The sequence below is a fragment of the Pandoraea aquatica genome (genome assembly GCF_902459565.1).
Lineage (GTDB): Bacteria > Pseudomonadota > Gammaproteobacteria > Burkholderiales > Burkholderiaceae > Pandoraea > Pandoraea aquatica.
Map to the genome: position 1 here is coordinate 344,137 of NZ_CABPSN010000001.1, position 115,343 is coordinate 459,479.

The 115,343-nt window shown below is 63.4% G+C and carries 96 protein-coding genes (1 of these 96 running past the window's edge); 38 read left to right on the forward strand and 58 right to left on the reverse strand.

From position 1 onward, the window contains the following. The 5 genes from PAQ31011_RS01395 to PAQ31011_RS01415 all read right to left on the reverse strand — a co-directional run. Positions 1–780 carry the 5' portion of an aldehyde dehydrogenase family protein gene (locus PAQ31011_RS01395; RefSeq protein WP_150574143.1) on the reverse strand. The gene continues 597 nt to the left of window position 1, outside the view, so the window shows 780 of its 1,377 coding nt (coding positions 1–780); its start codon is at positions 778–780; its stop codon lies beyond the left edge, outside the window. Positions 781–913: 133 nt separating this feature from the next. Next, the gene (locus PAQ31011_RS01400; RefSeq protein ID WP_150574144.1) at positions 914–1,324 is read right to left on the reverse strand and encodes a GFA family protein; all 411 of its coding nucleotides are present in this window, start codon (positions 1,322–1,324) and stop codon (positions 914–916) included. Positions 1,325–1,432: 108 nt separating this feature from the next. Beyond that, entirely contained in the window at positions 1,433–2,461 is a 1,029-nt protein-coding gene (locus PAQ31011_RS01405) for a LacI family DNA-binding transcriptional regulator (protein WP_150574145.1), read from the reverse strand. Between the two features lie 126 nt (positions 2,462–2,587). Beyond that, positions 2,588–3,622: a D-cysteine desulfhydrase family protein gene (locus PAQ31011_RS01410; protein WP_150574146.1), complete on the reverse strand. Its 1,035-nt coding sequence runs from the start codon at positions 3,620–3,622 to the stop codon at positions 2,588–2,590. A 46-nt stretch (positions 3,623–3,668) separates the two neighbouring features. Beyond that, a complete protein-coding gene (locus PAQ31011_RS01415) occupies positions 3,669–5,705 on the reverse strand; it encodes a penicillin-binding protein 1A (RefSeq protein WP_246179370.1) in 2,037 nt (678 codons plus the stop codon). Positions 5,706–5,949: 244 nt separating this feature from the next. Between PAQ31011_RS01415 and PAQ31011_RS01420 the strand changes: the two genes are divergently transcribed. Further along, positions 5,950–6,912, forward strand: a complete 963-nt coding sequence (locus tag PAQ31011_RS01420; RefSeq protein ID WP_246179280.1) for a LysR family transcriptional regulator — start codon at positions 5,950–5,952, stop codon at positions 6,910–6,912. 53 nt (positions 6,913–6,965) lie between these two features. On the opposite strand, the gene PAQ31011_RS01425 is transcribed toward PAQ31011_RS01420, so the two are convergent. The 4 genes from PAQ31011_RS01425 to PAQ31011_RS01440 are packed head-to-tail and all read right to left on the reverse strand — an operon-like array spanning position 6,966 to position 10,212. After that, entirely contained in the window at positions 6,966–7,625 is a 660-nt protein-coding gene (locus PAQ31011_RS01425) for a DapH/DapD/GlmU-related protein (protein ID WP_150574149.1), read from the reverse strand. A gap of 12 nt (positions 7,626–7,637) precedes the next feature. Beyond that, the gene (gene phnE, locus PAQ31011_RS01430; protein WP_150574150.1) at positions 7,638–8,450 is read right to left on the reverse strand and encodes a phosphonate ABC transporter, permease protein PhnE; all 813 of its coding nucleotides are present in this window, start codon (positions 8,448–8,450) and stop codon (positions 7,638–7,640) included. Beyond that, positions 8,447–9,316: a phosphonate ABC transporter ATP-binding protein gene (locus PAQ31011_RS01435; protein ID WP_425495072.1), complete on the reverse strand. Its 870-nt coding sequence runs from the start codon at positions 9,314–9,316 to the stop codon at positions 8,447–8,449. The genes phnE and PAQ31011_RS01435 overlap by 4 nt, the downstream gene beginning before the upstream one ends. Beyond that, a complete protein-coding gene (locus PAQ31011_RS01440) occupies positions 9,313–10,212 on the reverse strand; it encodes a phosphate/phosphite/phosphonate ABC transporter substrate-binding protein (RefSeq protein WP_150574151.1) in 900 nt (299 codons plus the stop codon). The genes PAQ31011_RS01435 and PAQ31011_RS01440 overlap by 4 nt, the downstream gene beginning before the upstream one ends. 264 nt (positions 10,213–10,476) lie before the next feature. Between PAQ31011_RS01440 and phnF the strand changes: the two genes are divergently transcribed. Then, positions 10,477–11,229, forward strand: a complete 753-nt coding sequence (gene phnF / locus PAQ31011_RS01445; protein WP_246179282.1) for a phosphonate metabolism transcriptional regulator PhnF — start codon at positions 10,477–10,479, stop codon at positions 11,227–11,229. 44 nt (positions 11,230–11,273) lie between these two features. Here the strand turns inward: phnF and PAQ31011_RS01450 are convergent, their stop codons facing one another. The 3 genes from PAQ31011_RS01450 to PAQ31011_RS01460 form a co-directional block, all read right to left on the reverse strand. Beyond that, complete coding sequence (locus PAQ31011_RS01450; protein WP_150574153.1) at positions 11,274–12,017, reverse strand: sulfite exporter TauE/SafE family protein; 744 nt, start codon at positions 12,015–12,017, stop codon at positions 11,274–11,276. 185 nt (positions 12,018–12,202) lie between these two features. After that, positions 12,203–13,648 carry an NAD-dependent succinate-semialdehyde dehydrogenase gene (locus PAQ31011_RS01455; protein WP_150574154.1) on the reverse strand — a complete coding sequence of 482 codons (1,446 nt, stop codon included), beginning with the start codon at positions 13,646–13,648 and terminating at the stop codon, positions 12,203–12,205. 80 nt (positions 13,649–13,728) lie between these two features. Continuing rightward, positions 13,729–14,868, reverse strand: a complete 1,140-nt coding sequence (locus tag PAQ31011_RS01460; protein ID WP_150574155.1) for an iron-containing alcohol dehydrogenase — start codon at positions 14,866–14,868, stop codon at positions 13,729–13,731. 122 nt (positions 14,869–14,990) lie between these two features. Here PAQ31011_RS01460 and PAQ31011_RS01465 point away from each other — a divergent pair, with 122 nt between their 5' ends. Then, positions 14,991–15,929: a LysR family transcriptional regulator gene (locus PAQ31011_RS01465; protein WP_150574843.1), complete on the forward strand. Its 939-nt coding sequence runs from the start codon at positions 14,991–14,993 to the stop codon at positions 15,927–15,929. 185 nt (positions 15,930–16,114) lie between these two features. Then, positions 16,115–17,458, forward strand: coding sequence for an MFS transporter (locus PAQ31011_RS01470; RefSeq protein ID WP_150574156.1), 1,344 nt, complete (start codon positions 16,115–16,117; stop codon positions 17,456–17,458). Positions 17,459–17,540: 82 nt separating this feature from the next. Here PAQ31011_RS01470 and PAQ31011_RS01475 read toward each other — a convergent pair whose 3' ends face one another. The 24 genes from PAQ31011_RS01475 to PAQ31011_RS01590 all read right to left on the reverse strand — a co-directional run bounded on the left by PAQ31011_RS01475 (position 17,541) and on the right by PAQ31011_RS01590 (position 50,285). Then, the gene (locus PAQ31011_RS01475) at positions 17,541–18,227 is read right to left on the reverse strand and encodes a hydrolase (protein ID WP_150574157.1); all 687 of its coding nucleotides are present in this window, start codon (positions 18,225–18,227) and stop codon (positions 17,541–17,543) included. A 148-nt stretch (positions 18,228–18,375) separates the two neighbouring features. Next, on the reverse strand, positions 18,376–19,581 hold the full coding sequence (locus PAQ31011_RS01480; protein ID WP_150574158.1) for a GGDEF domain-containing protein: 1,206 nt from the start codon (positions 19,579–19,581) through the stop codon (positions 18,376–18,378). A gap of 221 nt (positions 19,582–19,802) precedes the next feature. Beyond that, positions 19,803–22,976: a hypothetical protein gene (locus PAQ31011_RS01485; protein ID WP_150574159.1), complete on the reverse strand. Its 3,174-nt coding sequence runs from the start codon at positions 22,974–22,976 to the stop codon at positions 19,803–19,805. A 40-nt stretch (positions 22,977–23,016) separates the two neighbouring features. Continuing rightward, positions 23,017–24,390, reverse strand: a complete 1,374-nt coding sequence (locus PAQ31011_RS01490) for an ATP-binding protein (RefSeq protein ID WP_174989863.1) — start codon at positions 24,388–24,390, stop codon at positions 23,017–23,019. Then, on the reverse strand, positions 24,387–28,682 hold the full coding sequence (locus PAQ31011_RS01495) for a contractile injection system tape measure protein (RefSeq protein ID WP_150574160.1): 4,296 nt from the start codon (positions 28,680–28,682) through the stop codon (positions 24,387–24,389). The genes PAQ31011_RS01490 and PAQ31011_RS01495 overlap by 4 nt, the downstream gene beginning before the upstream one ends. 2 nt (positions 28,683–28,684) lie before the next feature. After that, entirely contained in the window at positions 28,685–31,273 is a 2,589-nt protein-coding gene (locus tag PAQ31011_RS01500; RefSeq protein WP_150574161.1) for a hypothetical protein, read from the reverse strand. Beyond that, on the reverse strand, positions 31,270–31,632 hold the full coding sequence (locus PAQ31011_RS01505; RefSeq protein ID WP_150574162.1) for a hypothetical protein: 363 nt from the start codon (positions 31,630–31,632) through the stop codon (positions 31,270–31,272). Before PAQ31011_RS01505 ends, PAQ31011_RS01500 begins: the two co-directional genes overlap by 4 nt. After that, entirely contained in the window at positions 31,629–32,477 is an 849-nt protein-coding gene (locus tag PAQ31011_RS01510; protein ID WP_150574163.1) for a hypothetical protein, read from the reverse strand. The genes PAQ31011_RS01505 and PAQ31011_RS01510 overlap by 4 nt, the downstream gene beginning before the upstream one ends. Beyond that, positions 32,449–36,318: a baseplate J/gp47 family protein gene (locus tag PAQ31011_RS01515; protein WP_150574164.1), complete on the reverse strand. Its 3,870-nt coding sequence runs from the start codon at positions 36,316–36,318 to the stop codon at positions 32,449–32,451. Before PAQ31011_RS01515 ends, PAQ31011_RS01510 begins: the two co-directional genes overlap by 29 nt. A gap of 60 nt (positions 36,319–36,378) precedes the next feature. Next, positions 36,379–36,822 (reverse strand): GPW/gp25 family protein, encoded by a 444-nt coding sequence (locus tag PAQ31011_RS01520; RefSeq protein WP_150574165.1) that lies wholly within the window; start codon positions 36,820–36,822, stop codon positions 36,379–36,381. 15 nt (positions 36,823–36,837) lie between these two features. Next, positions 36,838–37,134: a PAAR domain-containing protein gene (locus PAQ31011_RS01525; protein WP_224786779.1), complete on the reverse strand. Its 297-nt coding sequence runs from the start codon at positions 37,132–37,134 to the stop codon at positions 36,838–36,840. Positions 37,135–37,182: 48 nt separating this feature from the next. Then, the gene (gene vgrG / locus PAQ31011_RS01530) at positions 37,183–38,973 is read right to left on the reverse strand and encodes a type VI secretion system tip protein VgrG (RefSeq protein ID WP_150574166.1); all 1,791 of its coding nucleotides are present in this window, start codon (positions 38,971–38,973) and stop codon (positions 37,183–37,185) included. 4 nt (positions 38,974–38,977) lie between these two features. Further along, on the reverse strand, positions 38,978–39,661 hold the full coding sequence (locus PAQ31011_RS01535) for a CIS tube protein (RefSeq protein WP_150574167.1): 684 nt from the start codon (positions 39,659–39,661) through the stop codon (positions 38,978–38,980). 3 nt (positions 39,662–39,664) lie between these two features. Beyond that, on the reverse strand, positions 39,665–39,859 hold the full coding sequence (locus PAQ31011_RS01540; RefSeq protein ID WP_150574168.1) for a DUF5908 family protein: 195 nt from the start codon (positions 39,857–39,859) through the stop codon (positions 39,665–39,667). A gap of 31 nt (positions 39,860–39,890) precedes the next feature. Further along, positions 39,891–40,355 carry a phage tail protein gene (locus PAQ31011_RS01545; RefSeq protein WP_150574169.1) on the reverse strand — a complete coding sequence of 155 codons (465 nt, stop codon included), beginning with the start codon at positions 40,353–40,355 and terminating at the stop codon, positions 39,891–39,893. A gap of 145 nt (positions 40,356–40,500) precedes the next feature. Beyond that, positions 40,501–40,959: a phage tail protein gene (locus PAQ31011_RS01550; protein ID WP_039398341.1), complete on the reverse strand. Its 459-nt coding sequence runs from the start codon at positions 40,957–40,959 to the stop codon at positions 40,501–40,503. A 133-nt stretch (positions 40,960–41,092) separates the two neighbouring features. Next, positions 41,093–42,856 carry a phage tail sheath family protein gene (locus tag PAQ31011_RS26610; RefSeq protein ID WP_150574170.1) on the reverse strand — a complete coding sequence of 588 codons (1,764 nt, stop codon included), beginning with the start codon at positions 42,854–42,856 and terminating at the stop codon, positions 41,093–41,095. 22 nt (positions 42,857–42,878) lie between these two features. Then, positions 42,879–43,811, reverse strand: a complete 933-nt coding sequence (locus PAQ31011_RS01560) for a hypothetical protein (protein ID WP_150574171.1) — start codon at positions 43,809–43,811, stop codon at positions 42,879–42,881. Positions 43,812–43,825: 14 nt separating this feature from the next. Beyond that, complete coding sequence (locus PAQ31011_RS01565) at positions 43,826–44,401, reverse strand: Pvc16 family protein (RefSeq protein ID WP_150574172.1); 576 nt, start codon at positions 44,399–44,401, stop codon at positions 43,826–43,828. A gap of 289 nt (positions 44,402–44,690) precedes the next feature. Beyond that, complete coding sequence (locus tag PAQ31011_RS01570; protein ID WP_150574173.1) at positions 44,691–45,974, reverse strand: alkaline phosphatase family protein; 1,284 nt, start codon at positions 45,972–45,974, stop codon at positions 44,691–44,693. Continuing rightward, entirely contained in the window at positions 45,971–47,266 is a 1,296-nt protein-coding gene (locus tag PAQ31011_RS01575; RefSeq protein ID WP_217424824.1) for an ABC transporter substrate-binding protein, read from the reverse strand. Before PAQ31011_RS01575 ends, PAQ31011_RS01570 begins: the two co-directional genes overlap by 4 nt. Positions 47,267–47,360: 94 nt before the next feature. Continuing rightward, a complete protein-coding gene (locus PAQ31011_RS01580; protein WP_150574174.1) occupies positions 47,361–48,200 on the reverse strand; it encodes a carbohydrate ABC transporter permease in 840 nt (279 codons plus the stop codon). Beyond that, positions 48,197–49,105 (reverse strand): carbohydrate ABC transporter permease, encoded by a 909-nt coding sequence (locus PAQ31011_RS01585; RefSeq protein WP_150574175.1) that lies wholly within the window; start codon positions 49,103–49,105, stop codon positions 48,197–48,199. The genes PAQ31011_RS01580 and PAQ31011_RS01585 overlap by 4 nt, the downstream gene beginning before the upstream one ends. Next, a complete protein-coding gene (locus PAQ31011_RS01590) occupies positions 49,098–50,285 on the reverse strand; it encodes an ABC transporter ATP-binding protein (protein WP_150574176.1) in 1,188 nt (395 codons plus the stop codon). Before PAQ31011_RS01590 ends, PAQ31011_RS01585 begins: the two co-directional genes overlap by 8 nt. A 192-nt stretch (positions 50,286–50,477) precedes the next feature. Here PAQ31011_RS01590 and PAQ31011_RS01595 point away from each other — a divergent pair, with 192 nt between their 5' ends. The 4 genes from PAQ31011_RS01595 to PAQ31011_RS01610 all read left to right on the forward strand — a co-directional run bounded on the left by PAQ31011_RS01595 (position 50,478) and on the right by PAQ31011_RS01610 (position 54,435). Next, positions 50,478–51,443 carry a sugar-binding transcriptional regulator gene (locus tag PAQ31011_RS01595; protein ID WP_150574177.1) on the forward strand — a complete coding sequence of 322 codons (966 nt, stop codon included), beginning with the start codon at positions 50,478–50,480 and terminating at the stop codon, positions 51,441–51,443. A gap of 127 nt (positions 51,444–51,570) precedes the next feature. Continuing rightward, positions 51,571–52,752, forward strand: coding sequence for an MFS transporter (locus tag PAQ31011_RS01600; protein WP_217424825.1), 1,182 nt, complete (start codon positions 51,571–51,573; stop codon positions 52,750–52,752). 44 nt (positions 52,753–52,796) lie between these two features. Next, positions 52,797–53,594 carry an AraC family transcriptional regulator gene (locus PAQ31011_RS01605; RefSeq protein ID WP_150574178.1) on the forward strand — a complete coding sequence of 266 codons (798 nt, stop codon included), beginning with the start codon at positions 52,797–52,799 and terminating at the stop codon, positions 53,592–53,594. A gap of 145 nt (positions 53,595–53,739) precedes the next feature. After that, the gene (locus PAQ31011_RS01610; protein ID WP_343031658.1) at positions 53,740–54,435 is read left to right on the forward strand and encodes a cupin domain-containing protein; all 696 of its coding nucleotides are present in this window, start codon (positions 53,740–53,742) and stop codon (positions 54,433–54,435) included. Between the two features lie 30 nt (positions 54,436–54,465). Here PAQ31011_RS01610 and PAQ31011_RS01615 read toward each other — a convergent pair whose 3' ends face one another. Both PAQ31011_RS01615 and PAQ31011_RS01620 read right to left on the reverse strand, forming a co-directional pair. Continuing rightward, on the reverse strand, positions 54,466–56,205 hold the full coding sequence (locus tag PAQ31011_RS01615) for an ABC transporter ATP-binding protein (protein ID WP_150574179.1): 1,740 nt from the start codon (positions 56,203–56,205) through the stop codon (positions 54,466–54,468). Positions 56,206–56,279: 74 nt separating this feature from the next. Further along, positions 56,280–59,048, reverse strand: coding sequence for a deaminase domain-containing protein (locus PAQ31011_RS01620; protein WP_150574180.1), 2,769 nt, complete (start codon positions 59,046–59,048; stop codon positions 56,280–56,282). On the opposite strand from PAQ31011_RS01620, the gene PAQ31011_RS01625 reads away from it, so the two are divergent. Both PAQ31011_RS01625 and chrA read left to right on the forward strand, forming a co-directional pair. Continuing rightward, positions 59,047–59,376 (forward strand): hypothetical protein, encoded by a 330-nt coding sequence (locus PAQ31011_RS01625; RefSeq protein WP_150574181.1) that lies wholly within the window; start codon positions 59,047–59,049, stop codon positions 59,374–59,376. The two genes, PAQ31011_RS01620 and PAQ31011_RS01625, sit on opposite strands and share 2 nt — an antisense overlap. 556 nt (positions 59,377–59,932) lie before the next feature. Then, positions 59,933–61,105 (forward strand): chromate efflux transporter, encoded by a 1,173-nt coding sequence (gene chrA / locus PAQ31011_RS01630; protein WP_246179372.1) that lies wholly within the window; start codon positions 59,933–59,935, stop codon positions 61,103–61,105. Positions 61,106–61,134: 29 nt separating this feature from the next. Here chrA and PAQ31011_RS01635 read toward each other — a convergent pair whose 3' ends face one another. Then, a complete protein-coding gene (locus PAQ31011_RS01635; RefSeq protein WP_246179283.1) occupies positions 61,135–63,732 on the reverse strand; it encodes a penicillin acylase family protein in 2,598 nt (865 codons plus the stop codon). 314 nt (positions 63,733–64,046) lie between these two features. On the opposite strand from PAQ31011_RS01635, the gene PAQ31011_RS01640 reads away from it, so the two are divergent. Next, positions 64,047–65,069 carry a MerR family transcriptional regulator gene (locus PAQ31011_RS01640; RefSeq protein ID WP_150574184.1) on the forward strand — a complete coding sequence of 341 codons (1,023 nt, stop codon included), beginning with the start codon at positions 64,047–64,049 and terminating at the stop codon, positions 65,067–65,069. An 18-nt stretch (positions 65,070–65,087) separates the two neighbouring features. Here the strand turns inward: PAQ31011_RS01640 and epsC are convergent, their stop codons facing one another. Next, complete coding sequence (epsC, locus tag PAQ31011_RS01645) at positions 65,088–66,029, reverse strand: serine O-acetyltransferase EpsC (RefSeq protein WP_150574185.1); 942 nt, start codon at positions 66,027–66,029, stop codon at positions 65,088–65,090. 215 nt (positions 66,030–66,244) lie between these two features. Continuing rightward, complete coding sequence (pdxR, locus tag PAQ31011_RS01650; protein ID WP_150574186.1) at positions 66,245–67,678, reverse strand: MocR-like pyridoxine biosynthesis transcription factor PdxR; 1,434 nt, start codon at positions 67,676–67,678, stop codon at positions 66,245–66,247. Between the two features lie 146 nt (positions 67,679–67,824). On the opposite strand from pdxR, the gene PAQ31011_RS01655 reads away from it, so the two are divergent. Beyond that, positions 67,825–68,256 (forward strand): carboxymuconolactone decarboxylase family protein, encoded by a 432-nt coding sequence (locus PAQ31011_RS01655; protein WP_150574187.1) that lies wholly within the window; start codon positions 67,825–67,827, stop codon positions 68,254–68,256. A gap of 43 nt (positions 68,257–68,299) precedes the next feature. On the opposite strand, the gene PAQ31011_RS01660 is transcribed toward PAQ31011_RS01655, so the two are convergent. Further along, positions 68,300–69,277 (reverse strand): LysR substrate-binding domain-containing protein, encoded by a 978-nt coding sequence (locus tag PAQ31011_RS01660; RefSeq protein WP_150574188.1) that lies wholly within the window; start codon positions 69,275–69,277, stop codon positions 68,300–68,302. Positions 69,278–69,524: 247 nt separating this feature from the next. On the opposite strand from PAQ31011_RS01660, the gene PAQ31011_RS01665 reads away from it, so the two are divergent. From PAQ31011_RS01665 to PAQ31011_RS01675, 3 genes are read left to right on the forward strand one after another with little or no spacing between them, the layout of a single operon-like run. Then, positions 69,525–70,922: a 2-hydroxycarboxylate transporter family protein gene (locus PAQ31011_RS01665; RefSeq protein WP_246179284.1), complete on the forward strand. Its 1,398-nt coding sequence runs from the start codon at positions 69,525–69,527 to the stop codon at positions 70,920–70,922. 50 nt (positions 70,923–70,972) lie between these two features. After that, positions 70,973–72,160, forward strand: a complete 1,188-nt coding sequence (locus PAQ31011_RS01670) for a CaiB/BaiF CoA transferase family protein (RefSeq protein WP_150574189.1) — start codon at positions 70,973–70,975, stop codon at positions 72,158–72,160. A gap of 3 nt (positions 72,161–72,163) precedes the next feature. Then, a complete protein-coding gene (locus tag PAQ31011_RS01675; RefSeq protein WP_150574190.1) occupies positions 72,164–72,988 on the forward strand; it encodes an HpcH/HpaI aldolase/citrate lyase family protein in 825 nt (274 codons plus the stop codon). A 19-nt stretch (positions 72,989–73,007) separates the two neighbouring features. Here PAQ31011_RS01675 and PAQ31011_RS01680 read toward each other — a convergent pair whose 3' ends face one another. Then, positions 73,008–73,466, reverse strand: coding sequence for a MerR family transcriptional regulator (locus PAQ31011_RS01680; RefSeq protein WP_150574191.1), 459 nt, complete (start codon positions 73,464–73,466; stop codon positions 73,008–73,010). Between the two features lie 92 nt (positions 73,467–73,558). Between PAQ31011_RS01680 and PAQ31011_RS01685 the strand changes: the two genes are divergently transcribed. Then, positions 73,559–74,809 (forward strand): NADH:flavin oxidoreductase/NADH oxidase family protein, encoded by a 1,251-nt coding sequence (locus tag PAQ31011_RS01685; protein ID WP_150574849.1) that lies wholly within the window; start codon positions 73,559–73,561, stop codon positions 74,807–74,809. On the opposite strand, the gene PAQ31011_RS01690 is transcribed toward PAQ31011_RS01685, so the two are convergent. The 3 genes from PAQ31011_RS01690 to PAQ31011_RS01700 form a co-directional block, all read right to left on the reverse strand. Next, complete coding sequence (locus PAQ31011_RS01690; RefSeq protein WP_150574192.1) at positions 74,776–75,168, reverse strand: carboxymuconolactone decarboxylase family protein; 393 nt, start codon at positions 75,166–75,168, stop codon at positions 74,776–74,778. The two genes, PAQ31011_RS01685 and PAQ31011_RS01690, sit on opposite strands and share 34 nt — an antisense overlap. 128 nt (positions 75,169–75,296) lie before the next feature. Then, the gene (locus PAQ31011_RS01695) at positions 75,297–75,914 is read right to left on the reverse strand and encodes a hypothetical protein (protein WP_217424826.1); all 618 of its coding nucleotides are present in this window, start codon (positions 75,912–75,914) and stop codon (positions 75,297–75,299) included. Then, positions 75,915–76,142 carry a hypothetical protein gene (locus PAQ31011_RS01700; protein WP_150574193.1) on the reverse strand — a complete coding sequence of 76 codons (228 nt, stop codon included), beginning with the start codon at positions 76,140–76,142 and terminating at the stop codon, positions 75,915–75,917. It abuts the gene before it with no gap. 205 nt (positions 76,143–76,347) lie between these two features. Between PAQ31011_RS01700 and PAQ31011_RS01705 the strand changes: the two genes are divergently transcribed. Beyond that, complete coding sequence (locus tag PAQ31011_RS01705; protein WP_150574194.1) at positions 76,348–76,965, forward strand: nitroreductase family protein; 618 nt, start codon at positions 76,348–76,350, stop codon at positions 76,963–76,965. A 16-nt stretch (positions 76,966–76,981) separates the two neighbouring features. Here PAQ31011_RS01705 and PAQ31011_RS26830 read toward each other — a convergent pair whose 3' ends face one another. The 3 genes from PAQ31011_RS26830 to PAQ31011_RS01715 form a co-directional block, all read right to left on the reverse strand. Continuing rightward, entirely contained in the window at positions 76,982–78,520 is a 1,539-nt protein-coding gene (locus PAQ31011_RS26830; RefSeq protein WP_174989866.1) for a methyl-accepting chemotaxis protein, read from the reverse strand. Between the two features lie 207 nt (positions 78,521–78,727). Further along, the gene (locus tag PAQ31011_RS26835; RefSeq protein WP_257125724.1) at positions 78,728–78,856 is read right to left on the reverse strand and encodes a hypothetical protein; all 129 of its coding nucleotides are present in this window, start codon (positions 78,854–78,856) and stop codon (positions 78,728–78,730) included. 215 nt (positions 78,857–79,071) lie between these two features. Continuing rightward, positions 79,072–79,962: a LysR substrate-binding domain-containing protein gene (locus PAQ31011_RS01715; RefSeq protein ID WP_174989868.1), complete on the reverse strand. Its 891-nt coding sequence runs from the start codon at positions 79,960–79,962 to the stop codon at positions 79,072–79,074. 102 nt (positions 79,963–80,064) lie between these two features. Here PAQ31011_RS01715 and PAQ31011_RS01720 point away from each other — a divergent pair, with 102 nt between their 5' ends. Further along, positions 80,065–81,366 carry an aspartate aminotransferase family protein gene (locus PAQ31011_RS01720; RefSeq protein ID WP_150574197.1) on the forward strand — a complete coding sequence of 434 codons (1,302 nt, stop codon included), beginning with the start codon at positions 80,065–80,067 and terminating at the stop codon, positions 81,364–81,366. 88 nt (positions 81,367–81,454) lie between these two features. Here the strand turns inward: PAQ31011_RS01720 and PAQ31011_RS01725 are convergent, their stop codons facing one another. The 3 genes from PAQ31011_RS01725 to PAQ31011_RS01735 form a co-directional block, all read right to left on the reverse strand. After that, positions 81,455–82,360 carry an alpha/beta hydrolase gene (locus PAQ31011_RS01725; RefSeq protein WP_150574198.1) on the reverse strand — a complete coding sequence of 302 codons (906 nt, stop codon included), beginning with the start codon at positions 82,358–82,360 and terminating at the stop codon, positions 81,455–81,457. 398 nt (positions 82,361–82,758) lie between these two features. Continuing rightward, positions 82,759–83,595: a molybdate ABC transporter permease subunit gene (locus PAQ31011_RS01730; protein WP_246179285.1), complete on the reverse strand. Its 837-nt coding sequence runs from the start codon at positions 83,593–83,595 to the stop codon at positions 82,759–82,761. 33 nt (positions 83,596–83,628) lie between these two features. Continuing rightward, positions 83,629–84,582, reverse strand: a complete 954-nt coding sequence (locus PAQ31011_RS01735; protein WP_246179286.1) for an extracellular solute-binding protein — start codon at positions 84,580–84,582, stop codon at positions 83,629–83,631. Positions 84,583–84,769: 187 nt separating this feature from the next. Here PAQ31011_RS01735 and PAQ31011_RS01740 point away from each other — a divergent pair, with 187 nt between their 5' ends. The 5 genes from PAQ31011_RS01740 to PAQ31011_RS01760 all read left to right on the forward strand — a co-directional run bounded on the left by PAQ31011_RS01740 (position 84,770) and on the right by PAQ31011_RS01760 (position 91,016). Beyond that, a complete protein-coding gene (locus PAQ31011_RS01740; RefSeq protein ID WP_150574199.1) occupies positions 84,770–85,183 on the forward strand; it encodes a hypothetical protein in 414 nt (137 codons plus the stop codon). A gap of 225 nt (positions 85,184–85,408) precedes the next feature. Beyond that, positions 85,409–86,950 (forward strand): glycosyltransferase family 39 protein, encoded by a 1,542-nt coding sequence (locus PAQ31011_RS01745; protein WP_150574200.1) that lies wholly within the window; start codon positions 85,409–85,411, stop codon positions 86,948–86,950. A 93-nt stretch (positions 86,951–87,043) separates the two neighbouring features. Next, positions 87,044–88,030, forward strand: coding sequence for a sulfonate ABC transporter substrate-binding protein (locus tag PAQ31011_RS01750; protein WP_150574201.1), 987 nt, complete (start codon positions 87,044–87,046; stop codon positions 88,028–88,030). A gap of 252 nt (positions 88,031–88,282) precedes the next feature. Beyond that, positions 88,283–88,681, forward strand: a complete 399-nt coding sequence (locus tag PAQ31011_RS01755; RefSeq protein ID WP_150574202.1) for a hypothetical protein — start codon at positions 88,283–88,285, stop codon at positions 88,679–88,681. A 97-nt stretch (positions 88,682–88,778) separates the two neighbouring features. Continuing rightward, complete coding sequence (locus PAQ31011_RS01760) at positions 88,779–91,016, forward strand: TonB-dependent receptor (protein WP_174989870.1); 2,238 nt, start codon at positions 88,779–88,781, stop codon at positions 91,014–91,016. Between the two features lie 71 nt (positions 91,017–91,087). On the opposite strand, the gene PAQ31011_RS01765 is transcribed toward PAQ31011_RS01760, so the two are convergent. Together PAQ31011_RS01765 and PAQ31011_RS01770 are read right to left on the reverse strand one after the other, a co-directional pair. Further along, positions 91,088–91,303 (reverse strand): tautomerase family protein, encoded by a 216-nt coding sequence (locus PAQ31011_RS01765; protein ID WP_150574203.1) that lies wholly within the window; start codon positions 91,301–91,303, stop codon positions 91,088–91,090. Between the two features lie 87 nt (positions 91,304–91,390). Then, positions 91,391–92,125 carry an SDR family NAD(P)-dependent oxidoreductase gene (locus tag PAQ31011_RS01770; protein ID WP_150574204.1) on the reverse strand — a complete coding sequence of 245 codons (735 nt, stop codon included), beginning with the start codon at positions 92,123–92,125 and terminating at the stop codon, positions 91,391–91,393. Positions 92,126–92,272: 147 nt separating this feature from the next. On the opposite strand from PAQ31011_RS01770, the gene PAQ31011_RS01775 reads away from it, so the two are divergent. After that, positions 92,273–93,247 (forward strand): LysR family transcriptional regulator, encoded by a 975-nt coding sequence (locus PAQ31011_RS01775; protein WP_150574205.1) that lies wholly within the window; start codon positions 92,273–92,275, stop codon positions 93,245–93,247. Between the two features lie 100 nt (positions 93,248–93,347). Next, the gene (locus PAQ31011_RS01780; RefSeq protein WP_150574206.1) at positions 93,348–94,613 is read left to right on the forward strand and encodes an MFS transporter; all 1,266 of its coding nucleotides are present in this window, start codon (positions 93,348–93,350) and stop codon (positions 94,611–94,613) included. A gap of 5 nt (positions 94,614–94,618) precedes the next feature. Here the strand turns inward: PAQ31011_RS01780 and PAQ31011_RS01785 are convergent, their stop codons facing one another. Further along, positions 94,619–95,638: a LysR family transcriptional regulator gene (locus PAQ31011_RS01785; protein WP_150574207.1), complete on the reverse strand. Its 1,020-nt coding sequence runs from the start codon at positions 95,636–95,638 to the stop codon at positions 94,619–94,621. Positions 95,639–95,745: 107 nt separating this feature from the next. Here PAQ31011_RS01785 and PAQ31011_RS01790 point away from each other — a divergent pair, with 107 nt between their 5' ends. The 4 genes from PAQ31011_RS01790 to PAQ31011_RS01805 all read left to right on the forward strand — a co-directional run bounded on the left by PAQ31011_RS01790 (position 95,746) and on the right by PAQ31011_RS01805 (position 99,860). Further along, a complete protein-coding gene (locus PAQ31011_RS01790; protein ID WP_150574208.1) occupies positions 95,746–96,411 on the forward strand; it encodes an HAD family hydrolase in 666 nt (221 codons plus the stop codon). A gap of 11 nt (positions 96,412–96,422) precedes the next feature. Beyond that, positions 96,423–97,580 carry a DSD1 family PLP-dependent enzyme gene (locus tag PAQ31011_RS01795; RefSeq protein ID WP_150574209.1) on the forward strand — a complete coding sequence of 386 codons (1,158 nt, stop codon included), beginning with the start codon at positions 96,423–96,425 and terminating at the stop codon, positions 97,578–97,580. Between the two features lie 122 nt (positions 97,581–97,702). Beyond that, entirely contained in the window at positions 97,703–98,791 is a 1,089-nt protein-coding gene (locus tag PAQ31011_RS01800; RefSeq protein WP_217424827.1) for an LLM class flavin-dependent oxidoreductase, read from the forward strand. 55 nt (positions 98,792–98,846) lie between these two features. Next, a complete protein-coding gene (locus tag PAQ31011_RS01805) occupies positions 98,847–99,860 on the forward strand; it encodes an ABC transporter substrate-binding protein (RefSeq protein ID WP_246179287.1) in 1,014 nt (337 codons plus the stop codon). A 1,128-nt stretch (positions 99,861–100,988) separates the two neighbouring features. Here the strand turns inward: PAQ31011_RS01805 and PAQ31011_RS01810 are convergent. After that, a complete protein-coding gene (locus tag PAQ31011_RS01810) occupies positions 100,989–103,292 on the reverse strand; it encodes an aconitate hydratase (RefSeq protein WP_150574210.1) in 2,304 nt (767 codons plus the stop codon). Positions 103,293–103,410: 118 nt separating this feature from the next. Here PAQ31011_RS01810 and PAQ31011_RS01815 point away from each other — a divergent pair, with 118 nt between their 5' ends. Beyond that, a complete protein-coding gene (locus tag PAQ31011_RS01815) occupies positions 103,411–104,301 on the forward strand; it encodes a LysR family transcriptional regulator (protein WP_150574211.1) in 891 nt (296 codons plus the stop codon). Positions 104,302–104,318: 17 nt separating this feature from the next. Here the strand turns inward: PAQ31011_RS01815 and PAQ31011_RS01820 are convergent, their stop codons facing one another. Both PAQ31011_RS01820 and PAQ31011_RS01825 read right to left on the reverse strand, forming a co-directional pair. Further along, entirely contained in the window at positions 104,319–105,293 is a 975-nt protein-coding gene (locus tag PAQ31011_RS01820) for an alginate lyase family protein (RefSeq protein WP_246179288.1), read from the reverse strand. Positions 105,294–105,358: 65 nt separating this feature from the next. Continuing rightward, positions 105,359–106,255 carry a LysR substrate-binding domain-containing protein gene (locus tag PAQ31011_RS01825; protein ID WP_150574213.1) on the reverse strand — a complete coding sequence of 299 codons (897 nt, stop codon included), beginning with the start codon at positions 106,253–106,255 and terminating at the stop codon, positions 105,359–105,361. 261 nt (positions 106,256–106,516) lie between these two features. Between PAQ31011_RS01825 and PAQ31011_RS01830 the strand changes: the two genes are divergently transcribed. The 8 genes from PAQ31011_RS01830 to hutU all read left to right on the forward strand — a co-directional run bounded on the left by PAQ31011_RS01830 (position 106,517) and on the right by hutU (position 115,329). Then, positions 106,517–107,416 (forward strand): ABC transporter permease, encoded by a 900-nt coding sequence (locus tag PAQ31011_RS01830; protein ID WP_150574214.1) that lies wholly within the window; start codon positions 106,517–106,519, stop codon positions 107,414–107,416. Next, a complete protein-coding gene (locus PAQ31011_RS01835; RefSeq protein WP_150574215.1) occupies positions 107,413–108,450 on the forward strand; it encodes an ABC transporter ATP-binding protein in 1,038 nt (345 codons plus the stop codon). The genes PAQ31011_RS01830 and PAQ31011_RS01835 overlap by 4 nt, the downstream gene beginning before the upstream one ends. Positions 108,451–108,520: 70 nt before the next feature. Beyond that, complete coding sequence (locus tag PAQ31011_RS01840; RefSeq protein WP_150574216.1) at positions 108,521–109,636, forward strand: extracellular solute-binding protein; 1,116 nt, start codon at positions 108,521–108,523, stop codon at positions 109,634–109,636. 11 nt (positions 109,637–109,647) lie between these two features. Beyond that, positions 109,648–110,544: an ABC transporter permease gene (locus PAQ31011_RS01845; protein ID WP_150574217.1), complete on the forward strand. Its 897-nt coding sequence runs from the start codon at positions 109,648–109,650 to the stop codon at positions 110,542–110,544. Then, complete coding sequence (locus PAQ31011_RS01850) at positions 110,522–111,097, forward strand: TIGR00725 family protein (RefSeq protein ID WP_224791636.1); 576 nt, start codon at positions 110,522–110,524, stop codon at positions 111,095–111,097. Before PAQ31011_RS01845 ends, PAQ31011_RS01850 begins: the two co-directional genes overlap by 23 nt. Before the next feature lie 92 nt (positions 111,098–111,189). Further along, positions 111,190–112,398 (forward strand): porin, encoded by a 1,209-nt coding sequence (locus PAQ31011_RS01855; protein WP_150574218.1) that lies wholly within the window; start codon positions 111,190–111,192, stop codon positions 112,396–112,398. 323 nt (positions 112,399–112,721) lie between these two features. Continuing rightward, the gene (gene hutC / locus PAQ31011_RS01860; protein WP_150574219.1) at positions 112,722–113,477 is read left to right on the forward strand and encodes a histidine utilization transcriptional repressor HutC; all 756 of its coding nucleotides are present in this window, start codon (positions 112,722–112,724) and stop codon (positions 113,475–113,477) included. Between the two features lie 172 nt (positions 113,478–113,649). Continuing rightward, positions 113,650–115,329, forward strand: a complete 1,680-nt coding sequence (gene hutU, locus PAQ31011_RS01865; protein ID WP_150574220.1) for a urocanate hydratase — start codon at positions 113,650–113,652, stop codon at positions 115,327–115,329. Positions 115,330–115,343: the final 14 nt, after the last annotated feature.

Below are 115,343 nucleotides of genomic sequence, written 5' to 3' on the forward strand. Positions count from 1 at the left end.
TTGTCCGGAGTTGAACGTACGGCCCATCACAATCTGCTCGACGGCGTGGTCCAACGGCGCGCCCGGCATCACAATCGCGGGATCGCTGCCCCCAAGCTCCAGAATGACCTTCTTCAGATTGCGCCCGGCACGCTCGCCCACGGACGTGCCGGCGCGCTCGCTCCCTGTCAGGGCAACGCCGCGCACGCGGAAGTCGTCGATCAGCTTGCCGATCTGGTCGATGCTGCAAAAGAGATTGGTGTAAGCGCCCTGCGGTGCCCCCGCCTCTTCGAACAGGCGCGCGAACGCCAGCGCGCATTGCGGCACGTTCTCCGCATGCTTCATCAGCACCACGTTGCCTGCGATCAGTTGCGGTGCAGCCACGCGGACCAACTGGTAGTACGGGAAATTCCACGGCTCGATGGCGAGGATCACGCCGATGGGCTCGGACAGCAGCACAGCCCCCGGTTCCCCCGGCAGCGCCTGAGCGGCTAGCAGGCGTTCGCCATTGGCCGCGTAGTAATCGAGAATGTCCGCGACGAGATCGATCTCCATGTAGCCGAAGCGCGTCACCTTGCCCATCTCAAGCGTCGGATAGGTGACGTATTCGTCGCGCTTCTCGCGCAGGATCTTCGCGGCACGCGCAATGACGGCGATGCGCTCGGCTACCGGCCGGAAACGCCAGTCCTCGCGATACAGCTTGTCGGCCGTCTCCAGGGCGGCGAAGACCTCGGCGTCGGATTGAATCGGAAACGCTTTCAGAAGTTGGCCCGTTGCGGGGTTGATGCTTTGGAAGCTCATGAGAAAACTCCTTGCAATGGATGCGTTAGCTGAGAGCGTCGGGGCCACCTGGCCTCGACAATAACGTAATGAAAATGCTGGATCGAAAACGTTTTCGATTTCGGGTAAAACAACGCCCTATGGCGTGAAGCCATCAGGCCGGAGGGGCTTGCGTGAAGCGAGACGTGCCTTCGGGAGACACATGCCACGCGACGGCGCAGTCCGTGTAGATCTCCGCTTGTGGACGAATACCCGCCTTGTCGTCGAGCGTGCCCGCCTTGACCAACACGATGCCGGGAAGGTTCGAGGCCTTCGTGAACACAGGCGAGCCGCAGTTCCCGCAGAAGTGTCGGTAGGACGGCGTCCCGCTATCCCCGATGTCGACGAGGAACTTCGTCTCGCCCGTCTGCTCGTAGTCCGACTCGCTGACCAACAGGTTGACCGAAAACGCACTGCCGCTCGCCTTCTGGCAATGCGTGCAATGACAAATCACGGTCGCTTGCGGTGCATCCTTCAACGTGTAACGGACGGTGTCGCACAGGCAGCTTCCTTCGCGTACTTTCATAGGTCTGTTCTTCATCAAGCGGTTGGAATCGAAAACGATTTCGTTAATAGTGTCAAAAAATGGCCATGCGATAGCACGACCGTAAGAGGCCCGATATGGTCGACGCTACTAAGCGCCGACCGCGCCGCCATGAGAGGCACGCAGGATCAACTCCGGCGACCACACTTCTTGCAGCGTTTCGATGGGCCTGCCATCGAGATGCGCCAGCAGCAATTGCACCATGCGCTTGCCCGCTTCCACCGTCGGTGCGGAGAATGTCGTCAGCGGCGGATTCAGGTACGGACCCAGCGGATGGTTGTCGCAGCCGATCACGCCGATGTCGGCACCGGGACGTCGCCCCGTTTCGACGATCGCCTGCATCGCGCCGCTCGCGATCAGATCGTGCCCGCACATGAATGCCGTCGGCGGGTGCTTCATGCTCAGCAGTTGCCGTGCGCCCTTCAATCCGCCCTCTTCCGACAGATCGCACTCCACGACAAGATCCGGATCGAACGGGAGCTTCGCCGCGTCCAGCGCGGCAAGATAGCCCTCTCGCAGATGCTGACTGAGCATGAGGTAGCCCGGCGTAGAGAGCAATCCGATGCGACGATGTCCCAGACCGATAAAGCGCGCGGTACCGTTGCGTCCGGCCACGGTCCGGTCGATATCGACATAGGGAAACGGATCGCCCGTCTCGCTTCGCCCCAGTGTCACGAACGGAATCCCGCGATCCTGGAGCAACTGGATTCGGGCATCGTCGCGCCGCGTCCTGCCGAACATCACGGCATCGACACGCTGACGCTCGACCAGGCGGTGAAAGCTCTCAACTTCCGATTCCACCGTCCGCGCCGTGACGATGACCAGTTGGAACGGTGTGTTCTCCAACCCCTGATCGATGCCCATCAGCAGATCGAGGAAAAACGGCTGCGCGAAGTGAGCTTGCGGTGGCGACAGCACAAAGCCGATCGTCTCCGACGACCCCATGCGCAACCGTCGGCCTGCCGGATCGGGCGAGAACCCCAGGCCGCTCGCAGCTTCCAGCACCCTCTGCTTCGTCGCTTCGCTTACGTCCGAGCGGCCGTTCAGGGCCTTCGAGACCGTAGACACGGAAAGGCCCAGATGGCGTGCGAGTTCGACGATGTTGGTCCGCTGTTTCATTGCAGGTTTCGTAGTTTGCTGACACCGAAAACGTTTTCGATGAGGCGAACTATAGCAGATACGAAACGATCTTGCCGGCCGCACCGCTTTGTACTGACCGGCTGGCCGTCAAATGGCCGTCGCTGTCTACGCTAACGTGTCGCGGTAAGCGAAGAGGCCCGGCACGCCGCCCGTGGCGACGAACAGGACGTCTGCCCCAGCGGGAATGAGGTCGTTCCCGATATCGGCCAGCAGCCCAGAGAACGCCTTCCCCGAGTACACAGGGTCTAACAGAATGCCTTCGGTTCTGGCCAGCAGCCGGACCGCGTCGACCATGGCCTGCGTGGGAATGCCATAGGCTGCGCCCCGATAGCCGCCGTCGACGACGACGTCGACGTGCGCATCCACGTCCGCCGGGTTCCCGCCGAGCAACTCCAGCGCCTTGCGCGCCAACGCGGCCGTCTTGGCATGTGTCGTGTCACGGTCCGCCAGCACCGAATAAGCCTTTACTCGCCCACCGCGCTGACCGGCAAACGTCAACCCGGCGATCAGTCCGGCCTGCGTGCCGTGGCTGCCGTTGGGGATCACGATATGACGGAATTCGACGGCGTTCTCTGCTTCGAATTCGAGAATCTCCTGAGCGCACTTCGCATACCCCAACGTCCCCAGCGGCGATGAGCCACCGGCAGGAATGACCATCACACGACGCCCGGCAGACGCCAGCTCGGCCGCCCTTGCGTTGGCGACGGCCATGACGTCTCGATCCGACGCCACGACCGTCAACGTCGCCCCGAAGATCCGGTCGAGCAGTACGTTTCCGCCTTCGCGGTACTCGGTGCTCTGAATGGGCACCATGTCCGAGAGAAACAGTTCGCAAGCGAGGCCGAGTTTCGCGCACGCGGCCGCCGTGAGTCGCGCGTGATTCGACTGAATGCCGCCTACGGTAATCACCGTGTCGGCGCGCTCGGCCTGCGCCTGTCCGAGCAAGAACGTCAGCTTGCGGAGCTTGTTGCCGCCGTTACCGATGTCGCCGATATCGTCGCGCTTGACGAAGATCCGGATGCCACGCGATTGCGCGCCACACGCCTGTTCGAGACGCTCGACGCGCGTAACGGGCGTGGACAGACGCGTCAGCGCGACGGTCGGAAATTTGCTGAGTGCCGAAGCCAGTGATGAAATCAAAACGCCTCCTCGCGCGGCCACACGTGCCAACGCAGAGCATGGTGAATTACGGTTGAAGGAAATATTGGAGAATTCGCTGCCGTTCCTGCGAGGCCGTCTCCGGTGGACGACTTACCGGCGTGCGCTCAGCGGCGTCGGCGTGCGACGCCGCTTCGGGTGGGTGCTCGGGCGACGCGTCTTCACGGCGCACGACATCACCATCCTCGGACAGTTTCTCGACGAAGCCATGCCCCGGCGTGGAGCCACGGGCGTAAGGCACGCCGTCGATCTCGACGATGCTCTGCGGCGGTACTAGGTCCGCCTCGGGAACGTCCGTGAGCACGCGTCCCATGAAGTCGATCCACATCGGCAGCGCCGTCTTCGATCCCCATTCCCCGGGACCGAGCGAGCGCGGCGAATCGAACCCCATCCAGGCGACGGCGGCAATCGTGTTCTGGAATCCGCCGAACCAGCCGTCTCGGTAGTCGTTGGTGGTCCCGGTCTTGCCCGCGAGATCGTTGCGCTTCAGGACGCGCGTGGCAGACGCCGTGCCTCGTTGTGCGACCTGTCGGAGCATGCCGGACATCAGATAGCTCACGCTCTCGTCAATCACGCGGGCGCGCTGCGGCTTGGCCTCGTACTGCACCGCCCCACTCGAATCGACGACTTTGGCGATCAGATAGGGACTGACGCGATACCCCCCGTTCGCAAAGACGCTGTAACCCACCGCCATCTCAAGCGGTGACACCGCGCCTGCGCCAAGTGCCATCGGCAAGTTGGCGGGGATCATCGCTTCGCGGAAGCCGAAGTTCCGAACGATGTAGTCCTTCGCCCGTTGCGGCCCCACGGCTTGCGCGAGACGAATCGCGACGAAGTTGCGCGAGCGCGTCAGCGCGGTGCCGAGGGGAATCTCCCCCAGTTCCCGACCATCGGGCTTCGGTCGCCATATCGGCGCGTCAGGCGCAGGTCTGATCACCACCGGGACGTCGTACACGGCAGTCGTTGGGCCGTAGCCGTCCGCGAGCGCGGCTGCATATAGAAACGGCTTGAATGCCGACCCAGGTTGCCGCGAAATTTGCGTGACGCGATTGAAGTGCTGCCCGGAGACCCCGTTGTCGCCGACCATCGCCAGAATTGCACCGTCTTCCGGCGCGACGGCGACGAGCGCTGCCTGAACGCCCGGCCAGCGAGGGTGACGACGCTCATACGCCTTGACGCCGTCCGCGACGGACTGCGCAGCGGCGCGTTGCTTCTCCGGATCGATCGTCGTCCAGACGTGCAACCCCGACTCATACGCGTCGTCGCCGAATGCGCTCACCATCAGCCGACGCACCGTTTCGTTGACGGACGACGCCGGAACGTTCGGGCGAGACCGTTCGGGTGGCATAAACGCCGGCGCTTTCACCGCCAACGCGTATTCCTCGTGGGTTACGACACCGGCGCTCTGCATGCGCGCCAGCACAGCAAGCTGTCGCTCTCTGGCACCGGCCGGATTGACGATGGGGTTCAGCGCGGCAGGCGCTTTGGGAAGCCCGGCAAGCATGGCGCACTCATCGAGCGTCAGGTCACCCACGGCCTTTTCGTAATAGACCCGGGCGGCGGCCGCAAAACCATACGCGCGTTCCCCCAGGTAGACCTGATTCATGTACAGCGTGAGGATCTGGGGCTTGGTCAATGCCTTCTCGATCTTGATGGCGAGCAAGATTTCGTAGAGCTTTCGCGCGTAAGTCTTTTGACGCGTGAGAAAGAAGTTGCGAGCGAGCTGCATCGTGATGGTGCTGGCACCCTGCGCTTTTCCTCCGTGCATGACGTTCACGAAAGTGGCGCGCGCCAGCCCCGGAAAATCAACGCCCTCGTGTTCGAAGAAATGCACGTCCTCAGTCGCAAGCAATGCATTGCGCAACCGCGCGGGGATCTCTTCATATTTCAATGGGATTCGCTTCTCGATCCCATACTCCGCAAGCAGCTCACCATTCGCCGAGTAAATGCGCATCGGCTCCGTCGGCCGGTATTCGGCCAGCGAGGCGACGTTGGGAAGTTCGGGGTAGACCACCACCACGATGTAGGCGGCGATGGCACCTACGCAGCTCACCCCGGCCACCATCAAGATCAAGAGGAGATTTTTCCAGCGAAAAAACTTGTCCGGCATCAGAACCCTATTCCGTCATCAGGCATTCGTTTCCCGACAAAATGGCTTATGCTAATTCGCACGTCATGCACGTCACTCACGATCAGCGCGACCCTGCAAACGGCCATTTCATTGGCGCGACCCAAGGATGGTCTAAAAATCGCGCAGATGTGACAAGCGACGATTTCTTACTTTGGAGTTAGATCAACTAATGCGAAACATGGTCGACGCGTCTTTGCTCGGCGCATTGCGCTCATTCGCGGTGGCGGCAAAGCTGCTCAGCTTTACGCGGGCGGCAGACGCGCTCAGCCTGACGCAAAGCGCCATCAGTCAGCAAATGCGTCAGTTGGAACGTCGTCTGGGGTACCCACTGTTCGTGCGCGGGCATCGAAGTCTGGCGCTGACCTCGGAAGGAGTGACGTTGCTCGAAGGCGCACAGCGGGCGTTCGACGAAATCGAATCGACGCTGGCGAGCATTTCCAATGCGGCCACACCGGTGAAGGTCGGGTGCTGCCCGTCGTTTGCGCTGCACTGGCTGGTGTCACGGCTGTCGCAGTATCACCACCACGACGAGCGCAACCCGGTGCAGTTGATGGCCGAGTTCGGCGCGCTCGGGGTCGCAACGGACAACATCACGGAAATCGATCTGGCGATCCGGTACTGCGCCGAGATCCCGGGCACGTCCGGTAACCGGGCCGGATTGTTCGACGAGTGGCTGATCCCCGTGGCAACGCCCGCCTACATCCAGCGCACACCGATACTGGCCGAGGGACGCATCGATGCGTCCTGCGTACTGCTCCACGATGCGTTTGCGTGGCCGGGCGCGGAAGCGTCGGCGGAATGGCAGGCCTGGATGCAGGCGATCCGGCCCGATTGGCTGCCCTTTGTGAACGGACCGCGCTTCAATCTGGCGAGCATGGCGTATAGCGCAGCGCTCAATCATCAGGGCGTCGCCATCGGCCGCGCCTCACTGATTGTGGATGAACTGGCAGACGGACGACTCGTGCCGGTTCTGCCAGTGGCGGTTCGCTCGCCAGCAAGCTACTGGACGGTGACGCGCAATCGCGAGTCACCGTCGGTCGGCGTGTTCGAAGCGTGGCTGGCGACTCAGGCGGCGCAATTCGTGCAAGGCCGCACGTCGGCGTTGTCGAAGATGGGCATCGATCTGTACGAAGCGTCCTAATGCGTGCCTTCCCGAAAGAGACGGCACGCTAGCCTGCCTAACCTACCTTACGCTTACCGCTCGTACTTCTCCACGAACGCTGCCGAACTGAGGTTTCTGAAATCGGCGAGCGCCGCGTCCAGTTGCGCAGGATTCCAGTCCCACCACGCAATAGCCTGCATGCGCTCGGCAGTGCGGTCGTCCATGCGATAGCGCAGCACCCGGGCGGGCACGCCGACCACAATCGCGTACGGCGGCACGTCCTTCGTCACCACTGCGCCCGAGCCGATTGCCGCCCCTGTGCCGATGCTCACCCCCGGCATGATGATCGCGTTGTGGCCTATCCAGACATCCGGCCCGATCGTGATGGCGTCTTGCGCGCGCCAGTCGAAGATCTCGGCATCGTCGTCGAGCGACATGCCATATGAGCGCGAACGATACGTGAAGTGATGCAGCGTCGCGCGCCACATCGGATGATTCGACGGATTGATGCGAACGCCCGTCGCGATATTGACGAACTTGCCAATGTGCGCGTGCGCGATCTGGTTACTCCCCATCGCGTAGCCGTAGTCGCCGATCGTCGATGCCCGCACCGCCGAATTCGGTCCGAGATAGGTGAAGCGCCCGAAATCGCTATCGCGTACGAGCGACGTCGGATCGATTTCCGGCATCTCGCTCAACACTCGCGCGCCGGTCCACGGATCGACGCCCTCCCCGCAATTGATACGTTGCATACTGCCCTGCCCTCAATGCACCAGACTGCGCAGGTACGCCGAAGCGCGTTCCGCACAAGCCACCAACACGAACGTGACGATCAGCAGGTACGACACCGTCTGGTAGTCGAACAGGTTCATCGCCGTGAGCAACTGGAAACCGATGCCGCCTGCACCCACGAAACCGAGCACCAGCGACGAGCGCAGGTTCTCGTCGAAACGGAACAGCCCGATCCCCAGCAGCGAAGGCAACACGCCGGGAATGACCGCGTGCGTGAGCACGGCGATGCGTCCCGCGCCGGTGAGCGTCAGGGCTTCGACCGGCCCCATGTCCATGTCTTCGATGACTTCTGCAAACAGCCGTCCGAGCATGCCGATCGAGTGCACGGCGAGCGCCAATGCGCCGGGGAACGGGCCAAGACCGACCGCCGTCACGAACAGCAATGCCCACACCAGATCGGGCACCGCGCGCGTCACGCCGATCACCGCCCGTGCGCCGTAGTACAGCGGCAAACCCGGCGTGACGTTTTTCGCAGCGAGAATCGCCAGCGGAAATGCCAGCAGAATGCCGAACACCGTGCCGAAGATCGCCAGATCGATGGTTTCCAGCACCGGACGCAGGTTCGGGATGAACTGCGCAAAATCCGGCGGCATGGCGCGCGAGATGATGTCGGCCATGCCGTGTGCGCCGGTAATCAGATCCTGCGGACGCGCCTGCACGACAATCCATGCCTGCGCGAACAGGGCGATGGCAATCAGCACACCGACCAGCGTCAGCGCATTACGCATGCCTGCGGGCATCTCTCCGGGGCCACGACCGCCCCGCATTTCAAGCACAGTGCTCATGAAGCCTCGGTGACATAAAGATTGGCGATCTGACGGGCGGACACCTCGCGCGCCGGCTGATCGAATTCCATTACGCCGCGACGCAGTCCGACCATGCGATCGGCATAACGCATCGCGAGATCCGGCTGGTGCAGCACCACGACGACGGCCAGTCCGTCCTCGGTCGCCAGACGACGCAGCAGGCGCATGACTTCGTCGGCGGCTTCGGGGTCGAGGCTCGCTACCGGCTCGTCCGCGAGCAACACATGCGGCTCCTGCGCGAGGGCGCGGGCGACAGCGACACGTTGCGCCTGACCACCCGACAGCGTCCCGGCACGTTGCTTTTCGAGATGCAACAGACCGACTTCATCGAGATACGCGCGGGCCGGCTCGATGGCTTCGCGCGGCACGCGTCCGAGAGCAGTTGCAAGCGTACGATGACGCCCAAGTGCGCCGCAGCACACATTGGCGATCACGCTACGACGCTTGACCAGATTGGCGTTCTGCGAGATCAGTGCCAGCGGCAGACGCGCTTCGCGCAGCGGCTCGCCGGACAGCTGGACCAGATCGCGCCCGTCCAGATTCACGCTGCCCTGCGTCGGCCGGTTAATGCCGACCACGCACTTCATGAAGGTCGATTTGCCGGAGCCATTGCTGCCGAGCACCACGACCATTTCGCCGGCTTCGACCGACAGATTGAATTCGCGCAACGCGGTATGACCGTTCGCGTAGCACATCGTCAGATTCTGAACGGCGAGTTTCACGCCGGGGGCGAGTTTGGTACGACGAAACGCCCCCGGCGTGCTGGCGTGAGCGACCCCGGCGGCCGCGAATGCGTCAGCCGGGATCAATGCCAGTCCGTCCGTTGCTTTGGACAAAGTGTTCACAGTTTCGACAGATCGATATGGAGGGTGGAGACGAGATCGCGAATCTGGTTGTACGCCGCGTCGTTCTGCGGCACGGTCTTGAGCGCCGGGGTTGCGTTGGCCGCCATGAACTTCTGATCGGCTTCCGGCAGTTCCTTCAGGTCGAGGTTCGACAGGATCTTCGCCAGACGCGTCTTGAACTCCGCCGGCAGATCGCCGCGAACGGCCATCGGGTCCACCGGGATCGGGTCCGACTTCCACAGCGTGACGTAAGCCTTGTCGTCGTATTCGCCGTGCAGACGTGCGCTGGAGATTTCTTCGCTGTTCAATTCGCCAGCGACAACCTTGTGGTTACGCAGCGCTTCGAACGACGCCGTGTGGCTGCCCGCGTAGATGGCCTTCACACCCTTGTCCGGGTCGATGCCGTTCTTGCGCAGCCCGTAGGCCGGGAACAGGTGGCCCGAGGTCGATGCCGGATCGGCGTAGGCGAACGACTTGCCGGCCGTGTCAGCGAGCGTCGTCACGCCCGAACCCGGCCACGTGACGATCGATGCGTAGTAGTTCTGCGGCGAGCCGTTTTCGTTGGCAAACGTGGCGACGGCTTCGGCATGCGCGACCTGATGCGCGAGTACGTAGCCGAGCGGGCCGAACTGGGCGAATTCGAGCTTGTTGTTGCGCATCGCTTCGATCTCGGCGTTGTAGCTCGTGGCGATGTACAACTCGACCTTGCAGCCGAGCTTGTCGCCGATCAGCTTGGCGAGATCGGTGTAGACCGGCAGCATGCGTGCCGACGATTCGTACGGCTCGACGCCGAAGCGAACGACACCGTTGTTCGGGCACTCGCCGGCGGCGTGTGCTGCACCGCTGGCGACAGCAGCAAAGAAGGCGACGGCGGCGAAGCGTTTGATAGCTTTCATGAATTCCCTCTGGGTTGTACTACGGGCGTGCGAAAACTCTGCTGCGGATTCTAGGAAGCGGATATGACAGAACCGTGATGCATTTATCTGAACGTCTAGACGATTTTGTTACTGAAAATTACGCCCGGAAATCGTGACAATTCTGCATACGGACACGCCAAAGTCACACATCCATCACGTCGCGCGCACTACAATGCGCCCTGATCGATGAACATATGAAGTCCAGGGGATGACGTCGCTATGACAGCGAGCGGGAACGCAGTATTGAGTGCAAATGCAGGCAGTCGGGAGCGTGTGGAGCGCGGCGCAGGCGTGGCCGTCTGGCGTCAGATCGAGCAGATTCTTGCCAAGGAGATCGCCGCCAACGGCTTCGGCGACGAAGGTCGCCTGCCAAGCGAGGGAGAACTCGCGAAACGCTTCGACGTGAATCGTCACACGGTGCGACGCGCGGTGTTGGGGCTGGCCGCGAACGGTCTGGTGAGCATCGAGCAAGGGCGAGGCACTTTCGTGCAGCGCGGCGCCATCGACTATCTGATCGGACGACGCACGCGCTTCACGGAGAACCTGCGTCAGCAACATCACGCGGCCGAGGGACAAATGCTCTCGGCGGTGCGTCTTCAGGCCGATGCGGCCGTCGCCAAGGAGTTGGAATTGCGCGTGCGCGCGCCGGTGTGGCGTATCGAGTCGCTGCATGCGGCCGATGGTGTGCCGCTGACCTACGCGTGCAACTGGTACCCTGTCGCGCGCTTCCCGGATCTGCCTAGCCTGCTTGAAGAAGACAGCAGCATCACGCACGCGCTCGCCTCGATGGGCGTGCCCGACTATCTGCGCAAGTGGAGTCGTATCGGCAGTGTGCTGCCGGACACCGAGATCGCATGGCGGCTCGGCGTGAATCGCCAGCAACCGGTGCTCTGGGTGGAGAACGTCGACGTCGATCTCGACGGTGTGCCGATCAAATACGGGATCACGCACTTCGCTGCGGACCGCGTGCAGTTGATGGTCGATACGTCGACGTGAAAACCCGCGGACCGCTTGTGCGAGCGGTCCATGTTCACCGCACGTCAGACGATATGCGGCACCGACGACGCGAGCAGTGCGATACCCGATGCCGTCAAAAGCGAGAGAACGATCTGGCGGAACCGGGCTTCGCTCAGACCGATATACAGCTTCGCGCCGAGGAACGTCGGGATCAGCATCGCAGGCGCTACGATGGCGAAATACGGAACGGCCTCTTTCGTCACGACGCCCGTCGCGAGATAGGCCCCCATCGTCACCGTCAGCATCGCCAAATTGAAATTTTGGATGATGGCGCGCTGCGTATCCTTCTCGAAGCCGCGCAGCGTGCACCACAGCGTGGGCAACGTCCCGGCGAATCCACCAATGCCGCTGAGTACGCCACCGGTGAGCCCGGCAATGGCGTCGCCAAACTTACCTCCCGCCGTGATCTTCGGTAGATTCCGTGCAAGCAGCATGCCCGGGCACCAGATGACAAGCAACGTCCCCAGCGCTGCCTTGAACCAGTTCATTTCCAGATGCGGCAGAATCGCGACGCCTATCGGAATACCGGCAAGTCCGCCCAGCAAGAACGGCAGCAATAGCTTCAGATCGAATCCGCGACGCATGGTCACGGCGCTCAGGAGTTGTCCGGTCAGTGCACCGAACACGGCCAGACATGCCGCGAGTTTGGGGTCCAGCGACCATGCCCAGAACGACATGGCGACCAGTCCGAAAGCGAAGCCGGAGATGCCTTGCACAAACCCGGCGACGACGGCGCCCACGGCCGTCAGCAGATAGATTTCGATCATCGCCCTTCCTGAAAGAGGCGTCTTCGCGCAACGGCGTGTGACGATCAGGAAGATTGTGATGCGCTAAGCACACCGGGCGATTCGATCTCCGGATATCCGCATACGATTCGGCTTATAGCGAACGCGGCATCCCGGGGGTGGGATGCCGCGCGCTTCAAACGATGACTCAGGCGATCAACAGGCGATCAGTTCGCCATGACCGAAACGGCCTTCGTCACCAGATAGGCTTCCATCGCTTCCGGTCCGCCTTCCGAACCGTAGCCCGAGTCCTTCACGCCGCCGAACGGCATTTCGGGGGACGGCGCGGCCGGCTGGTTGACCCACAGCATGCCGACTTCCAACTGCTGCGAGAGCAGATGCACGTTGCGGAACGATTGCGTGAACGCGTAACCGGCCAGACCGAACGGCAGACGGTTCGCTTCCGCAATCGCGTCTTCGAGCTTATCGAAGCCACGGATGGCCGCCACCGGGCCGAACGGCTCGTTGTTGAACACATCGGCTTCGAGCGACACATCGGTCAGCACCGTCGGCGCGAAGAAGTTGCCCGACGTGCCAACGCGCTCGCCGCCCGTTGCGATCGTCGCCCCCGTCTTGCGAGCGTCTTCGATCACGCGGCTCATGGCCGTGACACGACGCGCGTTGGCGAGCGGCCCGAGCGTCGTGCCTTCGGCAAGTCCATCGCCGAGCTTCAGCGATTCCGCATGCTTGACGAGTGCCTTCGCGAACTCGTCCTTGATGCTGTTGTGCACGAGGAAACGCGTCGGCGAAATGCACACCTGGCCCGCATTACGGAACTTCGCGCCACCGGCCGCCTTGATGGCCAGTGCGAGATCCGCGTCCTCAGCCACGATCACCGGGGCATGACCGCCCAGTTCCATCGTCGCGCGCTTCATATGCAGCCCGGCCAGCGAGGCCAGTTGCTTGCCGACCGGCGTCGAGCCGGTGAACGTGATCTTGCGGATGATCGGGTGCGGAATCAGATAGCTGGAGATCTCGGCCGGATCGCCGAAGACCAGACCCACCACACCGGCCGGCACGCCGGCGTCGACAAACGCTTGCAGCAGCGCAGCAGGCGACGCCGGGGTTTCTTCCGGGGCCTTGACCAGGAACGAACAGCCGCACGCCAGCGCGGCGCTCAGCTTGCGCACAACCTGGTTGACCGGGAAGTTCCACGGCGTGAAGGCGGCGACCGGACCGATCGGCTCCTTGAGCACCGTCTGCTGTGCATTCAGATTGCGCGACGGCACGACGCGGCCATACACGCGCATGCCTTCGTCGGCGAACCATTCGATGATGCCCGCAGCCGAGAGCACTTCCACTCGCGCTTCGGCGAACGGCTTGCCCTGCTCCTGGGTCATGAGGCGCGCAATGGCGTCGGCACGCTCGCGCACGAGCACGGCTGCCTTGCGCATCGTCACGGCACGTTCGGCCGCCGGAATCTTGCGCCACGTGGCGAAACCCCGTTGAGCCGCGTCGAGGGCGCGGTCGAGGTCGGCGATGCCGGCGTGCGCGACTTTACCGATGGCGTTGCCCGTCGCCGGGTTGACGACGTCGAGCGTCTTGCCGCTGGCGGCATCGCACCACTCGCCGTTAATCAGAAGTTTGGTGTCTGTATAACCTGACGTAACCATATGAATTTCCTGAGAATGATTGGGCAAAGGCAAGGCGCACGAACCGATTTCCATCGGCCCTGCGTGCGCCTCGCTGCGCATTACATCGACGCTTCCAGCATCTCGCGATAATCCTCGGCCGAGGCATCTCGCGGGTTGGTCTTGTGGCTGTGATCTTTCAGCGCACCCTCGATGATGCGCGGGAACTGCTCGCGAGTCACCCCCAGTTCCGCAAGTCCGCCCGGCAGGCCGAGCTTCAGCGTCATCGCGGCAATCGCCGGACCGACGTCGTCGCCCGAGGGGAGCCCCATGGCCTGCGCCAGGCGGTCGAGCTTCGCATCGTCCTGCATCGACGGGGCTGCGCGGTTGAAAGCAATCACAGCAGGCAACAGGATAGCGTTGAGCGTGCCGTGATGCAGGCGAGGATTGATGCCGCCAAGCGAGTGGCTCAAGCTGTGCACGCAGCCGAGACCCTTCTGGAAGGCGAGCGCGCCCTGCATCGACGCACTCATCATGTTCAGGCGCGCCTCGCGGTCGGACGGCTCGCGCGTCGCGCGCTCGATGTGCCGCCAGGCCCGCCACAGGCCGTCGAGCGCGATACCGTCGGCGGGTGGATTAAACGCCGGGGCCATGAACGTTTCCATGCAGTGCGCGATGGCGTCCATGCCGGTCGCGGCCGTCATTCCGGCAGGCAAACCCAGCGTCAGCACCGGATCGCAGATCGCCACGCGCGGCACGACGTACGGGGAGATCACCCCGACCTTGCGGCCGTCGTCGAGAATCAGGATGGCCCCACGGCCGACTTCGCTGCCAGTACCGGCGGTCGTCGGAATCGCGATGACCGGTGCCGTCGCCGCCGTAATGCGTGCCGCGCCGCCTTCGATTACGGCGAAGCGCTGCAACGGCCCCTCGTGCGTTGCGCACACCGCAACGCCCTTGGCCAGATCGATGGACGAACCGCCACCCAACGCAATCACGCCATCGCATTCGTTCGAGCGGTACATGGCGACCGCCTCGCGCACGACCGATTCGTTGGGGTTGGGCGGCGTCCCGTCGAAGACCGGCACCGATTCGCCCTGCCCCAGCGCGTTCAATACGGTGTTGAGCAAACCGGCGGCTCGAATGCCCGCGTCCGTCACGATCAACGGGCGACGGATGCCGATACGTTCGCATTCGCTCGCGAGAAGCCGGATCGAGTCGAAGCCGAACTGGATCTGGGTGATGTAGTTGATGAGGGACATAGTGGATGACGAAAAGTTATAGGAAAGCTATGCTCATGCAGAGATTTCGCAGTGTATGGCCCATCGCCAAGCGGCGATATTGACAGCATTTGATAGCGATATAACTTTTCATCAAGACAATGATGCCTCCCTCGCTCAATTCGATCATCTCGCGGCTGCACGTCAAGCAACTCCGGTTACTCATCGCCATCGAGGAACACGGTTCGCTGCTGGGCGCGGCCAAGCAGCTCGCGATGACGCAACCGGGCGCGAGCAAGGCGTTGCATGAGATTGAGACGACCTTCGGCACTGCCCTGTTCGAGCGCTCGAACCGCGGACTCGAACCGAACGCCGTCGGACACTGTGTGATTCGCTATGCACGTCTGATCCAGTCGGATCTGGCGCATTTGCGCGAAGAGATGGTCGGCATCATGCGCGGACACGGCGGGCGTGTTTCGGTGGGCGTGATCATGGGGGCCGTGCCGTTGCTCACCGATGCCATCACGGCGGTGAGCGAGGCGCAGCCCGAGATGTCGATTGAGATCGTGGAAGACACGAGCGCCGCCTTGCTCAGTCAGATCGACGCGGGCCGGCTCGATCTCGCCGTGTGCCGCACGAGCGTCAGCCAGACGCCCTACCTCTACGACAGCACCTTCGTTCAGAACGAAACGCTCGCCGTCATCGCCAATACCGCGCATCCGCTGGCCGATGCCGCCCACGTGTCGCTGGAGGACCTCGCGCACTACCGCTGGGTTGTTTACCGGGCCAACATGCCCATGCGACGGCTGCTGGAGCGGGAGTTTCATGACGCAGGGCTGCGGTTTCCTGCGCATTTACTGGAAACGACGTCCGCGTTTGCAACGGTGTCGCTGCTCCAGAAGAACCCGTCGCTGGTCGCGCTGGTGTCGATCGACGTGGCGCGCTTCCATACCGAACACGGCATCGCCTGCACGCTTCCCTTGACGCTGTCGTCGCTCAGCGAGCCCTACGAGCTGGTCACGCGGCGCGGGGCACCGATGTCGCACGGCGCCCAGATGCTGATGGACGCGATCGTCGCGAATGGTGCTGTGCGCGGCGAATAAACCGAAGCGCAACTGAGGGTCATCTGTCCCTCAGGACCTCAGGTATGCGTCCCTCGCATGGCGAGCAGACGTAACACAGCCGTCTGCTCTGAGAAAAAGTTATAGCGCTAACGCAAACGTTCAGTGTACTGGCGTCTCCCGCCTTTGTAGACTTCGTCCGGTCATTAAAAAACAAGGTGGAGACAATGAGCGGAATAGCGCCCAACAGCGCAGGCACCCCCGGCCTGACGTCAGCAATGAAAGAAGCGATGGTGCCCGACGCCGAGCGTCGACGCGCACTCCTCGGCAGCGCCGTGGGCAGCACCATCGAGTGGTACGACTACTTCCTCTACGGAACGATGGCGTCCATCATCTTCGCGAAGCAATTCTTCCCGAGCACCGACCCTCTGGTGAGCAACCTGCTGGCGCTGGCGACGTTCGCGCTGGCCTTCGTCATTCGTCCGCTGGGCGGCGTGATCTTCGCGCACATCGGCGACCGTGTCGGGCGCAAGAAGACGCTGGCCATCACGCTGACGATGATGGGCATGTCGACGGTACTCATGGGCCTGTTGCCCAATTACGACCAGATTGGCGTGTGGGCACCGATCCTGCTCTCCGTGCTGCGGCTGATGCAAGGGTTGGCGCTGGGCGGTGAATGGGGCGGCGGTGTGTTGCTGGCGGTCGAGTATTCGCCCCGCCATCGTCGCGGCTTCTATGGCGCGGTTCCGCAGACGGGTGCAGTGCTTGGGCTCGCGCTCGGCAACATCATCACGTCGTTGCTGAGCAACTCGATCAGCGACGCCGACTTCCAGAGCTGGGGATGGCGCATTCCGTTTGTCGGCTCGATCGTGCTCGTGCTGATCGGCATGTGGATCCGTAACGCCGTGGGCGAGACGCCGTCGTTCAAGAAGATCATGGCCACGCGGACCGAGACGCGGATTCCGCTCAAGGAAACGTTGCAGGACCACTGGCGTTCGGTGCTGATCGCCATCGGCGCGAAGGTCGTGGAAACGTCGACGTTCTTCCTGTATGCCACGTTCACGATCTCGTACATGATCGGCCACGGCTTCCAGCGCTCGGACATTCTGAATATCGTGCTGGTCTGTGCGCTGATCGCCTTCCCGTTCATGCTCTACTTCGGGCACCTGTCGGACAGGATCGGGCGCAAGAAGGTCTTCCTGTGGGGCACGCTCGCGTTCATCGTCTGGATCGGGCCGTACTTCTGGCTGCTGAATCAGAAGTCGATTCTGCTGGCGTCGGTGGCAGTGGGCGTGGGCTTGAGCGTGATCTGGACGACCTACGGCTCGATGATCGGCACGTTGCTCGCTGAGGCGTTCCCGCCGTCGATTCGCTATACCGGGATGTCGCTCGGCTATCAGATCGGCGCGGCGCTCGTGGGGGGTCCGATGCCGCTGATCGCAACCGCGCTCGTCGCCTACTTCGGCGGCAGCTACGTGCCGGTGGTGTTCTTCATGATCGCGTGTGCGTTGGTGTCGGTCGTCGCCGTCGCACTGGTGAAGGATCGCAGCGGGTTGCCGCTAGACGACTGACCATCTAGCACTCAACTCGCAAAAAAAGGCCGCCAGCGTCAAACTGGCGGCCTTTCTTATTGCATCGAACGGCTGGGAACGATCAGCGAGCCGGGACCGGGGGCAGCGATTCGTGCGTGCCGGACGTGCGCTGGGCAGCCTTGTGCACCATCGTATAGGCGTAGTCGACGCCCATGCCGTAAGCACCGGCGTGTTCCTTGACGAGCTTCATCACGGCGTCGTACGTATCGCGGTGCGCCCAGTCGCGCTGCCATTCGAGCAGCACCTGCAACCAGGTGACCGGCACCGCGCCCGCCTGCACCATACGCTGCATGGCGAAATCGTGGGCTTCCTTGCTGGTGCCGCCCGAAGCGTCGCCGACCATGTAGATTTCGTAGTCGCCTTCGAGCATGGCGCACAGAGCGAAGGTCGTATTGCAGACTTCGGTCCACAGGCCCGCGACGATTACCTTCTTGCGGCCGTTGGCCTTGAGCGCATCGCGCACCTTCTGGTCGTCCCACGAATTCATCGAGGTGCGCTCAAGGGTCTTCGCGCCGGGGAAAACGTCGAGGACTTCCGGATAGGTATAGCCGGAGAACGATTCGCTCTCGACCGTCGTGATCGTCGTCGGGATATTGAAGATCTTCGCGGCCTTGGCCAGACCGACCACATTGTTCTTCAGCGCCTGGCGGTCCATCGACTGAACACCGAATGCCATTTGCGGCTGGTGGTCGATGATGATGAGCTGGCTGTTCTGAGGGGTCAAAACTTCGAGCTTGGGATTCGACATGGTCAGGGTCCTTTGACTTTACCTTTGACGTTACATTACGCGCGGCTGCACTGTGCAACCCGACGAAAGACTAGTCGACCCGGGGGATGCCGGAATATCACCTGATGGTATTAGTCCCCAAAACGGCGGTGCCCCGAGCGGGCCTGCGTCAGCCGGTGGCCGCCTTGCCGGTGCCCGCGCGCCGGTCCCAGCCCTCGGCCGGGCGCACTTCCGTGTCGGGCACGACCACCACGCAGTTCCGACCGTTTGCCTTTGCTGCGTAAAGCGCAGCGTCGGCGCGGGCCATCACCGTCGCCAGCGTGTCGCCTGCGCCGAACGCGTCCACACCGGCACTGAGCGTAGGCACGACGTCCCGGTTCGGGACACAGGAGCCCGATGTCGCCACAATGTCGCGTAACCGGTCGACGAGGCGACCCGCTTCCTCTTTTGTGACGTGTGGCAGCAGCAACGCGAACTCTTCCCCGCCGATGCGCCCGACAACGTCGTCGGCCCGGACGGAGCGCGAGATCAGCGAGGCCACATGCGCCAGCGCGCAGTCGCCGACCGCGTGTCCATACCGGTCGTTCACGCTTTTGAAGTTGTCGATATCGAGAATGGCGACGGACAGCGGGATGCGCGCCATCCCGCTTTGCATCGCAACCGTTTCGGCGCGTGCAATAAAGGCGCGGCGCGCCAGCACGCCAGTCAGGTCGTCGTACGTGGCGAGCCGCTCCATCCGGTCGGCCAGCCGGTCGTGCGCGAGCAGCACCATGCCGACGGACAGGCTCGGGAGCGTGAGCGTTGCCAAGCCGAGGAAGAGCACGTTCAGGGGTGTCGGCTCAAGGAACACCGTTTCATGGGCGAGGCCCAAGGCATAGGCAATCGAACGAACCCCGTGCACTACCGCCCCGAGCGTTGCAGCCACCGATACGAAGTAGTACGCGTACTTGGGCCGTCCTGCCGGACGGTACCTCAGCACCATCCAACCGATGTTAAAGCGTACGTAAGCGATGACGCCCGAGATCATGGCGCTGCGTGCGTCGACGTGCGGCGACACGAACGTCCAGTACATCAGCAAGCCGAGGATCGCGGCAAGCGCCACGTATTCCCAAGCGTAGTCGGGTCGTGTATTCAGAAACTGACGGAAACCCTGTACCCCGAGAAGCGAGGCAATCATCAGCAGGCTGCTCGAAGTCGCAACGACGATATCCGAGGTGCCCGAGAGCAAAAGCGCGGACGTCACGACCAACAATCCGCTCGCCACGCTCCACAAGCGGACCCCCGGAACGTGCGCCTGATATAGCGAGCCGAGGACAGCCACGCTCATGACACACGAGAGGATAGCGATGCTGATGAAGACTGCCGGGATAGACATGTGGGCCTGGCGAAGTATTTTGTTTCGTATATCGCCGGAACGGGCTATGGGCTGTGCATGCTACGCGGCCCCCTCGATGGTCGTCCCCGCGACGACCCCGTCCTTCGGCTTGTTGAGTCGCAAGCATAGCTGAAATCAGTGACGGGCCCACGTCGTTTTACAAACGACGTGGGCCGTCTTGTTGCGTCGGATTACCGCTTACTACGACTGATCACCACCGATTACGGCTGATCGTCGCGCGCCTTGAGCTGGTACTGGTACCAGGCGATCACCGCAATGATGAACAGCACCAGGAAAATCGGAATCATGTAACCGCGCGCGAGCCCTCGCAGGAACGGGTCGCAGAACAGCATCGCGAGAGCCAGCAGAACCCACGCCGCGGCCACGACCACCGTAGGCGCGTGGTGGTAGCGCGCCATCCACTCTCGCCAGCGGCACGACGCGTAGTAGGCCACGCCGCACCCGATCAGCAACAGCAACACGAGCTTTGTCGCCAGCCGGAACGCGTAGAGGTTCTCGCAGACGGTCTTGCACACGGCGGACGATTGCGCGCCCGGTGGATCCTGAAAGTGATCCGCGATGCACTCGCTGATGCTGCGCGTGAGCGTACAGGCTTGCACACCCTCCATCGCTTTGGGGACGAGCGAGTCGAGCGTCGGTGTGGCGGAATCGGTCTTCTGCGCCGCGCCGGCGGCGCTCAGCGGCATTGGCCAGAAGCCGATCCCGCCGAAATTGTCCTGCGCATAGACGATGTCGTCTTGCAGTTGCTGCCAGTTGTCGTTGTCGAACGTGATGACCGGCACGATCTGGCGCAGCACCGTCATGCGGTCCTCGCCGTGAAGTCCAGCCTCGACGGATTCGCGCAACGTCTTCTTGGACTCGGTGGTCGGCTCGTCGAGCAGCACCAGAAAGTTCGGCCGACGCTTCCGGTCGCGGTCGACGCGGGCCAGCAGGTCCGTCACGGCGTTCTTGTCGCTGTCCGCCACCAGTTGCAAGAGGTTCGCGTAACTGTAGACGCCGTGCCCGACGCGGTCGTGTCGCAGCATGACGTCGATGCGATCCCCCGCCCTTGCGCGGCGCAAACGGCTGCGCAGCTGATCCACGAACTGGTTGAAGGCCTGCACCGACACCGGGTCCTCCGGATACCCGTCGAAGAACAGCACCACGCCGCTGCCGTTGGTCGGCGCGAAGCGTGCGCCGAACGGGAGATGGTTCGAGACGGTGGCGGTCCAGTTTTTCAGCCCGGTCGAGAGCAGCCTCACGATGTCGTCGCTCAGACGATTGAGGACGGCGACCTTACGGTCCTTGTCGAGCCGAGTCCAGGAGCGCCAGTCGTTGCGCTGAATGACCCACTGCACATTGCTCTGATGACGCTGGGCAACGGACACGAAGTCGCCGGGCAACGAGGTCGATGTCTGCGCCAGATCCACGAAGCTGCTGCCGTAGTTGGCTTGCACCAGCCTCCCGGTATCGTCGAACGTTGCCCCGTAATAGCCGATACGAGAGAGTGTGCTGAAATCGACGTTCTGCTTCGGCCCAGCCATCCAGAACGGGAAGAAGCCATAGACCTCCCCGTCCAGGCGGTCAAGCACACACCCGCAACCGTTGCCGTCCCAATTGACCTGCTTGCTCGGGTCGAACGTGGGCTTCTTGCGCGCGGTGGCGACCAGCGACGGACGGAACCGGTCGTATAGCGCCTGCATCAGTTGCGGCAGTGACAAGGTGTCGACGTTGCTGCACGTGCCCTTGCGCCACAAGGCTTCGAGTTGCGCGAACAGCGCCGGGTCGCGCAGGACCGCCGACAACTGCTGCATCTGTTCGGCGGAGACTTTGCGTGCGTCGGCCACACTGCCCGGAATGCCCGTGGGACACGCGCCGACACCCTCGCGCAAGCGCGCCATCACAGCCCGGTCGAACAACCACAATTGGGGATACTGCAACCCTTGCAGCCCCTTCAGCATGTCGAGGACGACCGGCGGCACCGACTCGTTGCGGCGGCTCGATGCCAGCTCCGCGAGCGCCTGCGCCGTCAGCACATAAGTGGTTTGCGATTGCGCCGCCCTCACGATCTCGGGGACATACGGATCGACCGGCGTCTTGATGTCGGCCGTGGCATCGAGAATTGCTTCGTTGAAGTCGGCCTGACTCGCGTATTCGTCCGTCAGTCCGGAGACGGCATCGACAATCGGTGTGGGCACGCGGGCGTCGTTGCGCAGTTGCGCAAGCGATGCCTCCGTCAGTTGATAGGTCGTTGAGATCGCCACCGCGCGGGCTTCCGGCAAATAAGCGTCCGCCTGCTTGCCGAGGTCCTTGAGCGCATCGAGCACCGCGGCGTCGAACAGCGGCTGGTTCAGATACACCTTGTCCTGCAAGGCGGAAAGGTGATCGATGACCTTCGACTTCGACGCCAGCAACGTGAAGTCGGTGGCGTCGAGCGTGTAGTTGTAGATCGTGAGCAGCGCGCGGTCGGGATCCGGGCCTGCATTACGGTTGCCGTCGGTGTCGAGGTGATACAGCCACAACATGGCAGCGATCTCGTCGTCCGTACCCGCGAGACGAATCTGGTAGTAGCGCGCCTGTTCTTTCGGCTCGAAACCGTCGATCCATTTTCCGAGGTCGGCACCGACCAGATCGGCCTTCCATTGCGGATGGGCGCGCACAATCGACGCGAACTTCAGCAGCGCCTGCACCGAGGCGCTCGTCAGATTACCCACCGGCTGCATCTTGAAGTCGAGCCAGAATCGATTCAGCCACGACAAGGTAATCGGGCCGACCAGGTTGTCGGACAGGGGCCGCGTGCTTTCGCGGTACGCCTGAAGATAGGCCGGATCTTCCGAGTAAATGATGAGCAACGCCTGCTGGATGGCGCGACGCGTGGCGGGCGCAAGATGCCGTACGACGTCCGCCGAAATCAGCACGGTGGCCGGGCCGGAGGTTGGCTCCGGCTTCACCTGAACGGTGTTCACGATGCGCCATGCCTGCTCGGGCGTCATCGGTTTGCCATCGCTGCCGATGGGCGGTGCCATGCGCGAGAACTTCGCCGTCGATGCTTCGGCCGGCGCTGCGACGGCCTGCGTGGGTGCGCCCTTGACGGCGACGGCTTGGGAGGCTGCGGCGGTCGCTTCCGCTGGCTCGACGGGTGCCGCCGATGCAGCCGGCGCAGCGGGCATTGACGCCGCTGAAGTTGCCGGAGTCGCAGCGCCCGGTGTTGCTTTCGCCTCTACGGCTGAGGCGGCCGATGGCTGCGAGGCGGCGGGCACGACCGTCGCGGAGCTGGCTTGCGGTGCCGACGCCCCTGCCGCAGTCGCAGTTGCAGAACTCGCCGGCATCGGCGCGGCGCCGACAGCCGCCACCTGCCATGCAAGCCCCAGCACCAGCGCCCCGAGTAACGGCATCCGCCTGCGGGCACATCTCAGAAAGTCGACATGGCTCATATCAGATCGTGCGTCCTTCTTTGATGTGTTCGCGTCGAATCGCGCGCAACAAGTCGCTCTGCGTCACCACATGACGGCCGGCGCGCTCCGCCCACATGACGGCGTGCCGCACCACGTTGAGCAGCGCACCGCCCGAGAGCACGTGTTCGGCCGCAAGTGCAGGCAGGTCGACATCGTCCGACAGTCCCCGGCGCGCAGGGAAGAGATTGCGCCACAGTTGCAGCCGCTGGATTTCATCCGGCATGGGGAAATGGATCGCACTCTGGAAACGCCGGGCAAAGGCTTCGTCGATGTTGTCCTTCAAGTTGCTCGCCAGCAGCACCACGCCGGGATAGTCCTCGATGCGTTGAAGCAGATACGCGACTTCCTGATTGGCATGACGATCGTTGGCGGTGCTGCCCTCAGTGCGCTTGCCGAACAGCGCATCCGCTTCGTCGAAGAACAGAATCCAGTGTTTGTTCTGCGCCTGATCGAAGACGTTCGCCATGTTCTTCTCGGTCTCGCCGATATACTTCGAGACGATCTTCGACAGGTCGATGCGATAGACATCCACGCCGGCTGCCTTGCCGAGCAATGTGGCGGTGAGCGTCTTGCCCGTACCCGGCGGACCGTAGAACAATGCCCGGAAGCCGGGCTTGACGATGCGATCGAGCTGCCAGCGCTGCATGATGCCCTCGCCGTCATCGAGCCATTGCCGGATCTGGTCGATCTCCTCGATGACGTCCGGCGTGAGTACGAGGTCTGGCCAATCGTGTTGCGTCGTGATGCGCTTGGCGGGAAATCCGGCGCTGTAGTCCGGCTTATGCTCGCGGCCCGACGTGCTTCGTTCGAGGAAGTCCCGCTCGATATGCAACGCGGCGGCCAGTGCCGGTTCGCCGTCCGCCCGGCGTTCGAGTCGCAGAATGGAGGCGCGCGAGAAGATGTGGTCGGCGTCGAACAGCGCCATGACGTCGAAGCGGCGGCTCAGATCGTCACCCGCGAGGACGAACGCAGCGGTCTCCCCGGTCGGCAGCAGGCCGTTGTGATGCTGGGCGCGCCATCCCCCGAACTCGGTGAACTGGCGCTCGGTATTCTTGTTCTGCGTGAACAGCAGATCGAGCGCTTGCGGGCGGACGTGCGGCAGCATCGCGAGCATCAGCACGATACGTGCGTCGAAGTCGTCGGCCAGTTCGTGGTCGAGCAAGGCGCGGGCAAACGGCGAGGGATCGCCCGTCAGATCCGGCGGTGTGTGGGCATAAATGTCGTGCGGCACGCCTTCATGCATGAAGTACGCGTGCAGTCGCGTCTCCAGCACGGCCCCGAACCAATCGATCTCGCGCGACAGGCTCGCGGCGTTCGCCGCTAATGGGTCGAATGAATCCAAGCGGCCGGTCATGCCCACTCCACCCATAACGTCTGCGCCATCCAGGACAGACGAATGGTCGAGATGCTCCACGGCAGACGATCCAGCAGCATGTCGTACGGCGCTCGTCGCACTTTCAAATGCCAGCCATCCTCTTCCAGCGACAACCGGCCTTCGCGCTGCAAGAAGCTCCCGCGAAGCCCTTCGCGCGACGTGTTACCGAGCGCGGACCAGTACTGGATAATGACGTCGAGCATCTGGTCGCACATCATCGACTCGTCTTCCGTCATGTCGAGATGGCGCGCCACCGGCGTGGCGAACGGCAGTCCGCAAAGCAGTTTGTGCATCGTCAGATGCGGCTCGGGGGCTTCGGTGAGGCCGGAGCCGACGTAGTGCAGCAGGAGCACCGCGCGCTCTGCGGCTTCGTCGCTGACAAATCGGTGTTCCTTTGTGAGGCCGAGTTTGTCCCAGAGATGAGACGTGAACGGCCAGGTCAGGACGATTCCGGCGTAAGGCACCATCAACGGGGTCTGCAGGAGGTGGGCGTCTTCGGTGACGTCGGCAGTGCGCATATCGATACCGGTTTGTTGTTGAACGCGCGAGGCGAGCGCGGGCGGCACGGCGACGTTCGCGTGACGGGCCAGTTGCGCCACGAGCGATGTGGCGAACGTTGCGGCGTCGAACGGACGCTGCGGCACGAACAGCCACGGGAATAGGAAACGCCAGCGCGCCCGGTGCAGACTCGCCGGTGCCACGGTCTCGACGGTCGTGGCGAACAGATCGGTGATGTCGCTGGCAATGCGCAGCATTTGCGCCACTTGCGGCGTGTCGCGCGGCGACAGCCGCGCGATCCCCGGCCACAGTGGCTGCGGAATCAGATCCAGCCAACGCTCGGCCAGCGCCTCGTCCTCTGCGGCCGTCGCGATGACCGGTCGCAACACATGCGCCCCCGAATAAACCGACTGCCGAAGCCAGATATCGAATCCGGCAGGCGGTGCCGTGCCCTGCCGGAACTCCGTGGAAGTGAGGTACGCGATGAAGTCTTCCGGCATGGCAGGCGAACGGTTGGGGGATGTCGGGGGAAATGGTGGAAAAGGGTCTGGCGCGTCGACGTCCGGATCGACCGGAATAGACGATGCGGCTTGCGATATCGCCGACGCCGCGAACAGATCAAGGTCGAGCACAGCACCACTGGCGAGCGCGGCGGCAACACTCGCGTAATAGCGTTTGGCGGCTTCGGCGGCTTCGGTGGCTTCGGTGGCTTCGGTGGCTTCGGTGGCTTCGGTGCGAAGATCGTCCACCCCGGGCGCATTGTCGAGAATCGAGCGATAAAGCACTTCCCTGTGAGCGTCGGGAATCGACTCGCTGACGGCGATCATCGTATCGACGACAACTTGCCAGTCGTTCGCGGCTATCCCGGCAAGATCGGATTCGCGCGTCGCGGCTATCTCCGTGACGATTTGCCGGAGGTCGACTCGCGCTGCGTCGGACAACGACGAAGCGCGAGCGGTCAGGTCGCCGCCTTGCGGGTTCGCCCTTTGGCGATGCTGAAGAAGACGTTGGATTGCTACGTTAGCGGTGTGGCGGCGCATCGCTTCGGGCATCGGTGCCGAAGGTGCTGCATTGGCAACCGATGACTTCAGCGGTCCGAGGACATCGCCATCCGCCTCGATGCTGTCGACCGTTCTCGGAGAACGCGCAACCGTGCCGGGCGACGCGCTTGTAACCGTTGTGTCGGTTGTGACGGTTGCTCGCCACAGATCGAGCGCCCGACGCGCCCATGCTGCCGCACCGCGACGCAGAGCGATAGCTTCCAGTGCCGCGGACAACATAGACGACACGGACGAAATCGACGAAGTGGATGGAGTGGATGGAGTGGACGAGGCGGACGCGACCGGCGAAATGGCACGCAACTGCACGAAGATCGCATACCAGACTTCCCGCTTCCACTGATCGAACTCAGCCTGCGACGGCGCGTCCCGTGTGATCGACCCCACGTAAGCCTCATGCCCGCTGGTATCGACAAAGCGGGGCGAACCGTCGAGAGAGAGGGACGTGTCGCCAGGCAGCCTTTCAATGGCCCGCCCCGACATGCGCTCTGCATCGACCAGCCGACTGACCGAAAGTCCCGCAAACGCCTCCCAAACGACCGCTGCGGACGGCGCAGTCACCGTTGCCAGATCCACCAACATCGCTTCCGGAAAGCGCTCCACGACGCGCATCAGCACCGTATCGTACGCCGCGTAGTGACGCCAGACGGACGCGAGTGCGACACGCTCCCCGCCGATCCATTCAGCCCAATCCTCATGAAGTGTCACAGCCGATCCGCTCAACAGCGCCCGGACAAGCCTGTCATGCCGACTCATCGACTGCGCATCCATGTCGAAGTCTGTGGTTGCCTGCGCTTCGAATAAAGATAGCGGCATTGCCGGTTCGGCCGACGTCGCTTCGCCGCCGATGCTTCGATGCGCGAGTCCGGTCCTACCGACATCGACACTCACCAGTGGCGAGCCATCGTCGGCAAGCTGATCACCGTCAGCGAGGCGACTCCCACCGCGCGATAAGGCCGCAGCCGTCGAATTCTCTCGTTTCAACGAGACCACGGCATCGGACGCAGCGCGCATGTCGAAATCAGCGTCGGAAGCGGGCGCGTCCTGCGGTGCTTCCCCTCGCAGGCGATTCCCGGGCATCACTTCAGAAGTGTCGATGTCCAATATCGCAGCGATGTCATGATGCCACGCGTTTCGCCACGCCCACGTTCGATCGACATCACTTTGGACGCCCTGCGGACGGATGCCAACGCTGTCATCATCGGCTTGTGCGCGACTCTGCTGCGTGAATCCTTGCGTCGCGACAGAGCGCTGCGTTAACAAAACCGTCAAGATGTCCTCAAGCATCGACGCCGGAAACGTCAGGGCGATTTGCTCGCGCAGGTCCGCTACGGACAGATAGCGACGCAGCGCGACGCCCAAAATGTCGGCCTCGTTGACCATCAACGTCGGCCAGATGCCGTAAAGCGCCTTTGCCTGCGCATGCATCAAGGCTGTCGCGAGCAATGCTTTCAGGCCAGCATGCGTAAGCGGTCGCGGCGATGCGCTGGCTATGGCCTCGGGCGCGTCGGAGTGTTCGCCTGCTATGCCCATCGCCACTTCCGTACGAAGCGCGGGCATGCCGCCCTCGACCGTTTCCCCGCTCGCTCTCGCCTCGGCAACGCGACGCAGGGCATCGATCATCGATGACGGTGCAGCACTCGCTTGAGACACCTCGCCCGACTTCGTAGCGTCTATCGCACTCGCGTGCGCCTCGTCGGCCCGCGCTATATCTCGCACCTTCGCGACAAAATCAAACACGTCGCGTGCCAGCCCCCGCACATGCGCGATCGACAGCACCGATTGCCAGACACCGTGCCACGGCATTTCTCGCAGGCCAGCCTCTGGTGGAAGCAGGCCCATGGTGAGCAATCGGGCGCGGGCGGCCGATTGCACCTCGGCGCGCTGTGTCGCATTCCAGCCGACGGTCGTCAGCAAGCGATCCAGCGCTTCGAGCTGTCGCAACCACTCGGACGCCTCCGACGGACGTAACGCCCGAAGAAGGGCCTCGACGTCGCCCGACGGAAACTGCTTCGTCAGCCGCTGGATCAACGTGTCTGGCGAAACGCTCGCCCGGATCTGTTGCCGGACGGTCTGTATGTCACCCGCCAAAACACGTGCCAGAAGCCCTTCGATACCGTCGGCCCCCACACCATCGGCGTCGCGATGCCCCCGCGCATCCCGACTCGACACATCAGCACGTTCGGCTGGTGCGAATGATGGACCTACCCCCTGCTCCACCGACTGACCGGACGCCAGAAACGCCATCAGATCCGCCGCATCTGCTGCGGTGGCTGTCGCGAACTGGCTGACGCGGGGTTTCGACGCTGCCTGAGATCTTACGGAAGCATCGGCACCGTCCAACCGCTTTTGCCCGACAGCCGCATCACCGCTATCCATGCCACGATCGACACCCACACCTGCCCCGCCATCGACCGCAGCACTTGCGTCCCGACGCATGACCAACACATCCGCCAACGCCTGCGCCAGCCGTTCGGCCAACGTCTCAGTGAGATCCTCGGCGTACACCTCGCCAAGGTCGACGTCGAGCCGATCGATACGGTAGATGTCTGCCACCGCGCCATCGCCGGACGCCTCATCGAACACCGACGCCACCACCGGAAGCAACTGGTCGACAACCAGCGCCCGCAGCGGTTCGCCTTGCGACATCGGCATGCCGCCCGACGCAAAGGTCAGATCGAAATCGAGCGAACGGATCCGATGTCGCAAGGCCATGGCTACACCCACAACGTCAGGTCGTGTGCGCGGCGGCGGCGCATCAGCAGCGCACGAAGGCTAGCGCTCGCGGCATCCAGCCGGTCCGGTGTCGCTGCCGTTTCCCTCCCGCGCAGCCTCGCGCGCCAGAGTCCGTACCGATGCTCGAAGTCACGCATGGAGACGTAATCCATCCAGTGAAATTCCGGCAGCAAGTGCGCGGGCAGATTGCGGCAAACCGTCTCCTGCGCCAGTTGGCGGAAGTCGGGATCGCTGAATCGCGACGTCCACGCCGGGAAGACAACGCTTACCCGCGCGTTGAAGAACGATTCGGCCTCACGCGCCTGCGCATCGGCCTCGGCTGTCGTTCCGTCTTGCGTCGCCCCGGCTCCCCGCGGACGCAACAGCACATGCTCCACGAGATAGAAGCCCTCGGACGCCTGATTCAGCGTGCAGAGAAATTCGCGGAGAATCTCGACGTATCGTCCGGCATAAGTCACCGCCTCGTCGCCATGAAATCGCGCCAGCGCGACTTCGCCGGACGCGTCACCACCGAGGCGCGCGTCATGGGTGCGGAAATGGACGTGCACGGCGTCGTCGTGCTGCCTCAGGATGAAATTCTCCAGACGCACGCCGTGAACGAGCAGCCCGCCGGGCAACGTGTCGCCGGGCTGTGCCGGTGCCCCGGCCGGACGCACTTCGGGCTCGCCCTGAGACTTGAGCACGATCAGACGCGCCGCCGCGAATTCGTAACTCTGCTTCGTCGCCGTGTGATCCCCTTGCAACCGAAAATGCCAGCGATTGAGCGCATCGCTCAGCGGCGCACCAGGTGGCTCGGCGGGTAAGCCCAGAAGAATCGAGATCTTCGCATGCACGCCGGCCACGTTAGGCCTGCCGTCCGCCCGCACGTCCGCCGCCGAGATATCGAACGCCGAAGCCCGGTCGCGTGAGAGCGTCGCAATGTGACGCAGAAAATCCAGCTTGTTGTCGATCAGCCAGCGCGCGCCGTGCACGTCCTGATAATCGTCGAAGCGGCGCAGGGACTTCTGGGAATACGTCTCGCCGTACATGGCCAGCAGCACGTCGAGCTGTCGGCTGCGACGGTCTTCGGCACGGTCCTTGCGCGAGACGATCCGGGCCAGCTGGCTGCGGATGGCATCCGGTGCATCCGTATAAAACGCTTCTATGTCCGGCAACGCCTCGTTGTCGATCCGCTGCGAAAAGTAGGTCTCGTACAGCGTGTCGACCGAGAACATGCGACCGATCGATTGCAGGTTTTCCAGATAGTTCGCCATCAGTTGCTCGGCCAGATACAGATAGGCCTTCAACTGATGCGCACTGACACGGTTCTCCAGCGGGGCCGTGGGCGGCACGCCGAAACGATTGATGCCGTAGATCGCCGGGAACTGATGCTGAATCGAAAAGTACTCGCGCAATTCGCGCGACTCGCCCGTCGGTGCAGGCACCACAGTCGCCAGCGACTGCTTCGTATTGCGCAGCGTATCGAACTCGAAGCGCGCCTTGGCAAGCGCTACACGGGCGTCGTCGAGGACGACCCGCGACTTTTCCTCACGTCGATGATCGCGAGCGGACGTCAACGCATGCGCCCCGCTCCCGACCGCCCCACTCGCGAAATGCAGTCGCAGGAAATTGCTCTGCGCATCGCCGGGAAACTGCAGGCGCAATACCGTGCCGGACGCGCCCGTCAAACTGTCGCCACTCACGGGCGTGCCGTCTGCGGTACACAGCGCAAGACGTTGCACGTGAGCCACGCCGCCCACCGTCTGCACCAGTCCGACGAGACGCGCCACCGCGACCGGCGCGCCCTGCGCCTGAGAGCCTGTGCTCGCCACGTATCCGTGCACCGTCCGGGGCCCGGCGAACAACGTGTCGAGCGACACGCCGGCGTCAAACGCTTTGACATAACGATCGATGCGAAACCCCGAATGCACCGCGCGCGCACATTGGAAGAAGATGTCCGCAAAGATGGAAGCCGGATCGCGCTCGCTGTGAATCTGAATATCGCCGCTCAGATAGACCGACTGAACCGGCACGACGGTCACGTCCGACAGATCTTCCCCGAGATTCCGGTGGGCGTGAAAGACTTCTCTCACCCGCAGACACACCCCAGCCTCGATCTGCGCGAGCGACGCCTCGTCGGCACGGTCATGTATCGCATCGTTCAGTTTGATGGCGATGCGACACAACCCGTGCGCGGGTTGACCGGTACGCCCCGGCCGTTCGTCACGCGTCAGCCAGACGTCTTCCAGATCGGGGATCGTGTCGTAAAGTACCTTGCGGTAGTCCTCGAATGTCAGGACCTCGCTCGGAAAAATCTCGTCCGCCGGATGCAGCGCGTGATGTTGGTAATCGATCTGTCCATCGGCATCGGTCAGGTAGTCCTCGGGCGGAAAGTCCGAGCGGTACCCGAGCTCGGTGATCGCGTAGCACAGCTGTTCGAGAATCGTGACGCCCGGATCATGCAGGTTGTAATCAGTCCAGCGATCGCCGCACAGCGCCTGCAACGTCGCAATCCCGGCGCGACGCAGCGCATCGAAATCGAGCCCTTGAGGGTCGGGCGCAAAGCGTGCGATGGACTCAGGCGCGTTCATTGCACCCTCGCGCCCGGCATACGGCCCGAACGGTCCGCCGCCTCGCTGCCAAACGCATACCTCGCGGCATGCAATTGCGCCTTAATGTCGTCGATCAGCCCGTGCACGCGGTGATATGGCAGATGCCCGAGCGCTTCGACGATCAGCGCGAAAGCCGGTGCATCGAGCGCACAGACGAGCGCCGCACCGGGGCTCACCGCGTTGGCCTGGCGGTTCAATGCGCCGATCAGTTCGAAGACTCGCTTGAACGGCAACTCGCCGAGCGCGCCCATCAGCAGCTGCGCGTCGTCGGTGCCGATGACGATGTCTACCGTTGCGGGCGTGGCCGCAGCGTTATCGTCGATGATTGCGTCCGTCATTTCGCCCCCTTGGGTTCCGGATCGGTCGCGCTGCCTGTCATGTCGGGGTCGAACCACAGCGTGGTGAGGTAATACGTCACCCACGTCTTGGGCGCACCGGCGGCATCCCGCGCTGAGTCGTACGGACAGCCCACGCGCATTTGCAGCACATAGCTATGCTTCGCGCCGTCGGGTGCATCGATCCATTGCAATTGAAGACGATTGCATTTGCTGCCGAAATGGGACTGACGGTAGTCGATGTCCCCCTTGCCGTTGTAGGCCATCACCGCGTAGGCATGCATCAGCGCAAATTTGCCGCTACCGCGTTTGCCGACACCGGCAGTGATCTCGAACGCCTGACACCCCGTGAGCGGGTCGGTGATGTCGTGCCACTTGCCGTCGGCTTGCACGCTGCGCGCACCCGGGCGTCCGCGACGTCCGTCGGCCACCACGCGCCCGGCCACATCCAGTTCGTAAGTGGGGACAGCCGCCGGCGCGCCCTGCGCCCCTTGCGACTGGGTCGTCCCCGACACCGCGTCGCGCGTCGGCTTCTTGCCCAACTGTCGCAAGGTGAGTGCGTTGGGGTTCTCGGGATTGCCGAAGGCCAGTCCTCCGGCCTCGCTGTCAAGCTGGATCGTCCAGATGGGGCTCTTCAGATCGATGTTCTGGTAGAAGCTCAGCAGCTTGCCCTGATTGAGCTGAGAGACCTTCAGGCCATCGACCGGCGTCTTGTCGAACCCTTCGTCCACGATATTGAGCATGGAGTCGATCAGTTCGGAGAAAGCCGTGGCCGACGGCATCTCGCCGTTGCCGAACTTACGCCGCAAAGTGTCCCGGTTACGCCGGGCGATCGGTTTTCCGTTCATGGTCGTCATCCGAAATGATGAAGGTGGTGCCGATTTCCAACTGACTGAGCGTGGTCGGCACGCCCTCGTAATCCTTGTCGTCGTCTACCGCTTCGATGGCGTGATGCGCCACCGGGATCGCAATGCTCCACGGATACAACGGAACGATGTCCGTCTGCGGGGACGTGGCGTCGCCCGAGCGCCGGGCGGTATCGAACAGCGTGAAGGTCTGCATGTCGGTGCCCGCTGCCGCCGAGGCGTCGGGGTCTGTGACCACGGTCGCTATGCGCAGCATCGAGAAGCCCGAGACGTATTGGACATAGGGCAACGAACCGATATACGCCTCGAGATCATGTTGCCGAATGCACCATCCGAAATGCGTGCGGTAGCCCACGTCGTCCTGCCACGGTGTGAGGTAGCGCGATATCGCCTCGTTGAGCAGCGCGAGGTAATGACCGTTACCCGCCCGATCGGCGAAGCGCACTTTGCAGCGCACCTGAATGCGTTCGTAGACGGGGTTTTCGACGGAAACACTCGCCCAGGGTGACGACAACGCATTCGCGAATTCGGCGATCTGCTGCACGACGTTGCCGTCGAGCATCGGCATCTGTTCACCGTCCTTCGTCGCGGGCCAGTACGGTAGCGGCACGATAAGTGCTTGCCCCGGGCGAACACAATCGACCGGACCGTGCCGGGTCGACAGGTTCGCGAAGCACTTCACTTTGTAGACTTCGGCAAACGCCTCGAGAATCATCGATTCGAAGTCGGCGGGCGTGACCGCACGCTGCTTGTGGCGCAGTCGTTCGCTCACACGCGTACGCATCTGCTCGCGTGTCTCCTGTGCCCTGCCACCGCACGACGGCAACGGTTGCACGACGGACACGATGCCCGGCAGCGGCCGCCGGCTGCGCGCAATAGTGCCCGCTGGCAGGACTATCGGCACCTCCGGCGGGACATCGGCCCCGCGCCGGATCTGCACGGCTTGCGCGTGCACCGCGTACAGGCTGCAATACTTCTCCATATCGCGGTTGGCACTGATACGCAGCCAGTACAGGCCGTCTGGCATCACGGTGTTGCGATTGCCGATGTCGTCCGGCACCCGCAGCGTCACGATCCCCGAGGTCATGAGCTTGTGCGTGCCGTCCGTGAGCACATCGCGAAGCGCGAGTGGCTTCCAGACGTTGTTCCTGAGGTAGCTCCAGCGCAAGCCTGTCGGTCGAGCGACAGATACGTCATGGGCTTCATCGCTGGCGGCGTCAAGGGACGCTGTCACCGGCCGGGAGTCTTCGCGAAGCTGGAACAGCAACGTCAGCGTGTCGCCGAGGTCGTTTGCATCGATACCGATGTAGAGGTTGCCCGCATCTTCGAAGCGAGGGAGCAGCTCGGGCGCGGGATAGCTCGTCATGTCGAGCGATTCCCATCCGGACGGGAACAGATGCAGGAAGCGGCCGTCTTCGTCCCGATTCGCAATCCGGTCGACGCTGATCGCACCTGTCGCGCTGTAATCGAACGAGATCGTGTTGACGATCGGTGTGTACGGCGCGCGCGGCATCGGGCGCTGTCTGCGCCACATACGCTTGCGCGAGTTGGCGAGCATCGTCGAGGACAGCACCTGCGGGTACGCCTCGTGTCCGAACGCGAATGTGGGCGCGGCAAACGTAAATTTGAAAAATCCGTTCTTCGCCCCCGGCCCCCACGTGAGCGGATGCGCGGGACTGACGCCCTCGTCCGGCTCGAAGAGATGCGCGAGCGGTCCCGCCTCCCAAACGATGACGTTGTCGATACGCTCGCCCTTGCCGGGCGTGACCCGCGTGTGAAAGAGCGGCACGACAGGGCGCGGTGCATCGCCGGCCGGCAGCCATCCGCCCTTGGCCAGCACTTCGACCGACGCCACGAAGTCTTCGTTCGCCAGACGCACATCGTAGCCGTCATACCACGTGCCAAAGCCGCCGGTCACGCGCGGCAGATCCGCCCACTCGATGCGAAGGCCGAACCGCGTGATGCGCTTGGACGCCATTTCCGTGCTGCCCGCCACCAGATAGCTGCCGAGTCGCGGTAGCGGCCCGAACGGCGCGAAAGGCGTCGCAGCGCTGAGCTGGCCGATGTTGTTGTAGAGCACCAGATCACGACAGCCACGCGCTTCGACGTCGATGCGCGCGCCGGTCACGGGCAAATTGCGCAGCAAGCCGTACGGGAACAGATACGCGCCGGGATTGATGACGCAGCGCACGAGCGGCGTGTCGACATCGAAATTCTCGCCATGCAGCGCGGGCGAATAGCGCACCACCGACGCCGCCTCCGGTGCAAGCACGAAGCTGAGCGTCATTTCGTTGCCCAGCAGGCCCGGCACGTAACCGGCGATATCGATCCACCCCTTCTCTCCCGTCAACGAGACGGAGAACAAGCTGCGCAGAATCTTGAGGTAAAGGTCCTGACGTCGCAGATGACTATCATCCGCCGTTTCTGTCCTTTGTTCGTCTTCGCCACTGTCAACGGACTTGTCAACGCCTTCGACCGGCGCATTGAACACGGCGTCGGCGATGTGCCCGAGTTGCGTGACCAGCCGTGCGTCGGCAAACGTGATCGTCAGTTGGATGACGCGCTCACCCTCCTTGAGCAACAGTACCTTGCTGGCCAGGGCAAAGCCGACGCGCGCGGCACTATGCGGGCTGATGCCCGCGCCGGGCTTCGGCGCACCGAGCACCGGCCATGCCTGCGGGTGCTCCACAGCGGGTGGCCCGCACGGCACGTCCTCGAACCACGCCGCCGTGGGCCACTTGCGTCCCGTTGCGTCGTTGTCCGGATCCTCCGGCAGCAGGTTCTCCGGCATGCTGTAGCCGTTGTGGTCGAGATATAGCGTCTGCACGCGACTCACGCGCGCCCCGCTCACCCGCAGGTCGTCCTCCGACTCGTAGACGATATCGTGACCGCGTGCGTCGACCCCGGCGGGGAATGCCGTCCCTGCGGGCACTACGACATCTCTGGCATCGGGATTGCGACGCAAGACCAGCCATGTACGATCGGGCACCACGCCGCGCGGCGCGCTGCCGAGCATGCGTTCGTAGTAGAAATCGATGAACTTCTGCGTGTATCCGTTGAGCTTGTTCTGGAGCATTCCGAACTGTTTGACGAACGCGATCAGCACGCCGATGGCCGGATCGTGATTCCCACTTTGCAGCGACGCCGGCAAGCGGGCCAACGCCTCTTTGCGCACCATCTCGATGGCTTTCATGTAGGCGTGAAAATCCGCGCGCACGTCCGCCTTGCCCGGTGCGGTGTCCGGTTCAGGCACAGCGACAGTGGACGTGGACGCGTGCGGCAAACGCTCGGCCTCGGTCCAGACGGGATCCAGCGGTTCGCGCAACGACATCGATTCGATCACACGCGTCACGCCCGAGGTCCGCCGGCTCAGTTGCATGATGACCGCTCGCAGCACTGTGCGCAGCGCCAGTCCGTTGTCCGTTTGTGCCTGCGTGAGCGCCACGTACCAGCCATTGAGCGTGGCGACAAGTTCCGGCACCGGAGACGCGCCGACCATGGCGCGAACGCCCGCGCCGTTGCCACGCACGCCGTCATATTCCGGGGTGTCGCGCCACCACTGCGCAAACCGCTCCGTCTCGCGCGACAGATCGAACGCCAGAATGCGGCTCATCACGACAGTTTCGTCGGCGCGAAAGAACGGCGACCAGTCGCCCTCGGGCTTGTCGTCGGCGTTGTGAAAGCGCACCAGCGCCGCGAACTCGACCACGACATCGAGCAGATCGTGGAACGTCATCTCGTCGAGATGGAAATACCCGTCCTGCAACGCGGGCAGCGCCCGCATCGCCTGACTGGTGCCATCTCGAATGATGAGGTTGTGCATCGGTTCGTGTTGTCGTTGCGCTGGTCGTGACGTTTCTTGTTATCGGGACACCGGGCCGTGTTACCGCTGCGGCTCGATCTGCACCGTCGGCACGTTGGTGCCTTCGAGGAAATAGAACGGGTAGACCATGTTGCTGCGGGTGTTCGTGCCGCGAACGGTGTAATCGATCAGCACATCGACGCGACCCTCCAGAACGTTGGACGCGTCGATCTCGATGCGCTCTACCGTGACGCGCGGCTCAAAAAACAGAATCGCCCGGTCAATGGCGTCGCGCATCTCGGTCATCACGCTCTCGCTGATTTCTTCGAAAACGTATGTCTTGATCCCGCAGCCGAACGTGGGCTGCATGATTCGCTCGCCGGGCACCGTCGACAGAATGATGCCGAGACTCTCGCGAATATCGGCCTCGGCTTCGACCATCTGCGTGCGGCCGCTGTCGGCGCTGTCGCCGAAGCGCGGGGGAAACGCCCAGCCGGTGCCGAGAAACGATTTGTCTGTGCTCAAACGTGCCTCCCGTGCTCAGCCGCCGATCATCACGGTCGGACATCCCAACACGATCGCGCCACCGTGCGCGCACGTGTCTCCGACACGCGCCGCCGGCTTGCCGCCGATCATCACGGTCGTCGAGCCCATGACGATGCTGTCCGGCGGACCGACACAAACGCAGTTATCTGTCACCACGGCGGCAGGCAGCTTGCCGACCAGCACCGTCGGCACGCATGGACCGATGATCGGACCGCCGACGTGCGGGATCGGCGCAGGCACGGCGGGTGTCTGCATCGGGCAGGTATGCATGTCGGTCAGTCTGGCGGCCATCGGCATGTCGTTATCTCCTTTGTCTTTTCCCGACGCGTGTCGCGCGCGTCAGTTGATCATCACCAGCGCGCCCTTGACGGTCGTCTGGCCGCTCGCCGAAAGCTCGGCCGTGGCCGATCCTTTGGCCGTGAAGCCGACGTTCGCGGTGCTGGTGATGTTGAGCGCCTGGCTCTTGAGGTCGGCCTGCGCGGTCTGCTCGATATTTCCCACCGCGCTGATGCTCACCTTGCCTTTCGCGTTGATGACGATGTCCTTGGGGCTGTCGAGCGTGATGCCGTCCGGCGTCATCTGGATCTTGTTGTCGTTCTGATCGGTCAGGCAGATCGACTTGGCGTCGTCGCTCATCTCGATCGTGTTCTTCTGCGGCGTGATGAGCGTGATGACCTTCTTGTCGTCGTCGAAGATGACCTTGAGCAGCCCCTTCGTCCAGAGCGCCTTGGTGAAATTCTCTGCTGTCAGCTCGTAGGGCATCTTGTGCTGGCTGCTGTAGACGCTGCCCAGCACCACCGGATAGGACGGGTCGCCGTTGAGATACCCCAGAATGACTTCGTCGCCAATCTCGGGGATGAAAAACGCCCCGACGCCCGACGACCCGTAGAAGCTCGCGAGCCGTGCCCAGACACCGACCGTCTCCGCCTGCAACACCTGCACCGCGACCTGAATCCGGTACTGGCTCTCAGGATCGGCGTCGAGCTTCGTGACGACACCGATCTGCAAACCGCCGACACCGGGTACCAGGCCTGACGCCATGACATCCCCCGCACCCCGGCGCTCGGAGAATCGCTCCGGCGACATACCGAAGTCCACTTCGGAGATCCAGTTGCCGTCCGCGATGCGATGCTGCACGGCGCTCACGAACACGCTGCCGCTAAAGCGCTTTCCCACGCCCTCGACCTCGATCATCGTGCCGGGCTTGGCCAATGCGCTGCCCTGGAACGACATGCGCCCGCGAATGCGGGCGAGTGCCGCGCGCATTTGCGTGGCGTCGCTCCAGGACTTGAGATCGTCGGACGGCACCGGCACCGTCGATTGCAGACGGAACGTGGCCGGCCCCGCGACGCTCGCCAGCGTCGATGCGCTCAGGTTGCCCTGCTCGTAGAGCGACGCAGACCCCGCCGTTTGCTGCACCATCGCCTGCGTGGACGGATCCCACGCAGCGGCCACGACGCTCTGCAACTGCGTGCGGGCGTCGATGTCCGCGGAGAACGACATCAGGTCCATGCCGTACGTCACTTTCAACACCGCGGCTGCGCTGGTCTGCGGTGCTTTGACCGAGATCTTGCCGCCGTCGTCGGCAATGACCAGCGCACCGTTCGCCTCGGCCCGCAGCAGCATGAAGTCCCAGTCCGTGCTGTAGAACTGCACGATTTCCTTGTGCTGGGTGGTGGTGGCAGCGACGTCGGACGTCGCGCCCGCTTTGTCAATCAACTGACTGATGATGTCGCTGTCCTTCATGTCGACGTAGTTGGCGTTGTAGCTGCCAATCGTCATCTTCACAGCCTTGTGACGGCATTCCAGCACGAGCCGTGCTTCGTTACCGCCCGTGATGCGGATGCTGTGGCGGATCAGCACACCGTCGAAGATCTGTGTGGCATTCGATCCGTAGCCGGCGCTGATCACGATGGCCGCGCCGGGCGCAAACGTGTCCATGTCGCTGACCGGAAAGTCGTTGTCGGGCATATCGCCGTCGAGGATCTCGATGCGTGCCTGACACAGGCGTCCGACGGCACGCTCGATATCGACCGAAATTACGCGGATCGTGTCGGCGAGAGGCGAGCCGTTGCTGGTGATCGTCAGCTTGAGCACGCCGCTGGAATTGAGTGCGGGAGAGTCGGCCATAGCGTTAGACGAGCGGCGGGAAGCGCAGCATCATGCCCGGCTCCAGCTTGCGGAAACCGGTCAGGTTGTTGATGCGCGCGACTTCGCGGTAATACGAGGGATCGTTATAGATGCGGTTGCACAGCAACGGCAGCGTATCGCCCGCCGTGACTTCCACGAGGTGGCTCAGGTCCGGTGAGCTGAGATTCGCGCGCAGCGAACTCTCGGTCGCGCTCACCCAGCCGACGATGCCAAGCGACACACGGGCGCGCAGCGGTTCACCGGTGGGCTTGAACATCGTGTAGTCGAGCCCGATGGACTCGACGCGTCCAAAGAAAATGAACGTGCCCCACAGCAGACGCACGTAATTCGGTTCGTGCTTCTTGCCGTCGTACTTGTAGATCACCGCCAGCATGGCGTCGATCATGTCCTTGACGCTGCGCGAGTCGGTGCCATCTACTACGCCGGTCCCATCGAGCACCAGATTGTCGATGCTGATGGTCTCCGGGCGCACAGCGCTAAAGCGCGGCGTCGCGCTCGGCTGCCCGAGCGTCTGCTTCTTGTTGTACTCGATGCTCAGCTTGCGCTTGTAACCGACCGGATTAATCAGCGCTTCGAAGGGCGTGCGGCTGTTGTCGACGGCAATCTGGCCGCTCGACACCGTGCACGGCGCAATGCTGAACTTGCGACGGGTGAGACTGGTCGCCACGGCTTAACGCTCCTTCGCCCGTTCGAGCAGGTCGAGCACCAGCGAACGGCATTCGGCGAGCAAATCGGCACGCGCCTGCTCGTCGAAGGTGCGCGACACGCCCGGCTCGTCGGCCATGGCGGAGGGCGCACCGACCGTATCGGACGCACGCTGTACGACCGTCGACTTGATACTCAGATGACCGATTTCAATTGGCATCGGCGATTCCCCTTGTGCGCTTTGCTTGTCGTCACGCCATGCGGTTCGAGTAGGTGTAGCTCAATACGATCTTCTCGATGGCCACTTCGTTTTTCGTCGAGCCGAAACTCTCGATTTCCCACTTCACCGGATAAGCGTTCGCGAACGTCCAGATGCGAATCGGCAGATGCAATTCGTCGAGCAACTGCACCATCAGCGATTGCGGCCGGATCGGCACGATGAACTCGCCCTCGAACACCGAACGGCACCACATCACCAGTGGCGACGTCATCGTTGCGATGCCCCGCTTGAGCTCCAGATGCGGATGCTTGACGCCCTTCGGTAGCGTATGCACGAAGCGGTTCTCGCCGCCCTCGGGCACCGCTTCCGTATCGAGTTCCGTTGCAATGCCCGACACATCGCGAAACGAGGCGTCCATCGCGCCGGCGGTGGACGCGAACATCACGCGGAAATGGAAGGCCGACGGTGGATAGGGATCGAACGGCGATGACGGCATAGCGCAGACGCGTGATGATCGGAACGTAAGGGGTAATCGGAACCGCAGGAGCAACCAGGACGAGCGGAATGAGCGGAATCGAGCGCGTACCTCGGGCCGGCGCTGGCGGCCCGCGCGGCGGGCGCACCAGTGCGGCACGCGAGCGTCAGCTATTGGCGATGGTCAGCCCTTCGTGCACGATCTCGATGGTCTCGATGGCGACTTCGTTGCCTTCGGACTTCAGATCGGTGCCCGTGATCTTGGTCGGCCACGCGTTGGCGAGCGTCCAGACCATCGTCGGCTTGCCCGCTTCGTCGAGCAGGCTGATCGTCACCGGCACCCGCTTGATCGTGTTCATCTTGATCTGGTTGAACCAGTCCCAGAACTTGTTATCGGACTTGAACACGCCCTTCTTCATGGTCACGTTGCCGTACTTCTTCATCCCCGGCATCTTGATCACGGAGAACTCGGGGCTATCGCCATGACGGTATTTGATTTCTTCGGACTGCACGTCCAGGCCACTCACTTCCTGAAACGACATGACCTGCGAATCCCACTTCACCTGAAAGTAGAACTTGGGAAGGGGCCAAACCGTGGTGGATTGTTTCGAACCATCGTCTGCCATCACACACCTCGTCTATTGATTGCATGCGGAAAATGCCGGACCGTGCCCACGTTTCGCGCTTCGTATCGACACCTGTCGATGTCCTTGCAGCGAAGGGCTGTCGTCCGGCCTAGCGGATCGCGCCCGAGCGAGATCAGGACTTCTGCATCTGCTGCTGGAACGTCAGCTCGATGAATTCGGCCGGACGGCTCACCGCCACCAGCACCGTCACCTTGAGCATGCCTTCGAGAATGTCCTCGCCGGTCATCGTCTCGCCCAGACCCACGAAAACCTGGAAGGCATCGTCCGGGCTCGCGCCAGCCAGCCCGCCGCGCTTCCACACGCTGGTCAGGAAGTTGCGCACCATGCTCTTGATCGTCACCCACGTATTGGCCGTGTTCGGCTCGAACACATAGGCCTTGCACGCGAGGCGCAGCGACTCTTCGATCATGATCATCGTGCGGCGCACGCTCAGGTAGCGCCAATCGAGACTGTTGCCGTCGAGCGTGCGGGCACCCCAGACCATCACGCCTTCGCCGATGAAGCTGCGAATGGCGTTGACGGACTTGCCGGTGGTCGGCACGTTCAGGTCTTCCTGATCGGCGTTCGAGATGTTCACGCACGGCGACACAACGCCGTTCAGGCTGATATTGGCCGGGGCCTTCCACACGCCGCGCGTGTTGTCGACGAGCGTGTAAAGACCGGCCATGCCCGCTGCTGGCGGCATCAGGTTGATCTTCTTCTGAAGCGCCTGAAGCACCTGCACATAGACGGCGCTGATGACGCTCAGCGTCTTGTGCAAATCGGAAATGGCAGCCTTCGTCATGACCGGGGGCTTGGCCGCAGCCGTGGCGTCCGCCTTCGCAGGCGCGGCCGCGGCGGCGTCACCCTCGGCAGCAGGTGCGGCATCCGCAGCGCCCGCCGGGGCGGCGTCCGTCTTCGCTGCATCCCCGCCCGTGAGCTTCGCCAGGACGGTCTTGACCTGCGCGGCCTTCGCTTGCGCCGCCGGCGATACGGGCGCTGGCGGATTGAGCACCGAATCGAGTTCGGCAGTGATCAGCGTCTGGAGCTGGCTGAGGTTGGAGAGCTTCGTGAAATCGAGATCCTTCTCCGTCACGATCGACGTGTTGACCCACGGGTAGTAGCCCGCGCCGAAGTCGAGGAAGGAGGAGCCGACGTCGTCGCGGAAGTCGGTGATGCAGTCGCCGCCCGGCGTCTGACGGTCCCATGCACCGCCGAACACGTCGAGAATCGCAAAGCGGTTGCGCATCGTGTAACCGCAGTGCATGAGCATTTCCTTCTGCACCGAAGCACAGTCCTGACGCGACAAACGCACCGCGTCCGGCACCAGCACCATCGTCGGTTCCTGCTCCTTCACGAGCGACTGAATGCCCTTGATCAGGTCGTCGGAGCTGACGCTGCCGCCATCGTACGTGCCGACCGACACGATGTAGCACGGGCCGCCGCCGTTCTGGAAGAAGAACAGCATGCTGTAATACAGCAGGTACTCGATGCCTTGCGGCGTGAACTTGAACGGCTTGCGCGCGCCCTGTGCGCCGATGAAGAGGTCGGTGACCACGGGACGTGCGGGCGGTGTGGCGGCAGCATCGCCACCGGCAGGTGCCTTACCGGCGTCAGCGGCATCACCGGCAGCGGCATCAGCGGCGGGTTTGGCCGGTGCCGTCGCAGCGGCCACCGCGTCGAGCGAATAAGTGGTCGGCGGCGGCCCCCCGAAGTACATGAGGAATTCGGCCATCGAGCTGATACGCCACGGCGTACCGGCCAGCGGCGTGCCCTTGTTATCGGCGAACTGCGTGTAGCCGATGAAAGCAGGCACGGCCGTGGCGACTTCGACCACGGAATTGGGAAACGCGTTTTGCTCGACTACGTATACGCCTGGTGTTTTGTATTGCGCCATGTGTTCACCTCGGTCATCGATGTCAATTGATGTAGATCTCGGATACCAGTACTGCCCGGCTTTGCGCCGCTAGTTCAGCGTCCTGCGGTTTGTGCACCTTCGGCGTCTTCTGCGTCAGGCTGCCGATGTCGGCATTGGGCAGTCTCCGGATCAACACGCGTTCACCCGACCGGCCCCGTTCCCGCAACTGAAATCGCTGCGGGTATTGCTGCTGCATTGCAATCGCTTGCTCACTCTCGAAAATCACGGCGTGGCGTCCGCCCGGGCGTGCCTCGCGGCCTGCCGTGACAAAACTCACCTTCTCGTCCAGATCGACGATATTCAGCGCGTCCGACGCTTCGTCTGCCTCGGCACACACGTAGTAGTACCGCCAGCAACTCTCACGCGCGGCGAAGTTCGCCACGTAGTCGACACCGCCCGGCGCACCGCCCGCCACCTGATCCGCGAGGTCGATTTGCACGACGAGCACCGGTGGATTCACGCGATCGGCGCGTTCGAGATACGGCGTGAGCGATGGCGTATCGACGGGCACGCCGTCGGTTGCTTCGACAAACGGCTGTGCATGCAGCCGACGTGCCGACGGCTGTCCCTCGACGGGCACGCTCGCTTCGCTAGTGACGAAACACACCGACGCGCCTTGCTGCGCGGCGGGGCGTGTCGGTGACGTGTAAAGGGAAAATGCAGTGTCCTGCGCGTACCATTTGAAGGTCGCCACTGCGTCGCCACGCCGAAGGCCGTCGAGCAAGACATCGCGGCGGTCCGAGGCGCAGAACACGGCCACCCCCTGACGATGCGGGCGCACGAGCAGGTCGCGACGGCGCACCCATTGGGCAGTGTCCGGCGTGGCCTCATGACGAAGCCACAGGTGCGGCACCGTCCAGTAGGCGTGGGTGACGTCGATGGTAAACAGGCGTGTATAGCCCGGCACCACCGGCGCGGAAGCAGACGTAGGCATGCCCTCGGGTCCGCTCAGTGACTCACTGCCGGAACCGGCGCACGCACGGTCGGCACGGTGCCGGTAATGTCGCCGGTATCCGGTGCCATCAGGCGAACCTTGTACAGCACGGACGGCAAATACTTGCCGCCGAGCATCGTCCACAGGTTGCTGAGTTCACGGATATCCAGATTCTCGATCTCGAGCATCAGCCGGTCGATACGCGGATCGAGCGACGGCGACGAGCGATGATCGAATACGGGGTTGCGCTGGAAGAATGCGATGGCCGCGGAGATCAGCTTGAGCGAATCTTGGTAATGGCCGCCCGTGAAATTGGCCGCCACCATCACATAGAGATTGAGATACAACGGCGCTACGCCGAGCGACAGGCTCGATGCGCCTGCATCACCCGGAATGCCCTTGCGCACCGGACCGGAGTCGCGCTCGATGTGCGTGAGCATCACGACCAGACGGTTGCTGGTGTTGGCGACCGCCTGACCGTTGACGTCGACAAGACCGGACATCGTCACGATGTCGCCGTCGAGCGTATACGTTTGTTTTAAGTGTTCGTTGAGCCGCCCCGCAAGGTGGCTCACAGCAGCGTTAATCATGGTCCCCGATACCCTTTCGCAATGCGGTTGCAAAATCTGATTCGGTACAGCACTTTCGACTACTGGAACTGGCGTGTCGCAAAATTTCTTACATCGTGTTGCATGGCGAAACACGACGATCTGGATTCCTGAGCGTTTTTGCGCCGCCCGGAAGATTTGCTTTTGATTTTTTGCTGCGGAACTGTAGCACAAGCGCGTGGAGAATAGCGCGCTCGTGAAAATTCGTAATGAATTCCGCGTCGTCGCGGGAGACAGCGACGAGCGCGGCGGTACGACTTTGCCTGCGTCGCTACCGTAGAAGCGAACGGCCTTGCATCCCCGATGCAGGAATGCCGAGATAATCCAGCACCGTCGGGGCGATGTCGGTGAGGCTCGTTGCGTCGGCCAAGGTCGACGCCTGCGCATCGATCCGGTCGACAATCAGGAACGGACGTGTCTCGTCCGGCCCCCATCCGCCGTGCTCGCCAAAGCCGGGCCTCTTGACTTTGCCCGGCTCTGCCGCCGCCCATCGCTTGCCTTCGACGCCGTAGTCGTTCGTGCCGTGGATGTAACCCATGTCGATGGCCGCGATCACGCCCTCCTCCATCGACACTCCGCGCGACAGCAGCGCCTCGCCGGTTTTCACCGCCCCGGCCCATGGCTGCGCCCGAAGTGCGTCGAGTATCGTGACGAACGCGCGCTCGCCTTCGGGCGTCGCGTAGACCAGTGCAGAGGTGCCTTGCGCCGCCACAGCGAGGTCCCCACTCGCAACGAGCGCGGCGAGACCCTGCTCGCTCAGCCAGACCTCGATGTCGACGCTATCTCCAATCGTCTCCTGACCATGGTCCGACGTGACGAGAAGCAGCACATCTTCCCCTTCGGCACGAAGCGCCCGAACCGTCTGCATCACCTCTTCCACGCAACGGTCGGCGTGCCGTAGTGCGTCAAGATGCGCGGGCGAGCCGAGCGGCGCACCGTGCAGCGTGGCATCCGGATGCGCGAGCCAGAGCACGGCGACCGAAGGTTTGCGCGTACGCAGCACCTCGTCGCAAAAACGCGCCGTCATCTGCCGGTCGCCCTCGAAGTCCTGCCCGATCGTCAGCGCGTCGGCAGCCGGCACCGCATCGCCGCCTGGCAGGAACGAGCCGGCCCGGTGATACACGGTGCCGAAGTGATCCGGGTCGAGAAAGTACGCCGCGCCGGGCGAGACATTCGACATGGCGACGAAGCCCCGGACCGGGGCGACGCGCTCGGCGAGCGTCGGCACTTTGAGCGTGCGGCCGGTGGCGCGACGCAGGTGCGTGCGGAAATCGGGATGTCCGACGTCGTAGACACGCACCTTGCCCTGCTCGAACAGGCCCATCCGGTTGCCGTGCAAACCATGACGTTCGGGCGTGCAACCGGTGGCAATCGATGCTGCCGATACGCGTGTCACCGACGGGAAGACTGCCCGATGCTGCGCACACCACGTGCCCTGAGCCGCGAGGCGACTCAGGACCGGGGTATGTGCCGGGTCGATCCAGTCCCGACTCAGCGCGTCGCAGCAGACCAGTACGACCATCGGGGTTTGCTGCTGTAAGGACATCGCACTCATTGCGGCAACAGCGCTCCGACGTCTGCCGTCATTTCGGACAGCACCTTCTCCGGCTCACCGGCGCGCTTGCCGCTCGCGACCGATTCGAGTTTGTCCTTGATGACATCGATGGTCTTCAGCCCGTTCTTGCCGGGGAAGGCATACCAGCCGGACGCATACGGCTGCTCGCTCACGGCCACCGCATAGTTCGGGTTGGCCTTGTAGAAGTCGGTCAGCAGCGCACCGGCCTTCCGGTTGGGCGGGAAGTAACCCGTACGCTTTGCAACGTCCGCCGCCTGCTCCGGCTGTGCCGCAAAGCGAATGAAGCGCCATGCGGCCTGCTGCTTCGCGGGATCGCGCGTGGTGATCACCAGACCGTTACCGCCGGAAGGCAACTTCGAAACACCCGGCTTGAGATCGGGATAGGTGCCCACCACGACCGGGAAACGACCGGCGGCCAGCTTCTGAATCGCGTTCAGTTGCGACGACGACGTCGCGAAAATGCCCAGCGCACCGGCGGCGAACTGCTGGCGCGCGCTGATGTGATTCAGGTACGGCATGCCGCCTTCCTTCACGAAGCGTGCGAGTTGATTCATCGCCCACTTGCCTTCGGTGCCGCCGAACGCCACATGACGCTCGCTCGCGTCGAGCATCGTGCCGCCACGGCTGAAGACGAGTGCCTGCCACATCCAGTTGCCGGTCTCGTCCCACGCATAGAACAGGCCGCTGTTGCCCGCGCCGAGCGCATTGATCTTGCGCGAGAGCGCAATGACGTCATCCCAGGTCGCCGGCAGATGCGCCGTGTCGCCACCCGCGCGTTTGACGAGGTCGCCGTTGTAATACAGCACCGGCAGCGAGATCGCAAACGGCATGGCGTAGCTATGTCCCTTGATCCTGCCCGCGTCGAGCATCGAGGATGTGATGCCCTGCGACGCCAGGTTCGGGTCCGCCGCAATCATGGCATCCAGTTCCACGGCGACACCGGCGTCGGCCGTCGCACGGATGCTGCTCAGCCCCTGCATGGTGACGTCCGGCTGCGTGCCCGCGACCGATTCGCGCAGCACGGTCTGGATCGCCTGCTCGTACTCGGCGGCCGGCGCGCGGTAGACGATCTTGATGTCCGGGTTCGCTGCCATGAAGCGCTTGGCCAGTTCCTCCATCGCAGGCCGGAACAGGTCCGGGAAGGCGTAAAGGACCGTCAGCTCTGTCGGCGCGGCGAAGGCCGGTGCGGCAACACCCAGACAACCCGCCGCGACGAGCGACAAGGCGGCCCGAGCAGCCATTTGCTTGATCCAGATTCTGCGTGCGTTCACGTCGATACTCCAATGAGAGAGGGGGCGATTTGTGGGGCGCCCCGTGGTTCAATTCGTCGGGTTTGCGTTCGGTCGGTACGTCGTCGCCTGCGGGCTAGCCCTTCAGTCCGGAGAGCGCGATACCTTCGATGAAGCGGCGTTGTCCAAGCAAGAAGGCGATCACCAACGGCGCGATCACGATGGAGGCGGCCGCCATCAGTGCGCCATAATCGGTGCCGGCTTCCTCGTTGCGGAAGAACGCGATGCCCAGCGGCGGGAGCAGCTTCTCCGGCGAGGACAGCACGATCTGTGGCCAAAAGAATTCGTTCCAGTGCGCCGTCACCGAGAAGATGCCGAACGCGATCACTGCCGGTAGCGCCACCGGCAACATGAGCCGGAACACGATGGCGAACTCGCTAAATCCGTCCAGGCGAGCGGCGTCGAGCAATTCGTCCGGGATCGTCTGGAAGTACTGCCGCAGCAAATAGATGCCGAAGGCCGAAAACGCATGCGGCAAAGCCACCGCCCAGATGCTGTCGACGAGCCCGAGCTGCTGCGCGAGCAGGAACTGCGGGATCGCCACGACCTGCGTGGGCAGCATCAGGCAGAACACGACGGCGCCGAAGAGCATGCGGCGTCCGCGATGCGGGATTTTGGCGAGGACATAGGCACACGGCAAAGCCAGCGCAAGTTGCAGCGCCAGAATCACCACGACGACGAACGCACCGTTGGCCAGATACCGGAGCATCGGCACCATCGAGAAGACCGTCGCGAAATTCGCGGCGCACGCGTAGTGCTCGGGAAGTATGTGCAGTTCGCGGCTGAAGACTTCATTGGCAGGTTTGCACGCCGTCAACAGCATCCAGACGAACGGCGCGAGCGAGATCACGCCTGTGATGCCAAGCACGACATGCCGCGCAAGGCGCGCAAAACCGTGGTGTCGACGCGGGTTCATGCGGCACTCCGACGGTTGACGAATCGGAACTTGAGCCACGTCAGCACGCCGACGAGCGCCAGAAACACCACGGCAATCGCTGCGCCGCGCCCGGCCCGGAAGAACACGAACGCCTCGCTGAACATGGTGAAGAGCAGCACTTCGGTCGACTTTTGCGGTCCGCCGCCTGTGATGACGTACACCGTTTCGAACAACTGGAACGAGCGGATCACCGAAATGACGACGACGAATGCGGTGATCGGACGCAGCATCGGCCACGTCACGAGCCAGAACCGGTCCCACGCACTGGACGCACCGTCGACGCAGGCTGCCTCGTGATACTGCGGCGAAATCCCGGTCAGCCCCGTCAGAAAGAGCACCATGTTGAATCCCGTCATCTGCCACACGCCGATGATGGCGAGCGACAGCAATGCCGTCGACGGATCTTCCAGCCAGCGCGGACCGACGACGTCGAATTTACCGAGCACCAGATTCACCAATCCGAAGCTCGGATGCAGCATGAACTCCCAAACGATCGCGATGGCAATCGTGGCGGCCATCACCGGCAGGAAATGCAATGTGCGGTAAAACGAGCGCAGGCTCGACTGCGCGTTGATCAGCAGTGCAAGGCCAAGCCCGGCCAACGTGGAGACCGGCACGACAATCGCCGAGTACATCAGCGTGTGCGCGAACGATTTGCGAAAGACTTCGTCGCCCGAGAGATCGACGAAGTTGTCGAGGCCGATGAACGACAGACTTTTCTCGCCCAGCCGGTAATCGGTGAACGCCAGCGCGATCACCGCGACGAGCGGCAATACCAGCGTGATCAACCCGACAAGCGCGGCTGGCCCTGCGAACCCGGCGACGACGCGCCCCATCGACGGCGCGCCAAACGGGCGCGGTGCGCAATGCGTTAGCTCAGCCATGGGCCACCCTCTGTGTCGACATCGTGTGCCCTGCCACCGCATCGATGCGTTGCCCTTGGGCGTCGAACACCAGCGCGCGGGACAGATCGACGCGCACACCCAGCAGTTCGCCTGTCACAGGCGTTCGGCCTGCGCAGTCGAGGCTGGCCGCCCGAACGACGAGACGCGCTTCGCCGTGCCCCGCCGCGACGGCGACGTGCACCAGCACATCAGCGCCCAGATACTCCACGTTCGTCACGCGAGCGGGCAGCGCGCCCGCCGTATCGGTCGTCGTCAGATGCAAATGTTCCGAGCGCAGACCGACGGTGACATCCGCGCCCGCCGCGAGCGCGATGTGCAGCGGAAGTACGGAGTGCATCCCGACCGCCAGCCCACCGCTGCCCGCCAGCACCCTGGCCGGAAGCAGCCCGATGCACGGCGTACCGATGGTGCGTGCAACTTCGATGCACGACGGTTGGGCGTACAACTGCGCCGGACTGGCGAACTGGAGAATCCGGCCGGCGCGCATGACAGCGATACGGTCAGCCATCGTCATCGCTTCGACCTGATCGTGCGTCACGTAGACCGACGCCACACCGATGCGACGATGCAGATCGGCGATTTCCGTGCGCATCGTCGTGCGTAGCTCGGCGTCGAGATTGGATAGCGGCTCATCGTAGAGAAAGGCGGCAGGACGTCGCACGATCGCGCGGCCAAGCGCCACACGCTGACGCTGCCCGCCCGAGAGCGCGCCGGGCTTGAGATCGAGCACATGGCCGAGGCCGAGCGCCTGGGCTACTTCATGCACGTCGGTGTCGATCTGTGCGTGGCGACGACGACTTGCGCCGGATGCGTGCCACAACAGCGGTAACCGCTCCCACGCCTTCAACCGACGCATCGTAAGCGGCGTTGCAATGTTCTGACGCACGCTCAGGTGCGGGTACAGCGCGTAATTCTGGAACACCATCGCGACGTTTCGCTCGGCGGCCGGAACGCCTGTGGCCTCGCGACCAGCAATGCGGATATGGCCCTCGTCCGGCCAGTCGAGTCCCGCGATCATGCGCAGCAATGTCGACTTGCCGCAGCCGCTCGGCCCCACCAGCGCGACGAATTCGCCCTCGTCCACCGTCAGATTGATGTTCTCGATGGCCGCATGCGCGCCAAACCTGCGACAGACGTTTTCCAGTTCTACGCCTGCCATTTCAATTTCCCGCCGCCTGAATGCTCATGACTGCCTCCGACTCATTTGAGTCACCGATAGTACATTTGGGATTTGACACTTATGTGACGTCATCGGCACATTTGTACTTCGTGGCCGGTTGGTGATACCTTTCGCGTGGCCGCTATTGGTGCGACGTCGTCGGCGGCCTTCGAACCGGTCCCAGGAATCCAGATGAAATTGCAGAATCAGGCAGCCCAGCACCAAGACATGCCTCGCGCGGAAGCTCAGTTGATGGCTCGCATTTGCTGGGCGTATTTCAAGGAAGGGCAAACGCAGGAAGCCATCGCGCAGCGCATGGGCATCACCCGCAAGCGTGTGAATCGCGTGTTGAACGACGCGCGCTCGAGCGGCTTCGTGCAGACGACGATCAACAGTCCCGTCAGTGCTTATGTGGAACTCGAAGTCGGATTGGTCGCGGCGCACAGTTTGCGCCGCGCGATTGTCGTACCGACGCCGGACAACGACGTCGACGTGCGCATGGTCATCGGCGCTGCCGCCGGGCAGTACGTCTCGGAACACCTGGACGATGGCGCGTCGCTCGGCATCACGTGGGGCGGCACGATCAACGCGGCGGCGCAGAACATCCTGCATCGTCAGGACAGGCACAACACCGTCGTTCTGATGTGCGGCGGGCTGGCGCGAAGCACGCGTATCAACCCCTACGACAACGCGGCGATCTTTGCGCGCATGCTGGACGCGACCTGCTATTACATGACCGCGCCGATGTTCGCCGAGACGGTCGAATTGCGCGAAGCGCTGGTGCGGAGCGAGCCGGTGCGCAGCGTGCTGGAAATGGCGCGTCACGTGGATATGGCGTTGCTGAGCGTGACGGATCTCTCGGAAGAATCGAAGCTGCTCGAATACGAAGTGATTTCCCGCGAGCTGTGGCAGTCGCTGCGCGACGCAGGCGCAACGGGCGACATCTGCGGTCACTATCTCGACGCCGACGGCAACGCCGTGGCGCATCCGCTCGTCGAACGCACGATCAATCCAACGCTTGCGGAATTGCGCGGCATTCCCGAACTGATTCTCGCGGCCGGTGGCATGCAGAAGATCCCGGTCATCAAGTCCGCCATCCGCGCGGGGCTTGTCCATACGCTGATTACCGACGAAGCGACGGCCGCGGCACTACTGTGACGTGATGAAATTCTCGCGCTTCGGCGGGGTTGGCAGACGCTCGACATACTTCGGCAATCTGTCGAAAGCCCGTATTGCCTGAGGTCGTTACGCTGAAGGTCTTTCGCAAGACTTCGGAACGACCGACATGAAACACAGAACCTGGTTGCCCTGGCTGATGGTGTTCGGCGCAGGGCTCTGCCTGCGCACGGGCATCTCGTCCCTTTCCCCACTGCTCGACACCATCCAGCGCGCGCTGCACATTAGTGGCAGCGCGCTGGGTCTGCTCACCGCCATCCCCGTCGTGTGCATGGGGGTGCTTTCGCCGCTCGGTCATGCGCTCGACCGAAAGCTCGGCCTTAAGCGCTCGATGCTCGTGGCACTTGCCATCCTGACCGTTGGGCTGGCGCTGCGGCTTCATGCGAACGCCTATGCCGTGTTGCTCGTCACTGCGGCGCTCGTCGGCATTGGCGACGCCATCATTCGCCCGCTGCTGAGCGGCTTTATCAAGGACACGTTTCCCGACAAGACACCGGCCGCGATGGGGCTGTATGCCACGGCGATGGGTGTCGGCTCGGCGGTTGCCGCTTATGCGACGCCAGTCCTGTCGACTGGTCAGCGCGGTTGGCAAGGCGGCCTGGCGTTCTGGGCGATTCCCGCCCTCCTCGCGGGCACGCTGTGGGCGATGTGGCCGGGTTCGGCGCATGACATCGCAACCACGTCGCCTCAATCGACCCGCGCCCTCCATCGTCTCGAAGTCGCTGCGCTCACGCTGTTCTTCGGTTTGCAGGCCGGCATGAACTACACCGTCGTCGCGTGGCTACCCAGCCTCTATCAGGCGGCGGGCTTCTCGCAACAGGCGAGCAGCGCACTCGTCGCCCTCTTTCTGGTGATTCAGACGGCGACGAGCCTGTGCTTCCCGCTCCTGCTGCGCGGCCTACGGATGGGATTGACGGGCGCGATGATCGGCTTCGCGCTGCTGGCACTCACCGGTTCTGCGATGTTGTGGGTGTTGCCCCAGACGGTTTGGGGTGCGGCGGTGCTGCTGGGCGTCGCAACCGGCGGCTTGTTCCCGATGGCCTTGCTGCTGCCGCTGGAGTTCTCGCCGTCGCGCGCCGAGGCGACGCGTCTGAGCGGACTGACCCAGTCGGGCGGCTATCTGATGGGCGGCTTGATGCCATGGATCGCGGGCCTTGCTGCCGACCGCGCGGGTGCCGTCGACGGCATCGCCACCATGAGTTTGCTGTCGGCGCTCGCGCTCCTGCTCGTCGTCGCACAAGTCGGCGCAAGCCATCGACGTGTCAGCCGTGCCGCGACGCCGATTCGATAGAATGCTGTCTTATTACGATTAGCGGCCAGATGTCGATGCCAGCCATGCCTCTGAGAGTGGACCGCCGGAACTGGACATTGTTGGAGACGTCGCCACTACGACGACTGCCCCGGCCGGTCTACTTCCGCGCTTATGCCATCGCAGCAGGAAGTTGCGTTCAGGCCCACAAGCATGCGTGGTGGCAATTTCTCTTCGCCCGGGAAGGGATGATGCAGGTGCAGGCCGGCGACATCAATTTCACGTTGCCACCCGATTACGGCATGTGGATTCCGCCGCGCTGCGCACACACGTTGTGGGTCGGCGAGGATGTCGAACTGGAGAGTCTGTACATTGAAAGAAGCGCTATCTCGATGCCTGACACTGGCGTACGCGTGGTGCGAGTCGACGAATTCGTGCGCGCGTTTCTGCATCACGGCTGCACGGCAATTCCTACGCGCTACGACTTGGAGGGTGCCGACGGGCGCAAGGTCGGTGTCCTGCTGGATCTCGTGCAGACGTTGCCCGACGCGCCCTTCCATCTCCCGTTCCCCACCGAGCCCAGACTGCTGCGCGTGTGCCTCGCGATTCAGGCCGCCCCACAGCTGCCTCATACGGTGGACGACGCTTGCGCACTCGCTCTGATGTCTTCCCGTTCCTTCTCGCGGCACTTCGTGAAGGCGACGGGTCTGCCCTATCACACGTGGCGCCAGCGCATGCGGCTGCTCGGGTCGCTGGAGATGTTGCGCGCCGGGGCGTCCGTCACCGACGTCGCGCTTACCATCGGCTACGCCACGCCGTCAGCCTACATCTACGCGTTCAAGCAGTTGTTCGGCACGCCGCCAAGCCGATTCACGCACGGATGATCCGGTTTGCCGACGACTCCGCCGCTGCGCGCTGCCCCATCGCCGCAAAGAATTTCTTCCAAATGCACATAGATAAACTGATTTGCGCCGTCGGCCGGAACGCGCCAGACTTCAGCTCTTCGCCATGCTCAAAAGGACGCCAACGATGTTTGGCCCGACCATGCGTGTGAACGCCGATTTCTCGCAACGTGCCGTTGTCTTGCCCTCGCAGTACGTGTGGGTGCCGTCACCCCAAGCCGGGGTCGAGCGTGTGATGCTCGACCGCGTCGGCAAGGAAAAGGCGCGTGCGACAAGCATCGTTCGTTACGCCGCTGCGTCCGACTTTCCCGCGCATCACCACCCGGGCGGTGAGGAAATTCTTGTCCTCTCCGGTATGTTCTCCGCTGACGGGCGCGACTATCCGGCGGGATGGTATCTGCGTAATCCGCCCGACTCGTCGCATCGTCCGTCAAGCCGGGACGGTGCGACGATCTTCGTCAAGCTCATGCAAATGCGCGCATCGCAAGACGCCGTGGTGCACGTCGATACGCGTGACGCAGCCAACTGGCAAGCGCACGCAGGACGGGACGTCTGTCCGTTGTTCAGCGACGAGAACGAACAGGTCGAGTTGATCCGTCTTCCGGCTAACGCACCGATTGTGACTCCGCGACCGTCAAATCAGCCTTGCATCGTCGAACTGCTCGTCCTCGATGGAACGCTGTGGCTGGGCGGCGACGCCCTTGCAACGGGAAGTTGGGTCCGGCTGCCCGCGAACGACGGCGCGACGTTAAGTGCCGGTGAGGCTGGCGCCACCCTCTACTGCAAGGCCTACGTGCCGCTTCCCATCCCCTCGGGGATGTGATCGACGACAAGATAAGGCGACGCCATCGGATTACGTGCGCCGGGCGAGCACCTCGTCTCTTGGACCGGCGTCTACGACGCGGCCGCTTTCCATGACCACGATGGTGTCGAAACGGCTCAACAGACTCGGCCGATGCACGGACGCCACGATGCAAGCCGTCGGAAACGCGTCGTACATGCGGTCGAACACGCGCCCTTCGGCCTGCGGATCGAGTGCGCTCGTCGGTTCGTCGAGCAGCAACAGCGAACTGCCCTGCGCCGCTAGCGCACCGCGCGACAGCGCGAGCCGTTGGCGCTGACCGCCGGAAAGATTGCTGCCGCGCTCGTTCAGCGTGCTCGACAAGCCGTCCGGGAGATGTTGCAGCACGTCGTCGAACACGCCCGCATGCACGGCCGTGTGGAGTGCCTGCGCATCGGCAGGTTCACCGAACGTCAGGTTCTCTTCGACGCTGGCTTCGAAAACTTCGGCTTCCTGGGGAATCAGTGTCGCCAAGGTCCGCAGGTCCGACCAGTCGGTCACGCTACCGTCGCGCAGCAGTTCACCCTGTTGAGGAAGGTACAGACCGGCAAGCGTGCGCAGCAATGTGCTCTTACCACCACCGCTCGGACCGACGAGCGCCACGCGCGACCCGCGTCGAAGCGTGAGGTCGACGCCACGCAATCCGCCGCGCGCATCGTCTGCATAGTTCCACGAGACGTTGCGCAGCGTCAGCGTTTGCCACGGCGCGTCGGCGATGACCGCAGGGACGATGGCATCCGGATCGCTCGGCGCGTCCCAGATCGGCTCGGCGCTACCGTAGTCCGTGTGCATTCGCGCGAAACTCTGGAAGTTCGACGCCATCGCACCGACCACCGTCGCCGCCTGTTGCGCGTACTGGTAGATCATGAACACCGTACCGAGCATTACGGCCTGTCCCGGCTCGCGTGACTGCAATACATAGACCACGACGAGAATCCACGTGAGGCCCATGCCCAGAATGTCGACGGCAAACCACTTGCCTTCGTTGACCGTCACCGTGCGTCGCAGCGGCACCATCACAGCGTCCATCCGATGACCGAGCAGCTTGCGCGATGCCGCCTGCAAGCGCAGCCCGATCACCGTGCCCGCGTTGCCGACGAAATCGAGAAGCGCCGCTGCATAGCGACGCTCGGCATCGTTCTCCGCGCGCGCGAGCTGCATCAGCACGCGGTCGAATCGAAGGATGATGATGGCGATGACCACATACCCGGTCACGGCAATTGCACCGCTGGTGCGCGACAGCAGCGCCAGTGCGACTAGCGGGCCGACGAAATTGAACACGCTTTGCAGATAACCGAACTGGTTCTGCGCGAAGTCGGACAATGCGCGACTGGACTGCACGACGCGATGCTGCAACTCGCCTGAATGTCGACCGTCTCGCCATGCCAGCGGCGCGGCGGCAATGCGTGCATACAACTGATCGGCCAGACGCAAGCGCACCCGCACGCCGACATTGCGCTCAAGGATTCGCCCCGGGCCGTGCAGTAGCCACGACAGGAGGTAGATGCCGACGAGGTAGACGATCCAGCGTCCCGCGACCGTCATATCGCCCTGCTGAAGCGCGTTGATCGCCTGCGCGGCGAGCCACGGCATCGTCAGCCGCAGCAGTTGCGCCGCCGAGAGCAGGCCTGCCGCGCCCAGCAGATGCATGCGGACGCCCTGCGCATGTCGCCACAGCGCGCGATACAGATCACGGGCAGCACTACCGAGCCCGATGGCGGGTTTGCGCGGAGAAGCCTCTGGCGCCGTCATGCGTTGTTCACTCCTTAGTACTGAAATGGCAGCGTGACCGGTCAATATAGGGGAAAAATCCGCAGACGTCCCGATTACAGCGTCGAGTGCACGTGTCTGTCGGGGGCGCGTGCACCAGCTCCGCTCGCTCCGTCCTGCGGCATCGCGGTCGCCGAAGCCTCCGTGTGCGTCGGTGCGTCGTCTGACGGTGTGCGAAGGAGAGACCCGGAGGCGACGTAGTAGAAGCGCAACGCCGCATCCGGATAGTGATACGGCACCATCGCCAGATTCACCGCACAGGAGTCGCAGAACGGCATGCGCGAGCACATCACGATGGAGCGCACGACGCCCTCACCGGCAGGATGATCCGCATAAATCTGCGCCAGAATCAGGCGTTCGGTGTCGAGCGTACGGGACTTCGCCGTGCCGGACGCGGCGTGATATGTCGGCAGGTTGGCGTCGGCGACGACAAAGCGCAATTCGGGCGGCTCGGTCGGGTACGCCTGCGCACGTGAGCGCGGGCCGTCGCCTTGCTGTGCGATGACGTTGTTCTCCCGTTCGAGATAAGCGTGACCGGCGTCGACGAATCGCACCGTTGGCGCGTTCGTCGGCAGCACACGCCGCTGGAGCCCGGAGAGGCAGTAGTAGATCATTCGCGTGCCATCCACGAGCGTGACTTCCGCGAGCGCGATGTTGGCGTTCAGCGACACGAGGCGCATGTGGTTGTCGACGTCACGTGCCGCACGGGCCTCGCCTGACACCAGCGATTGAAGATCCGGCATGCCGGGGAAGACTTCCTCGAACAACGCGAGGACATCTCGCGTCGTCTGCACGTCGCCGGTGAACGGCAGTTGGGACCACACAGCCAGTGGCGACGGGCGCGACACGAAGTCGCGCGCCACGGCACCGATGAACGCATCCGCCTGACCGGGATAGCGCTGCCAATGCGACCAGAGACGGTTGAACGCCGGAAGCAACGCAGGATCGACGTCGGGCGATGCGTGCGCGTGAGGACCGTCCGCTTGATCAGCACCCACACCACACACACCCGCCACGCCGTTCCCGTTGGCCGCGCCTCGCGCCGAAGCCACGTGCCACTCGATGGCGTGCGTAAGCTGCCCAACGGCGTCGCGGGCTTCGGCGACCGACAGCGGAATGTCCTCCAGCCCCTGCCACACCTCGGACGGTGATGGCGCCTGCTCCCACATGCGCAGATACAGTTGCAACAACGTGCGCGTCTCGCCGTAGGAAATCGTCGGCAAGACACTGGCATTCTCTGCCGCCGAACGATGATGCTGTGCGATCCAGTACTCGCGGATATCGCGGTTCTCGGCGTGGCGATACTGCAAACGTACCCGCTGCGATGCGTCTCCGGCATCCCCGTCGGGCAACGTGAAGCGGTAATACACCTCACGCGACAACTGCACCACGCCGTGCAACACCTCATGACGGTCGCGATACGTGCCGAAGGGCACAGCCACGTGCATGTTCCCGAGCGTGAGACGAACACGGCGTCCGCCCACCGGCCCGGCCGTCGTCGCCTGCTCGAAGTACCCGAGCTCACCGTCCAGCTCTCTTGCGTAGACGTCACCCGCCACCGATGGAGAATTCGACGTCACCTGGGGGGTGCCCTGCGCGTCGAATTCGCCCAGACGCCCGAAAGCGAAGAACTGCCGTCGTCCATCCCCGGCCTCGAACGGCTGCGAATACACCGCGACGCGCAGACGCGCCAGCGGCGACGCCTCCAGCACCTGATGCTGTGTCACCGTCGCGCCCTGCTCCGTGACGGACACCTCGCCGTCCCGCTCGGTATGGCACTCCAGACACATGCCGTCGACATCAATGCCGACGCCGCGCGAGATACGGCACAACGCGAGCGCTCCGAGTTCGCTGCGCATTTGGTCTAGCGGACGCAGGTCGGATGCGTGCTTGCGCGTGCGGGCGACCGTTGTACCGTACAGCGTGCCGTCGATGTCGAAGACCTTCACGCCGTTCTGTGTGAGGTCGGGCCGATACTCGACATAGACGTTCGCGGGCAAGATCCACTGCACGCCGCGTCCGAGCGGGCCGCTGAACGACGCGTGCGGGAAAGTCTCCGGCGCGGACGTCTGGGGCAAAGCGACGACATCCGAAACCCTTGCGGGACTTGCAGGCCAGAGGTGCCGCAGCAATGTGATGGCATCGTCACTCAATGTGCCCGACCCGATCACTGCGGCGAGGCACTCCAGACCGGACGCGCTCACTCGCGTCGCCAGCGCTCGCGCGCCGCCAGCGTCATCCATCGCATTTCGTCGTGGACGTGGCCCGAGCCTTTCACTGGCCGGTTCACCGCGAATCACCGTCTCCAGCAGGATTTCGGCGACCTCCTCCATGTCAGGCGATTCGAGTACGGGGGTGTCGGGCGATGGCCATCCCGGCGACACGGTCGCACCGACTCGCGTCGACATGAAACGTATCGTGTCGGTATCGTCGATCTTTTCGGCAATCGATGCCCAACGGTCACCCCAGAACAACGGGCCAAGTGTCCGCTTGATACAGTCCGCGTCAGACGGACTCCGTGTCCGGCAAGTCGAGAGAGGCACGACGAGTGCAGGCGCATGCGCGGCGAGCGTAAGCGCGAATGGTCGCCAGCGACCCTGTTCGTCGCGCAGATTGAGCGTGATGCCAGACGACGCGAAGTAGATGCTGGGCGGCGGCCAGCCCTTCGTTCCCTTGTGGCTGACACGTAGCGTCATGTACCGGGGACGCAACACCTCAGCGTTCGCGAACGCTTCTCGCGTGTCGGGGTCTGCAGCGGCCACGGCATCGCGGATCATGGCGACGACCACCCGCTGCAAATCCCCGCGATAGGCGGACAGTCCCATGCGAAGCGCCGCGTCGCTGTCGGCAGCAGGCGGCGAAATGCCGATCGTCGATGCGCTCCGGGACGGCAAACACCGAGGCGAAACCCCACCGCTCTCCTCACGCGCCGGACGCATGTTCAGCAGCGTGCGCATGCCTGCGATGGCCTGTGAGTGCGCCAACGTCACTGGGGGTTCAGTGCTGGCGATGGGCGACGCCATCCGGCTTCTGCCCATTGCCCGCAAACCGGTGAGGGGCCCTCTTGGCGCGCCGGCAGCGGCCAGATTGGCGACGCTTGCGACGCTCGCGACCGCCAACAACGTCACGGCGAAAGCGGTGGCGGCCGCCTGAGGGCGCGCTTCACCTCGCGTCGCACGCGACGATTCGACGTTACCGCGCTGTACCCGTGCGCTGTTGCGCACCTGCCTGCGAGGCAATGCCCACCCTGCGCGCCAGTCGTCCGCAAGTGCATGACAGCGTCTGCGAGGTGGCGCATCGTGCATGTGCGCGGTTGGACGATGAGCGTGGTGTGGCATGGATGAATGCATGCGAGTCATGGAACGTCTCTCCTGAGCGTCGGGCCGCCAGCGGCCGCCGTGCGAAAGCACGACAGATCGCCACTCGCGACACGGGAGTCAACGCTATCGCGCCTGCACGCCGCATGATTGCTGAAACGAACCGGCGACTGTGCCGGAATAGACGATTGCCCCGGCGTCGTCGCGAGATTGGGAAACCCGTGACGAACCGCAGCGACCGGCGGCGCGTGTCGCCGCACCGCTGCGTGACATCCGGACGTGCTAACGTCGTGACATCGATACTGTCTCCCGAATGCGCCGTGCCCGATCCGTCTTCGTCCGACCTCACACCGTCCTGCGCCGTCACCACAGGTCCGCGCGCAGCACTCGACGTGCTCTGCGCGTTCCTCGTGCTGGGGCTGACCAGCTTCGGCGGTCCGGTCGCGCACATCGGCTACTTTCGACGCGAGTTCGTTACGCGACGCCGGTGGCTCGACGACGCAAGCTTCGTCGATCTGGTGGGCTTGTGTCAGTTCCTGCCCGGCCCGGCGAGCAGCCAGGTCGGCTTTTCCATCGGGCTGCTGCGCGCGGGATGGCTGGGCGGTCTCGCCGCGTGGTGCGGCTTTACGCTGCCGTCGGTAGGCCTGTTGCTCTTGTTCGCCGTGCTCGCGCCGCATCTCGGCGGCACGGTCGGCGATGGCGTCATTCACGGTCTGAAGCTGGTGGCGGTGGCTGTCGTGGCGCAAGCCGTCTGGGACATGGCGAAACGGCTATGCGCGGACGTGCGTCGGGCGGGCATCGCGCTCGCGGCCATTGTGATCCTCACAATGACGACGACGGTCTTCGCGCAACTCATCGCGATCGTTTTCGGCGCAGTCCTCGGTTACGGGCTGCTGCGCTCATCGAACGCTGCCCAGGTGTCTCCCTCGGCACCGACATTGCATTTCTGCATCTCACGCACGGCAAGCGTGTTGTCCTTCGTACTCTTTGCCACGCTGCTGGCTGGCCTGCCGCTGTTGCATCAGTGGACGAACGGACGCGCCGTCGCCATTTTCGACGGCTTTTACCGCTCGGGGGCGCTGGTTTTTGGTGGCGGCCACGTCGTGTTGCCGCTGCTTCAGGCCCAGACTGTGACCACGGGATGGGTGTCCGCGAACGATTTTCTCACCGGTTACGGCGCGGCACAGGCCGTTCCCGGCCCGCTCTTCACGTTCGCGTCGTATCTCGGGTGGATGTCGGGCGCACCGTCTCATTCGTGGCTGGGTGCGGCACTCGCCACGCTCGGCATCTTCCTGCCGGGACTGCTGCTGGTGATCGCCGCGTTACCGCATTGGCAGACGCTGCGGGCGCGTGCGTCGACTGCGGCGATGCTCGCGGGCGTGAATGCTGCGGTCGTCGGGATTTTGGCATCGGCGTTGTATTCGCCGGTGTGGACCAGCGCCGTTCACAGCGTCGCCGATGTCGCGCTCGCGGTCGTTTCCTTCGTGCTGCTGGTTCGGTGGAAAACCCCGCCGCTGGCGATCGTCGCGTTGTGCGTGATCGCCGGTGCGACGGGGCTTGCCTAATGCACTAGTGCGACTAGCTTGCTGAGGGCTTATTGGCCGTCCACCACGCGCTCGATGCGCAGACGCTCGACCGACTTCGCCGCGCGGTTCACGTCCGCCGCGTCATGCCACAGGGGCTTGCGGCCGAACGACGTGTACATCTCCACCTGATCCGCGTAGTGCGGCGAGCGGGTGCCGTCCGGCGCGATGAAGCCGCTCTGCCCCGGTGCTACGACGTCGAACGCCTCGACCTTTGCGGCGCTCCCCTTCGGTCCGAACACGATCAGGTCGTTCTCCGTGCCCCGGTTCATGTAGACGGGCGTACGTACCGCTTCTGTCGCGTTGGCCTGCGGCACGCCGAAGAAGTTGTTCGCGCGGAACGTCAGCGGCACCGTGGGGGCGCGCCACGCCGCCATGTCGGGACCGAGCTTCGTCTTGAGCGACGCGATGGTATCGTCCAGCGCCGCCAGAATCACGTCGTCCTGACGCTTGCCGTCGAAGATGTCGAACGTTTGCGGCACGCCTGCCTTGCCGGACATACCGCCGCGCAGCGCCTCGTACAACACCTTGCTGCCGTTGCCGATATTGAGCGAACCCGTCGGGCCGTCCTGCGGGGCGGCGTAGCCGCTTGCGAGGAACCACTTGTCGTACGGTGCGGGAACGACCTGACCGAGCGTACGCTTGAGCATGGCGCTCAGCCACGCGTCCATGACAGCCGGACCTGCTGTGTCGTAATGACCCGTGTGCTTCTCATCGCGGCTCAGACCATTCCATGCGGTCAGTTGCATGGCGAGTTGACGGCGTGCATCGCTGGCCGGAAGGTTCGCCGTAGCACGTTCGATGAACGGCAGGAAGTGGGTGCGATTGACGTCAACCGCGCTCGTATCCTTGAGGATCTGCCACATCTCGTCGACACCGAGTTTGTCGTGCGCTTCGATACGTTTATCGATCTCGACCACGCGGTCGGCGCCGCCCCACAGGAACGCGAACAGATCGCTCGCCGGGTAACCCTTCTGCGGCGAATTGTTCCAGTTGGCGATCCACCCCTGCTTCGGGTTGTAGACCTTCGGATTGGTGGAAAACGGCAGCAGTCCCTTCCAGTCCCACTCGCCTGTGCCGGGCACGGGCAGGCGCGGATCGTGGCCGGGCTGACGCGCCGGATAAGCCCCCGTGTGGACGTAGCCGATGTTGCCGGACACGTCGGCGTAATACCAGTTGATGGTCAACGCGTGACGCGCGGCCTGCGCCGTCCACGACTTCCAGTCCTGCGCCTGGGCCTGATGCGTCCATGCGAGCAGCGACTGCACTTCGAGACCATCCCACGCGCGCGCTTTGGCGTAGGCGATCGGTTGCTTTGCGTCGCGTTGCATCACGATGCCGTGCACGGTGCGATACACCTCCTGTACGACCGGCTGCGCGCCCTTCACCTTGATGATCTCGACGCGCTTTTCCATGTCGTGCCACTGACCGTTGTGGAAGTAGCGGTTCGGGTTGGCCGGGTCGAGCTTTTCGGCATAGATGTCGATGTCGTCGCCGAAGCCCGCGGTCGAGCCCCAGGACACTTTGCCGTTATGGCCGAACAGAATGCAGGGGTAGCCGAACGGCGTATTGCCGACGAGATCGAAGCCCGCGCCATGCAGGCCGATGCCATACGTGTACGCAGGTGCGAACCAGCCGAACTGCGGGCCGTTGAGCATGATGGCGCGCGCGTCGCGTGCTTTGCTCTTTCCGACGATCCACATATTGCTCGTCGTGGGGAAACCGGCGAGACCCGGTTGGCCCGACTCGGCGAATTGCGCGAGCATCGTCGCGGCATTGGTGTCGGTGTCCTGATGCAGAAGCGCGCCGTCGCTGCCGCGTGCCAGTCGTGCGAACATCGGTGCCGGTCCGTCGTAACGCGCGAGCGGCTGCATGGGCGCGCCGGTGGCCGGGCCGACCTTCACCGGATATGTGCCCTCCGACGCGGGTACCGTCGACGGCGCATCCGGATTGACGATCCACTTCAGCTCGTTGAACAGCGCCATGCCTTTCTGCGCACCGTACTTGTCCTTGAGTGCCGTGAGCAACGCCAGATTGTCGATCTCGCTTGTCGCGTCGGAGAAGCGATTCGCCATCGTACCGACGAAGATCATGGCGACGTCGAATGCGTCCCAGTTCGTCGGCTGGAAACCGAAGTCGTTGAACTGCTTGGGCATGCGTGTGCCCGGCTGCGCGCGAATCTGTGCGATCCATGCGTTCATGCCAGCGGCATAGCCATCGAGAATATCCCGCTCGCGTTGCGGCAGATCGGCCAGTTGGCGACGGATTGACGCCGGCCAGTAGTTGCCTCGAATCGACTTGTCGAAGTCCACGAACTTCTCGCCCAGCACTTCCGCCACGCTGCCTTGCGTGCTGCGTCGCGCCATCTCCATCTGGAACAACCGATCCTGCGCGATGGCATAGCCGTAGCCGTAGAACAGCGCGTATGTCGTCGACGCGTAGATGTGCGGCACACCGAATTCGTCGCGCTTGATGGTGACGTCGGTGTGTCCCGGTACGCTATTGGCGGCGGCGGGCGCCGATCCTCCCGGCGTGGTGCTCTCAGCACTCGCTACGCCCGGCGCGACCAGCGCCAGACTCAGCAGCGCCGCCGAGACGCTTACGGACACCCGCGACACCCGACTACGGCCGGGACGCGCGGATTGATGTCGAATGCCAGTGGATGTTGCACTCACTGAAACAGGCGAGCGGAAATTCAAAGTCATCAATGTCTCCGTAGTTTTTATGAGGAAGCGCACTGAAGCCTAACATGACAAAAACCGACCGGTCGGTTAATTATTCTTAAGATAACTCGACAGTTATCTGGGACTTGCATAACGTAGGGAGCGGTCGTGAATCGTCACGACAGATCGCAAAGGCTTGACCTGCCCCTTGGGGACGGCTCGACGATGGCGTCACCCCGATCAATACCCAGAGGTGAACGATGAAGGATTCTGTGGTGAGCCTGAATGCGTCCGAGGCGGCGCGGCGGCTTGGCGTCTCGAACAAGGCGCTTCGGCTGTACGAGCAGCACGGCTTACTCTCGCCGAAACGAACTTCAGCCGGATATCGCACGTATGACGCTGCGGAGATGACGCGTGCGTCTGAAGTGGTTGCGTTACGAGCATTGGGCTTGAGCCTCGCGCAGGTCGCCAGTGTATTGAAGGGCAATGCGCAAACGTTGTCGGCCGCCCTTGAGACGCACGAACACGCGCTGGACGCCGAAATCCGTGAGCGACTGCGTCGACTTGAGACGGTGCGAAGCCTTCGCGCCGGGCTTGCCAGCGGCAGAATGCCGATGCACGGCGAGCTACCGGACCTTGTCGAACAGGCGGCACCGAGTGTCGCCTTCGAACTTCCGTGGCCTTGGGGCGGCGAATGGTTCGAAATGCGCGACATTCGTCCGCTGAACTACATCATCGGCTCGCTCGGCAGCGGGAAGACACGGCTGGCGATGCGGCTGGCGCAAGCCTTGCCGAACGGAACGTTCCTTGGGCTGGATCGATTGGACCCTCAGCGGGTCGCAGCCCTCGCCTCGCCTTCGGCCGACGACGCCTTGCAGCGACGCATCGATCAGGCACAGACATGGCTGGTGGACGACGGGGCCGAAACCTCCGACGCACTGACGATATTGCTCACGGCGTTGGAAGCGGATTGCGCGGGTGCGTTGGTCGTCGACATGATCGAGCAGGATCTTGCGCAACCGACACAAGAGGCGCTGATGCGTTATCTGCGGTTACACGCTCGCACGCGTACAAGTCCGCTTTTCATGATGACGCGCTCGTCATCGATTCTCGATCTGAGCGCTGTCGGCAGCGACGAAGCCATCTTGCTTTGCCCGGCGAATCACAGCCCGCCGGTACGCGTCGCGCCGTATGCGGGGGCACCGGGTTTCGAAGCCGTGGAGACATGCCTCGCGTCGCCCGAGGTCCGGGCGCGCATCGCCGCGCCGCCGGCCATGGCCTGACGGCGCGCGGCCCCTACATCAGGAACGATCGTTATCGCAGCCGGAAACCGGCGGCGAGCCAGCTTCAGTGCGGGAGCGGGCCTGCGTGATGTTGCTGAACGGCGGCACGTCCTGCGTGAGCCACACATTGCCGCCGATGACTGAGCCTTCGCCGATGGTGACGCGGCCCAGAATGGTCGCCCCCGCATAGATGACGACGTTGTCTTCGACGATCGGGTGACGCGCAAGGCCTTTGCGCGGGTTGCCGTCGTCGTCGGCCGGGAAACGCTTGGCACCGAGCGTGACCGCCTGATACACGCGTACGCGTTGGCCCAGAATGGCCGTCTCGCCAATCACGACACCGGTCCCGTGATCGATGAAGAAGCCTGCCCCGATACGCGCCCCCGGGTGGATATCGATTCCCGTTTCCGAGTGTGCCTGCTCGGCGATAATGCGGGCGAGCAGCGGCAGTTCGAGCCGGTACAACTCGTGAGCAATGCGGTGATGAATCATCGCGTGGATGCCCGGATAGCAGATCAGCACTTCATCGACGCTGCCCGCGGCCGGATCGCCCTGATAGGCGGCGAGCACATCCTGATCGAGCAATTCGCGAATCTCGGGCAGCTTGCCTGCAAATTGCTGGATGGCCGAATGCGCGCGCTCTTCGATGAGCGCTGCCGTGATGGCGGCGTCGTGACGCGCCTTGTAGCGCCATTCAAGTCGCGCTTGCTCGGCCAGACCGTTCAGTGCGCTCGTCAGCGTATGACCGACGTAGTAGTTCTCGCCCTGCTGGTGCAAGTCGAGCGGGCCGAGACGCATGGGGAAAAGCGCGCCCTTGAGTTGCACCACGATGTCTGCGAGACGTTCGCGCGACGGCAGATCTCGGCCACCGGGTTCGAGCAGGCGTCGCTGCCCGTCGCGCCAACGCAGGCGGGCCGAATGCAATGAAGAAACGATATCGTCGATGTCGAACGCTGCCACGAGGGGGACTCCTGAGAAGCTTTGGATGCGGGGCGAACCTGAGTCGCCACCGGCACGGTGTTTTTTTGGGACGCGCGTGCGCCAGTCAACGAAGCATAGCGGGTTTCGAAAGCACCTGTCCTGACGTGGTCTTATGGGTGCCGCGCCCCGCAACCCCTATGGGGGCCGACGACCGGTTCGTTCCGGTAGGGTTCAGGTCGCTTCGACATCGCTACTCAGACCGTTATCGACGCACGCAAACGTTGGCTCAGTGCCAGTGCCGTCGCCTTATCCGGGATGTTGGTGAAGCCAAGCAGCAAGGCCGAGCGCGATGGCGCATTGCCGTACCAGTGGTGCAGCCCATGTACGGCCAACCCTTGTTCGTGGGCCGCGAGCGCGATGGTTTCGTCGTCCTGTTCGGCAAATGCATGACGCAAGTACGCCAGCGTCTGAATGCCACCGGCCTGTGGCTGCACGTACAGGTCGTCGCCAAACACCTCGGCCAGTGCGTCCACAAGATAGCCGCGCCGTTCGGCGTACAACGCTCGCATTTTTCGCAAGTGCCGGGCGAAATGCCCCTGTTCCATGAAGTCCGCCACCGTCGCCTGCACGTGGACCGAGCCCGGCCCGCCCAGTTGATTGGCGGCCTGCGCAAAGCGCTCGATATGGGCCTCGGGCACCACAAGGTAGGCAAGACGAAGCCCCGGGAAAAGCACTTTGCTGAACGTACCGGTGTAAAGCACCCGTCCATCGTGATCGAGACTCTTGAGCGCGGGCAACGGACGTCCGTGATAGCGAAACTCGCTGTCATAGTCGTCTTCCACGATCCAGGACTGCTGTTGATTCGCCCATTCGAGCAGCGCGAGTCGCCGGGGCAAGGACATCGTCGCGCCAGTGGGGCTCTGATGCGTGGGGGTCACGACCGCGAAGCGGGCGTTCGGCGCACGACGGATACCCTCGTCGACGTTAAGCCCCTCTTCGTCCACCGGAATCGATGCGAGGCGCATGCCGACGCTCGTCAGGAAATGCCGCGCGTAAGGATATCCGGGATCTTCGAACCAGCCTTGCGCGCGGGGCTCGATCAACGTTCGGCAGACGAGATCGAGGGCGGCACGATACCCCGCCGTCACAAAGACCTGCTGCGCGGAACATGCGATGCCACGAGAGATGCCGAGATAGGTGGCGATGGCGTGGCGCAGCGGCGCGAACCCAGCAGGCTCCGGATAGGCCATCGACGCGAGGTCCATGACGCGCAGACTCCGCCCGGCCAGACGCACCCACGTCTTGCGAGGGAATGCATCGAGTGCAGGAAGGCCCAATTGAAATGGACGCGGCGCACCGACGGCGGCGAGCGCATCTCGTGGCGGAGGCACCGTCGTTGCCGGGGGCGCGACCGGCGCGGCGGTCTCGCTGAGATGTTCCAGACGCGGCGACACGAACGTTCCGGCCGCACCACGCGGCGTGAAATAGCCTTCGCTGGTGAGCATCTGATAGGCCAGCTCGACGGTGCCACGCGCGAGATTGAGTTCGCTCGCAAGGCTGCGCACGGATGGCACGCGGTCGCCTGCCCTGAGCTTGCCGGCAGCGATGGCGTCACGATAGCGGCGATACAGCTGGAGGTAGAGCGGCGCGTCGTCGCCCGGGCCGGGCTTCAAATACGGAAAATCCATTCGCGATGTCCCATTGATTTCGTCAATTCTTGCATCTGACCACTAGGCCATGATTCTCGTAAATTGGTGACGTTGCGACAAGCCCCCTGCAGTTCGCATCTAACTTAACCCATGCCGCTTGCTTCGTTCATTTCTGGAGAATTTCGATGAGTACGCTTCGCCTGTCTTATGCCACGCTGTCGACCGACGCCTATCAAGGGTTCGTCGCCACGAAAAAGGCGCTGGAGAAAAGCAGCCTTGGCAAACCGCTGATTGAGCTGGTTTATCTGCGCGTGTCGCAGATCAATGGCTGCGCTTTCTGTCTGGAGATGCACAGCAAGGCGCTGCGCGCTGGCGGCATGGCCGATGCCAAGATTGACAGCGTCGGCGGCTGGCGCGTGAGTTCGCAGTTCAGCGCCCGTGAGCGTGCGGCCCTCGCCTGGGCCGACTCGGTCGGCGCCATCGACCGCACCAACGCACCGGACGAAGACTTCAACCCGCTGCGTGAACACTTCACCGACGCCGAAATCGCCGACCTGACGTTCGCCATCGCCCTGATGAGCGCATTTAACCGTCTGGCGATCGGGATGCGTCAGTAAGCTGTTCAGTAAGCCGTTCGGACGAAGCGCCGTGACTGTCGTGTCACTCGATCACGGCGTCTTTGTCGACCGCGCGCAACGTAATCCCCGTCCAATGTCCGTCCGCCTGCAATTCGCGGATGAGATCGGCGATGCACTGACGTACCGCGACCGTCGCGGACCCTACCGGGAGTGAGTTCGACCAGCACACGCTGGCCGGGCGTTGCAGGTGCGGTGCGACGATGCGGCGCGAAGGCGGACGCAAGGCCGGGTCGCGCGATGCCAATGCCGACACCGGCAAGATCGAGCACGCCTCACCCGAACGGGCAATGTCGATGAGCGTCGGCAACGAGTCGATATCCGCGACGATGTTCAACTCGGCATTCGCCTGTGCAAAGCTCCGCTCGACCAGCAGCCGCAAGCCGTTCGACGCGCTCGGTGCTACGATCGGCACGTTGTCCAGCTTCTCCAATGCGCACGTCCCGTCCGCGTTGTCCCCTGCATCCTCATAGATCGACGGACACACCCGGTGCCCACCCAGCACATACAACTCCTCGTCGAACAACGGCATCACCGAGATGCCCCGCGTTTCCGAGTCGCGAAAGAGCATCGCGAGGTCGAGCCGTCCGTTGGCAAGCAACTCGCCGATGTACCCACTCATGCTCTCGAATATCTGCAAACGAATCCCCGGATACTGCTCCCTGACCCGGGCAAACAACGGCACGGCGAGAATCGATGCAATCGTCGTCGGGAACCCCACCGCTACCGGCCCTGCTTCACTGCCACCACCCTCTCGTACTTCCTGGCGAATCTGCTCCATCTGACGCAACACCACGCGTGCATGGCGGTACAACGCCTTCCCCGCTTCGGTCGGCGTCACACCCTGCGCACTGCGGACCAGCAGTTGCGTTTGCAGTTCGTCTTCCAATCCGCGCAGTTGTGCGCTCAGCGACGGCTGTGCGATATGCAGCCGCTCCGCCGCCTTCGACAAACTGCCGCTATCGACGATAGCCACGAAGTTCCTGAGTTGTCTCACATCCATAACGGCATCGGCCTCCGAAACGCGTCGGTTGGCAGCAACGAAAGGCCATAGCGTACTGCTATATGAGGTGTCGTGAAACTTAGGTTTTCGCCGCATTGAAAGCCATTACCCGCCATTCCCGCGCAACGAGAAGCCCAAGCCATAGTCTCGCTCTATACCCACATCCAAAATCGGTATTTCCTTCGACGTCGGCTACACGCCTATAGTCGCCTCAACAAACCAATTCCAAATGGATGGAGACAGCAGGATGCGAGACGGACTCTCGGCCACTGCCGCACAACGCGGTCAGGGCGGCCAAAGCAATCAAGGCGGTCAGGCAACTTCTCAGGCGGCACAGCACCACCCACTGCGCGACTTGTGGTGGCGAATCATGGACATGCGCGTCGGCATCGTGCCGTTGCCCGTCCATCTGGTACTCATCGCCGCCATCGCAACGACGGTTCTCACCACCGGAAAGCTCTCCGCTGAACTCTCTCCGATCATCGCGCTGCTGGCAGTGTGCAGCTTTACCTGCATGGAAGTCGGCCAGCGAATCCCCATCTTTCGCAGCATCGGTGGCCCGGTGATCCTCGTGACGTTCCTGCCCTCGTGGCTGGTGTTCGCGAACGTGCTGCCCCCGTCGGTCGTCACGCCCATCGTGGCGTTCTGGAAGCAAAGCAACTTCCTGTACCTGTTCATTCCCGGCATCATCGTCGGCAGCATTCTGAGCATGGACCGCAAGGTGCTGATCGGCGGCTTCGTGCGCATCTTCGTCCCACTCGCTATCGGTTCAGTGCTTGCGGGCATCGTCGGCACGGCCGTTGGCACCATGCTTGGCATGGGACTGTTCCACACCGTGTTCTTCGTGGTGATCCCGGTCATGTCCGGCGGCTTGGGCGAAGGCGTGATTCCGTTGACCATCGGCTACTCGGAAGTCATGCATCAGGGCGCGGGCGATCTGCTGGCACAGGCGCTGCCCGCCGTGATGCTCGGCAACGTCTGCGCCATCGTGTTCTCGGGTGTGCTCAACGCACTCGGTAAGCGTTACCCATCGTTGACGGGTAACGGGCAGCTCATGCGAACAGGGAGCGACGACATCGGCGCGCACGACGTTCACGCCGAACCGGCGAAGGCAGTCGACGCGACCGACATCGCTGCGGCCGGCATGATCGCCGTGTGCCTGTACTTCGTCGGCATGCTCGCGCAGAACACGCTCGGCTTGCCGGGTCCGGTGATGATGTTGGTGCTGGCCGTCGCCGCGAAGATCGGCTTCATCTTTTCGCCGAAGCTCGAAGCCGGTGCGGGCGTCGTCTACAAATTCTTCGCGACGGCGGTGACGTACCCGCTGCTGTTCGCCATCGGTGTCGTGATTACGCCGTGGCAGAAGGTCGTCGCATCCTTCAACGTGCCGACGCTCGTGACCATCGTCGCGACGGTGCTCACGCTGATGGCGACCGCCTTCGTCGTGGCACGTCGCATGAATATGCATCCCATCGACGCGGCCATCGTGGTCGGCACGCACAGCGGCATGGGCGGCACGGGCGACGTCGCCATCCTCACCGCGGCGAACCGCATGCGACTCATGCCGTTCGCACAAATCGCCACGCGTATCGGCGGTGCCATCACGATCACGCTGAGCCTTATCGTGCTCGCGAAGATCGTCTGACCCGGCCACCGCCTCGCTCAACTCAATTGGTTTTCTCGGAGATTTCTGTCATGAGGCCCTTGGACGGCATCAAGGTCATCGCGCTCGAACACGCCATTGCGGCACCGTTCTGCACCCGTCAACTGGCCGATCTCGGCGCGCGCGTCATCAAGATCGAGCGCCCCGGCGCAGGCGACTTCGCCCGCGCTTATGACGGACGTGTGAACGGCATGTCGTCGCACTTCGTGTGGACGAACCGCTCGAAGGAAAGTCTGACGCTCGACCTGAAACAGGACGCTGCCCAGTCGGTCCTCCACGACTTGCTCGCCGACGCCGACGTCCTCGTGCAGAACCTCGCCCCCGGCGCGGCCGACCGCCTGGGTCTGAGCTACGACGCCCTCTCGGCACGCTATCCGCGCATCATCGTTTGTGGCATTTCGGGCTACGGTCCGGACGGCCCCTATCGCGACAAGAAGGCTTACGATCTGCTCATCCAGAGCGAATCGGGCTTTCTGTCCGTGACGGGCTCGCCGGAGGCATCGGCCAAGGCAGGCTGCTCAATTGCGGACATCGCTGCCGGCATGTACGCGTACACGAACATCCTCTCGGCGCTGATCCAGCGCGGCAAGACCGGCAAAGGTTCGCGCATCGACATTTCGATGCTCGAATGCATGGTCGAGTGGATGGGTTTTCCGCTGTATTACGCCGTCGACGATCAAACGCCCCCGCCGCGTGCAGGCGCGGCGCACGCAACGATCTTCCCGTACGGCCCGTTCGAAACCGGCGACGGGAAGACGGTCATGCTGGGTTTGCAGAACGAGCGCGAGTGGAAGATTTTCTGCGACAAGGTGCTCGAACAACCTGCGCTCGCGGAAGACGCCCGCTTTGCCTCCAACCCCAAGCGTCTGGAGAATCGCGATGCCCTGCGCGCCATCATCCGCGAGGTCTTCATGCGGCTCTCGGCACCGCAACTCGTGAGCCGGCTCGACGCCGTGGGCATCGCCAACGCCAACCTCAACGAGATGCACGACGTATGGCAGCACGCCCAACTCGCGGCGCGTGAGCGATGGGCGGACGTCGCAACGCCCAACGGCACGATCAAGGCGCCGATTCCGCCGGGCATGCCGTCGGCGAGCGCAGCGTTCGCGCCGCGCATGGACCCGATTCCGGCGCTGGGGCAGCACACCGACGCGATCCTCGCCGAGCTTGGCCGCACGTCGGCACAAATCGACGCGCTACGCGCAGCACAGGCGGTATGAGCGATGCAAAAACATCCCGTCATTCGTAGCTGGCTTTTCGTGCCGGGCAACCGTCCGGAACGCTTCGAAAAGGCATGCGCTTCAGGCGCGGACGCCGTCATTCTCGATCTCGAAGACGCGGTGCCGCCCGCCGACAAACTGACTGCCCGCGAGCAAGTGGTCCAATGGCTGTCAGCGCTAAGTCCAGCGACGTCGGTCCCGGTGTACGTGCGCATCAATGCCGTGTCGACGCCCTGGTTTCACGAGGATGTCGAAGCACTGGCGGGCCTGTCGCAACTCTGCGGCCTCGTCGTACCGAAGACGGAAGATGCCGCCACCCTCGCCCGCGTCGCGCAAGGCGCAGCACCATCGCTGCGGCTCGTGCCGCTGATCGAGACGGCACAGGCATTTGCCGCGCTGGGAGAGATCGCCGCTGCGCCACGTGTCGACCGGTTGATGTTCGGCACCATCGATTTCCAGCTGGACATCGGCATCGAAGGTGACGCCGAAGAACTGCTGTACTTCCGCTCGCAACTCACGCTGGCGTCGCGTATTGCTGACATCGCACCACCGGTCGACGGCGTGACTACGGTGCTCGACGACCCCGCGTTGATCGAAGCCGCTGCCCGCCGCGCCCGCGCGCTTGGGTTCCGGGGGAAGTTGTGTATCCATCCGCGTCAGGTGGCACCGGTGCACGCTGCGTTCGCGTGGCGGGACGATGACATTGCGTGGGCCGAGCGCGTTGTCGCCGCAGCCAACGCCAGCGCAGGTGCGGCCGTCGCACTGGATGGCAAGATGATCGATGCGCCTGTCATCGCGAAGGCAAACGAGATTCTTGCGAGTCGCTGAATGCAGGCTGCCGGGTGCGTCAGGCGCGCTTTTTGACCGGGGCGCGCCGGGTCGCCGGCGCAAGGCTGTCGTCGTCGGCGCGACGCACCGACGTCAGCACGCGTTGCGACGCCGCCCGGCAGTCCTCCCCATCCTCGCGATGCTCGATGGCATCGATCAACGCCTTCAGATTGTGCTTCGATAGCGCCAGATTCCGCTCCAGCGCCTCGATCTCGCCCACTTTGCGGCGCAGCACTTCGAGCAGCTTGTCATGCGGCCAGTCGTTGAGGTCCGGCGGCAAGATCGCGCGGATCTCGTCCAACGAAAATCCGGCGTTTTGCGCGCGCCGGATCAGATCGAGACGCGTCAGTGCGTCTTCGTCGTACTCGCGATAGCCATTGGTCTGCCGCAGCGCATTGGGCAGCAAGCCCTGCGCTTCATAAAAGCGGATTCGCGACGCCGCCACGCCACTCACCTGCGCCAACTCCCCGATTTTCATTTTCACGCTCCGAACGCTTGACCTTGAAGTGAACTTTAAGGTTATGGTCGTGTCATCGTCAACTGAAGATTCGAGGTACGGCCATGTCATCCATGTCTCTCTTTGCTCCGCTCGCCCTGCCGAACGGCACATCGATCCCCAACCGCATCGCCAAGGCAGCGATGGAAGAAAACATGGCGGACGCCGATCACGCGCCGTCGGAAGAACTGCTGCGCCTGTATGACGCGTGGGGCCGAGGGGGCGCTGGCCTGATCATCACCGGCAACGTCATGATCGATGCGCGAGCGATGACCGGCCCCGGTGGCGTGGTGCTGGAGGACGACGCGCATCTGGAACGCTTCCATCGATGGGCGCAGGCGGCGCGTCAACATGGCGCGCAGATCTGGATGCAGCTCAATCACCCGGGCCGGCAGATGCAGTCCGCGCTGGGTCAGACCACTGTCGCACCGTCGGCGGTGGCCCTTGAGCTCGGCGGCTTCTCGAAGCGCTTCGCGATGCCCAGAGAACTGACGGAAACGGACATCGCGGATGTCATCGCACGATTCACCCAAAGTGCGCTGCTCGCCGAGCGCAGCGGCTTTACTGGCGTGGAGATTCACGCGGCGCATGGGTATCTGCTCAGTCAGTTCCTTTCGCCGCTAACGAACAAGCGTCAGGACCGCTGGGGCGGGGGTCTGGAGAACCGTGCCCGTTTGCTGCTGGATATCGTGCGGTCGGTGCGTGCGGCGGTCGCGGCTGACTTCGCTGTTGCCGTCAAACTGAATTCGGCCGATTTTCAACGTGGCGGGTTCGGGCCGGACGACGCGCGTCGCGTCATCCAGATGCTCGGCTCGCTCGGTGTCGACCTCGTGGAGCTGTCCGGCGGCAGCTATGAAGCGCCGGCCATGCAGGGCGAATCGCGCGACGGGCGTACGCTGGCACGCGAGGCGTATTTTCTGGAGTTCGCCCGCGAAATGATTGGCGTCGCGACGATGCCGCTGATGGTGACGGGCGGCATTCGCCGTCGTACGGTCGCGGACCAGGTGATCACGAGCGGCGTGGCAATGGTGGGCATGGCGACGGCGCTCTCCATCGATCCCGAGTTGCCGAATCGCTGGCGTCTGGGCCAGACGTCGGAGCCACAACTCAATCCGATTCGCTGGAAGAACAAGATGCTGGGGTCGATGGCGAACATGGCCGTCGTCAAATTTCAGCTCATGCGCCTGAGTACCGGCCGGGCGACGAACCCGACCGTCTCACCCATGCGAGCGCTGATCGCACAGCAACTCGGGGCGGCATGTCAGACACGCCGATACCGCCGATGGATGGCTTACTCGAAAGCCGGATCGATCGGCACTCGATAGCCGACGGCGAGCCGGTTGGTTTCGTTGGCCATGCCCACGACGGCCAGCAGTTCGCCGAACATCTCGTCGGTCATGCCTGCACGGCGCGCGCCCGCCGTGTGACTCGCAACGCAATACCCGCAGTTGTTCGTAACGCTGACCGCAACATAAATCAGCTCCTTGACCAGCGGATCGAGTGCCCCGTCCGCCATGATGTCCTTGAGACTGCCCCAGGTCCGCTCCAGGGTCGGCGGGTGCTGCGCGATGTACTTCCAGAAGTTGTTGACGTCGGGGACACCCCGCGTGGCTTTGATGTCGTCGAAGACGGCTTTGACTTCAGGCGCTGCACTGACGTATTCGACTGGCTTTTGCTGGCTCATGGATGACGTGCGCCGGACAGGCGTGCGAGGAAGTGAACGCGTAGGTTACAAGCTTTCGCAAAAGTACGCCCTGTCACCGGATTCAGCGCATCAAACAACAACGCCTCGTCCGAAGACGAGGCGCTGAGTTAGCGCTGAATGGGCCGAAAGTATCCCCTGATGCAATCAGCATTGCGCACTGCAATCTGGATATGGGCCTGACGCGTAAAACCCGAGCCCGGGTACAGTTCGCCGCCCTCCCCGAAGGGACTTCGGACCGTGTCGTAGGGAGGTGTCGCCCCCGAAGCTTCATGAAATCCGGCTCGCAATTGGTGCATGGTTTCAAGAACGGCGCGGTCGAGATTTCGCATCAACTTGTCGGGACCACCGACGTTCTTCGGAAGTGCGCTGGTTGCCAGCGCATCGGCAACAAAGTCGTATGCCTCCCGCAACTCCTTCAACGCCGAAGCGTCAATCAAATTAAAGCAATTTCCCAAGTCAATGATCGCGCCGAGCACAAACGGCGTTTCTATTTTGCCCTTCGTTGTCGTTTTCGACGTGCTCGCTGCGGCTTCCGCGAACTGAAGGGCACGAGCTGGGCTGCTTTCCCAGAAGTAGATTCCAGAGCCCAGCCAATCATATGCGTTTGTGCTTGGCGTCAGATATCGCTCGCCGGCTAACACCGATTCCCCAACGCTTCGATCGCAACCGTGAAAACCAAGAACGAAACCGGGTTGTCGCTTGTACAGATCCCACCGACGCGTCATTCACCCACCGTAGCGCTTCGCCAGCCGTCCCGACGCCGTAACGATTCCAACGCTTTGGAGAAACCGTAAGGCATTCTCTTTACTGGCTGTCACCACTGCTTTTGCCGCCGCCATCGCCTCCTTCGCTTCCGGATCGCAGAGTCGGATGTTCTTTGCCGGAGACGTCATTTCTCCGAATAACGGATACAGATCCTGCTTGCGTTGACGCGTTGTCGATTGCTTTGCCATATGTGTTTCCTCCTTCAATTGCCGGGCTGCAAATGCGAAATCGATGCTAGCACGCGATAGCGCGACCACGCTTTCTGCGACCACCGGTGTCTGTGTACAGGCAGTTCAGCGAGTGTATGAATCGCCATGTTGCAAATGAGAATCATTTTGCAATTTATACGTGGATGGCGGATCATGGGGGTTCCGTTTCTGGAGAATCCCCCCGATGGGCACGACCCCCGAATTCTCGCCGCCGGATGTGGCTCCGCGCCAACTGGCCCTCGAAGCGTTGCTCTCGCGACAGTCCCAATGGCCTCTCTCTGAGCCTGCCCCGAGCGATACCGAACTGAACCTGATCTTCGACGCCGCGCTACGTGCACCCGACCACGGACGGCTGCGTCCGTGGCGTTTCGTGGTCGTGCGCGACGAAGCGCGTGACGATCTCGGACAAGCGCTCGTCGAAGCCGCTGCCAGGCGCGATCCCGACGCGCCCGCCGAAATGCACGAGCAGCGCCGTCGCAAAGCCTTTGCGGCCCCGATGATCATTGTGATCGCGGCGTCCATTTCGACGGCGACGAAGGTGCCGGAAATCGAACAACTCCTCAGCGTGGGCGCGGCCAGCATGAATCTGCTGAACGCCATCCACATGCTGGGTTACGGTGGCTTCTGGGCCACCGGCGTGGACGCCTACGACCCCGACATCCACAACATTCTCGACTTCGAACCGAACGAACGGGTGCTCGGCTTCCTCTTCGTCGGCACACCGCCGCAGACGCCGGAAGTGACGCCGCGTCCGGATCGCGGCGATTTCGTACGCGAATGGTGGGGACGTTCGTCGATCTGACGTGACCTGACGCGGCTTACGCCAGACGAAACACCGCGACGGCGGACTTCAGCGATTCGGCCTGTTCGGCCAGCGACTGGGCTGCCGCCGACGCCTGCTCGACCAGCGCTGCGTTCTGCTGCGTCACCTCGTCCATTTGCGTGACGGCGCGTGCCACCTGATCGATGCCGGCCGTCTGCTCTTCCGACGCCGCCGAAATCTCCGCCATGATGTCCGTCACGCGTTGCACGCTGTTCGCAATGCTGCTCATGGCGGCACCCGCCTCGCCGACGATACGACTGCCCGCCGCCGAGCGCTCGGCCGACGTCTCGATCAGCGTCTTGATATCGCGCGCAGCACTCGCCGAGCGCTGCGCCAGCGTACGCACTTCGCCGGCGACGACCGCAAACCCGCGGCCCTGCTCGCCCGCGCGCGCCGCTTCGACGGCCGCATTCAGGGCAAGAATATTGGTCTGAAATGCGATGCCGTCGATCAGTGCAATGATGTCGCGAATCCGCGCGGACCCCGCGTCGATGGCGCGCATGGTGTCCGTGACCTCGGTCATTGCGGTATCGCCCGCCCCCGTCTGATCGCTCGCCTGCCGCGCCAGTTGGTTCGCCTGACGCGCATGCTCCATGTTCTGACGCACCGTACTGGTCAACTGCTCCATGCTGGCCGCCGTTTCCTCCAGCGAGGCCGCTTGTTGTTCCGTACGCGCTGACAGATCCAGATTGCCCGCAGCAATCTCACGTGCGCTCGCCGCAATGGCTTCGCCGCTCTTGCGCACGCGGGCGACCGTATCGTTGAGCTGCGTCTTCATATTGGCGAGTGCGCCCAGCAACCGCCCCATCTCGTCGGTCGACGTGGCATGCACGGCGCGTTGCAGATTCCCGTCGGCAATTTCCTGGAAGTGTTCAAGGACATCGTCGAGCGGCCGCGTGATCGCACGGTTCAGCGAACGCGCCGTCAGGAACGCCGCGATGATCGCGAATGCAATCGCCCCGAGGGTTACGACAAACAAGCGGTCGTACGTCGACACCGCCGAATCGAAGCTGGACTTCGCGCGATCGTCGTAAAGCTTCTTGAGCGCTTCGTTAGCGTTGACGTATGACGTGTAACGCTTGCCCAGCACCGCCGCCTGCGCGTAGTAGACATCGGTTTGTCCGGCAGCAATGCTGTTCTGGACCAACGTGAAGGCGTCTTTGAGTGCCTGACGCGTACTCGTCACGTCTTTCGCAAGACGTTGCTCCTCGGCATCCGACGGCAACGCCAGATAGGCCTGCCAGGCCTTCTCGGACTCGCCCCAGTACTCGGTGCCTTTCTTGACGTCAGCCGCCTTGACGTCTTCAGACGGCGCCTGCGGTGCACGCAACACGACCGCACGCGCGCGCCCGATATGAATTTCCGATTCGCCCAGCAAACGGGTGCTCGCCAACTCCTTGTCGTAGACCTCGCGCAAGCTCCCGACGGTGTCGCGCAATCCAATAAGCGCCAGTCCACCGATAATCACCACAAGGGCCGCCAGACCGGCCACGGCCGTCCGCAACCGCCAACGAATCGTCCAATTTTTCAACATTTGCGCTTCCGCCTTTCTTTCCATTTCGTGGCCACCGAGAGCGGCCGCCACCGTCTGCCATCCGGCACGATACCCATACCTTCATGACAGCGTTAGCGGCTCCAACGGCGAGAAAGCGGAAAACTTGAGATAGCGCGTCGAGCGCGGCCTCTTTTCGGCGGTTTGGCACCAAAGCGAGGCATCGACGCACTCTTGCGGCACGAACGCTTACAGCGCGCGCTTGACGGTGCGCGCAGCGCCCGAAATGTCCTGACCGACGCCGTCGACCGTATTGCAACCCGCCAGGGCGAACAGCGAACCGATTACCAGAGAAAACGCCACGAAACGCGCCAACATATCGACCTCGATACAAAAAATCGCAAAACCTTGCGAAGACTGCATTACCCCGGATCTCTGGCCATGGATGCCCCCAATGCACAGAACCCGGATTCTTTTGACTGACTGCTGCGCCGGCCCGGGACTTGGCCCGCTCGCCTGCGCAAGGCGCAATTGTGCTTCAAATTCGTCGCCACGGGAACGCGCACCGGCGCCCTTGCCGATGCACCTCCGCCTTACAACACCGCGAGCGTGCGCCGAATGTGATCGGCAAACGCCACGCTCAGGTGACTGGGACGCGCGCGATCGAACTTTACCGTAATCCCCACGGACGGCAACGTCGGCAAGGTATCAGCTGTAACAATGCGTAAGTCCGGTGGCACTGCCGTCTGGGTCATCACAGCAAACGCCTGTCCGGAACGCGCGAGCGCCGTCAGTCCGGCCAGATTGCTGCTCGCGTAGGCGATCCGGTACGCCCGTCCGGCCTTTGAGAGTGCATCGCAGGCGGCGATGTGGTCCAGCGTATCGGGGTCGGAGAGCGCCAGCGGCAACGGTTCGTCCGGGTTCGCGAGCACCCCGTCGAGCCCCGGACTCCCGATCCAGACCAACGCTTCGCGCCGGATGACATTGAGCTCGTCTACGCCGTCGGGTAACGAAATCAGCGCCAGATCGAGTGCATGACGCGACAACTGCTCCAGTAATCTCGGCGTCGGCTCGCAAATCACCTCGACCTGCGCGTGCGGATGCACGATCGCGAACTCGCGTAGCAGATGGGGCAGGAACGCGGCGGCATAGTCATCGGGACAACCGAACCGGATCGTCCCCGTCAGTCCGCGCCCCGACATATCGGCCATCGCCTCGTCATGCGCGCGGAGAATGCGCTGTGCGTGACCGAGCAGACGCTCGCCAGAGCCGGTCAACATCACCCCGCGCCCCGTGCGCTGAAGCAACGGCTGGTCGACGATCTCCTCCAGACGTTTCATCTGCTGACTCAGCGCCGACTGCGTCCGGGCGATGCGCTGCGCGGCCCGACTGAGCGAACCGGCCTGCGCAATGGCCACAAACGAACGCAGCAAATCGATGTCCAGTGTCCCGTTCACGTTATTAGCCTCACTACTATCTCTCATTAGCATTATTCGCTTTTATGAAAGCAGAGGGCTGCTTAGACTGCAAGCTAAGGGTGTGCCTCCCGTTGCTTTTCGTCCAATGCCGTTCCCCGGAGATTTCCCGTGTCAAAGAACCAAGACGCCGAATTCTGGCGCAATGCCCGCGAACATTTGATCCGCTACGGCGGCACCTTCGAGCCGATGATCGTCGAGCGCGCTCAGGGCAGCTTCGTCTACGACGCCGACGGGCGCGCGATCCTCGACTTCACCTCCGGTCAGATGAGCGCGGTCCTCGGCCACAGCCATCCGGACATCGTCTGCGTCGTGACGGAATCCATCGGCAAGCTCGACCACCTGTTCAGCGGCATGCTTTCGCGCCCGGTCGTGGACCTGGCCACCCGGCTGGCCGAGATCACGCCCGAGGGACTGGACCGCGTGATGTTGCTGAGTACCGGCGCGGAGTCGAACGAAGCAGCCATCCGCATGGCCAAGCTCGTCACCGGCAAATACGAAGTCGTGGGGTTCGCACAGTCGTGGCATGGCATGACGGGCGCGGCGGCCTCTGCGACCTACAGTGCGGGACGCAAAGGCGTCGGCCCGGCGGCCGTGGGCTCGTTTGCCATTCCCGCGCCGTTCACGTACCGCCCGCGCTTCGGCCCCGCCGGACAATACGACTATCTCGCCGAGCTGGACTACGCCTTCGACCTCATCGATCGTCAGTCGAGCGGCAATCTGGCCGCGTTCATCGCGGAACCGATTTTGAGTTCCGGCGGCATTATCGAACTCCCACCCGGCTATCTCGCGGCCCTCAAGCGCAAGTGCGAGGAACGCGGCATGCTGCTGATCCTCGACGAAGCGCAGACCGGCGTCGGGCGCACCGGCACGATGTTCGCGTTCGAACGCGACGGCGTGACGCCCGACATCCTGACCCTCTCGAAAACGCTCGGTGCGGGCCTGCCGCTCGCGGCCATCGTGACGTCGGCGGACATCGAAGAGCGCGCCCACGAACGCGGCTATCTGTTCTACACGACCCATGTTTCCGACCCGCTGCCTGCGGCAGTCGGCCTGCGCGTGCTCGACGTGGTGGCGCGCGACGGGCTCGTGGCCCGCGCCAACGTGATGGGCGAGCGACTGCGCAATGGCTTGCTGGGATTGATGGAGCGATTCGATTGCGTGGGCGACGTTCGCGGACGCGGCTTGCTGCTCGGCATGGAGATCGTGAAGGATCGACGCACCAAAGCACCCGCAGATGGCCTCGGCGCGAAGATCACGCGCGAATGCATGAACCTCGGCCTGAGCATGAACATCGTGCAGTTGCCCGGCATGGGCGGCGTGTTCCGCATCGCCCCGCCGCTGACCGTCAGCGAAGAAGAAGTCGATCTGGGCTTGTCATTGCTTGGGCAGGCCATCGAGCGTTCGCTGTAATCAACCCCGTCGCGTCAAAACGATCGGCCCCTCGATCACAGGGATTCGAGGGGCCGATGTTGAATCACGTCAACCGCCGGATCATACGTCAGTCATTACGCTGCGGACGCTGAACATCGCGGAAGATGTACTTCAGCGCGTCGGGCAGCGTGCTCGCCCAAACCGGCCACTCATGCTTGCCGTCGACGATGCGCAACTCCGCCGGTTGCTTGTTCGCACGCAGCAACTCATAGAAGCGCGTGGCTTCCATCTCGATGTTGAAATCGTCGTCGTCGCCCGAGTTGATGTACATCGGCACCTTGATGCCCTTCTTCAGGAACTCGTCGAAGTACGCCGGATAGTTGTTCTGTTGCCAGACACGTGCGCTGTACTCGCCATTGGTATTCGGCTCGGCGAACACCTTCACGAAGCGGGCCGACGAATCTTTCGGTGGCTCCGGATTGTAGATGGCCGGGCTCATGAGCGCGGCCGCCTTGAACTTCTCCGGATACTTGAGCGCGTAACGCATCGCACCATAGCCGCCCATCGACAAGCCGCCGATCAGACGTCCGTCGCGCGTCTTGATCGCCCGATACGTCTTCTCGACGTGCGGAATCAGCTCGCTGAAGAACGCCGTTTCCATGCGCTCCTTCAGGTCCACGTACCAGTTGGTATTGGCATCCGGCATGATCACGATGGCCGGCGGAATGTCGCCGTGGCCGATCAGTTTGTCCATGGTCGACTGCATGTGGCCTTTGACCGCCCAGTCGTTCTTCACGCCGTCGTTGCCGTGCAGCAGATACAGCACGGGATACGTCGTCTTGCCGCTGGCTTCATAGCCCGTCGGGAGGTAGACGTTATAGGTCAGCGGGCGCGACAGATTCTTGCTGTAGACCTCGCTCGACAACACCTCGCTCGCGTGAGCCGGTGCACCGAGCAATGCTGCCGCTGCCATCAAACCCATTGCCACCTTCGGCAACTGCCGGGTCAGATTCCCACCTTGTTGACGGAACATTTCGAACACATACCCTCCTGATGTCAATCGATGTCTAGGGTCTGTTCACATTAATACGGGCTCGTGTTGCCCGGCCAAAGGGGCGAGCGCAAGGAATGAGCCGAAGCGAATATCGGTAATATTCGTGAGGATCATGACGCCGCGATCGCCCCTTTGGGCGGACAACCCGAAGGGAACGCGCCCTACCGGCCGTCTGGCGGCGTTGCCCGCAGCTTGCTTGGGGCGACCAAGCGGCGCTGCGAGCGCCTTGCCAGCCAGCCGGTAGAACACGTTCACGAGCCCGTATTAATGTGAACAGACCCTAATGAATCGCTAGTTATGCATAACATCCGCCGTCGAGGGCGGACGCGCAAAAGATTAACATCTGAAGTGAATCTTGGGGCTGCGAATATCAGGGGTCAGAACACGGTATCGTCGCTGGTGTGATCCGTACGGTGCCGACGGCGCGTCATCATCAGCACGAAGATGGGCAACGGCAGCGCCACGACCAGCAACAGCCAGAGCAGCGCATACACGGCACCGAGCCCATCGTTTTGCAGATTGACGTAGAGCTTCACCGGGATGCCCTGCGGGAAGTAGGCGAAGATCATGACGATGCCGAACTCGCCGATCACGCGCACCCACGCGACCACGAGCCCTGCCGCAAGTCCGCCGCGCGCAAGTGGTAGCGTCACACGACGGAAGACTTGCCAAGGTGTTGCACCGAGACTGCGCGCGGCCATTGGCAGCACCGGCGGCACAGCTTCGAAGGCCGCGCGTGCAGCGAGGATGAAGTACGGCAGCCCGCCGTAGACCTGAGAGAGTACGAATGCGGGCGCATTGTTGCCCAGCAGAATGCCGCCACGCGCCAGCAGCGCACCGAACGTGCCAACCGGTCCATAGGCCGTCGCCAGCAAGATGCCCATTGCCAGTGGCGGCGTCATGAGCGCAACGAGGACCAGCCCTTCTGCGACGCGGACGAAGCGCGAGCGGGTCGAGGCCAGCCAATGCGCGACGCGCGTACCGAGCACGACGATGATCGCCATCGACAGACACGACAGCCCGAGCGAGACCGCCACGGCATCCCAGTCGCCGTACGCCAGACGAAAGTGACGCCACGGTGTTTCCATCGCCAGGCCGACGAACGGCACCGCGAGCAACACCCACGTCACGACTTCGCCCAACCGGCCCAGCCCCGATCCGACCCGGCTGCCGATGTCTACGTCGACAGGCAGGTCATCCCTCCACTTCTGCACGAAACGTTCCGCCAATCGATGAGGGTCAGGGGGTCAGTGGTACAGGGCATCGCCCTTGGGCTTGCCATAACCGTTCTCGTCAAACAGCTTCTGGCCCTGCGATGACGTCATGAACGCGAGGAAATCGTCGGCGGCCTTCGGGTGCGCGGCGTTCTTCAGCTTCGCTGCATAGAACACCAACGGCTGCGGGCGAATCGTCTTTTCCTTGCCGTCGGCGCCGGGCAACGTGAACGACACGGTGTCGTACCACGTCTTCGAGAACACCGGATTGCTCAGGTTGATCTCGTCGGGCAGCGCCACATAGGGCAGCTTGGCCGAGCGCGTGGCACTCTCGTAGCCGGACGCCGCATCGACCTGCCCGGCTTCCAGACGCGTAAGCAATCCGCCTTCGCCGAATACCTGCTGCGGATTGCGAACGTCGCCCAGCACGGCTTGCGCGAGACCGGCCTGATCGTAATATTTCTGCGCAAGCATCAACGTGAAGACGATGTTCTGACCTTGCGGGTCCGTTGCCGGATCGGTACGACCGAAGCGCAGGCCCGGCGTTTGCAGCACCTTCCACCACGCCGAGTGCGACGCATCGGTGCCCGCGAGACGGAAGGCTTCGCCAAAGCGGCCCTTCGGGTTGTAGGCGATGACCATACGCGTGCTGGCCACCGGCACGGCGTCGTCGATCAGTCCGGCGTCCTTCAGAATCGCCATCGGCCCGGGGGTGATCGAGACGAACACGTCGGCCGTCGAACGCCCCGAAGCCAGCAGACGGGCCAGACCGTACGCGCCTTCGCCTTGCCCCTGATAGGTCACATGCTCGCGTTGCGCGAAGGCCGGACCCAGCGCCTTGTCCATCACCACGCCCATCGAACCGGCATACGCGACACGGAACGTGTCGTCGGCACGTGCCTGCGTTGCCATCACCATCGTCGCGCCAGCACACAACGCCAGCGTCATCGTCGCGACAGCGCGCGCGGAAAACCCCGTCTTCTTCACAGCCTGAACTCCGTTATATAGATCGATATATAGCGAATATCATATATCAGTCCATGTCCGGCTTCATGACAGCCCTGCGAAATTCGATGGGTTGCGGCGATGAGCCGTGTTGCATTTCTGTGTCCGCGCTACCATGGCGAACACCGTCGTACCTTGCCTCCGGCAAGACGCCAAACCCATATCCCCCATGAGCGACCTTCCTTACCTCGATCACGCCGCTTTCGTTGACCTCGCCGCCCGCGCCGAATCGTCCGCCCGCCTTTCCGCCGATTGCCAATGCACCCGAACGCCGCTCGACGGCTGGGCGAGCTTGCCCAACTCATTGCCCGACGCGCAGCTCGAAGTCGTCGGCACATTGTTCGCGCCAAACGAGCCGGAACCGACGTTCAGCGAATATCACCCTGAGGGCACGTCCTACTGGGCAGCGAATGCGCCCATCGCGCCGCGCTACTTCCCCTATAACCGCGCGAACGTCTGCCGGTGCCGCGATTGCGGCCGTCTGTATCTGCGCTATCAGGAAGGCGGCGGCTATTTTGTCGATCAGCGCATCCGGCAGGTGAACGCGGCACTGATCGTCGACGCGCCGGTCGAAAACGACTGACGGTCGATCGTATCGGTCGAAAAATTGTTGCCATCTTTTCTCATTCGTTTTGTTTTGTTGACGTTTGTGAACAAGCTTGACCGGAAACGGCTTTCCGCACGCCGCCCGGTCGCACAAAATTCCAACAAAAACAACAGCATACATGGCAATTTATCAGTACTTTCTTTGATTCGGATTGCAAAATAACGTGAAGAACATGCGCGCGTTCGCCCAGTCGAAGCGCGCATGCAAAATCACGCTGCCACCCCCACTTCGTCGACCGATGCGCCGGTGCGTCGCGCACTCACGTTGCGCGCACTCATCAGCCGCGCAGCCGTCGCCGTTCAGTTCTCGCCGTCGCTATATGTGACGGTGTATGCCATCGTCTGGACCCTCACGAGCGCAACGCTGGACCCCACGGTGCCGTTCGACGCCGTCGAAGCCCTGAACTGGGCGCGCAATGCGGAATGGGGAACGCCGAAGAATCCCTGGCTCGTCGGGTTCTCGATGTGGCCAGCGTTCGGGTTGGGGTTGAACGGCGAAGCGCTTGCGCTCTACTGGTACGCCTCGCACTTCGCGGTCGTTGCCGTCGGCATGCTGGGTGTCTGGCATCTGGCCAAGAGGTTGTCGGGGGATCGGCGTCTCGCCTGGCTGGCCATGCTGAGCCTGCATCTGACGGGCGCGATCAATATCGACATCCTCCCGTACAACGACAACTATCTGCTGGTCATGCTCTGGCCGTGGATGCTCTGGCTCTTCGTGCGTTCGATGTACGACGCGCCGAGGTTCTGGCTGGCGTTCGGCATGGTCGCCGGTCTGGCCGCCATGACCAAGTATTCGACGTTCGCCCTGTTGGGCGCGATGTTCGTCATGACGCTGTGGACCCCGGACACACGACGCCATTATCGGCACCCCGCCTTCCTGTTCGGGCTGCTCGCCTTCTTCACGCTGATTACGCCGAATATCCTTTGGCTCGTGCATCACGATTTCGCGGCGTTCCGTTGGGTCGACGACCAGATCCATCAACGGCTGAACTGGCGCGGCCTGCGCGGCGCACTCACGGCGTTCTATCCTGTGGCGACGCTCGCCTTCGTCATGCATCTTGCCGGTCTTCGCTTCAGGCGTCCGGACACGCCGGTCTGGGTCGTAGGGATCACCGTGCTTGCGCCACTGCTGCCCATCCTCGTGTACTTCACGCTGCACGAAGGCGGACGCATCTCTGAATGGCTGCAACCGTTCGCCGTCCCGCTGCCCGCGCTGCTCGTCGCGTGCGTGTTGCCGGTCACGGCAAAGCGCGCACCGCGAATTTCGCGCTGGTTGCCCGTCGTCGGGCTGACGGTGTGGATCGGCTATGCAACGGTGCTGAGCCTGAACCTGCGTAATGCCGGGGAAAAGTTCGCCGGCATCAAAGCCGCGAGCATCACCCTCGAACAGCGCTGGCAGGCGCGCTATCACACGCCGCTGGCTTACGTCGGCAACGACCATCTTGCGACGTGGCTGACGTTCTACGCACCGGGAAATCCGCGCCTGCTCACCCGCTGGTCGGAGAAAAAGCGCCCCAACATCTACACGAAGGATATCGACGAGGTGGAGGTCCGTGCGCGCGGGGCGATCCTGCTCGGCCACCCCGGCCGGTCGTGTCGAAACGCCAGTTTCGCGCAAACGCTAGCCCTGTGGCCGTCACTGACCATCGACGCCCGTGAAACGCTGCCGTTTTCGTACCACGGCGGCAACAGGCCCGGCTCGGCCATGCCGCTTTGCGTCGCTTACATTGCACCGCAGCCGTGAATATCTAAAGCAGAATCGCTTCGTTGCCCGCGTGGACCCGGTCCGGATAATTCTCGGACATCCATCACAACACCATTGCACGGGGCAACGCTCATGAAACCGCCGAAGGCCATCTCAGCCATCTCACGTCGTCAATTCCTTACAGTCGTCAGTGCAGGGGCGGCATCGGCCGCGCTGCCGTCGTTTTCGGCGCACGCCGCTTATGAACCGGGCAAGTTCCGCATTGGCTATCAGAAGGCGGCGAGTACCCTCGTGCTGGCCAAAGCGAATGGCTCGCTGGAAGCGCGTCTGAAGCCGCTGGGCGTGGAAGTGACGTGGGCCGAGTTTGCGGCCGGCCCGCAGTTGCTCGAAGCGCTGAACGTCGGTGCGATCGACTTCGGGTACGTCGGCGAAGCGCCGCCCGTCTTTGCGCAGGCGGCCGGTGCCGACTTCGTCTACAGCGCCTACGAGGTGCCCACGCCCCTCGCCGAGGGCGTCGTCGTGCCCAACAACTCGCCGGTCAAAACGGTGGCAGATCTTCGCGGCAAGCGCGTGGCGTTCAACAAGGGATCGGATGTCCACTGGTTCCTCGTTGCGTTGCTGCGCAAGCACGGTCTCGATTACGGCGACGTCAGCCCCGTGTTTCTTGCCCCCGCCGATGCGCGCGCCGCCCTTGAGCGTGGCTCGGTCGACGCGTGGGCCATCTGGGACCCGTTCCTCACCGCCGTGCTCGATCAAAGTCCCGTGCGTCTGCTCGCCAATGCCGAAGGTGCGGCCGACCACCATCAGTTCTTCCTGAGTCAACGGGCCTTCGCGGAAAAGCGTGCCGACGTCATCAAGGCGACGCTCGACACCCTAGGCCAGACCGGGCAGCAGATTCGTGGCGACTATGCCGCAGCCGCCGCGCAACTGGCGCCCATTCAGGGGCTCGACGCCAAAATTATCGAGAAGGGGCTGCGTCACTACGCGCATGTCTACAAACCGGTGTCGCCGTCCGTGCTGGCGGCGCAGCAACGGATTGCCGATACGTTCCTGCAACTCAAGCTGATCCCGCGACAAATTCGTGTCGCCGACGCCACGCTTCATCAGCCGGTGGCTTGAATCCCACAAGAGCCACTTGAGCGGGCGACGCCGCTCAAGTGGCTGCAACGCAGCACCGCTGGCATCACGCACTTTCCGCCTTCTCCGCCTTCTCCACCCGCCATCTCCCCCACCCGGTTTTCCTACTTGGCAAAGCCCCTACGGATGTGACAGAATTCGCAACTCAGTTGCATTGCAATTGAGTTGCATTTAATTTTGTCGCGATTTGTCGTCCGGTTTTCGACGTCGCCTATTTCCGTTTCTCGTCGGCTCATGCTTCGTCGCTGGCTTCCTTTCTGGCTGATCGTCTGCGTGCTCGTCTCGCAGATGGCCCTTGCACGGCACGTGGTGTTTCACACGGCGGCCGCGCTGGCGGCTGCGTCAGCCACGTCGGTGGAATCAGCGGACGCACAACGCCAGCATGGCGATGTCGGTAGTCGTGGTGGTAATGGCAGCAATGGACAGCGCTCGGACGACGAAGACGGCATCTGCGAGCAATGCCTGGCGTTCATCGCAGTCGACGTTGCGCTCCCCGCACTGCCCGTCTTCGCCTCGCTCCCGCCCCTGCGCGAGTGGCATTACCCGCCCGCCGCACCGGTGCATGTGCGCTCCGTCTTGCGGGGGCCGACGCGCAATCGCGACCCTCCACGCCCCTCAGTGTCGTTCGCCTGAATCAGAACAATCGCCGTCGCGGGTCGCGACGCGCCAGCACTGGCGCGTCTGCCACCGGCTGCGCGGCGTCCACACGTCAAGCACACTGAGGTCCGGCATGTCTGCCCGATGGATTCCGTTCGTTCGTCTTACGCATTTCCAGCATTCCCAGCATTTCCCACAGTTCACCCGCTTCACCCGTCGTGCCCTCGCGGTAGCGGCGGCGTCCGCCTTCGCCGTCAACGCGCATGCCCAATCGACGGCTAATGCGGCTAATACGGCTAATGCGGGCGACGGCAACATCGCGCTCTCCGGCACAACCGTCTCGGCCAAGCGGCTCGACGCCGCACGCAACGCGCTCTCCCCCGACACCGGCAGCTCCGTCTACAACTTTGACCAGACGGATATCCAGACGCTGCCGCTCGGCGTGAACACACCGCTCAATCAGGTGCTCCTGCAAGCGCCGGGCGTGGTGCAGGACTCATACGGCCAACTGCACGTGCGTGGCGATCACGCGAACCTGCAATACCGCATCGACGGCGTGATCATTCCCGAATCGATCAGCGGATTCGGTCAGGCCATCGACGCGCGCATCGCATCGCAAATCAATCTGATCACCGGCGCGCTGCCCGCACAGTTCGGCTATCGCACGGCGGGCATCGTCGACATTCACACCAAAGGCTCGCCCGGTCTCGCCGATGGCACCGCCGACACCGGGGAGCCCCCCAAGGCCTTCGGCGGCGAAGTCGGCGTGGTGTTCGGCAGCCATGCCGACCGCGAAGTCAACACCCAGTTGTACGGCACCAAAGGGGCGCTCAGCTATTACTTCAGCGCGCGTGTCTCGGCCAACGACATGGGAATCGAGAATCCGACGGGCGACCGCAACGCGATTCACGACCATACGAATCAGACGAACGCATTCGGCATGGTGTCGTACCTGCTGAACCCGGATAACCGCGTGTCGTTCATGTTCGGCACCGCAAACAACCGCTTCCAGATTCCGAACTTGCCCGGCGTCGCCCCGCAGTTCACGCTGGACAACGGCACGATTCCCGATTCGTCGAACCTCAACGCGCACCAACGCGAACTCACCGACTTCCAGGTGCTGTCATGGCAAAGCCACCTCTCGCCAAAGCTCGACACCCAGATTTCGCTGTTCCATCGCACCAGCCGCGTCGATTACACGCCGGACCCGCTTGGCGATCTCGCCTACAACGGCGTGGCGTCGAACATCACGCGCCGCAATGAAGCGTATGGCGTGCAGGCCGATAGCAGCTACAAGCTCACCGACCGTCACACGTTGCGTTTCGGACTGTTCGTGCAGCAGGAGCATTTCAGCGTCGACAACACCTCGAACGTCTTCCCGGCCGACGATAACGGTCAGCAGACGAGCGGCACGCCGCTGACCATCGTGGACAACGCCAACGACCGGGGCACCACGTATGGACTGTATCTGCAAGACGAATGGAAGGCGACCGATCGTCTGACGGTCAACTATGGCGCTCGCTACGATCACGTGAATACCGTCACGAATGAGGGGCAGTTGTCACCGCGTCTGGGGCTGACATACGACCTGACGAGCCGCACGCGTCTGCATGCCGGCTATTCGCGCTACTTCACGCCGCCGGCCACCGAGAAGATCGATACGACGTCGGTCGCGAAATTCCTCAACACGACCAACGCCCTGCCCTCCGACGCGAACACCGCCGTGCGTGCCGAGCGCTCCGACTACTTCGATCTGGGTGTCTCGCATCAACTGACCTCGGCCATTACCGTCGGGCTCGACGCCTACTATCGTCGCGTGAACCATCTGCAAGACGAAGGTCAGTTCGGCAATGCGCTCATCTATTCGACGTTCAACTACGAGAAAGGCCGCATTTACGGCGTGGAAGGCACCGTCAACTATCGTCAGGGCAACGTCGGTGCGTATCTCAACGTGGCGGTTTCGCGGGCAATGGGACAAGGCATCGAGACCGGACAATTCAACTTCGGTGCCGACGAACTGGCCTACATCGCGAATCACTGGGTGCATCTGGATCACGACCAGCAGGTGACGGGGTCGGCCGGTGTGTCGTATCAATGGGGCAGAACGCTGTTGTCGGCCGATGCGCTGTTCGGCTCGGGGCTGCGCAGCGGGTTCGTCAACAGCGAGCACCTGCCTGCGTACCTTCAGGTCAACCTCGGTGTCGGCGAGAAGTTCAACTTGCCAGGGGTCGGCCGCTTCGACGCGAAGCTGTCGGTGCTGAACGTCTTCGACCGCGTCTACGAATTGCGTGACGGCACCGGCATCGGTGTCGGTGCACCGCAGTTCGGGCCGCGCCGCACGTTCTATCTGGCGATGTCGAAGCCGTTCTGACAACGTCAGAACGACAGCACGCCGCCGTCACAACGCATGACGGCGGCGTGCCATCAGAAAACACGCGGACGTCAGACCTTGCTCTGGGCAGACTGACGCCGGAACTCGGTAGTCGTCTGGCCCGCGTAGCCCCAGTTATCGGCATCGACTTCCTCGATCACGATGTGCGTGAGATGGGGCTCTTTGCCCAAGACACGTTGCAGCGTATCGGTGACTTCACGAATGACCTGTGCCTTCTGCTCGACGGTGTTGCCCTCGCGGGTAATGCGAATGCTGACGAACGGCATGATTGATTCCTTTGGATGTTGGGTGAGTTGGACGAGCGGCCGATGGCGAGTGCCCGGTCGTCGCAGAAATTAACCAGCGATCAGCAATCAGCGACCGGCGGCGTAACCGCCATCCACCGGCGCAATCGTGCCGGTCACGTAATCGCTCTCCACGAAATACCGTACCGCGCGCGCGACATCCTCGACCTCCGCGATACGGCCAAGGGGATGCATCTTGCCCAGCGCGTCGTGTGTTTCGGGCGCATGCATCGGCGTGTTCACCACGCCCGGCGCTACCGCGTTGACGGTGACGCCGAACGGTGCCAGCTCCAGCGCCAGCGCCTTGGTCGCCTGATTCATCCCGCCCTTGAGCACCGCAGCCAGCAATGCGGGCACGCCCGAATGCGCCTGAAGGGCGATCGATGCCGTCACGTTCACGATCCGTCCGTTGCCGCGCTCGCTCATGTGCCGTGCGGCCGCTTGCGAGAAGTACAGCGTGCCCTTCAGGTTGGTGGCGATCTGCACCTCGATCTCCTCCGGCGTGAAGTCGACGAACGGCTTTGCCGCGAAGATGCCCGCATTGTTGATCAGCACGTCGACGTGACCGAACGTTTCGATGGCCTTCGCGAAGGCTGCGGTGGCGGAAGACAGATCGGCAACGTCGCCTGCGACCGGCAGGAAACGTTCGCCAGCGTTCAGCAGGGCCGCCGTCTGTTCGAGACGGGCCGCGCTGCGCCCGGTGCCCACGACGTTGTATCCGTCGCGCAAGAATGCCTGTGCCAGTCCGAGGCCAATGCCGCTCGTGGCGCCCGTGATGATGACCGTATGTTCCGACTTGCTCATGATGTGTGTCCTGGATGTCATTTCGCCTGCCGGGGCGTCGGCCAATCCGTCCGCCCCGCCGGTTGAACACACTCTATTCATGATTGAAGACGCGAAAAACGCATGCGATTACACTTGTCTTTTTACATCGTGTAATGAATCGCGAACATGCAACGTCAATTCGACGATGTGCTGCTTGGCAGCATCGAGCTGTTTTGTCTGGCGGCGGAGGCTGGCAGCTTTACGGCGGCCGCCAATCAGGCGGGCGTGACGCCCGCTGCCGTCAGCCGGTCGGTCGCGCGGCTGGAGCAACGACTGGGCGTGCGCCTGTTCGTGCGCTCGACACGCAGCATTCGCCTGACGGAAGGCGGCAGCGCGTATTTCGAGGAGTGTCGGACCGCGCTAAGCCTGCTGGCCGAAGCCGAACGACGGGTCTCGGGCACACAGTCGCAGCCGTCCGGCACGCTGCGCATCAGCGTGCCCACGACCTACGGACACTATCGGTTGCTGCCGGTGCTGCCTGAATTCCGCGCCCGTTTCCCGCTCATCAAGCTCGACATTCAGGTCAGCAACCAGAACATCGACCTGCACGAAGAGCGCTTCGACTTCGCGGTTCGCTTCCGGGCACAACCCGAGTCGCTGATGGTGGCGCGGCATCTCGAAGACGCTGCACTGGTCGTCGTCGCGCATCCCGACTATCTCAAGCGCGCCGGCACGCCAGGGACGCCGGACGATCTTGCCGCCCACGAATGCATCGAATTCGACTTACCGAGTACGGGACGCCCGATCCCGTGGCTATTTCGCGACGCAGGCAACGACATCGAGTACCACGCGCACGGCAACTTTCGGTGTGCAGACGATGTGCTTGCCGGTGTGACGCTCGCCCGAGCCGGCGGCGGTATTTTCCAGACCTACCGCTTCATCGTCGAAGCGGATCTCGCGTCGGGTCAACTGGTCGAGGTCCTGGCCGATTACGCAGGACGTTCTCGCCCGGTGAGTCTGATGTACCCACACAGCAAGACGCTGCCATCCCGCGCGCGGGTTTTCGTCGATTATTTGATGGAGACGCTTGCACATTCATCCGCGCCGCGTAAGAGTGACGTACGCGTCGCAGCCGTAGCCGAGCGTCCTCGCCCGGAATAGACTCGGCACATCACCGTCGTCAGGGCGTTTTCGCCTTGCTTGCCGACATGAGGATGTCGATGCCCGTGCCGCATACGCATCGCGAAATTCAGAGGTTTTTGTGAATCCCCCGTCCGAATCCAGTCCCGCTGTCGCCAGTTACACCGAACGCAACCATCCTTACTGGCAACGAAATCTCGCTATCTGTGTCTTCGGCTCGTTCACGACGCTGGCCGGACTCAGCATGTTGCTGCCGTTCCTGCCGCTGTACGTCAAGCAACTCGGCGTCGCGCCGGAGTCCGCGGTGATTCAGTGGTCCGGCGTGGCGTTCAGTGCGACGTTTCTCGGCACCGCCGTGACCGCGCCGATCTGGGGGCATCTCGCCGACCGCTTCGGGCGTCGGCCGATGCTGATTCGGGCCGCCGTCGGCATGGTGATCGTGACGTCGCTCATCGGCATTGCGCACAACGTTTATCAACTCGTCGCATTGCGTTTGTTGACGGGACTCATCGGCGGTTACGCGTCGGCGTCTACCGTGATGATCGGCACACAAGCGCCACGTGATCGCGCCGGCTGGGCGCTTGGCGTGCTCTCGACCGGCGCACTTGCGGGGAACCTGACAGGTCCGCTGATCGGCGGTTTGTTGCCGCCTTTACTCGGCATTCGCGGCACGTTCTTCGCCTGTGCAGGCATGATCTCGATCACGGCGCTGCTCACCATCTTCGGCGTGCGCGAAGACTTCGACCGCACCCGTGACAGCAAACGCAAAGCGGCACCGGGCACGACCGCGCCCATGCCTCGCGCGCGCGTGGGCATCATCGCCGCCATCCTGTTCACCGGCATGATGGTGCTGCTCGCCAACATGTCCATCGAGCCGATCATCACCGTCTACATCGGTCAGTTGGGCGTAGACGGTGCACATCTGACGCGTGTGGCCGGTGTGGTGATGGCCAGCTCGGCGCTGGGCAGCATGCTTACGGCCGCGAAGCTGGGCGCGCTCGCGGATCGCGTCGGCAGCTGGCGCGTGATTGTAGGGTGTCTGATCGCAACGGCGCTGGTGATGATTCCGCAGGCGTTCGTCACCGAATGGTGGCAGTTGGCTGCGCTGCGCGTGCTGATGGGGATGACGTTGGCCGGCCTGCTCCCCGCCATCGGGAAGCTCGCGCGTCACGCCGTGGACGAGCGCAGTACCGGCAAACTGCTTGGGTATCTGCAATCGGCGCAGTTCAGCGGGCAGGTCATCGGTCCGATCATCGGCGGTCAGATCGCCGTGATGTTCGGACTGCCGGCGGTGTTCTTCATGACGGCGATCCTGCTCGTGCTGTGCAGCGTGCTGGCCAACCGGGCGCGCACCGTCAGCGCCCGACTCGCGCATCAACCGGCCTGAGGGCTTCAGCGACCCGCGCGTTCTGGGCGTACCGGGCGTACCGGGCGTGCTGCGCGTAAAGCGCGTAAAGCGCGTAAAGGCCGGCGTGCGGATGCCGACGTCGCCAAAGCCTCCTCGAGAAACGCCATCAACGCTTGCAGACGCGCGGTGCGCCCGCGACGCGTCGGCACGAGCAGCGTGACGGGCGCGCTGTCGAAGTCCCAGTCTGCGAGCACGCGCACGAGACGCCCCGCGGCCACAGCGTCGCGCGTGTCCCACTCGGAACGCAGCACCAGCCCCAGCCCCTGCTCCGCCCACTCCCGTGCGACACTGCCATCGTTGGTCGTATAGGCGGGCACCACGCGCACACTGTCGCGCGCCGGGGCACGTCGCGACGTCGAAGGCACGCCTTTGGAAGCTGTCGCCGTCCGACGTCGGAACCGCCACAACGAAGCGTCCTCGTCGTTCTCCCGAATACAGATGCAGCGATGTTGCAGTAACGCGTGCGGCTCCGTCGGCGTACCGTGTTTTTGCAGATAAGCGGGACTCGCACACAGCCAGCGGTCGTTCGGCGCGAGCGGTCGCGCTATCCACGACGAATCGCGCACCGCGCCCACATGAATGACGGCATCGGAATCGTGTTTGTCCGGCCACGGCGTCTCGCGCAGCTCCAGTTGCAGCTTCAGATCCGGATGCAACAGCCCGAAGCGCGCGAGCACCGGGGCGACGTGATGCCGTCCGTAGCCGAACGGGGCCGAGATTCGCAGCGTGCCCGTGAGACGCTTGTCTTCCCGTCGGAATGATTCCGGCAGCGCGTCCAGTTGCGCGAGCAACGCCGAGCCTTCGCGGGCCAGACGCTCGCCTTCGGCCGTCAGGCTAAGCTGGCGCGAGGTGCGTGTCGCCAACGCCAGTCCCAGCGTCGCTTCGAGTTTGCGCAGACGAGCGGACAACGCGGGCGGTGTCACGTTGAGCATGCGCGCCGCCGCACTCAGCGATGCCGACTGCGACAGCGCCTCGATCAGACGCAGGTCTTCGATCTGGATCATTCACCTGAGCTTAATGTTTGATGTGCCGTAATTTAACCACGACACGCCCTATCCTTCCTACACTGCGTCCAGTCATCTCACGCAAAATCACAACGAAAGAGGCTGTCATGTCCGATACATCCCCCGCCCGCGAAACCGGCTGGCCGCGCGCCGTACTCTTCGATCTTTTGACGGCGCTGCTCGACTCGTGGACCGTATGGAATCGCGCCGCCGGCAGCGAAACGGCGGGCCGGACGTGGCGCGCAGAGTATCTGCGGCGCACTTACGGTTGCGGCGCTTATGTCAGCTACGAACAACTGGTGCGCGAAGCGGCGGCGCACGTCGGCCTGCCACCATCGGCACCGCAAGCGCTTGAAGCCGAATGGCTGACGCTCCCCGCCTGGGACGGTGCACGCGAATTGCTCCAGGCACTTCGTCCGCACTGCAAACTGGCCGTCGTCACGAATTGTTCGAAGACGCTCGGACATCAGGCTGCCGGATTGCTCGGCATCGACTGGGATGTCGTGGTGACGTCGGAGGAAGCCGGGTTCTATAAGCCGGACCCGCGCCCGTATCGAATGGCGCTCGACAAACTCGGCGTCGACGCCCACGAGGCAGCCTTCGTCGCCGGTTCCGGCTACGACCTCTTCGGCACATCGGCAGTCGGGATGCGCACCTTCTGGCATAACCGCGTTGGCCTGTCGCGTCCCGACGGCGCGCCCGCCCCCGACAGCGAAGCGCCCACGCTTGCGCCTGCGCTCGACTGGCTTCGCCACTTCAACGCCACCGCCTGAGATTCACCGCCATGACTACGATCCACAACGTCCCGCTCGCGTCGTTGCAGACGCTGGAAACGCCCGCCGCCGTTATCGACGTGCCGCGTATGCAGCACAACATCCGTCGCATGCAGTCGCGCATGGATGCCCTCGGCGTGCGGTTCCGCCCGCACGTTAAAACCAGCAAATGTGTGGAGGTCGCGCAAGCACAGATCGACGCAGGCGCATCGGGCATCACGGTGTCCACGTTGAAGGAAGCTGCGCGCTTCTTCGACGACGGCGTGACCGACATCCTCTACGCCGTGGGCATGGTGGCGAGCAAGCTGCCCGCAGCGTTGGCGTTGCGTCGCCGGGGTTGCGATCTGAAGATCATCACGGACAGCGTGGCGTCCGCGCAGGCCATCGTCGCCTTCGGGGCGGAGTACGGCGAGACGTTCGAGGTGTGGATCGAGATCGACACGGACGGACACCGCTCGGGCATCCGTCCAGACGAAGCGGTTTTACTCGACGTCGCGCGAGTGCTGCATGAAGGTGGCGCGACGCTTGGTGGCGTCATGACGCACGCAGGCTCCAGCTATGACTTCGACACGCTCGAAGCACTCGCCGCCATTGCCGAACAGGAGCGCGCGGGCTGCGTGCTGGCCGCGACGCGTCTGCGCGACGCCGGTCTGCCGTGCCCGATCGTGAGCATCGGCTCGACGCCCACGGCGCTCGCCGCCGAACATCTCGAAGGCGTGACGGAAGTCCGCGCCGGTGTGTATGTGTTTTTCGATCTGGTGATGCATAACGTCGGCGTATGCACGACCGACGAGTTGGCGCTAAGCGTACTCACGACGGTGATCGGCCATCAGGCAGACAAAGGTTGGGCCATCGTCGACGCGGGCTGGATGGCGATGAGCCGCGACCGTGGTACGCAAAAGCAGAAGCGCGACTTCGGCTACGGGCAGGTTTGCCGCATCGACGGAAGCCTCGTGGAGGGTTATGTGCTGAGCGGCGCGAATCAGGAACACGGTGTTCTGTCGCGTGAAGGCGTTGCCGATCCGGACATCGTGGCGCGCTTTCCCATCGGCACCCTGCTGCGCATTCTGCCGAATCACGCATGCGCGACGGGCGCGCAGTTTCCCGAGTACCACGCCATCGATCCGGATCGCGACGTGGCAACGTGGCCGCGTCTGCATGGCTGGTAAGCCTCGCGTCACGCGCTAACGATGCTTATGCCGCCGCGCGGCATAACGTATCCCGATTTCCTTCGTTCACGGCGGGCCACGCGCCCGCTACGCTCGCGCTTTGCCTGTATTGGAGTGCACTCATGAGCGTAGAAATTATCGGGATGATCACGGCCGCGCCGGGGTCCGAAGTCGATCAACCCACGGGCGCGGCTGTCGACCCCACGTTCATCACGCGCATGGCGCAGGCGCATGAGACGGCCGGTTTCGACCGCGCGCTCATCGGCTATTTCTCGAACGGCCCGGAAGGCAGCCTCGTCAGTAGTCATGTCGCCGCCGCGACGCAACGGCTGGGCATTCTGCTCGCGTACCGTCCCGGCGTTATCGCTGCCCCGCTCGCCGCCCGTCAACTCGCAACACTCGACCAGTTCTCGCGCGGAAGGGTTGCACTCAATGTCGTCTCCGGCGGCAACGACGCCGACCTGCGCCGCGACGGCGACTTCCTCGATCACGACGCGCGCTACACCCGCACCGACGAATACCTCGACGCCCTCAAGCGCATCTGGACCGCCGACGCTCCGGTCGACTTCGACGGCGAGCACTATCGCTTCGAGCAGGCGTCGCCCGCCGTGCAAACGTGGCAGAAACCGCACATCCCCATTTACTTCAGCGGCGCGTCCGACGCCGCCATCGACGTCGCCGCCCGTCACGCCGATACGTACATGCTGTGGGGCGAGCCGCTGGACGCCGTCGAGGCACTGGTCAATCGCGTACGCACCGCCGCGAAGCGCTACGGCCGCAAACCCCGCTTCTCGATCTCGTTCCGCCCCATCGTCGCCGACACCGAAGCGCAGGCATGGGCGCGCGCCGATGACGTGCTGCGTCAGGTCAAGGCAACGCGTGCAAGCCTCGGACTTCGCGCCGAAGCGCCGGAGAACGTTGGCTCACAGCGTTTGCTCGCCGCCGCTCAGCGTGGCGACGTCGTCGACGAACGGCTGTGGATGGGGGTCGCCAAAGCCACCGGCGCACGCTGGAACTCGACGGCGCTCGTCGGCACCGCAGAACAGGTCGCGCAGTCGCTGGGGCGCTATTACGCGCTTGGCGTCGACACCTTCCTGATTCGCGGCTTCGACCCGCTCGGCGACACGATCCGTTACGGCGAATCGCTGATTCCCGCTATCCGCCGTCATACCGCCGAACTCGACCGGCAGCGCACGCCTCAGGCGGCGTGAGTTGCGCCAGGATTTTTCTGCTTCGTCTTCTTTTTTCTCGCTTTTCATAGGTGTCATGATGTTGCTGCGCTGGATTCGTCGCGCCCGCTTTGCCGTTCCCGCTCTTTCCCTTTCTGCCTTCACGGCGCTTGGCGTCATGCACGCTGGCGTGGCGAATGCCCAAGGCGTCACGCTGCGCGTCGGGGATCAGAACTACTACAACGTGCGGGCCTCGATGGAGGCTTCAGGTGCCCTCGAAGGGGCGAACTATCAGGTCGAATGGAAACACTTCCAGTCGGCTGCACCGGTGGCCGAAGGTCTTAACGCCGGGGCACTGGACCTCGGCTTCCTCGGCGATTCGGGCTTCCTGTTCCTCGCCGCCAAAGGCGCACCGGTCAAGCTGATCGCTGTCTCGCGTCAGAACCCCGACACGATTGCGCTCCTCGTGCCGAAGGATTCGCCCGTCAAGTCGATTCAGGACCTCAAAGGCAAAAAGGTCGCCTACTGGCCCGGCGCATGGAGTCAGCAACTGACACTGCGGGCGCTGGAGAAAGCCGGACTGCCGACCGATTACGTGCAGTTCGTCAAACTGATGCCGGTCGACGCCGCCGTCGCACTCCCCAACGGTGCCATCGATGCGTTCCCCGTCTGGGAGCCGTACATCTCGCAGCAGGTCGTGCATAACGGTGCACGTCCGATCATCACTGCACGCAATCTGATGCCGGGATTGAGCAGCGTGGCCGCGTACGCACCATCGGTCAGCGCGAAGCACGCGGCGATTGCCGACTTCCTCGCACGTCTGCAAAAGGCGCGTGCGTGGGTGGAGAGCCACAAGGAGGTCTATGCCGACCAATGGGCGAAGAAAGCCGGGTTGGATCGCGACGTCGCTCGACACTGGATCGGTCAGGCGGGCATGACGGTCGAGTCCGTCGACAAGCAAGCCGTCGCCGACTATCAGGGCACGAGCGATTTCCTGACGCAAACCGGCGCGCTGCCGAACCGCTTCGATGTGAGCAAGATCGTCGACACGTCGTTCAACGCCGTGCTTGATACGAAGGGACAGGCGACGCGTCAGAGCGCGTCGCGGTAAAAGATGCGTCCGAGACCTGTGAACAAGGCCTCGGACGGCAAGTCTCCGAACGCGCAGAGGTGTGAGTCTCTGCGCGTTCGACGATATCGGCGCCACAGTAACTCGGACACAAGCCACGCGGATAGACGGCTTGTGCTGGCTCACGTCCGCACGTTATTTCGGGCAGCAATCGCATTCCAATACGCGGTTTCATGTGCCCTGAACCGACTGGCTCCCTCGGAGCTTACCTGGAACGCAATCGCGGCCGTTCCTCGAACCGAGACCTGTAGGTTCGCACTTACGGTCCTTGGGTCGCGGCTCGTGACGACTCCCGACCATCTTCTAACGTCCGGCAGATTGCCGCCAAACGGTCGGGGCGTCAGCGCCACGGCATCACCTGCACGTCCAGCGGCACCTTCGCCCCCCGGCTTGCCACCGTCATTAGGGCGAAGCGCATCGTTAGGGGTGCGCGAGCGAGAACCGGGGACGATCGTGGGGTCGTCAGGCGTCGGTGCGAATGGGTACGCAGGCACGTAGGTTGGTCCGCCGCCACCGGCGTTGTATGCGGGGGCGTCGTACCAGGGGGCCTGGTACGAGGGGTACTGAGGGGTGTACGAGTAGTCTGGGACGATCTCGGAGGGATACGAATAGTCCGGGGTGTAAGACGGATTGTACGAGGGATATTGGGGACTGTACGAGTAGTCTGGAGGGTTACCGTAACCGTGCCCCGGGGCGAATTGAGGCGCGTAGTTGGACTGAGTGGGCGCGGAGGCGAATTGAGGGTAGTAATGCTCGCCGCCGCCGTAGTTCACTCTAACGACCTTGAGCAAATCATTGGCCATGCCATGTAGGGTTCGCACTTGGGGTGGCGTTTCCGACAAGACGGTGGCCAACGGTTGAATGCCTGTTGACGGTACTGTCGAATTAATCATGATGGTTCTCCATCGGTGAGCGGAGATTCCACTTTGGCACCGATAGCGCACATCACTTTACGTTACGACCCCCTACCTTCGGTATTTGCGTACCGGTTGCGAGAGGAGACGTCTTCTCCTAACGAAACCTTGGTGCAAACGCTCAAGATTCCCGCTCGCAAGGCAGCCGGACGATTGAATCCTTATGGACCCAGTCGTCCCGCCTGTCCGCTGACGACTAGTGCGCCGACTTCGGCACAACGTTGAGTGCAGACCCTGCCCTGAACCACGCCAGTTGCACATCGCTATAGCTGTGCTTTAGCGCCACCGTTTCCTGTGTGCCGTCGACGTGATGCAGCACACACTGCACTTCGCGGCCCGGTGCGAGATCAGTCAGACCCACGAGATCGATACGGTCGTCGGCGCGAACACGTTCGTAGTCGTCGGCATTCGCGAATGTCAGCGCGAGCAGTCCCTGCTTCTTCAGATTCGTCTCGTGAATCCGCGCGAAGCTGCGCGCGATCACCGCCATTCCTCCCAGCAGCCGTGGCGACAACGCCGCGTGCTCGCGACTGCTGCCCTCGCCATAGTTGAAGTCGCCGACGATGACCCACGGCACACCTGCCGCGCGATAGGCGCGTGCTGCCTGCGCAGGCGTGACACCCGCCTCGCCGTTCAGCCAGTCGGTCGTGGTGCCCGTCTCGCCGGTGAAGGCGTTCGTGCCGCCGATCAGCAGGTTATCGCTGAAGCGTTCCAGATGCCCGCGCAGTTTCAGCCACGGCCCAGCCGGAGAGATGTGATCCGTCGTGGTCTTACCCTTTGTCTTGATGAGCAACGGCATGCCCTTCGGATCTTTACCGTTCCACGCGGGCCATGGGCGCAGCACCTGAATGCGCTCGCTCGCGGGATCGACACTGATCGTCACAGCGCGGCCGTCGTCCGGCGGCGCGATGTAATGCGTCGCGCCACGGGTGAAGCCAAGTGGCGGCACCTCGGGCGCGACGGCTGGCGGCGTGAGCCGGAACGCCGTGCCATCTGGCGCGGTCAGCGTATCGCGCTGCGGATCGAACGAAATTCGTCCCGCCAGCGCCCACGCCGTGACGATCTCGGGGCTGGCGATCAGATTGACGGTGTTGGCAGACCCATCGTTGCGGCGCGGAAAGTTGCGGTTGTACGACGTAACGATGGTGTTGGGCGACGCCACCGCAGCCGCCTCGCGACGCCATTGCCCGATGCACGGCCCGCAGGCATTCGCGAGCACCGTACCCCCCATCGACGACAACTCAGTCAATTGCCCATCGCGTTCAATCGTCGCCCGTACCTGCTCGGAACCCGGTGTGACCATGAACGGCACCGTCGCCTTGAGACCGTGAGCTTGCGCTTGTCTGGCGACGTCCGCAGCGCGGCTCATGTCTTCGTACGACGAGTTGGTGCAACTGCCGATGAGCGCTGCTGAAATGGCATCCGTCTGCACATCGCCCGTGTCAAAGCCGTGTGACTCGGCGGCCGTCTTCATTTGCGCTGCGAGCTGCGCCACCGTGCGGGCGCGATCCGGTGAATGCGGGCCGACGACGTGCGGCTCCAGCGTCGACAGATCGATGCGGATGACCCGGTCGTAAAACGCTTCCGGGTCGGCCTCGACTTCGGGGTCGGGCGCGAGCAACGCCAGATTGGCTTCGATCACCGGCACCAGATCGGCACGCCCGCTCGCACGCAGGTAGTCGAGCATGCGCGCGTCGGCGGGGAACATCGACGTCGTAGCCCCCAACTCTGCGCCCATGTTCGTGATGGTCGCTTTGCCGGTCGCGCTGATCGTGCGTGCGCCGGGGCCGATGTACTCGACGATGGCGTTGGTACCGCCCGATACCGTCAGCTCACCCGCGACGCGCAGGATCACGTCTTTCGGTGCCGTCCAGCCGCCGAGCGAGCCCGTCAGGTACACAGCGATGCGCTTCGGATACAGCACCTCCCATGGCAGTCCGGCCAGTGCCTCGACGGCATCTGCACCGCCCACGCCCACAGCGCACGCGCCGAGACCGCCCGCGTTCGGCGTATGCGAATCGGTGCCGATCATCAATGCACCGGGAAACGCATAGTTCTCAAGCACGACCTGATGGATGATGCCCGCCCCCGGCTCCCAGAAGCCAAGACCGTACTTCGCCGCCGCGCTGCGCAGGAACGCGTAGACCTCATAGTTTTCGTCGACCGACGCCTTGAGATCGGCACGCCCTTCGACACGTGCCTGAATCAGGTGATCGCAATGAATGCTCGCGGACACGGCGACACGCTCGCGTCCCGTCTGCATGAACTGAAGCATGCCGGTCTGCCCGAGCACGTCCTGAAACATGACGCGATCGACGCCGAGCGCCAGATAGCTTTTGCCCGGCACCAGCGGCTGCGTCTCAGGGTCCGTGAGGTGACCGAGCAGCACAGACTCGGAGAGTGTCAGCGGATGACCGAGACGGCGGCGCACGATAGCCAGCTTGTCGGCCATGGCGGCATAGAGGCGTGCGAGCGCCTCCGGAGAGAGGAATTGAGACATCGATCACTCCTTCTTGGAAGGTTTTGTGGGGTGGATGGGTGCGATCGCAGGACGCATTCTGGCGTCGGTCTCAATGGCGGTAAAATGAATTTATCTGTCCGATTACTCAATATTTCTGATGAAAATCGACATTCTCGGCGTGCAGGCATTTGTCGCCATTGCAGACCGTGGCGGATTCCAGAGCGCCGCCGATGCGCTCTCCGTCACACAAACGGCGATCACCCAGCGCTTGCGCAAGCTCGAAGACTATCTGGGGGTCACGTTGTTCGAACGAACCACGCGTTCTGTGTCGCTCACGCAGATCGGGCGCGACTTCCTGCCGCAGGCGCGGCGTTTGCTCGACGAGCTGTCCGATGCGATCACCGAAATTCGCGAAAGCGGACAAGCCGCGCGTGGCGACGTCTCCATCGCCTGTGTGCCGACAGCGGGGGTGCAGTTCCTGCCGAACATTCTTCAGACGTACGCGCAGCAGTTCCCGCACAACCGCGTGCGCGTGTTGGATCATTCGTCGTCTGCCGTGACGGACGCCGTCCTGCGTCGCGAAGCCGAGTTCGGCATTCACATCGCCGGGTCACGTCATGCGGATCTCGTGGGCCTGCCTGTCGCTCAGGATCAGTTCGTGCTGATCTGTCATTCGTCGCACCCGCTCGCCCGGCGACGTCGCGTACCGTGGCGCAGCTTGTCGCCCTACCCGCTGATCTTCGCGGGTCAGGTCAGCGCCAACCGGGCATTGCTCGATGGCGCGCTGGGCGACGTCGACTTGCAGCCGCACTTCGAGGTGCAGCGCAGTTCGACGGCGGTGGGCATGGTCGCGGAAGGTGTGGCGGCGGCGGTGGTGCCGCGTCTCGCGTTGCAAAAGGGCGCGTACCCGGACATTCGCGTGGTCAATCTGGTCGAACCGGTCATTGCGCGAACGCTGGTGCTCGTGACGCGGCGAGGCGCACGCCTCTCACCCGCCGCACAAGCGCTTTACGATCTGATTGCGTCCCGTGCAACGCTCGACGGATGACCGGCCAACGCCGTCGATCAGTTCGCCGACGGCACGATGCCGTTCGTGGCCATGAACGTCAGATTGCCGCCCATTCGCGGATCCCGGAATGGCCCGGCATCATGCATCGCCTGGAAGCGGCCCGGATCGGGCGAGCGCAGCCGATAGAACTCGACCCAACCGCTGGACGCCTTGGGGCTGGCCGTCTCCTGTACCGAGCCGGATTGCGCGTTGAACCACGCGGGATCACGGTAGCCGTCTGCCACCCGTGCGGCGAGGCGTTCCAGTGCCCCCTGACGGTACGCATACCAGTCTTCGCCACGAAGTCGCGCCAGCTCGGCCATCAGCACGAGCGGTGCCGTCGCGTAGTCGTGGTAATGCAGCGCGCGACGCTTGCGCGCCATCTCCATCGGCAGACTGCCATCGGGCTCGATGGCATCGACGCCGGTGCGAAAGATGCCCTGAGCGGTCTTGAGCAGCGCATCGTCGCGCACGGCGACAGCCGTCGCCATAATGCCGATCCCGGTCCAGTAATAGTGATTGTTGCGCTTGTGCTTCGGGTTGTCCCAGTACGCCAGATTCGCAGCCGACAGCTGGCGCAACCACGGCTCGATGGACGCGCGCTGCTGCGGTGTGGCCGCCGCTTGCGTGCGCAGATAAGCCAGCGCAAGCGCGCCATGAATCCACTGACGCATGTAGTCCGACTGGTCGTTGTTCACGTGCACCATACGCCCGAGCATCGCCCCGCTGCTGGCCCACGCTTCGAGCCACGTCAGCGCACAGCGTGCGGCCGTCGCGTCGGCGGTTCGGGCGTATGTATCGGCCGACTTCGTGACATGGGACGCGAAGTCGTTCAGCGGTTTGGCCGCTGCGTCGCTTTCGGCCTTGAGCCGAGGATCGATGACGGAACTGGCGGCGTCCGAGTAGTAGCCCATCGCCCGGATGTCGGGGCTGCCCGGTGGCGGCGCGGGACAGTCGGTTTGTGCGGCGTAAGCACCGATGGTGAACGACATGGCGACGGTAACTCCTACCATCCTGACGAGACGCAAAACCATTACGTAATTCCCTGATAGGTAACTTACCCCTGCGACGCCTGAGCGAGCATCCATTCGCGAAAGGTCCGCAACGCCGAGCGTTGTTGCAGACGCTCCTTCGGGTAGCAGAGGTAATGCCCGTGGCGCGGCACATCCACGCCAGCATCAACCGGCACGACGAGGCGGCCAGCCTGTATCGCCTCACGCGCCAGAAACGCCGGCACCAATCCCACGCCCATGCCCGCCTCCGCCGCCTGTAGCAGCACCGAGTACTGCTCGAAGCGAGGCCCCGGGCGCTGCGCATGCGGCGCGACGTCGTGGCACGTCGCCCATGTTCCCCACACTTCTTCCGCCTGATTGTGCACGAGCCTCGGAGCGCGAGCCACATCCGTTGCGCTGGCCAGTGGATAACGCGCAACGAACGACGGCGCACATACCGGCACGAAGCGGCGTCCATCCAGATACTCGCTCACGACGCCCTCCCACGAGCCGTCGCCATAACGCACGGCGGCGTCCAACGTGAACGGAAAAGCGTCGCCGTGAGCCAGGTGCCGGCTGAAGCTGAGCGTCACGCCGGGCGTGCTCGCCAGGAAGTCGGGCAGCCGGGGGATCAACCATTTGGTGGTGAAAGTGGGCACGCTGGCAATCGTCAGCAGATCGCTTTCCCCACGCGACGTCATCAACTCCAGCGACGCATTCCCGATCTCGCGCAACGGCTCGGCGACGCGGTCGTGATAGCGCCGCCCGGCCTCGGTCAGCACCAGATGACGCCCCTCGCGCACGAACAAGGCCGTGCCGACGAGCGTTTCCAGCGCCGCAATCTGCCGACTCACGGCGCTCGGCGTCAGGCCCAGTTCACGGGCAGCACGAGAAAAATTCAAGTGCCTCGCCGCGCTGGTGAAGGCGAGCAGTTCAGCAATATTCGGATAGCAATGACGCATCGGGGAATGTCAGGCTGGCGTTGGGTTCCGGTCAGAAACAGCGGTTCGCGATCGATGCCGATGACGCGCCAACTGTTCCGTTTTCGCACAGAACGATGCCCGAATCGTGTGTTTTCTTCATGACGATGACATTTCAGACCATGAAACTCTCGCCCAACGTCGATCCGGCTGTCTCCCCGCCTGCCCTTTTGCAGTAAGGGATTGCAAGACTTCCGGACGACCGAAGCGAATTTGTCACCGTATGCCGTTCAGGTTTCCCCGATGTCCGACGTCCACGCCGACCGCCTTGCCCAAACTGTGCCACTCCGGCACAACCCAGCCCCTGCCGACGCAGAGGCCGTGGGGCACGCCGCACCGCGTGCGCAGGCGGGTCTGCTGGTCTGGATCGTGCGCGCCGTCGCCGCGCTGTTTCTGCTCTACCTCTGCCTGCCGGTGCTGTTGCTGCTGATCGGCGCGTTCGGCCAGACGTGGACCAATACCGTATTGCCGACGGGCGTGACAGGCCACTGGTTCACCGATCTGGCGGGCGACCCGTCGTTTCGCCGTGCCTTCTCCACGAGCCTCATCGTCGCGCTGAGCTGCTGTGCGATGACGGCACTGATCGGCCTCCCGCTGGCGTACTCGCTGCATCATCGCGCGCGCAGCGGCCGCGGGGCGATCGCCCGTCTGGTGACATTGCTGCCCGTAGCGGTGCCTGCCCTCACGCTCGGCTTCGGCTACATCGCCGTCTTCAGCGGCGACACGTTGCCCTGGCTCGGCTCGCTCTGGCTGCTCGTGCTGGCACACGCGGTACTTACGCTGCCGTATCTCACGCAAACGCTGCTCGCCGATCTTCGGCATCTCGACATCGCCAAACTTGAGGATTGCGCCGCCACGCTGGGCGCTTCGCCGCTACGTCAATTTCTGACGATTGCCGTGCCGAATCTCACGCACAGTCTGGTCGCCGGGTTGGTGATGGTCGCGGCGCTGTCCATCGGTGAATTCCAGATTTCCAATCTCATCGCGGGTTTCCGCTATCGCAACTATCCGGTGGTGTTGCTTCAGGCGTTCTACGGTGCGACCGGCTTCGCCTGCGCCGCCACCGTCGTGCTGCTCGTGCTCGCGCTCGCCGCGACCGGCATGTCGATCGTCGCTGCATCCCGCCAGAAGGTCAGTTCATGAGTCTTACTCTCGAAAACGTCAGCTTCCGCTACGCAGGCGCGGCCAATGGCCTTGACGACGTTAGCTTGCAAGCACGTCAGGGCGAATTGCTTGCCGTGATGGGCCGCAGCGGCTCGGGCAAGTCGACCGTGCTGCGCCTCGTGGCAGGCCTGCTCGACGGTTATCGCGGACGCATCGCCATTGGCGGTGAAGACGTCGGCGGCGTGCCGGTCTGGCGTCGTCATGTCGGCATGGTGTTCCAGCAGTACGCGCTGTTCCCGCATTTGAGTGTCGTCGACAACGTCGCTTATGGGCTTCGGATGCAAGGAATCAAGGCTGCGGAACGTCAGCGTGCAGCGCTCGACATGCTCACGCGTGTCGGGCTGGCCGAGTTCGCAACGCGACGCCCCACGTCGCTTTCCGGCGGTCAGCAACAGCGCGTGGCACTTGCCCGCGCCCTCGCCATCTCGCCGCGTGTGTTGCTGCTAGATGAACCGCTCGCCGCGCTCGACGCCGGTATCCGTCAGCAACTGCGAGATGAAATCCGCGCGCTGCAACAAGCTAGCGGCGCAACCACGCTGATCGTCACGCACGACCGCGACGAGGCACTGAGCATGGCGGATCGCGTTGCCGTCATCGATAACGGCCGCCTGTTGCAGATCGACACGCCGCAACGTCTGTACGACGCCCCGGCCTGTGCGACCGTCGCAAGCTTCACCGGGTTGTCGACGGTGCTGCCTGCGCGAGTGACGCGCCCCGGCATGGTCGATACCGGCTTCGCCGAATTGCACGTGGAAACCGGTGCATGGCGGCCGGGGGCGACTGTCTCGCTGCTGGTGCGCCCCGAACACATTCAGTGCGATCCGCCAGTGAGCACCATCAACCGTCTCGGCGGTCATCCCGGCGCGGTGCGCTTCTTCGGTGCCACCTGCCGATTCGATTTCCTGCCCGAAGGCGCAACGACGCCGTTGCTCGGCGAGAGCCGCACGCCCGCGTCGTTCGCCATCGCGCTTGACCCCGCGCATCTGCGCGTATTGCCGCCGGTGGGTGCCTGAGATGTCTGCCCTCATGACCGCACGGCCCACCCAACACTTCCCGATTCACGTTCAAGACGGAGCTATGTCGATGATCCACCCCGCCGCTTCTCTGCGCCCGCGCGCGCTGCCTGCACTGGCAACGCTCGCGACTGCCTTTGCACTGCTCTCGGGTGCCGCCGGTTCCGCGTTCGCGCAAACCGGTGCCGCCGCACCGCTGTATCCGGGCGAGACCGAGCTGTATGCCAAGGCGGCCGAGGAAGGTCTGGTCGTGTCGTTCGACACCGGTCCGGAATGGGCCAACTGGAAGGCGTTGTTCGCCGAATTCCGCAAGCGCTATCCGAAGGTCGAGATCACGTACAACGACATCGGCTCGGCTGCGACCGTTACCGCACTCGACAAGTCGCGCCGCCGTCCGCAAGCCGACACGGCCTATTACTTCGCAGGCTCGGCGCTCGATGCCGTGCAAAAGGATGTCGTAGCCCCCTTCAAGCCGATCAACTTCGACACGCTGCCGAAGGTCTTCCGCGACAACGACGGCCGCTGGTTCACCATCCACTCGCTGAACATCGCATTCCTGGTGAACACGAAGCTGGTCAAACACGTGCCGCAGTCGTGGGCCGATCTGCTCAAGCCCGAGTACAAGAACTCGGTGGTGTATCTCGATCCGCGCTCGACCGGTCAGGGTCAGGTTGCCGTGTTTGCAGCGGCGTACGCCTTCGGCGGCAACGTCGACAACCCGAAGCCGGGTGCCGAGTTCTTCGGCAAATTGCGTGACGCCGGCAACGTGATGCGTGTCGAAGGCACCACGCCGTACGCCAAGTTCGTCAAGGGCGAGATCCCGATTCTTATCGGTTACGAAAACGACGGCCTGAAGGCCAAGTACACCGACGGGATGGGCGACGCAGCACAGGTCGTGATTCCGAAGGAAGCCAGCGTCTCGGCGCCCTACGCCATCAGTCTCGTAAAGAACGGACCGAACCCGGAAGCCGCCAAGCTGTGGTTGAACCTCATCATGAGCCCGGTCGGTCAGTCGCTGTTCGCACAGGGCTACGTGCGCCCGGCCGTGCCCGGCACGCCGTTCACCGCCGAGATGCGCGCCCGCATGCCGGACGCCCCGCAAGTGCATCCGCTCGACGTCGCTCGCGCCGCCGCGCAGAAGGCCGAAGTCGATCGTCTGTGGTCGGCTGCCGCGCTCGCCAAGTGAGTTTGCAAACCATGACCTCAGCGCGCGCATCGACCGGCATCGTCGAGCCACCCGATCCCCACGTGTCGTCAGCACCGCAGCGTGTGAAAGACACGCCGCGCGGCTGGGTGCGCCGCTTCGGCGGCCTGCCCGCCGCAGTGGTGCTCGCACTGGGCTTCGGCTTGCCGCTCGCGTCGCTGGTCGTGGCCGCGTTCGAGGGACATGGCGCAGCGTTTTCGGCCATCGCACTCGATCCGCTGGTGCGCGACGCCTTCGTGAACTCGCTGGCGCTGGCCGTCGGCGCAGGCACCGTCTCGCTGGTCGTGGGCGCGCTGCTCGCCGTCACGCTTGCGCGCCAGACGCCGCGCCGTCGCCGGCTCTGGCTCGCGGCCATGGGCGTGCCGCTCGCTTTCTCGGGACTGGTGATCGCCTACGGCTTCATCCTGGCATTCGGCCGCTCCGGCTTCGTGACGATGACCCTCGCGCAGCTCGGCGCAGATCCGGTGCGCTTGGGTGCGCTGATCTACACCGCACCCGGACTCGTCGCCGCCTATGCGTATTACCTGATCCCGCGCGTGGCCCTGATGGTGTATCCGGCCGTCGCCAACCTGGACCGCCGCCCCATCGAAGCCGCACTCACGCTGGGCGCAACGCCGTTGCGCGCCATCGTCGACGTCGCCCTGCGCGAACTGTGGCCCACGCTGGCCGCCGCGTGGTGTCTTGTCACGGCCATTGCGCTCGGGACGTACGGTACGGCGCTGGCGCTCGCGGGTACCCAGATCAACATCCTGCCGTTGCTCATGTTCCTGAAGATGTCGGACGGGCAAACGGATTTCCCTCAGGCTGCCGCGCTATCGCTCGTGTTGATGGCGGTATGCAGCGGTGTGCTCGCTCTCGGAGAATGTCTTGTACGGCGTCATCCTCAATGAGTGGTCGGCTGCGGCCCGCCACGCCCTCGATCAACTCGCGGCCCGTCAGGCCGGCCCGTCGCGTCATGTGACGCCCGTCGGCCTCATCGGTCCGCGCGAAGCCTCGCCCGCCCAACTCTACGCCGCGCAATGCATCGGTGAAGCGCTGGCAGCGGCCGGTGTCGCACTGGTGTGCGGCGGCAAGGGCGGCGTGATGGAAGCCGCTTCCGCCGGGGCATCGGCCGCCGGCGGCATCGTGATCGGCCTGCTGCCCGAGGAACATGCGAACGACGCCAATCCTTACCTGAGCGTGGCCCTGCCCACCGGGCTGGGCATCACGCGCAACGCCCTGATCGCGCGCGCCTCGATCTGCCTCGTGGCCGTGGGTGGTGGGCTGGGCACGCTCTCGGAAATCGCGCTGGGACTCCAGTGGCGCAAACCGGTTTTTACCGTCCTCGACGCTCCGGCCGTACCGGGCACCGAGAGCTTCGACGATATCGACGCTTTGGTGGTGGCCGTGGCCACCTGGCTGAGCGTCACCGGACTTCCCGGAGGTGACCACCCCGGAAAGTAACACCGGCAGTTCGATAAAACCGACCCACACCGGGGAACTGCCGGTGCGTTTTCGTGATGTTCCTGCAATATAAATTTAGGACCACTAATATTATGAAACGTATTCTTCTCGCTGCACTCGGCCTTGGCGGTATGGCCGGCATCATGGCTCCCGTCTACGCTCAGAGCAGCGTGACCCTGTACGGCATCGTCGATGCCGGCGTGGGTTATGCCAGCGGTCAGCGCACGGCCAACTCCAAGGGCGGCGTCGGCGCACCGATCAACTACACGAACGGTTCGGTCTGGGGCTTCGCGAGCGGCACCTGGTCGGGCGACCGTTGGGGCCTGAAGGGTTCGGAAGACCTGGGCGGTGGCAACTCGGCCATCTTCCAGTTGGAAAACGGCTTCAACATCGGTAACGGTACGTCGGGTCAGGGTGGCCGTCAGTTCGGTCGTCAATCGTGGATGGGTCTGCAAAGCGCCACGCTCGGCAAGCTCACGTTCGGTCGTCAGTACGATCCGATCGTCGACTACGTCGGCCCGATCAGCGCCGGCACGTTCGTGACCGGCATGGGTGCACACCCGGGCGACATCGACAACCAGGACAACCAGTCCCGCGTGAACAACTCGGTGAAGTGGGCCAGCCCGAACTACGCCGGCTTCCAGTTCGGCGCGATCTACGGCTTCGGCGGTCAACCCGGCAGCGTGAAGAACCAGAACACGTGGGGCTTCGGCGGTTCGTACGCCAGCGGCCCGTTCGCCGTGGCCGTGGGCTACCTGCAGGCAACCAACGCCTACGGCACGTCGTCGAGCACGTGGTCCGGTTCGTATGACGGCACGTTCTCGTCGTCGATCAACGAAGGCTTCGCTTCGGCCGCCAGCCAGCGCATCATCTCGGCCGCCGGTAGCTACACGTTCGGCGCCACGCAGGTCGGTATCCAGTACGGCAACGTGCAGTACACGCCGGGCACGCTCTCGACGTTCGCCAGCAGCTTCACGTTCAACACGATCGGCACGAGCATCGCTTATCAGTTCACGCCGGCCCTGCGTCTGGCCGCCGCGTACAACTACACGCAAGGCAGCGACGTGAAGGGTTCGGGCGGTCCGAAGTACCACACGGTGAACTTCGCCTCGTACTACGCCCTGTCGAAGCGCACGTCGCTGTATGGTCTGGTCGGCTATCAGAAGGCGTCGGGCAGCACGCTCGACACGTTCGGCAACGTTGTCTCGGCGACGGCTTCGGTCGGCGACGTGGGCAACGGCATCTCCTCCGCCACGGCGACGCAGACGTTCGTGCGCGTGGGTGTCCGTCAGACGTTCTAAGTGTCTGAGCGGATCGTAGTGGTAGCACCGTAGTAGATGTAGGGTCACGTTGGACTGTCCCCCGCCGCCCCACGGCGGGGGGCTTGAGTCTCACCTCGGGGACTTCGCGAGAACCGGATCGACACGCAACGTTGTGGACATGGTGTGGCGTTGCATGACGGACCGGCTCACCCTTGGGCACGCTTTCGCACTCCCCTCGCATGGCCTAGCCTCAAGCCATGCTGTGCGCAGGCGTGCCGCTTTTTTTCTCGTCTCAGGCAGGCGATTGGCTTATCCTTCAGGCTTTCCCCACCCGCACACTCGTGACCGGAGAGGCCAACAAGGTGCCACGTCAAACTGCTCAGCCCACTGCCGAAACGCTCAACGAACAAGGGCCTGCGCCCCGCTATTTGCAGCTCAAGCAGTTCATCTGCCGTCAGATCGACACGGGCACGTGGCCGCCGCACCATCGCGTGCCGTCGGAAAACGAACTCGTCGAACAGTCCGGCGTGAGCCGCATGACGGTCAATCGCGCGCTGCGTGAGCTGACCGCCGAAGGCCGACTCGTGCGCATGCAGGGCGTGGGCACGTTCGTCGCCGAACCGAAGTCGCACTCGCCGCTGCTCGCCGTCAACAACATTGCCGACGAGATCTCCGAGCACGGCCACCGCCATCGCGCCGAAGTAAAGCTGCTGCGCGAGGAACTGGCCGGGCCCGAACGCGCACTGGCGATGGACTTGCAAGAACGCGAGAAGCTGTTCCATTCGGTGATCGTCCATTATCAGGACAACATTCCGGTACAGATCGAAGACCGCTTCGTCAATCCCGCGCTCGCACCGAACTATCTCGAACAGGACTTCACCAAGCTCACGCCCAACGCGTACCTGCAACGCACCTCGCCGCTGACCTCGGGCGAGCATGTGGTCGAAGCCGTCACGGCGACGCCGGACGAAGCCCACATGTTGCAAATCCAGCGCACCGAACCCTGCCTGCTGATTCGCCGACGGACGTGGTCGGGTAAGCGTGTCGTCTCCGTCGCCCGTTTGCTGCATCCGGGTTCACGCCATCGCCTCGAAGGGCGTTTCGGCGACGCCGAGTAATCAGGTGTCGCGAAGCGCCGTCATCACTCGCCCTCACGAATAGCCCCGTCAGCAAGTCACCTCAGGCGAACGCCCCACCCAGGTGCGGGCGTTCGTGAAAACCCTAGTTCACGATTAGTTGTATATACAATACTGTACAAGCCATCATCTGCTCAGAACTAGAGGAACTACCGTGAGCCAATTCACCCGATATCGCGACGTCACGATCCGCGCCCCGCGCGGCACGCAGCTCAATGCCAAAAGCTGGCTCACCGAAGCGCCGCTTCGCATGCTGATGAACAACCTCGACCCGGACGTCGCCGAGAATCCGAACGCGCTCGTGGTCTACGGCGGCATCGGCCGCGCCGCACGCAACTGGGAATGCTTCGACAAGATTGTCGAGACGCTCAAGACGCTGGGCGACGACGAAACGCTGCTTGTTCAGTCGGGCAAACCGGTCGGCGTGTTCAAGACGCATGCCGACGCGCCGCGCGTGCTCATCGCCAACTCGAATCTGGTGCCGCACTGGGCCACCTGGGAACACTTCAACGAACTCGACGCCAAGGGTCTGGCCATGTACGGCCAGATGACCGCCGGTTCGTGGATCTACATCGGCAGTCAGGGCATCGTGCAAGGCACGTATGAGACGTTCGTGGAAGCTGGCCGCCAGCACTACGGCGGCAACCTCAAGGGCCGTTGGGTGCTGACCGCCGGTCTGGGCGGCATGGGCGGCGCGCAACCGCTGGCCGCCACGCTGGCCGGTGCGTGCTCGCTGAACATCGAATGCCAGCAGACGAGCATCGACTTCCGTCTGCGCACGCGCTATGTCGACGAGCAAGCCAAGGACCTCGACGACGCCCTCGCTCGCATCGCCAAATACACGGCAGCAGGTCAGGCCGTCTCCATCGCCCTGTGCGGCAACGCGGCCGAGATTCTGCCGGAACTGGTGCGTCGCGGGGTGCGCCCGGACATGGTCACCGACCAGACCAGCGCGCACGATCCGCTCAACGGCTATCTGCCGATCGGCTGGACGTGGGACGAATACCGCGAACGCGCCCGTTCGAAGCCCGCCGAAGTCGTGAAGGCCGCCAAGCAATCGATGGCCGTTCATGTGAAGGCGATGCTGGACTTCAAGGCGATGGGCGTGCCGACGTTCGACTACGGCAACAACATCCGTCAGATGGCGAAGGAAGAAGGCGTGCAGAACGCGTTCGACTTCCCGGGCTTCGTGCCGGCGTACATCCGTCCGCTGTTCTGCCGTGGCGTCGGCCCGTTCCGCTGGGCAGCGCTCTCGGGCGATCCGCAAGACATCTACAAGACGGACGCCAAGGTCAAGGAACTGATCCCCGACGACGCCCACCTGCACCGCTGGCTCGACATGGCGCGTGAGCGCATCGCCTTCCAGGGTCTGCCTGCGCGTATCTGCTGGGTCGGGCTGGGCCTGCGTGCGAAGCTCGGACTGGCGTTCAACGAAATGGTACGCTCGGGAGAACTCTCGGCACCCGTGGTGATCGGCCGCGACCATCTGGATTCCGGCTCGGTCGCCAGCCCCAACCGTGAAACGGAAGCCATGCGCGACGGCTCGGACGCCGTCTCCGACTGGCCGCTGCTCAACGCGCTGCTCAACACCGCCAGCGGCGCGACGTGGGTCTCGCTGCACCACGGTGGCGGCGTCGGCATGGGCTTCTCGCAACACTCCGGCGTGGTGATCGTGTGCGACGGCACCGACGCCGCCGCGGCGCGCATCGCCCGCGTGCTGAATAACGATCCGGCAACCGGTGTCATGCGCCACGCCGACGCCGGGTACGACATCGCCATCGATTGCGCCCGTGAACACGGCCTCAATCTGCCGATGCTGAACACCGCAAAGTAAACATCAAGACAAGA

Bases quoted from the DNA above. Each gene is read 5' to 3' on its own strand.
- PAQ31011_RS01400 (WP_150574144.1), bottom strand. From the start codon at position 1,324: ATGAAAGTACGCGAAGGAAGCTGCCTGTGCGACACCGTCCGTTACACG.
- PAQ31011_RS01405 (WP_150574145.1), bottom strand. From the start codon at position 2,461: ATGAAACAGCGGACCAACATCGTCGAACTCGCACGCCATCTGGGCCTT.
- PAQ31011_RS01415 (WP_246179370.1), bottom strand. From the start codon at position 5,705: ATGGTGGCCGGGGTGAGCTGCGTAGGTGCCATCGCCGCCTACATCGTG.
- PAQ31011_RS01420 (WP_246179280.1), top strand. From the start codon at position 5,950: ATGGTCGACGCGTCTTTGCTCGGCGCATTGCGCTCATTCGCGGTGGCG.
- PAQ31011_RS01425 (WP_150574149.1), bottom strand. From the start codon at position 7,625: ATGCAACGTATCAATTGCGGGGAGGGCGTCGATCCGTGGACCGGCGCG.
- phnE (WP_150574150.1), bottom strand. From the start codon at position 8,450: ATGAGCACTGTGCTTGAAATGCGGGGCGGTCGTGGCCCCGGAGAGATG.
- PAQ31011_RS01440 (WP_150574151.1), bottom strand. From the start codon at position 10,212: ATGAAAGCTATCAAACGCTTCGCCGCCGTCGCCTTCTTTGCTGCTGTC.
- PAQ31011_RS01450 (WP_150574153.1), bottom strand. From the start codon at position 12,017: ATGATCGAAATCTATCTGCTGACGGCCGTGGGCGCCGTCGTCGCCGGG.
- PAQ31011_RS01455 (WP_150574154.1), bottom strand. From the start codon at position 13,648: ATGGTTACGTCAGGTTATACAGACACCAAACTTCTGATTAACGGCGAG.
- PAQ31011_RS01460 (WP_150574155.1), bottom strand. From the start codon at position 14,868: ATGTCCCTCATCAACTACATCACCCAGATCCAGTTCGGCTTCGACTCG.
- PAQ31011_RS01465 (WP_150574843.1), top strand. From the start codon at position 14,991: ATGCCTCCCTCGCTCAATTCGATCATCTCGCGGCTGCACGTCAAGCAA.
- PAQ31011_RS01470 (WP_150574156.1), top strand. From the start codon at position 16,115: ATGAGCGGAATAGCGCCCAACAGCGCAGGCACCCCCGGCCTGACGTCA.
- PAQ31011_RS01475 (WP_150574157.1), bottom strand. From the start codon at position 18,227: ATGTCGAATCCCAAGCTCGAAGTTTTGACCCCTCAGAACAGCCAGCTC.
- PAQ31011_RS01480 (WP_150574158.1), bottom strand. From the start codon at position 19,581: ATGTCTATCCCGGCAGTCTTCATCAGCATCGCTATCCTCTCGTGTGTC.
- PAQ31011_RS01485 (WP_150574159.1), bottom strand. From the start codon at position 22,976: ATGCCGTTACTCGGGGCGCTGGTGCTGGGGCTTGCATGGCAGGTGGCG.
- PAQ31011_RS01490 (WP_174989863.1), bottom strand. From the start codon at position 24,390: ATGACCGGCCGCTTGGATTCATTCGACCCATTAGCGGCGAACGCCGCG.
- PAQ31011_RS01495 (WP_150574160.1), bottom strand. From the start codon at position 28,682: ATGGCCTTGCGACATCGGATCCGTTCGCTCGATTTCGATCTGACCTTT.
- PAQ31011_RS01500 (WP_150574161.1), bottom strand. From the start codon at position 31,273: ATGAACGCGCCTGAGTCCATCGCACGCTTTGCGCCCGACCCTCAAGGG.
- PAQ31011_RS01505 (WP_150574162.1), bottom strand. From the start codon at position 31,632: ATGACGGACGCAATCATCGACGATAACGCTGCGGCCACGCCCGCAACG.
- PAQ31011_RS01510 (WP_150574163.1), bottom strand. From the start codon at position 32,477: ATGAACGGAAAACCGATCGCCCGGCGTAACCGGGACACTTTGCGGCGT.
- PAQ31011_RS01515 (WP_150574164.1), bottom strand. From the start codon at position 36,318: ATGCACAACCTCATCATTCGAGATGGCACCAGTCAGGCGATGCGGGCG.
- PAQ31011_RS01525 (WP_224786779.1), bottom strand. From the start codon at position 37,134: ATGGCCGCCAGACTGACCGACATGCATACCTGCCCGATGCAGACACCC.
- vgrG (WP_150574166.1), bottom strand. From the start codon at position 38,973: ATGGCCGACTCTCCCGCACTCAATTCCAGCGGCGTGCTCAAGCTGACG.
- PAQ31011_RS01540 (WP_150574168.1), bottom strand. From the start codon at position 39,859: ATGCCAATTGAAATCGGTCATCTGAGTATCAAGTCGACGGTCGTACAG.
- PAQ31011_RS01545 (WP_150574169.1), bottom strand. From the start codon at position 40,355: ATGCCGTCATCGCCGTTCGATCCCTATCCACCGTCGGCCTTCCATTTC.
- PAQ31011_RS01550 (WP_039398341.1), bottom strand. From the start codon at position 40,959: ATGGCAGACGATGGTTCGAAACAATCCACCACGGTTTGGCCCCTTCCC.
- PAQ31011_RS26610 (WP_150574170.1), bottom strand. From the start codon at position 42,856: ATGGCGCAATACAAAACACCAGGCGTATACGTAGTCGAGCAAAACGCG.
- PAQ31011_RS01560 (WP_150574171.1), bottom strand. From the start codon at position 43,811: ATGCCTACGTCTGCTTCCGCGCCGGTGGTGCCGGGCTATACACGCCTG.
- PAQ31011_RS01565 (WP_150574172.1), bottom strand. From the start codon at position 44,401: ATGATTAACGCTGCTGTGAGCCACCTTGCGGGGCGGCTCAACGAACAC.
- PAQ31011_RS01570 (WP_150574173.1), bottom strand. From the start codon at position 45,974: ATGAGTGCGATGTCCTTACAGCAGCAAACCCCGATGGTCGTACTGGTC.
- PAQ31011_RS01580 (WP_150574174.1), bottom strand. From the start codon at position 48,200: ATGAACCCGCGTCGACACCACGGTTTTGCGCGCCTTGCGCGGCATGTC.
- PAQ31011_RS01585 (WP_150574175.1), bottom strand. From the start codon at position 49,105: ATGGCTGAGCTAACGCATTGCGCACCGCGCCCGTTTGGCGCGCCGTCG.
- PAQ31011_RS01590 (WP_150574176.1), bottom strand. From the start codon at position 50,285: ATGGCAGGCGTAGAACTGGAAAACGTCTGTCGCAGGTTTGGCGCGCAT.
- PAQ31011_RS01595 (WP_150574177.1), top strand. From the start codon at position 50,478: ATGAAATTGCAGAATCAGGCAGCCCAGCACCAAGACATGCCTCGCGCG.
- PAQ31011_RS01600 (WP_217424825.1), top strand. From the start codon at position 51,571: ATGAAACACAGAACCTGGTTGCCCTGGCTGATGGTGTTCGGCGCAGGG.
- PAQ31011_RS01605 (WP_150574178.1), top strand. From the start codon at position 52,797: ATGCCTCTGAGAGTGGACCGCCGGAACTGGACATTGTTGGAGACGTCG.
- PAQ31011_RS01610 (WP_343031658.1), top strand. From the start codon at position 53,740: ATGTTTGGCCCGACCATGCGTGTGAACGCCGATTTCTCGCAACGTGCC.
- PAQ31011_RS01615 (WP_150574179.1), bottom strand. From the start codon at position 56,205: ATGACGGCGCCAGAGGCTTCTCCGCGCAAACCCGCCATCGGGCTCGGT.
- PAQ31011_RS01625 (WP_150574181.1), top strand. From the start codon at position 59,047: ATGCGAAGCGCCGCGTCGCTGTCGGCAGCAGGCGGCGAAATGCCGATC.
- PAQ31011_RS01620 (WP_150574180.1), bottom strand. From the start codon at position 59,048: ATGGGACTGTCCGCCTATCGCGGGGATTTGCAGCGGGTGGTCGTCGCC.
- PAQ31011_RS01640 (WP_150574184.1), top strand. From the start codon at position 64,047: ATGAAGGATTCTGTGGTGAGCCTGAATGCGTCCGAGGCGGCGCGGCGG.
- pdxR (WP_150574186.1), bottom strand. From the start codon at position 67,678: ATGGATTTTCCGTATTTGAAGCCCGGCCCGGGCGACGACGCGCCGCTC.
- PAQ31011_RS01655 (WP_150574187.1), top strand. From the start codon at position 67,825: ATGAGTACGCTTCGCCTGTCTTATGCCACGCTGTCGACCGACGCCTAT.
- PAQ31011_RS01660 (WP_150574188.1), bottom strand. From the start codon at position 69,277: ATGGATGTGAGACAACTCAGGAACTTCGTGGCTATCGTCGATAGCGGC.
- PAQ31011_RS01665 (WP_246179284.1), top strand. From the start codon at position 69,525: ATGCGAGACGGACTCTCGGCCACTGCCGCACAACGCGGTCAGGGCGGC.
- PAQ31011_RS01670 (WP_150574189.1), top strand. From the start codon at position 70,973: ATGAGGCCCTTGGACGGCATCAAGGTCATCGCGCTCGAACACGCCATT.
- PAQ31011_RS01675 (WP_150574190.1), top strand. From the start codon at position 72,164: ATGCAAAAACATCCCGTCATTCGTAGCTGGCTTTTCGTGCCGGGCAAC.
- PAQ31011_RS01680 (WP_150574191.1), bottom strand. From the start codon at position 73,466: ATGAAAATCGGGGAGTTGGCGCAGGTGAGTGGCGTGGCGGCGTCGCGA.
- PAQ31011_RS01685 (WP_150574849.1), top strand. From the start codon at position 73,559: ATGTCTCTCTTTGCTCCGCTCGCCCTGCCGAACGGCACATCGATCCCC.
- PAQ31011_RS01690 (WP_150574192.1), bottom strand. From the start codon at position 75,168: ATGAGCCAGCAAAAGCCAGTCGAATACGTCAGTGCAGCGCCTGAAGTC.
- PAQ31011_RS01695 (WP_217424826.1), bottom strand. From the start codon at position 75,914: ATGACGCGTCGGTGGGATCTGTACAAGCGACAACCCGGTTTCGTTCTT.
- PAQ31011_RS01700 (WP_150574193.1), bottom strand. From the start codon at position 76,142: ATGGCAAAGCAATCGACAACGCGTCAACGCAAGCAGGATCTGTATCCG.
- PAQ31011_RS01705 (WP_150574194.1), top strand. From the start codon at position 76,348: ATGGGCACGACCCCCGAATTCTCGCCGCCGGATGTGGCTCCGCGCCAA.
- PAQ31011_RS26830 (WP_174989866.1), bottom strand. From the start codon at position 78,520: ATGTTGAAAAATTGGACGATTCGTTGGCGGTTGCGGACGGCCGTGGCC.
- PAQ31011_RS26835 (WP_257125724.1), bottom strand. From the start codon at position 78,856: ATGTTGGCGCGTTTCGTGGCGTTTTCTCTGGTAATCGGTTCGCTGTTC.
- PAQ31011_RS01715 (WP_174989868.1), bottom strand. From the start codon at position 79,962: ATGAGAGATAGTAGTGAGGCTAATAACGTGAACGGGACACTGGACATC.
- PAQ31011_RS01725 (WP_150574198.1), bottom strand. From the start codon at position 82,360: ATGTTCCGTCAACAAGGTGGGAATCTGACCCGGCAGTTGCCGAAGGTG.
- PAQ31011_RS01740 (WP_150574199.1), top strand. From the start codon at position 84,770: ATGAGCGACCTTCCTTACCTCGATCACGCCGCTTTCGTTGACCTCGCC.
- PAQ31011_RS01745 (WP_150574200.1), top strand. From the start codon at position 85,409: ATGCAAAATCACGCTGCCACCCCCACTTCGTCGACCGATGCGCCGGTG.
- PAQ31011_RS01750 (WP_150574201.1), top strand. From the start codon at position 87,044: ATGAAACCGCCGAAGGCCATCTCAGCCATCTCACGTCGTCAATTCCTT.
- PAQ31011_RS01755 (WP_150574202.1), top strand. From the start codon at position 88,283: ATGCTTCGTCGCTGGCTTCCTTTCTGGCTGATCGTCTGCGTGCTCGTC.
- PAQ31011_RS01760 (WP_174989870.1), top strand. From the start codon at position 88,779: ATGTCTGCCCGATGGATTCCGTTCGTTCGTCTTACGCATTTCCAGCAT.
- PAQ31011_RS01765 (WP_150574203.1), bottom strand. From the start codon at position 91,303: ATGCCGTTCGTCAGCATTCGCATTACCCGCGAGGGCAACACCGTCGAG.
- PAQ31011_RS01770 (WP_150574204.1), bottom strand. From the start codon at position 92,125: ATGAGCAAGTCGGAACATACGGTCATCATCACGGGCGCCACGAGCGGC.
- PAQ31011_RS01775 (WP_150574205.1), top strand. From the start codon at position 92,273: ATGCAACGTCAATTCGACGATGTGCTGCTTGGCAGCATCGAGCTGTTT.
- PAQ31011_RS01785 (WP_150574207.1), bottom strand. From the start codon at position 95,638: ATGATCCAGATCGAAGACCTGCGTCTGATCGAGGCGCTGTCGCAGTCG.
- PAQ31011_RS01790 (WP_150574208.1), top strand. From the start codon at position 95,746: ATGTCCGATACATCCCCCGCCCGCGAAACCGGCTGGCCGCGCGCCGTA.
- PAQ31011_RS01795 (WP_150574209.1), top strand. From the start codon at position 96,423: ATGACTACGATCCACAACGTCCCGCTCGCGTCGTTGCAGACGCTGGAA.
- PAQ31011_RS01800 (WP_217424827.1), top strand. From the start codon at position 97,703: ATGAGCGTAGAAATTATCGGGATGATCACGGCCGCGCCGGGGTCCGAA.
- PAQ31011_RS01805 (WP_246179287.1), top strand. From the start codon at position 98,847: ATGATGTTGCTGCGCTGGATTCGTCGCGCCCGCTTTGCCGTTCCCGCT.
- PAQ31011_RS01810 (WP_150574210.1), bottom strand. From the start codon at position 103,292: ATGTCTCAATTCCTCTCTCCGGAGGCGCTCGCACGCCTCTATGCCGCC.
- PAQ31011_RS01815 (WP_150574211.1), top strand. From the start codon at position 103,411: ATGAAAATCGACATTCTCGGCGTGCAGGCATTTGTCGCCATTGCAGAC.
- PAQ31011_RS01820 (WP_246179288.1), bottom strand. From the start codon at position 105,293: ATGTCGTTCACCATCGGTGCTTACGCCGCACAAACCGACTGTCCCGCG.
- PAQ31011_RS01825 (WP_150574213.1), bottom strand. From the start codon at position 106,255: ATGCGTCATTGCTATCCGAATATTGCTGAACTGCTCGCCTTCACCAGC.
- PAQ31011_RS01830 (WP_150574214.1), top strand. From the start codon at position 106,517: ATGTCCGACGTCCACGCCGACCGCCTTGCCCAAACTGTGCCACTCCGG.
- PAQ31011_RS01835 (WP_150574215.1), top strand. From the start codon at position 107,413: ATGAGTCTTACTCTCGAAAACGTCAGCTTCCGCTACGCAGGCGCGGCC.
- PAQ31011_RS01840 (WP_150574216.1), top strand. From the start codon at position 108,521: ATGATCCACCCCGCCGCTTCTCTGCGCCCGCGCGCGCTGCCTGCACTG.
- PAQ31011_RS01845 (WP_150574217.1), top strand. From the start codon at position 109,648: ATGACCTCAGCGCGCGCATCGACCGGCATCGTCGAGCCACCCGATCCC.
- PAQ31011_RS01855 (WP_150574218.1), top strand. From the start codon at position 111,190: ATGAAACGTATTCTTCTCGCTGCACTCGGCCTTGGCGGTATGGCCGGC.